Origin of the sequence: Streptomyces sp. NPDC048106, from assembly GCF_040706415.1 — a bacterium.
Lineage (GTDB): Bacteria > Actinomycetota > Actinomycetes > Streptomycetales > Streptomycetaceae > Streptomyces.
The window spans coordinates 1-82,762 of record NZ_JBEZND010000042.1 but is presented as its reverse complement, the minus strand read 5'-3'; the positions used below and the strand labels follow the sequence as shown (position 1 = coordinate 82,762).

Here is an 82,762-nt window from a genome sequence, read left to right as displayed (position 1 = left end):
CGCCCGGTTACATTCCGAACCCGGAAGCTAAGCCTTTCAGCGCCGATGGTACTGCAGGGGGGACCCTGTGGGAGAGTAGGACGCCGCCGAACAATGTTTGGGGAAACCCCCGCACTTCTGGTGCGGGGGTTTTCTGCGTTCAGGGATCCGTCGGTGTTCTCGAAGCCGCAAAGGGAACCGAAGAGGCTCCCGTGCCGGCACGGGAGCCTCTTCGGTTGCGGTCAGCGGGTGCGGCGGCGGGTCAGCAGGCGGACCAGGACCAGGGTGACGGCCACGGCCGCGGAGGCGAATCGACTCCTTCTTCACGGTGTCCGGGAACGGTGCCTTCGCCCGGCGGATGATCGTTTCCACGACGGACAGGTGCGGCGAGCCCGCCCTCACCGAGACGAGGATCCCGAAGACCGGGGGACGGCGGTCGGCCTGGAGGAGACGACGCGGATCGTGGACGCGCTCCCGAGGCTGGAGATCCGCCCCGCGCGCGAGCGGGACGCGGGCCGGGACCGGCCGGACGGCCCGGTGGGCGTCTAACCTGGGTGAAGCCATATCTTCGCAGATGGAAAGCCCATGCCGGGCCGCGTGGACCGCGTTGTCAGTCCCCGTCGGTACGCTTCCGGATGTCACGACAGTTGGAGGAAGAAGCATGGGCACCTCGGGGCGCCTCAGCCTGTCCTGGGTCAACAAGGACAGGTCGCTCGTCAGCACCCAGGGCGGCGGCTACGAATGGGTCGACCGCGACGACGCCCGGGTGACCGAGACGCGCCTGCTGACCGACGTGTCCACCGTGGGCGAGGTGCGCGAGGACCGCGCGCGGGCCCGGGACAACCTGCTGATCACCGGCGACAGCGCCGAGGCCCTCAGGTCGCTCACCCGGCTCCCGGAGTTCGCCGACGAGTACCGGGGCAAGGTCAAGCTCGTCTACATCGACCCCCCGTTCAACACGGGACTGACCTTCGAGCAGTACGACGACGGGCTCGAGCACTCCATCTGGCTCACGATGATGCGCGACCGGCTGCTGCTCATCCGGGACCTGCTGGCCGACGAGGGAAGCCTGTGGCTGGAACTCGACGACACGGAAATGGCGTACTGCAAGGTCCTGCTGGACGAGATCTTCGGCCGGTCCAACTTCATCTCCACCGTGGTCTGGCAGCGGCGCCACTCCCGCTCCAACGACGCCGTGTTCTCCACGTCCCACGACTACATCCTGGTGTACGCCAAGAACGCGGCCCGGTTCCGGGCGGTGCGCAACAAACTGCCCCTCCAGCCCGAGCAGGCCGGTGACTACGCCAATCCCGACGGCGACCCGCGCGGCCCGTGGCGCTCCATCTCCTTCAGCGCGCCCAATCTGAGGCCGAATCTCTCCTACGAGATCGTCGCCCCTTCGGGGAAGACGCACGTCCCGCCGAGCGGCCGCTGCTGGCGCACCACGCGGGACGCCTTCGAGCGGCTCCTGGCGGACGGCCGCGTCTACTTCGGGGCGAACGGGCTGGGCGTGCCCCGGGTGAAACAGTTCCTCTCCGAGGCGCCGGGAATCGTGCCGAACACCTGGTGGACCCACCAGGAGACCGGGCACACGGAGGAGGCCGCCAAGGAGAGCGCCGCGCTCTTCGGCCGGGCCGCCGCCTTCAGCACCCCGAAGCCCGAGCGGCTGCTGCACCGCATCATCTCCATCGCCTCCGACCCCGGCGACATCGTCCTCGACTGCTTCGCCGGCTCCGGCACCACCGCGGCCGTCGCCCACAAGACGGGCCGCCGCTGGGTGACGGTCGAGCGGCAGCCGGACACCGTGGAGCGCTACGTCCTCCCGCGCCTGCGCAAGGTGGTCGAGGGCGAGGACGCCGGCGGCGTCTCCGAGACCACCGGCTGGGAGAAGGGCGGCGGATTCCGCCGCCTGGAGGTCGCCCCGTCCATGTACGAGCGGCTCGGGCGCCGGGTGCTGCTCGCGCCCTGGGTCGAGGGCGACGCCTTCGCGGCGGCCGCCTGCGCGCAGCTACCGGGCTTCGAGCTGGACCCGGAGGCCGAGCCGCCCTTCGTCGGCGGCAAGGGCCGCCAGCGGCTCGCGGTGGTCGACGGGCTGGTCTCCGAGCACACCGTGCGGTCCGTCGTGGCCGCGCTGCACGAGGACGAGCGGGTGCTCATCGTCGGCAAGAGCCATCTGCGGGAGGCGGCGAGCCTCCTGGAGCGGCTCAGCCCCGGTTCGCGGATCAAGAAGGCCCCCCAGGACCTGCTGGACATGAAGGGACGTGTGCTGCGTTGAGCTGGATCACATACGACCAGGCGGCGATCGAGGACCTCGCGACCCGCATGGCCCTGCGGGACCCCAACCGCCGTGCCGTGGCCAGGGTCGTCGAGGAGATCCAGCCGGGGGATGGCCGGGAGGTCGTCTGCGACCTGGCGACCGGCGTCGGCAAGACGTACATCTGCCGGGCGCTCATCGACTACCTCGCCGACCAGGGCGTGCGCAACATCCTCATCGTCACGCCCGGCCGGACCATCCAGCGCAAGACCGTCGCCAACTTCACGCCCGGCCACCCCAAGTTCGTGCCCGGCGCCACCCATGAGCCCCTCGTCATCACCCCCGAGAACTACGCGGGCGGCCGGGTCGGCGACGCCATGCACGACGCGGACGCGCTCAAGGTCTTCATCTTCAACGTCCAGCTGCTGACCAAGCCGACCGCGAAGGCCTCGCGCGCCACCTATCTCACCGACGAGTTCATCGGCACCGCGCTGTACGACCACCTGCGCTCGGTGGACGACCTCGTGGTCATCGCCGACGAGCACCATGTGTACCGGAGCGAGGCGAAGCGGTTCCACGAGGCGGTACGGGACCTGGAGCCGAGGGCGCTCGTCGGGCTGACGGCGACCCCGGACGAGACGGACCGCAGGGTGCCGGGCCGGGTGGTCTTCCAGTACTCCCTCGCCGAGGCCATCGCGGACGAGCTGGTCAAGATCCCCGTCATCGTCTACCGCGAGGACGGGCACACCGACATCCGCACCCAGCTGGCCGACGCCTGCCACCTGCGCAAGGTCAAGGAGGAGACCACCAGACAGTGGGCGGAGCGCAACGGGCGGCCCATGGTCAACCCCGTGCTCTTCGTGGTCTGCCAGAGCATCGAGGAGGCCACCGAGACCGCCGGGATCCTGGCCGGGCCCGGGTTCATCGACGAGCCGGGCGCGGTGCTGCGGATCACCTCGGGCAGCAAGGAGGACGCGCTCGAAGCCCTGGCCGGCATCGAGGAGCCCGACTCGCCGGTGCGGGCCGTGGTCTCCGTCGACATGCTGAAGGAGGGCTGGGACGTCAAGAACATCAGCGTGATCGTGGCCCGGCGGGCCCTCGCCTCCCAGACCCTCACCGAGCAGATCCTCGGCCGCGGCCTGCGCCTGCCGTACGGGGAGCGGGTCGGGTTCTCGATGGTCGACTGCGTCGACATCATCGCCCACGAGTCGTACCGGCGGCTGCTGGAGTCCAAGGAGGCTTTGCTGGAGCACACGCTCCCGCAGCGGTCCGCGAAGAGCGGGACACCGGGCGCGTCGTCGGGTACGACGGGTACGGCGGACACGGCGGGTACGGCGGACACGGCGGGTACGCCGGGAACCGGCCAGGACGCTCCGGGGGCCGGTGCGGAGGCCCCGGCCGCGGCCGGAGGTGCGGCCGCGCTCCCCGCCTACCACGAGACCGAGACCCAGGGCATGCTGGCGTTCACCGCCGACGCCCCGGTCCGCGACGGCGGGTTCGACGGCGAGACCTCCGAGGCCGTCTACCTCGGCATCGCCGACATGGCGGGCCGGCTCGCCGAGGCCGGGACCGAGAAGGAGCAGATCGAGCGGGTCATGCGGCCGGTGGACGGCGCCCCGGGCATCGTCTTCCCGAGCCGGCGCCTGCTGGAGAAGCCGGACACCTACAGCCTGTCCTTCGTGAGCGCCGAGGCCGTCGCGGAGAAGGGCAGGCAGTTCAAGTACGAGATAGAGGTCGAGCTGAAGCGCAAGGCGCTGACCGCGTCGCACGCGCTGGACGGCGGCCTCAGCGTCCAGGTGCAGGACCAGAAGTCGGCCACGGGGACGCAGAGCAGCTGGCCGCTCGCGAAGGTCAGGGAGGACCTTGAGGAGCGGATCCTCAACCTGCCGCAGCTCAAGCTCACGGCCGACGAGGTCGAGGCCGCCGAGGCGATCGTGCGGACCTTCCTGGACGCGGCGGTCGAGAAGGACGCGGCGGACGGCACGCCCTGGGGCGAGGCCCGCGCGGAGCTGGCCCTGACCCAGCTGGAGCGGCTCGTCGTCGCCAGTTTCAAGCAGAAGCTCGCGGCGGTCGAGCACGAGCTCGTGAAGGTGAAGCTGCCGCCGCCCGCCCAGCCGTGGCCCGGCCGGACCATGCCCCAGCTGGCGATCACCGACAAGGTGATCCGGGGCATGGGCTACACCGGCTGGGACTGCTCGGTCCTGCCGGTCGTGCGCTTCGACGCGCTGTCGACCGAGGTCAAGCTGGCGCGGCTGATGGACGTCAGCCCCAAGGTGGCGTGGTGGCTGCGGCTGGAGTCGCCCAGCGGCACGTACCTCCAACTGGACAACGGCACGCGGTACTTCCCGGACTTCATCGCCCTCGGCGAGGACGGCACCCAGTGGCTCGTCGAGGGCAAGTCGAACGCGGAGGCGGCCAGCGCGCCGGTGCTCGCCAAGAAGGCCGCGGCCGAGGCCTGGGCGAAGGAGGTCACCGGGCGCGGGGACTTCGGCACCTGGCGCTACCTGTTCGCCACGGAGGAGCACCTGAGCCAGGCGAGCACCTGGGACGCGCTGCTGACCCTCACGGGCGCCCGGGGGTAGGACGCCCGGCACCGCCCGCGTAACCCGGCGCCTGGTACGGCGCCGGGTCGGTCACCCAGCCCGCCAGCAGCACCAGGCGCGAGTCGCGGTCGACGGCGAGGAAGGCGAAGGGGCGGTCGAAGGCCACGCGGACCACCGTGGTCTCGTAGCGGTACTCGGGCCGGGCGCCGCCGGGCGCCGCCGCCACGGCCGTCACCGCCGCCGCGCGGAAGCCGAGCGCGCCGAACCGGGTCACGGCCGACTGACGGGCCTCCGAGAGGGCCAGCGGATGGGCGCTCACCCCGGGGAAGTGGCCGAACCGCGCGTCCGTCGCCGTCCGGAGCCCGAACAGGTCCGGGTGGGCCAGCAGATCGTGGTCCGCGCGCACCTCGTACGCCACCGTCCGCACGTCCAGTGACGTCGGCTCCGGCGTGACGGCCGGCTCCCGCTCGATCCGCAGTCCAGGGCCGGCCTCGCCGTACGGCAGGGCGCCGCCCGGTGTGAGGGCGAGCGCGCGCTCCGCCACCGCCACGCCCGAGGCGATGACCTGACCCGGCGTCATCCGCTCCTCGCCGAGCACGAGATGCACGTCGATCCCGTTGTCGCCGGGGACCGTCAGGGCGGTGACGAAGCCGTCCGCGGTGCCCGCCACGCCGACCCGGTCCGGCCGCACGCTCCGCCGGTGCAGGCCGCGCAGGGTACGGCCCTGCCAGGGGCCCGCCTGCGGGGTGAGCGGCTGCTCGGTGAAGGGCTGGCGCCAGGTGGTGTGCAGGGCGAGCGCGCCGGCCAGCACCATCCGCGTCTGCCGGTTCAGCGTCACCGGCATCCGCTCGACCAGGCCGCCGGTCCGCTCGGCCGCCCAGTGGTCCAGCCGTTCCCGCGCGGTGACGAGGTCGTCGCCGAACACGCCGTGCGAGCCGGCGGGCAGTTCGGCCCGCCACTCCTCGCGCAGCAGCAGTCCGTGGTGCGTCCACAGGCCGAGCGCCGCGTCGAGGCCGGACACCGAGCCGAGGGCCGCGAGCAACTCCCGCGCGGTGGCGGCCGCCTGGTCCGCGGGCACGCCGAGCGCGTCGGCCAGTTCCTGCCGGGCGGGGCCCGCCGCGCCGTCGGCGAGGAGGGCCAGCAGGGGCCAGACTCCGGCCGCGGAGAACACCGTGCCGCCCCGTGCGGTGGTGCCCCACCGTGTGGTGAGTCCGTTCACCGCGCGTACGACGGCGCCGTCGACCCGGTTCTCCACCTTCAATTCCGCCCCCTGTGTCCCGCTTACCTGCGACAAGTCGTGAGAGGCACGGTACCGGTGCTCCTGGACTGCCGGTCGGGCGGCCGGAGTTGTCCAGGGGACCGGTCAGGTGTGAAGGGGTGCGAGAGCGGGGGAGAAAGGGCTGAGTGATGGCCTCCCCGGCCGGATGTCATCACTTCGAGTGATTCTCTGGCCTTTGCTTGCACGGCTCAACCCAGGGTTGCCACGCTGTTGCTGTCTGTACAGCCTGATGGGAGCGGCCAGTGACTTTCGGTGAGCAGCCGGCGTACTTGCGTGTCGCGGGTGATCTCCGCAAGAAGATCGTCGACGGTTCACTGCCCCCCCACACCCGGCTCCCCTCCCAGGCCCGCATCCGCGAGGAGTACGGCGTCTCGGACACCGTCGCCCTGGAGGCCCGCAAGGTCCTGATGGCCGAGGGCCTGGTCGAGGGCCGCTCCGGCTCGGGGACGTACGTGCGCGAACGGCCCGTGCCCCGCCGGGTGTCCCGTTCCGGCTACCGGCCCAGCGGCGGTGCCACGCCCTTCAGGCAGGAGCAGGCCGACGCCTCGGTGCGCGGCACCTGGGAGTCCAGCAGCGAGCAGGCCGAGGCCGGTGCCGCGATCGCCGAGCGGCTCGGGATCGAGACCGGCGAGCGGGTCATGCGCACCAAGTACCTGTTCCGCGAGGCCGGTGAGCCGATGATGCTCTCCACCTCCTGGGAGCCCCTCGCCGTCACCGGCCGCACCCCGGTCATGCTGCCCGAGGAGGGGCCGCTCGGCGGGATGGGCGTGGCCGAGCGCATGCGGGCCATCGACGTGATCGTGGACAACGTCACCGAGGAGGTCGGCGCGCGCCCCGGTCTCGCCGAGGAACTCCACCTCCTCGGCGGGGTTCCCGGTCATGTCGTCCTGGTCGTCCAGCGCACGTACTTCGCCTCCGGGCGGCCGGTGGAGACCGCGGACGTGGTGATCCCGGCGGACCGGTACCGGGTGGCGTACCACCTGCCGGTGCGGTGAGGGCCGTACTCCACGGAGTGAGGTAGCGCACACCCCGGGCTTGCGCGGGAGGCGGATGCGCCGGGGGGCCGCCGCCCCCCTTGCACGGCCGGTCCTGCCGTCCGGCTGTCTTCGCAGGTGGGTGCCGATTCCCGGAAATGCGCCCGGTTTTCTCCCCGAGGGCGCATTCGTGCTCGTGCGCCCCCGGCGTTCTGGCTCGATGCGTACCTCTTTGTGAAAAGGCGTATTCGCTGCGTAAAGGTTGGGCGTACGCTCGGGCATATGCGTATTGCGGTTTCCTTAGGCGGGGCCCGGCGCGGGCCCGGGACGGGATGGGGGTCCCGTGATGCCAAAGAGAGTGAAGGGCGCGATGGGGGCGGAGCGGACCATGAGTGAGGGCACGGTTTCCCTGCCCTGGATCGTCATACGGCAGGACGACAACGGCAATCGGTACCGCGTCGGCCGGTACGCGACCCAGGCAGAGGCACAGAAGATCGCCGACAGCTTCGAGGACCGGGGGCACAAGCAGCTCTACATGGTCGAGCGCATCGGACAGCACGGGGAGGGCGGCCGCGGCTGACCGGCGGCACCCGTGCCCGGGGTCTCCCGTAGGCTCCGCTGCATGACGCCCATGACGGAACGGACCGTGGTGGTGGGCGCCGCCCTGCTCGACGGCGGCCGCCTGCTCGCCGCGCGCCGCAGCGCCCCCGCCGACCTGGCCGGACGCTGGGAACTGCCCGGCGGCAAGGTCGAGCCGGGGGAGCGGCCCGAGGACGCCCTGGTCCGCGAACTGCGCGAGGAACTCGGCGTCGACGCCGAGACGGTGGAGCGCGTACCCGGCCAGTGGCCCCTGCGGGAGCCGTACGTCCTGTGGGTGTGGACCGCCCGGCTGCGCCCCGGCTCGCCCGCGCCCCGGCCCCTCCAGGACCACGACGAGCTGCGCTGGCTGGCCCCGGCCGGGCTGTGGGACGTGCCGTGGCTGGAGCAGGACGTGCCGGCGGTGCGGGAGGTCGCGGGGCGGCTGGGGGCGGAGGCGCGCTGAAAAGCGCCTCGGCGCGCGCCGCCTGACGCCGATGCGCTGACCCGCGTACGCCGTTCGACCCACACGGCTGTCCGGACGGTAATGGCCATCGCTTATCGGGTATGGGCCCATTAACCCCACGAAACCGGACAGCTCGCGGCCTGGGAAGTGATCGGCGTGATCGACACCGATGGTGACTGCGCCGAGTGGACCTTCCCCGCGGATCCCGGCGCCGTGCGCAGCGCCCGCGCCGCCGTCCGCGGCCAGTTGCACGGCTGGGACCTCGACTGTGTCGCCGATCTCGCCGCGCTGCTGGTGAGCGAGCTGGTCACCAACTCGCTGCGCTACGCCGCAGGCCCCATCGGTGTACGGCTCGTACGGCCCGTCGGCGCCGACGACTCCCTCCTGGTGGAGGTCTCCGACCCGCTTCCCGACCCTCCGCGCGAGCGGATCGCCCGGCCCGAGGACGAGAGCGGGCGCGGCCTGCAACTGCTGGCCGGGTCCTCCCGCCGCTGGGGCACCCGGCCCGGCGCGAGCGGAAAGACCGTCTGGTTCGAGCTGGCCGTACCGGGGTGACGGTGCGGGGGCGCACTGGGGTGGCGCGGGGGTGCCCGGGGTGACGCAGGGGCGCCCGAAGGGGCGGAGGGGGTGTACATCGGCCGCCGTACGGTCCACCCCCGTGACCCCGGCACGCAGACGGGTCCGGAGTGTGTGATTCGGGGGCGTGTTCCCTGGTTAGAAGAGTGGAAGTGTTGTCGCGGAGCGGTCCGAAAAACGTCTGGACCGAGCTGTGATCGTGAACACCGTGTCGCGCGGCGCCGTAGTGCTGGATACTTCGGGCAGCCGCCCCCGGTGACCGGTGCCGGGCGCGGTGAGCTGGAGGGGACGGTTCGCGTGAGCGAGATACCAGCGAAGGCCACGGAGTCCGAGGACCCGTCGGACGGCGCGAGGGATCAGACCGCCGCGAGTGCGGCGGCGCCTGGTGGCGCCCTGTGGCAGAGCAGTCCGCCCGGCTCCATGTACGACTACATAAAGGTGGCCTCCTTCTCCATCGGCCCCGGCGGCCTGGTGGACCAGTGGAGCCTGCGCGCCGAGCAGCTCTTCGGCATCCCCGCCGCGTGCGCCGTGGGCATGGATCCCATAGTGGCGTTCATCGACCCCGACCTGCGGGAACAGGGTCAGCGCAAGATGGCCGAGATCCTCGACGGGCGCGAGTGGACCGGGGTCGTGCCCTTCCGGATGCCGGATCCCCCGGAGGGCGGGCGCGGCGCGGACGGCCTGGCCGAGGTCTATGTGATGCCCACCCGCACCGCGGAGGGCGAGAAGGCCGCCGTCTGCATCGTCGTGGACGTCCGCACCCTACGGAGGATCGAGACCGATCTCGCCGCGTCCCAGGCGATATTCGGACAATCCCCCTTCGGCTTCCTGCTGATCGACTTCGACCTGCGGGTGCGCCGCGTCAACCAGCGGTTCGCCTCCGTCTTCGGCGGCACCCCGGACGACCACCGCGGCAAGGGAGTGTTCGACTACCTGCCCCGCGGCGAGGCCGAGCGGGTCTCGGCGACCCTGCGGCGGGTGCTGGAGAGCGGCGAGCCCATCACCGACATGCACGTCACCGGCCATGTCCCGGGTGCCGAGGAGCGCCGGCACTGGTCGGTGAACCTCTATCGCGTGCACAGCGGCAGCGGCCGGCCCATCGGCGTCGCCTGGCTCGCCACCGACGTCACCTCCCGCCGCGCCGCCGCCCGGGAGGCCGCCGCCGCCCGGCGCAACCTGGCGCTGCTCAACGAGGCCGGGGCCCGGATCGGCAACTCGCTGGACCTGGAGACCACGGCGCGCGAACTCCTCGACGTCGTCGTCCCCGGCTTCTGCGACCTCGCCACCGTCGACCTCTACCAGGGGCTGCTGACCGGCGACGAGACCCCGCCCGGGATGGCCGACGGCAGCGCCGAGCTGCGCCGGGTCGCGATCGCCAGCGCCGTCGCGGACGCGCCCGTCGGCCGCGTCACCGAGACCGTCAAGGTGGGCGCCGTCCACCACTTCCCCTTCAGCTCCCCCTGCGCGGACGCCCTGCGCACCGCACGGCCGCGGGCGGTGCCGGCCGAGGAGGGCAGCCTGGTCCAGTCCACCCTCGCCGTGCCGATGGTCGCGCACGACACCGTGGTGGGGCTCGTGCGGTTCGCACGCACCAAGGGCAGCGAGCCGTTCGGCGACCGGGACCGGGACCTCGCGGTGGAACTGGCCGCGCGCGCCGCGGTCTGCATCGACAACGCGCGGCTGTACCGCCGCGAGCACGAACGGGCGCTGATCCTCCAGCGCTCCCTGCTGCCGCCCGGCGATCCCGAGGCGTCCGGCCTGGACATCGCCTGCCGTTACCTGCCCGGCAACGCGGCGACCGAGGTGGGCGGCGACTGGTTCGACGTCATCGAACTGCCCGGCCACCGCACGGCGTTGGTGGTGGGCGACGTAATGGGGCGCGGCCTGCGGGCGGCGGTCGCGATGGGCGAACTCCGCACCGCGGTACGCACCTTGGCGCTGCTCGACCTCGAACCGGCCGAGGTGCTGTCCGCGTTGGACGAGATCGCGCGGGGACTCGGCACCCCGGGAGGCGTGCAGCAGGCGACCCGTACGGCGCGCCAGCCCAGGGATGCCGACCTGTCGGAGGTGTACCTCGCGACGTGCGTGTACGCCGTGTACGACTCGGTGACCCGGCGGTGCACGTTCGCCAACGCCGGCCATCTGCCGCCGGTGCTGGTCGAACCGGGAGAGTCCGCGCTGATGCTGGACGTGCCGCCCGGCATGCCGCTCGGGGTGGGTGGCGAGCCCTTCGAGGAGGTGGAGGTCGAACTCCCCGAGGGCTCGCTGCTCGCGCTGTACACGGACGGACTGGTCGAGTCCCGGGACCACCCCCTGGACGAGGGGCTGCACGCCCTCGTCGGCGCGCTCACCGATCCGGCGCAGCCGCTGGAGGACGTGTGCGACCACGTGCTCAACACCCTCGACACGCACCACGGCGAGGACGACATCGCGCTGCTGATGGCCCGGGTGCAGGGGCTGCCGGCGGAGTCCGTCGGCGACTGGACGCTGCCCCGGGAGCCGCGCAGCGTGGGCCGGGCGCGGGAACACGCCCGCGCACAGCTCCTCGGCTGGGGGCTGGACGCGCTCGTCGACACGACGGAGCTGCTGGTCAGCGAGCTGGTCACCAACGCGCTGCGGTACGGCGAGGGGGAGATCAGGCTACGGCTGCTGCTGGACCGGACGCTGGTGTGCGAGGTGTGGGACGGCGGGCTGGTGCAGCCCCGGCGGCGGCGGGCCCGGGACACCGACGAGGGGGGCCGCGGTTTGCAGCTCGTGCAGTTGCTCAGCGCGGCGTGGGGCTCCCGGCGGACCCCACGAGGCAAGACGGTGTGGTTCGAACTGCCCTTGCCGGGAGCGGAGTCGGTGCTCGCGGACCCGGCGGAGGCACTGCTGAGCCTGTTCTGACGGCCTGCGCCCACCGGCCCGCCCCGCTTCCGGCGCACGGCGCCCGCAAAGCGCTCTCAAGGCGTCCTCAACGCGCCCTCAAGGTGCCGACAGGCGTCGCCGCCCCCTGGTCGCCGGGCCGCCGAAGCCGGCCGGCGGGCCCGCGTCGGGCTCCTCGGCGAGGAGGACGCCGCCGAGCACGGCGCCGGGCAGACCGGCCGCGGCGCTGCCGGCGTAGGGCGTGCCGTGGGCGCGGACATCGCGTTCGGCGAGGTCGCGGGCCTCACGGGCGGCCGTGTCGGCCTCGAAGACGGTGCCGGTGGCCAGCGCGCGGGCCGCCTGCGACAGACGGGCGCGGGCGCGCGGGCCCACGGCGCCCCGGTGCACCGTGACGAAGTCGTCGGCCGAGTCGAGCGTGGCCTGGGCGACGAGGAGCGCCGCCGTGCCCAGTACCCCGGAGCGGCCGAGGTCCAGCCGGTCGACGGCGCGGGTGATCCGGCGCAGGGCGTCCAGCGGGTCGTGGGGGAGCGCGCCGGTCAACTCCTCCCGCACGGCGGCCAGTACGCCGTCCGCGTGGGCCAGCCGGGCAGCCAGCTCACCCGTGGCCAGGCGCGCGCGGGACCGCCCGTGCCGGGCCGCCGCCAGCTCGGCCTCCGCGCCGGTCAGCGCCGCCGGTACCAGCGCCGCGGCCTCCCGCAGCCGGGCGCCGAGCCGCTCCACGCCGCTCACCAGAACCTCGGCCTGGGCGATGGCGCCCTCGCCGGCCCGCAGGTTCCGGGCCGCGCGGTCGCCGTCGGCCGCGTCGACGCACTGGCGGGCCTCGTTGAGGCAGGCGGTGGCGAACAGCAGGCGGTCCTTGGCCTGTTCGACCGAGCCGGTGACCGAGTCGGTGGCCGAGGACGCGTACCGCTCCCGCAGCGCCGTCAGGGTCCCGTGGGCGGCCACCGTCCGTACCGCCAGCCCCCGGAACCGCCCCTCCGCCACTTCCAGCGCCGCGCCGGCCCCCGGCCCCTCCAGCCCCCGCGCCTGGTCCAGGGCCGCGGCCTCGGCGTCCAGCCGCCGCCCCGCCTCCGCACACCGCCCGACCACCCCGGCCAGCGTCTGCCGCCGCGCCGCCGCCCCCTCGGGCAACCCCTGCTCGTACCCGCGCCACATCGCGAACGCCACCGCCAGCTCGGCCTCCGCCCCCCGCAGGGCCCGCGCGAAACCGTCCGTCCCGCCCGCCCCGCCCGCGAACTCCTCCCGCACGAACGACAGTTCCTCCGCGCTCGCGCGCACACAGTCGTCGGCCAGCACCAGCGCGATCCCCGCCTGGCGCTCGGCGTCGGTGAGCGTCGGGGGCGACGGCCGGCCCGGCATGGTGCCCGGTGTCGTACGGGTCCGGGCGCGGCGCACGCGGCGCAGGTAGCCGTAGGCCGCCAGGACCACCGCCGCGGCCACGGCGACGAGGGGGAGCACGAAGTCCGCCGTGGACGCGCCGCCCGGCCCCGCCGCAGAGCCGGCCACCGGTCCGGCCCCTGGTCCGGCGGGGGCGGCGGGAACCGGGGGGCTCGTGGTGACCGTCATCAACGGCAACATCAGCCACCCGGCCCCCACCAGGGCACCCACCACGGCATGCGTCACCCGCACCCGTATGTGCGCCTTGGCACACCGGGGGCGGCCCCGGAACAGGGAGGACGTCACATTTCGGAGCGTATGGGGGAGCCGACCGCGCCGCGAGTGGGGCGGATACGGGTGGGGGACCAGGCGGACAGGGAGACGGAATGGACGCGGAGACCGAACCGGTGAAGGGCCCCGGAGCGGGCGGCGAGCCGGCGGCGGAAGCCGATCCGGAAGCCGGTCCGGAAGCCGGTCCGGAAGCCGGTCCGGAAACCGGTCCGGAAACCGGTCCGGGGGCGGCGGACGCGGAGCGGCCCGCCGAGGACGCGGCCCCCGGCGGCGACCACCCCGCCCCGGGCCGCCCCAGGACCCGCCGCGTCCTGCGCCGCGCCCTCGTCGCCCTCGGACTGACCCTCCTGCTGCTGGTCCTCGCCCTCCTCACCGCCGAAGGCGCCCTGCGCGTCAACTACTCCGGCGACCTCGCCGCCGGCACCCGCAGCCGGGGTCAGGACGCGCTCTGGCTGGGGCATGCCTGGGTGGACGGGCGGAAGACGGAGAAGGACGTCGAGGACCTCGCGAGCCGGCTGCGGAAGACCGGCGTCAGGGATCTGTACGTGCACTCCGGGCCCCTGGAGGACGACGGGACGCTGCCCGACTCGGCCTACCCGAAGGCCGGTTGGCTGATCGGCGCCCTGCACCGGGAACTGCCCGGCGTCCGGGTGCAGGCCTGGCTCGGGGACGTGCTCGCGACCGAGGGGCCCAAGGGACTGCGCCTGGAGCGCCCCGCGACCCGGGCCGCGGTCCTCGCCTCCACGCGGCGGATTCTCGCCGCGGGCTTCCAGGGCGCGCACTTCGACCTGGAGCCGCTGCACTCGGGCGACCGCGACTACCTGGCCCTCCTCGACGACCTGCACGCCCTCACCCGGTCCCACCACGCGCTGCTCTCCGTCGCCGCCCACCAGATCGACCCCCTCCCGGGCTTCCACTCCTTCTGGGGCGCGACCACCGGGCATCCCAAGTGGTGGTCGCAGGCCTACTTCGGGCAGGTGGCCCGCCGGGTGGACCAGATCGCGGTGATGTCGTACGACACCATGCAGCCGCTGCCGAGCCTGTACGGCGGCTACGTCGCCCAGCAGACCAGCCTCGCCCTGGAGGTCACCCCCGATTCCACCCACCTCCTCATGGGCCTGCCCTTCTACCACGAGAACCGGTTCGGGCACCGGGCCCGCGCGGAGACCGTCCCGGCCGCGGTGCGGGGCGTGCGCCTCGGACTGTCCCGGACCGACTCCCACCGCGCCCGCTTCGGCGTCGCCCTGTACGTCGACTTCGCCGCCACCGAGGCGGACTGGCGGGCGTACCGGGAGGACTGGGTGGGGTGAGCCACCGCGCGGCTATGCGGGACGCCTGCGGATCTTCGAGCCCAGCCAGACCAGCGGGTCGTACTTGCGGTCTACGGCCCGTTCCTTCAGCGGGATCAGGGCGTTGTCCGTGATCTTGATGTCCTCGGGGCAGACCTCGGTGCAGCACTTGGTGATGTTGCAGTAGCCGAGGCCGTGTTCCTCCTGGGCGGTGCGCGCCCGGTCCAGGCCGGAGCGCTCCGCCGCGTCCAGCGGGTGCATGTCCAGTTCCGCGACGCGCATCAGGAAGCGCGGGCCCGCGAACGCCTGTTTGTTGTCCTCGTGGTCGCGCACCACGTGGCAGGTGTTCTGGCACAGGAAGCACTCGATGCACTTGCGGAACTCCTGCGAGCGGTCCACGTCCTCCTGGGACATCCGGTACTCGCCGGGGGCCAGCCCCGCGGGCGGCACGAACGCCGGGATCCGCCGTGCCTTCTCGTAGTTGAAGCTCACGTCCGTCACCAGGTCGCGGATCACCGGGAAGGCGCGCAGCGGGGTCACCGTGATGGTCTCCGCGCGGTCGAAGGCCGACATGCGGGTCATGCACATCAGCCGGGGGCGGCCGTTGATCTCCGCCGAGCACGAACCGCACTTGCCCGCCTTGCAGTTCCAGCGCACCGCCAGATCCGGCGCCTGGGTCGCCTGGAGGCGGTGGATGATGTCCAGGACCACTTCGCCGTCGTTGACCTCGACCGTGAAGTCCCGCAGCTCGCCGCCCTGTTCATCGCCCCGCCACACCTTGAAGCGGGCCTCGTAGCCGCTCATTCGGACAGCTCCCCTTCCAGCTCCTCGTCGGTGAGGTACTTCGCCAGCTCCTCCTTCTCGAACAGGGCGAGCAGGTCGGGGCGGATGGGGGGAGTGGTCTGCCGGGTCAGCCGGATCCGCCCGTCGGCGGAGTCGGAGAGTGTGCACAGCAGGTTGACGTTGCGCCACTCCCGCTCCATCGCCGGGAAGTCCTCCCGCGTGTGCCCGCCGCGCGACTCCGTCCGCTCCCGCGCCGCCCGCGCCACGCACTCGCTGACCAGCAGCATGTTCCGCAGGTCCAGGGCGAGGTGCCAGCCCGGGTTGAACTGGCGGTGGCCCTCGATGCCGGCCCGCCGGGCGCGCTCCCGCAGTTCGGCGAGCCTGGCCAGGGCCTGTTCCATCTCGTCCGCGCGGCGGATGATGCCGACCAGGTCGTTCATGGTCCGCTGGAGTTCCTGGTGCACGGCGTACGGGTTCTCCGGGGCGCCCGCCCCGTCCCCGTCCCCGGCCCCGAGGGAGAAGGGGCGCAGGGCCTCCGCCGAGGCCGCGTCGACCTGGGCCGCGTCCACGCGCGGCCGCTCCCGCGCCAGGGCCCGCGCGTACCCGGCCGCGTGCCGGCCCGCCCGCCGCCCGAACACCAGCAGGTCGGACAGCGAGTTGCCGCCGAGCCGGTTGGAGCCGTGCATGCCGCCCGCCACCTCGCCGGCCGCGTACAGGCCGGGCACCCCGCGGGCCGCCGCCGTGTCGGAATCGACGGCGATGCCGCCCATCACGTAGTGGCAGGTCGGCCCGACCTCCATCGGCTCGGCCGTGATGTCGACGTCCGCCAGCTCCTTGAACTGGTGGTACATGGACGGCAGCCGGCGCCGGATCACCTCCGCCGGCATCCGGGTGGAGACGTCCAGGAAGACCCCGCCGTGCGGGGAGCCCCGGCCCGCCTTCACCTCCGCGTTGATGGCCCGGGCGACCTCGTCGCGGGGGAGGAGCTCGGGCGGGCGGCGGTGGTGCTCCGGATCCTCGTACCACCCGTCGGCCTCTTGCTCCGACTCGGCGTACTTCTCCTTGAACACCTCCGGGATGTAGTCGAACATGAACCGCCTGCCCCCGGCGTCGCGCAGCACCCCGCCGTCGCCGCGCACCGACTCGGTGACGAGGATGCCCTTGACCGACGGCGGCCAGACCATGCCCGTGGGATGGAACTGCACGAACTCCATGTTCAGCAGCGGCGCCCCCGCGAGCAGCGCCAGCGCGTGGCCGTCGCCGGTGTACTCCCAGGAGTTCGACGTCACCTGGAAGGACTTGCCGATGCCGCCGGTCGCGAGGACCACGGCGGGTGCCTCCAGGACGAAGAAGCGGCCGGTCTCGCGGTCGTACGCGAAGACCCCCGAGACGCGTGAGCCGTCCTTCAGCACCCGGGTGACCGTGCACTCCTGATAGATCTTCAGGTCCGACTCGTAGTCCCCGGTCCGCCCGTGGTCCTCCTGCTGCAAGGCGACGATCCGCTGCTGGAGGGTGCGGATCAGCTCCAGGCCGGTGCGGTCGCCGACGTGGGCGAGGCGCGGGTACTCGTGGCCGCCGAAGTTGCGCTGGGAGATCCGGCCGTCCTTCGTACGGTCGAACAGCGCGCCCCAGGTCTCCAGCTCCCACACCCGCTGCGGGGCCTCCTGCGCGTGCAGCTCGGCCATCCGCCACTGGTTGAGGAACTTGCCGCCGCGCAGGGTGTCGCGGAAGTGCGTCTGCCAGGTGTCGTGCTCGTTGGCGTTGGCCATCGCCGCCGCGATGCCGCCCTCGGCCATCACTGTGTGCGCCTTGCCGAACAGCGACTTGCAGATCACCGCCGTACGGGCGCCCCGCTCGCGCGCCTCGATCGCGGCCCGCAGCCCGGCGCCCCCGGCACCGACCACGACGACGTCCCACTCCTGGCGGTCCACCACGGGCATCAGAAGAACCTCGGATCGTCGAAGACACCGGACGCGAGCAGATAGACGTAGAAGTCGGCGAGCGCCACGCTGAGCAGCGACGCCCACGCGAGCTGCATGTGCCGGGCGTTGAGCCGGCTCACGAACCGCCAGGCCCGGTAGCGCACCGGATGCCGGGAGAAGTGCTTGAGCTGGCCGCCGACGATGTGCCGGCAGGAGTGGCAGGAGAGGGTGTACGACCAGATCAGCGCGATGTTGGCGAGGAAGACGAGGGTGCCGAGGCCCATGTGGCCCCACCGGTGGTGGTCGTCGCGGAAGGTCAGGGCGGTGTCGTAGGTCAGCACGGCCGCGACGAGCAGGGCCGCGTAGAAGAAGTAGCGGTGGACGTTCTGGAGGATCAGCGGGAAGCGGGTCTCGCCGGTGTACTTCCGGTGCGGCTCGGCCACCGCGCAGGCGGGCGGGGAGGCCCAGAAGCCGCGGTAGTACGCCTTGCGGTAGTAGTAGCAGGTCAGCCGGAAGCCCAGCGGAAAGACCAGGATGATGATGGCCGGCGAGATGCCCCACCAGCCGCCGAAGAGGTCCGCGTTCGGGCCGCCGCGCATGGACTGGCAGTTGTGCGCCAGGCAGGGTGAGTAGAACGGCGAGACGTACGGCGACGCGTAGTAGTCGGCGTTCGCGAAGGCCCGCCAGGTCGAGTAGACGACGAAGGCCAGCAGACCGGCCGCCGTGCAGGCGGGTGCCAGCCACCAGCGGTCGGTCCGTAGATGGGCGGCGGCGATCGCGGCGCGCCCGGGGGCGCGCACGCCACCGCCGCCGGGTCGGTGTTCCGTGCCAGTGGCCAAGACAGCACTCCGGTCGGCTCAGGGAACAGGGGCGTATCCAGCGCTGTGACCGGAAAACGCCCTAGGGGGCGTGCCGGTCACGGGCGCCCAGGCCCTCGTCGTCCGCGTCCGTCCACAGGCTGAGGTCGTACGGCGCGTCGGAGATGGTGACGAGGTCGGGCCGGGGGGCGGAGCCCTGGGTGGCGGCCGCCTCGCGCAGCAGCGCCACGCTCTCGCGCAGGTGGTCGGCGTCCAGGCGGGCCCGGCGCACCTCCAGGCCGCCGCCGAGCTGCTGCTCCAGCCGGCCCAGCGACCGCCGCAGGTCTTCGACGCTGCGCTGGACCATGTTCAGGTCGTCGTACACGGACATGATGTGCCCTCGCTTCCGCGGATGCTGCGGGTCCCGGGCGGCTTGCTCGTGCGCCTGAGAGTGTTGCGCGTCACACCTGGTGCTGTGAAGGGATCTGCATCGATTGGACAGGCGTGCGGTGCTTGTCCCGGTGTGTTTGCGCCGCACGGGTGGGCTTGCCGTCGGTCGCCGCCGTGTCGCTCGTGGTTGACGGATCCTTTCCTCTTCAGTAGCCGCGTAGATCTGATCAGCTCCAAATACCGCCAAACGTGATCATATCGCTCACGGCTCCCCGGAGGTAGCAGAGATGTCCCACCACGGCGTCGGCCTGCGCGCGCTCCTGCGCTCGGCCGCCATCCTGACCGCGGGCACGCTCGCGGTACCGCTGCTCGGGGGCTGTGGGTCGGACGAGGACGTGGCCAAGCCCCTCGCCGCGCAGGACATCGCTCTGGTCGCCCGCAGCCAGGTGGCCGACGGAGGCACCCTGAAATGGGCCGTGGACGGCATGCCGGAGACGCTGAACACCTTCCAGGCCGACGCCGACACCGGCACCACCCGCGTCGCCCAGGCCGTGCTGCCGTCCATGTTCCGGATGGACGCCACGGGCCGCCCGGTCGTCAACCCCGCCTACCTGGAGTCCGCCAAGGTCATCGAGACCGAGCCGCGCCAGGTGGTGCTGTACAAGCTGAACCAGCAGGCCGTGTGGAGCGACGGCCGGGAGATCGGCGCCGCCGACTTCGTCGCCCAGTGGCGCGCCCTGGCCGGGAAGGACAGCGCCTACTGGACCGCCCGCAACGCCGGGTACGACCGCATCGAGAAGATCGAGCGAGGCGCCAGCGACCTCCAGGTCCGGGTCACCTTCTCCCGCCCCTACGCCGACTGGAAGTCGCTGTTCTCCCCGCTGTACCCGAAGGACGTCATGGGCACCCCGGACGCCTTCAACGACGGCGCCCGCCGCAAGCTGGCCGTCAGCGCCGGGCCCTTCAAGGTGGACAAGGTCGACACCATCGCCCAGGACGTCGTCCTCACCCGCAACCCCCGCTGGTGGGGCAGACCGGCCAAGCTGAACCAGATCGTGCTGCACGCCGTGCCCCGCGACAAGCGGGTCGGCGCGCTCGCCGACGGCAGCGCGGACCTCGCCGACCTCGACCCGGCCGACGCCGAGCGGATTGGGCTCGCCGCGCGCGAGAAGGGCACCGCGACCCCGTTGCAGGGCGGCGGGAAGACCTCCCTGGCGACGCTGCGTTCCTGGGCGCGCGCCCACGGGCTCGACTCCGGCGACGTGAAGGCGGGCCGCAAGAAGCTCGCGCAGGCCATCACCGAGTACCTCGACCAGCAGACGGCCCTCCAGGCCTTCGGCGTCCGCAAGTCCCTGGAGCCCGCCTACACCCAGCTCGCCCTCAACGGCGCCTCCGGGCCGCTGACCGACGAGCGGGTCCGCCGGGCCATCGCGCGCGCCCTGGACCGCAAGGAGATCGCCCGCCTGGTGCTCACCCCGCTGGGCCTGCCCGCCGTCCCCGTCGGCAGCCACCTCGCCCTGTCCGGCCAGCTCGCGTACGCCGACGACAGCGGGGCGCTCGGCGCGCAGGACACCAAGGCGGCGCAGGCGCTGCTCGCGGACGCCGGATGGGTGCCCGGCGGGCCGGTCAAGGAGCAGAAGAAGGGGCAGAAGGCGGCCGGGCCCGAGAGCGACCGGGAGGAGAAGTCGGACGGCGGCCGGGACGGCGAGTACGTCGTCGGCGAGGACGACAAGGGTGACGCCGGCGGCAGACACCTCGCGGAGGAGGGCCGGCACGGGGGAGCGGCGGGCGCGTACGCCCCCAAGGGCACGGCGGCACCGGCCGGGGCCAAGGCCGGACCGCTCGCCAAGGACGGCAAGGCGCTCGCGCTCCGCTTCGTGCTGCCGTCCGGGCCCGGCTCGGACACGCTGAACACCGTCGCCACGCGGATCTCCGCGATGCTGGACCGGCTCGGGATCACCACGACGATCACCAAGGTGTCCGACGAGAGCTACTTCAGGGACCACATCGCCGCGGGCGACTTCGATCTCGCGCTGTACTCCTGGCCGTCCTCCGCCTTCCCCGCGACGGACGCCCGGCCGATCTACGCCAAGCCGCTGCCGGGCGCGGACGGCTCGGTGAACGTCGAGCAGAACTACACGCGGGTCGGCACCGACCAGGTCGACCAGCTCTTCGAACAGGCGGCGACGACGCTGGACGAGGACGAGGCGACGTCCCTGATCCGCAAGGCCGACACCCGTATCTGGGCCGCCGCCGGCTCGATCCCGCTCTACCAGCGGCCGCAGCTCGTGGGGGCGCGGAAGGATCTGGTCAACGCGGGTGCGTTCGGATTCCAGACACCGGTGTTCGAGGACATCGGATTCCTGAAGAAGGGCGCGAAGGTCTCGCCGAGCCCGTCCCGCGGCTGAGGGCGCCCCGGCCCTGCGGAGGCCGCCCCGCCCGGGGACACGTAACATGGGGTGAGGCCGTGGCATGTCAAGCCCGGCAGGGCCCGCGTCACACCGGACGCACACCGAGGGCCTTCCGCACATTCCGGGAGTTCGCCGCACTATGGCCACGCGCCACGACATCCGCAACGTTGCCATCGTCGCTCACGTCGACCATGGCAAGACCACCATCGTCGACGGCATGCTGAAGCAGGCCGGCGCGTTCGCCGCCCACCAGCTCGACCAGGTCGACGACCGGGTGATGGACTCGAACGACCTGGAGCGTGAGAAGGGCATCACGATCCTCGCCAAGAACACGGCGGTCAAGTACCACCCGAAGGACGGCGGGGAGGTCATCACCATCAACATCATCGACACCCCCGGCCACGCCGACTTCGGTGGCGAGGTCGAGCGCGGTCTGTCGATGGTCGACGGCGTGGTGCTGCTGGTGGACGCCTCCGAGGGCCCGCTGCCGCAGACCCGTTTCGTGCTGCGCAAGGCGCTCCAGCAGCGCCTGCCCGTCATCCTGTGCATCAACAAGACGGACCGTCCGGACGCCCGCATCGACGAGGTCGTCAACGAGACGTACGACCTCTTCCTCGACCTGGACGCGGACGAGGAGCAGATCGAGTTCCCGATCGTCTACGCCTGCGGCCGTGACGGCATCGCCTCGCTGACCAAGCCGCAGGACGGCACCGTCCCGGCCGACAGCGACAGCCTGGAGCCGTTCTTCTCCACGATCCTGGAGCACATCCCGGCCCCGACGTACGAGGAGGACGCGCCGCTCCAGGCCCACGTCACCAACCTCGACGCCGACAACTTCCTCGGCCGTATCGCGCTGCTCCGCGTCGAGCAGGGCGAGCTGCGCAAGGGCCAGACCGTGGCCTGGATCAAGCGCGACGGCTCCATCAGCAACGTGCGCATCACCGAGCTGATGATGACCGAGGCGCTCACCCGCAAGCCCGCCGAGGTGGCCGCCCCGGGTGACATCTGCGCCGTCGCCGGTATCCCGGACATCATGATCGGCGAGACCCTGGCCGACCCGGAGAACCCGGTCGCGCTGCCGCTGATCACCGTGGACGAGCCGGCGATCTCCATGGTCATCGGCACCAACACCTCGCCGCTGGTCGGCCGTGGCGGCACCGGCAAGGGCGCCGACGCGAAGGCGGCGGTCAAGGACCGCAAGGTCACCGCCCGCCAGGTCAAGGACCGGCTGGACCGCGAGCTGATCGGCAACGTCTCGCTGCGCGTCCTGGACACCGAGCGCCCGGACGCCTGGGAGGTGCAGGGCCGCGGTGAGCTGGCGCTCGCCATCCTCGTCGAGCAGATGCGCCGCGAGGGCTACGAGCTGACCGTCGGCAAGCCCCAGGTCGTCACCCGGGAGATCGACGGCAAGGTCCACGAGCCGGTCGAGCGCATGACGATCGACGTGCCCGAGGAGCACATGGGCGCCGTCACCCAGCTCATGGGCGTCCGCAAGGGCCGCATGGACAACATGTCGAACCACGGCTCCGGCTGGGTGCGCATGGAGTTCGTCGTCCCCTCGCGCGGTCTGATCGGTTTCCGTACCGAGTTCCTGACCCAGACCCGTGGCACGGGCATCGGGCACTCCATCCACGAGGGCCACGAGCCCTGGTTCGGCACCCTCACGACCCGTAACAACGGCTCGCTGGTGGCCGACCGCTCCGGCTCCGTCACCGCGTTCGCGATGACGAACCTCCAGGAGCGCGGCGTGCTCTTCGTGGACCCGGGCACCGAGGTGTACGAGGGCATGATCGTCGGCGAGAACTCGCGCGCCGACGACATGGACGTGAACATCACCAAGGAGAAGAAGCTCACGAACATGCGGTCGTCCTCGGCCGACTCGTTCGAGGCGATCGTCCCGCCGCGCAAGCTGTCGCTGGAGCAGTCGCTGGAGTTCTGCCGTGACGACGAGTGCGTCGAGGTGACCCCGGAGGCCGTTCGCATCCGCAAGGTGAACCTCGACCAGCGTGAGCGCGCCCGCGCCGCGAGCCGCGCCAAGCACGGCTGATCCAGGGCCACTTGAACCCGGGTCCCCCCACGTGGGGGGACCCGGGTTTTTTGCAACCCGTTTTCCAGTGGTGTATGTCCGACATGCGGAGATCGTTGCCCGATACCCATGTAACAAGTCCGTTTCGCGCCTTCTTACGTCGAACGCTTTGTCCGGATTTTGAAAGGTCTGGGCGCCAGCTGTGACTGAATCGAGATCTACGGGCAGTGGTCGGTGGTTCCACCCATGTCAGATAGTTAGCCGCGTAGCGCTCGGGTCAATGGGTCACGCACTGTGGGGACAGTTGCGTCGACTCACGAGCACCAGGGGGATCCTGAGCCTCCGTCAGGGGTGTCGGAGGCAAGGCCAGAACCCTCTCCTGTAGGTGAACGCGTGCAGTCGTGAGGAGGAACACCCATGTGCGGTGTCGTAAGCAGCAGACGGATCGGTTCTTCAATTCCCGTCGTGTGACCAGGTCTCGTAACTACGCGCGTCCGCCTTTGGTTTCGCGCGTTCTCGGAGTACCCGGGCACCATTCACACTCATACCTGTGAAACGGACGAACCGTGACAAGTCCTATCGACATGGGGGGCGGCGGAACCGCGGTCGTCTCCGGCGAACCAGGGCCGAAGGCGAAGAGTGAAGCCGCCGCGCTGACGGGCCGGTCCCCCGGCCAGCTGATGTGGACGCGCTTCAAGCGTGACCGCACCGGTGTGATCTCGGCCTACGTGGTGGGCTTCTTCTTCCTGATCGGCGCTTTAGCGCCGCTGATCGCCAAGGTGTACGGCAAGAACCCGTACACGGTCTACGCGGACGAGCGCCCGGAGCTCTTCGACAGCGCCGGAGTGCCGGTGCACCCCAACGGCGGCATCAGCGGGCAGTTCTGGTTCGGGCTCGAACCGGGCAACGGGTATGACGTCTTCACCAAGCTGATCTACGGCATCCGCACCTCGCTGATGATCTCGGTCGCCGTCACCCTCGCGGTCGTCGTCACCGGCATCCTGCTCGGTGTCGCGGCCGGCTACCTCGGCGGCCGGACCGACTACCTCATCGGCCGGATCATCGACTTCCTGCTCGCCTTCCCCGCGCAGCTGTTCTTCATCGCGAGCATGCCGGTCGTGGTCTCCCTGTTCGTCAGTCCGCGCGACGAGACACCGACCTACGTGCGGGTGGTCGCGCTGATCATCGTCCAGTGGTTCCTGGGCTGGATGGGTCTCGGGCGCATCCTGCGCGGCACCGCACTCGCCCTGCGCGAGCGGGAGTTCATCGAGGCGGCCAAGGTCAGCGGGGCCTCGCCGTGGCGGATCATCCGCAAGGAGATCCTGCCGAACATCGTCACCCCGCTGCTGGTGCAGTCGACGTACCTGCTGCCCAACTTCGTGACCGCCGAGGCGGGTCTGTCGTACCTGGGCGTGGGCATCGTCGAACCGACGCCCGACTGGGGGCAGATGTTCTCCAAGGCGTCGACGGAACTGGTGATGCAGAACGACATCACCTACATGTTCTTCCCCGGCGTCTCGATGGTCATCTTCGTCGTCGCCTTCAACCTGCTCGGCGACTCGGTCCGCGACGCCTTCGACCCCAAGACCGCGCGCTGACCCTGCCGGAGCGGCCGACGGGAGACGGGCCCGTCCGGCAACTCCTCGGCACCGCATGGCACTTCAGTACTTCACGTACCACGCCAGAGTCCTTTTCATACCGGTGACACATACAACGCACTGGTCACACACAGATGGGTGGGAATCCTCGTGATGAGTAGGGGCGGACGCCACGCATACGGCGCACTCTCCATGCTCGCGGCCGGAGCTCTTGTGCTCACCGGTTGCAGCAAGGGCGGCAGCGACGCCGGCGACAACAGCAAGAAGGACCAGCAGGACGCCAAGCGTCAGCAGGCCGCCATCAAGTTCGGCGACGCGGCCGACTCCACCGGGCCCGCGGCCCCGGTGCCCGGCGCCAAGAACGGCGGCACCATGGAGGTCCTCCAGCGCGACAGCTACGCGCACCTGGACCCCGGCCAGATCTACGTCAACGACGAGATGTCGGTCTCCCAGCTGATCCACCGCGGCCTCACCGGCTACAAGGCGACCAGTAACGACGGCAAGCGGCACGAGGTGGTCGGCGACCTCGCCACCGACTCCGGCACCACCACCGACGGCGGCAAGACCTGGAAGTACACGCTCAAGGACGGCATCAAGTTCGAGGACGGCACGCCGATCACGGCCAAGGACGTCCGCCAGACCATGGAGCGGCTCTACGCGCCCTTCATCAACCAGGGCCCGACCTACATCCAGCAGTGGCTCGCCGACACCTCCGGCACCGACTACCGCAAGCTGCTGCCCGACGGCCCCTACAAGGGCAAGCACCTGCCCGACAGCGTCCTGTCCACGCCCGACGACAAGACGATCGTCTTCCACTTCAAGAAGCCCCACCCGGACCTGCCGTACGCGCTGGCCATGGCCGGCTACTCCATCGTCTCCGCCAAGGGCGACACCAAGGAGAAGTACGACAAGAGCCCGGTCACCACGGGCCCGTACAAGATCCAGTCGTTCAAGTCGGGCAAGTCGATGGTGCTGGTCAAGAACCCCAACTGGGATCCGAAGACCGACCCGCTGCGCCACCAGTACGTGGACCGGTTCAACATCACCTTCAACCAGCAGTACGAGGCGTCCACCAAGGCGCTGCTCGCCGACAGCGGCCCCGACCAGACCGGCGTGAGCTTCACCAACCAGGTCGACGCGGGCAACCTGTCCGCCGTCCTGCGTGACCCGAAGCTCAAGTCCCGTACGGTCTCCGGCTACCAGTCGTACGTGGGCCAGATGAACATCAACCTGAGCAAGCCCGAGATGAAGGACATCCGGGTCCGCCGGGCCATCGCCTACGCCCTGCCGGTCACCCCCTTCGTCCGCGCCTACGGCGGCACCGACGCCATGGAGGTCGCCGGCGGCCTCATCAGCCCGACCGTCAGCGGCTACGACCCCGCCTTCGACCCCTACGGCAAGAAGAAGAAGCCCGCGGGCGACCCCGCCAAGGCCCACGCCCTCCTCAAGGAGGCCGGCAAGCTCAACATGAAGCTGACCTTCGGCTACATCAACACCCCCGAGGGCCAGCAGTACTCCACCGCCATGGCGGCGGGCCTGAAGAAGGCCGGCTTCGACGTCCAGCGCCAGGAGATCCCGGCCGAGACCTTCTACGACCAGGTCTCCAAGCTGAACAACACCTACGACATCTTCCACACCGCCTGGGGCGCCGACTGGCCGTCCGCCTCCACGGTGATGCCCCCGCTGTACGACGGCCGGCAGATCGCCGACGGCGCGGCGGTCTACTCGCAGATCAACGACCCGCACGTGAACAGCGAGATCGACCGCATCAACACCATCACCGACCCGGTCAAGTCCGCGGCGGAGTGGGAGAAGCTCGACAAGTACCTCCTCACCAAGGTGGTCAACGAGGTCCCGACCGCGTACTACAAGGCCACCCAGATCGCCGGCTCCAAGGTCGGCGGCCTCGTCTTCGACGACGTGATCGGCGGCGTGGACGCGCGTCGCCTCTACCTCAAGTAACCGTTCCCCGCCGGTACCCGGCGCGCCTCACCGCGGGACGCGCCGGGTACCGCCAAGGCCGCCGACGTCTGAGAGCTGCCCTGTCATGCTGCGCTTCCTCGTCCGCCGGATCATCGGTGCCGTCGTCATCCTGTTTCTGCTGAGCATCGTCACGTTCGTGCTGTTCTTCGGGGTGCCCCGGGACCCGGCACTGCTGATGTGCGGCAAGACCTGCAACCCGGACAGCATCGCCAACATCCACCATGTGCTCGGCCTCGACAAGCCCATCACCGAGCAGTACTGGATCTTCCTGCACAACCTCGTCATGGGCAGCAGCCAGTTCGCCCAGGGCCCTTGCCCCGCCCCCTGCTTCGGGTACTCGTACCACACCAACGACCCGGTCTGGTCGACCCTGATGGACCGGCTGCCCACCACCGTCTCGCTCACGCTGGGCGCGGCCGTCTGCTTCCTGATCGTCGGCCTCGGCACCGGCCTGCTCGCCGCCTGGCGGCGCGGCACCCTGGTGGACAAGACGGCCACCGGTGGCGCCATGGTCATCAGCGCGCTCCAGATCTACTTCCTCGGCCCGCTCGCCCTCGCGCTCCTCGTCTACCAGACGCACTGGTTCGACAAACCCGCGTACAACGAGTTCACCCACGACCCGCTCACCTGGTTCACCGGACTGATCATCCCCTGGGTGGTGCTGTCCACGATCTTCGCCGCGCAGTACACCCGTATGGCACGGTCCGCGATGATCGAGCAGCTCCAGGAGGAACACGTGCGCACCGCCCGCGCCAAGGGCATGTCGCGGCAGTACGTCTTCTTCCGCTACGCCTGGCGCGGCTCGCTGATCCCGATCGTCACCATCTTCGGCATCGACCTCGGTTCCCTGCTCGGCGGCGCCATCATCACCGAGTACACCTTCGGCCTGCCGGGACTGGGCCAACTCGCCGTGCAGTCCGTGTTCTTCAGCGATCTGCCGCTGCTGCTCGGCGTGATGCTGTTCGCCGCCACCATGATCCTGTTCTTCAACATCATCGTCGACGCCGCGTACGCCTTCATCGATCCGCGCGTGCGGCTGTCCTGAGGAGAGACCATCATGAGCACCCCTCTCCTGTCCGTGCGGGACCTGCACGTGAGCTTCAAGACCGAGGACGGCGTCGTGCGGGCCGTGGACCGGCTCTCCTTCGACCTGGAGCGGGGCAGGACGCTCGGCATCGTGGGCGAGTCCGGCTCCGGCAAGTCGGTGACGAACCTGACCGTCCTCGGCCTGCACAACCCCATGTTCACCACCATCGAGGGCGAAATCCTGCTGGACGGGCAGGAGTTGACCACCGCCCGCGAACAGGAACTGGAGAAGCTGCGCGGCAACAAGGTCGCCATGATCTTCCAGGACCCGCTCACCGCGCTCTCCCCCTACTACACCGTCGGCCGGCAGATCGCCGAGCCGTACATGAAGCACAACGGCGCCACCAAGAAGGACGCCTGGGAACGCGCCGTCGAGATGCTCGGCAAGGTCGGCATCCCCAATCCCCGGCAGCGGGCGAAGGACTACCCGCACCAGTTCTCCGGCGGCATGCGCCAGCGCGCCATGATCGCCATGGCCCTGGTCTGCGATCCCGACCTGCTCATCGCGGACGAACCGACCACCGCGCTCGACGTGACCGTGCAGGCGCAGATTCTGGACCTGTTGAAGGACCTGCAACAGGAGTTCGGATCGGGCATCATCTTCATCACCCACGACTTGGGGGTGATCGCCGACATGGCCGACGACATCATGGTGATGTACGCGGGCAGCGCGGTCGAGCGGGGCACCACCGAACAGGTGCTGCGCTCGCCTCAACACCCGTACACCTGGGGCCTGCTGAACTCCATGCCGCGCCTCGACTCCGACACCGGCGCGCGGCTGTCCCCGATCCCGGGCACCCCGCCCTCCCTGCTCAACCCGCCGTCCGGCTGCCGTTTCCACCCGCGCTGCACCTTCCGGGACCGGGTGGCGGGAGCGGGCCGCTGCACCACCGAACGCCCGCCGCTGGCCACCGGCCGAGCGTCCGCCTGCCATCTGACCGCGGACCAGAAGCGCACCATCTTCATCGAGGAGATCAAGCCCCGACTGGGCTAGGAGGACATATGACAGAGGACCTGGTCCTCCCGGCCCAGCGCGAGCAGGGCCCCGGCACGGCCGGCGAGCCGCTGCTCGAAGTCAGGGGGCTGACCAAGCACTTCCCGGTCAAGGGCGGCTTCCCGATCCGCCGCACCATCGGGCAGGTGCAGGCCGTGGACGGCGTCGACCTGACCGTGCACACCGGCGAGAGCTTCGGGCTCGTCGGCGAGTCGGGCTGCGGCAAGTCCACCACGGGCCGGCTGATCACCCGGCTCATGGAGCCGACCGCCGGCACCGTCACCTACCGGGGCCAGGACATCAGCCACGCCTCGCGCAGGCAACTGGCGCCGATCCGGTCCGAGATCCAGATGATCTTCCAGGACCCGTACTCGTCGCTGAACCCGCGGCAGACGGTCGGCACCATCATCTCGGGCCCGATGGAGATCAACGGCATCAACCCGGAGGGCGGGCGCGAGAAGCGGGTGCGCGAGCTGCTGGAGATCGTCGGGCTCAACCCCGAGCACTACAACCGCTTCCCGCACGAGTTCTCCGGCGGTCAGCGCCAGCGCATCGGCGTCGCCCGCGCGCTCGCCCTGGAGCCGAAGCTGATCGTGGCCGACGAGCCGGTCTCCGCGCTGGACGTCTCCATCCAGGCACAGGTCGTCAACCTGCTCCAGCAGGTGCAGAACGACCTGGGCATCGCCTTCCTCTTCATCGCCCACGACCTCGCGGTGGTACGGCACTTCTCGCAGCGCGTCGCGGTGATGTACCTCGGCAAGATCATCGAGGTGGGCGACCGCGACTCCATCTACACCCGGCCCCGCCACCCCTACACGCACGCCCTGCTGTCCGCGGTCCCCGAGGTCAACCTCACGGACGAGGACACGGGCGGGCGCGAGCGCATCCGCCTCGCCGGTGACGTGCCGTCGCCCATCTCCCCGCCCTCCGGCTGCCGCTTCCGCACCCGCTGCTGGAAGGCGCAGGACAGGTGCGCGACGGAGGAGCCGCCGCTGGTGCGCCTCTCCCGCAACCACGAGGGCCACCTGACGGCGTGCCACTTCCCGGAGGAACCGACGATCGAGGGCCGCGAGGAGGACATCGTCCTGGACCCGGCGCTGGCGGCGCTGGAGGAATCGGGACCGGGGCCGGACGGGGGCCCGGGAGAGGGGTAGTCCGCGGCGGCCGGGAGGGCTCCAGCGGCGGTCAGGCGGCCGGGGTCGCCACGGTGATGATTTCGGGGGCGGTGGGGGTCAGTGGGCCGCCGTCCCAGTCGCCGTAGCGTTCCAGGACCGTCAGGCCGGCCGTGGTGAGGCAGCGGTCGAGGTCCTCGGTGTCGAGGAAGCGCAGGACGGTGTGGCTGACGCGGGGGGCGGGCCAGCGGTCGCTCTCGAAGGTTTCGGAGAACCGCACCCGTCCGTCGCGCAGACCTCCGCCATGGACCTCGTGCCGGACCCGTACGAGGGTTCCGTCGGGGGCGGTGACCTCGCGCACGCGGTCGGGGGTCCACCGTTCCCAGGCGCGGGCCGCCGGATTCCGGGTCTCGAACACGAACCGTCCACCGGGCCTCAGCGCCCTGCGGACCGCGCTCAGGCACTGGAGGATCTCCTCGTCCCCGACCAGCACCTGGAAGGCGTGCCCGGTCATCACGGCGAGGTCGAACTCCGCGTCCCACTGGTGCACTTGCGTGTCCCCGTACACCCACTCCACGTCCGGCCGGCCCTGCCGTGCCTGTACGAGCATGGCGGCGGCCGGATCGAGCCCCACGAGCCTGCCCGTGTGCCCCTCGGCCCGTGCCCTGCTCAGCAACTGCCCCGTGCCGCAGCCGACATCGAGCACGGCATCCGCCTGCCGCACCAGCCGGAGATAGAAGTCATCACTCGGGCCCCAGGTGTTGAGGCCGTCATAGAGGGCGGCGAGCGAGAGATCAGCGAACGACGTATCCACCACCGCGGCAGTGTGCCATACGTTTCTGAACGGCACACGTCAATTACGGCGGGGTGCCTTCCGGAGAGCGGAGGTCGGGGCGTGCTGCACCACGTCGAGCTGTGGGTGCCGGATCTGCGGCGGGCGGAGGCGTCCTGGGGATGGCTGCTGGGCGCCCTCGGGTGGGAGCCGTACCAGGAATGGGCCGCGGGGCGGAGCTGGCGGCTGGGGGAGACGTATGTCGTGGTCGAGGAGTCGCCCGCGCTGCGTCCCGGCGCCGGGCACGACCGGATGCGGCCGGGGCTGAACCATCTGGCCTTCCGCGCCCGGGACAGAGGAGCCGTCGACGCCCTTGCCGAGGACGCCCCCGCGCACGGCTGGCGGCCGCTCTTCGCCGAGCGGTACCCGCACGCCGGCGGTCCCGGGCACTACGCCGTCTATCTGGAGGACGCGGACGGGTTCGAGGCGGAGGTCGTGGCCGGCTGAGCCCGGATACGGCGAAGGCCCGCGTCTTGGGGAGACGCGGGCCTTCCTTCCCGTGGAGCGGACGTTCTGGTGGCTCGGGTCAATGGGCCGGTGAAGTCCGTTCCGTCAAGGGAGCGACCGACGGAAAAGGGGTGTGTCAGGCCGCTGCCTCGGGGTCCTTGGCGAGACGGGGAGCCGGGATGGTCTCCTGCGTCTCAGGGTAGTGGCAAGCGGTGAGGTGGCCGGGCTTGTTGCCCTCGGCCTGGACCAGCGGCGGGGCCTCCGTCGCGCACTTCTCCGTCGCCTTCCAGCAGCGGGTGCGGAAGCGGCAGCCGGACGGCGGGTTGATGGGCGAGGGCACGTCGCCGACCAGGCGGATGCGCTCGCGCGGCTCCTCGTCCACCGTCGCCTCCGGCACCGCGGACAGCAGCGCCCGGGTGTACGGGTGACGCGGGTTGCCGTACAGGTCCTCGCGGTCGGCGATCTCCACGATCTTGCCGAGGTACATCACCGCGACGCGCTGCGAGAAGTGCCGGACGATCGCGAGGTCGTGGGCGATGAAGACGAACGCGATGCCGAGTTCCCGCTGAACCTTCTGGAGCAGGTTGACGACCTGCGCCTGGATGGAGACGTCCAGCGCGGAGACCGGCTCGTCGGCCACGATCAGCTTCGGCTCCAGGGCGAGCGCGCGGGCGACGCCGATGCGCTGGCGCTGACCGCCGGAGAACTCGTGCGGGAAGCGGTTGAAGTGCTCGGGGTTCAGGCCGACGATCTCCAGCAGCTCGCGCACGCGGTTCTCGCGCCCGCCCGCCGGGTTGATGTCGTTGATCTCCATCGGGCCCGAGACGATCTTGCCGACCGTCTGCCGCGGGTTCAGCGAGGCGTACGGGTCCTGGAAGATCATCTGGATCTCGGACCGGATCGGCGCGAGCTGCTTGCGGTCCGCGTGCGTGATGTCCTGACCCCGGTACATGACCTTGCCGGCGGTCGGCTCCAGGAGCCGGGTGATCAGCCGGCCCGTGGTGGACTTGCCGCAGCCCGACTCGCCGACGAGGCCCAGGCTCTCGCCCTCGGAGACCTGGAAGTCCAGCCCGTCCACGGCCTGCACCGCGCCGACGGTCCGCCGGATCGGGAAGCCGCCCTTGATCGGGAAGTGCTTCGTCAGCCCGGAGACGTCCAGGAGGGGGTTCGTGTTGCTCATGATCGTGAAGTCCCGTCTGCGTCCGTCAGTTGTGCCGGGTCGCGGCGAAGTCGGCGAAGAGTTCCTGCTTCTGCTCCGCGGTGAGGTGGCAGGCCGAACCCCGGCCGTCCGTGAGCTCCAGCAGCGGGCGCTCGGTCGAGCACCTGCCGCCCGAGACCTTCTCGGCGAAGGCGCAGCGGGGGTGGAAGCGGCAGCCGGACGGCGGGTTGAGCAGCGAGGGCGGCGAACCCGGGATCGGCGTCAGCGGGACGTCGACCGGCCCGTTCAGGCTCGGCATCGAGTTCAGCAGGCCCAGCGTGTAGGGGTGCTGCGGATCCCGGAGCACCTCCTCCTTGGTGCCGCGCTCCACGCACCGGCCGCCGTACATCACCAGCACGTCGTCGGCGATGTCGGCGATCACACCCAGGTCGTGGGTGATGAAGATGATCGCGGTGCCGAACTCCTGCTGGAGGTCCTTGAGCAGGTCCATGATCTGCGCCTGCACGGTCACGTCGAGCGCCGTGGTCGGCTCGTCGGCGATCAGCAGCTCGGGGTCGCAGACCAGCGCCATGGCGATCATCGCGCGCTGGCGCATACCGCCGGAGAACTGGTGCGGGTAGTCGTCCACCCGCATGTCCGGCTGCGGGATCCCGACCCGGCGCAGCATCTCGATGGCGCGCTTGCGGGCCTCGGTCTTGGTGCAGCCGGTGTGCTTGCGGTAGGTCTCGGCGATCTGCGTGCCGACCGTGTGGTACGGCGACAGCGAGGCCAGCGCGTCCTGGAAGATCATGGACATCTTGTTGCCGCGCAGCCGCTCCATCTCCCGCTCGGAGGCGGTGAGCAGCTCCTGGCCGTCGAGGAGGATCTCGCCCTCGATCGACGTGTGCGCCGGGTCGTGCAGGCCGAGGATCGTCAGGTTGGTGACCGACTTGCCGGATCCCGACTCGCCCACGATGCCGAGCGTCTGGCCCTTAACCAGGTCGAAGCTGAGACCGTCGACGGCCTTGACGACGCCGTCCTCGGTGGAGAAGTGGACCTTTAGGTCCTTGATCGAGAGGAACGGCTGCTGATCGGTGCTCGTCACGGGGACGCTCCTGGGGGGTGATGCGGGGGGTCGGGAATGGGGCGGAGGTCAGGCGAGCCGGATCCGCGGGTCGATGAGGGCGTAGACGGCGTCCACGATGATGTTGAAGATCACGATCGTGCTGGCGGACAGCAGTGTGACCCCGAGCACCATGGGCAGGTCGCTCTGGTCCACCGCCTTCAGCGCGAGCCGGCCGACGCCCTGGAGGCTGAAGACGGACTCGGTGATGATCGCGCCGCCGATGAGGGTGGCGAGGTCGATGCCGAAGATGGTGACGATCGGACCCATCGCGCCGCGCCAGGCGAAGCGGAAGAAGACGGTGCGCCGGGACAGGCCCTTGGCGCGCGCCGTGCGCACGTAGTCCTCGCTCAGCGTCTCGACCAGCTGGGAGCGGGACATACGCGTGTAGTTGGCGGTCCAGATCAGCGCCAGCACCAGCCAGGGCAGCAGCAGGCCGGAGGCCCACTGGGCGGGGTTGTCGGTGATCGGGGTGTACGACGGGTTGTCGAGGATGCCGAGCTTCGCGGTGAGGAAGTACATCGCGATGTAGCCGACGAAGTAGATCTGCAGCGAGGAGGCGATCAGCGAGCCGGAGCTGGCCAGCTTGTCCTGCCACTTGCCCTGCTTGACGGCGGCGATCATGCCCGCGCCGACACCGATGATGATGAAGACGACGGCGGAGCCGAAGGCGAGCGAGAGGGTCAGCGGCAGCCGGTCCATGATGGTGCCGAGGACGGGCTGGCGGTTGGCGAACGAGTACCCGAGGCAGGGCGCGGGACAGTTGCCGAAGTCGCCGTAGTCACGGCCGACGAAGATGCCCTTCAGCCAGTACCAGTACTGGACCGGGACCGGGTGGTCGATGCCCAGGTTGTGCCGGACCTGCTTCAGCATGTCGGGCGTGCAGTTCTTGCCGCACGACATCATGGCGGGGTCACGCGGAATGGCGTAGAAGAGCCAGAAGGTGACTGCGCTGATGATCAGCACGATGACCAGCGCGCCGAGGATTCGGCGGGCAAGGAAGCGGAGCATGGGGCGTGACTTTCCGGACGGGGCGCCGTCGCCGGGATAGGGGTGGGCCGTAGGGGGGCGGCCAGATCGTGGCCGCCCCCCCGGGTGTACTACGCGATTACTTCATCGCGTACAGCTTGGTGAGCATGACGCAGGTGTTGCCCGGGTCGTAGATGGCGCCGCCGACCTTGGAACCGTGCATCCAGTTGCGGATGGCGTGGTAGTCCGGGACCACCGCGGCCAGGTCCATGATCTGGCGGTCGACCTCGCCCCAGGCCTTGTTGGCCGCGTCGACGTCCGAGAGCTTCGAGGCGGCGTCGATCGCCTTGTTGACGCTCGGGTCGTTGAGCTGGGCGTAGTTGCTGCGGCCGTTACCGATGTTCTTGCCGTCCCAGCAGGGGTAGAACACGGAGTAACCGTTCGGCCAGTCCGGGCTCCAGCCGGCGGCCATCAGGTCGAAGCCGTTGTCCAGCTTGCCGATCTGGGTGTAGAAGGTCGACTTGTCGACCTGCTTGTTGACGACCTGGAAGCCGGCGGCCTCCAGCGCGTTCTTGATGGCGACGGCGTTCTTCACCTGGGTGTCGGACTGCTGGTAGGCGATGACCAGCTTCTGGCCGAGCTTGCCGGCCTCCTTCAGCAGCGCCTTCGCCTTGGCCGGGTCGCCACCGGGCTTCTTGTCCGTGCCGTACAGGTCGAACTTCGTGTAGCCGGGGGTGACCGGGCTGAGGATCGTGGTCGCGATCGCGGTGCTGGCCGCGCCGCCACGGATCGTCTGCAGCTGCTGGTGCGGCCACGCGTAGTTGATGGCCTTGCGGACCTTGACGTCCGTGATCCGGGTCATGTTGATCGGCCAGTAGTAGGTGACCGTGTCGACCTGGGTCAGGACGCGCTTCTTCAGCGTGGCATTGGTCATGACCTGCGCCATGCGCTCGGGCGCGACCTCGTTGAAGATCGACATGGCGTACTGGTCGTTGCCCTTGTCCGCGATGAAGCGGTCGGTGGAGGCGACGAGCTCGAAGCCGAACTGGAAGACGTACTTGTCCGGGTACGCGTTGCGGATCGGGTCGGTCTTCGGGTCCCAGTGGTCGTTGCGCACGTAGGTCAGCGACTTGCCGATGTCACGGTTGCCGATCCGGTACGGGCCGAGCGCGAACGGCTGCTTGTCGTACTTCTCCTTGGTGTCGTGCTTCTTGTTCACGAGACCGTAGCCCGGCATGCCGAGCGTGTAGTTGAAGTCCGTGCGGGCTTCGGTGAGGTTGAAGGTGATCGTGTTGCCGGAGACCTCGAGCGAGTCGAGGTGCTTGCCGTCGTACGGGCCCTTGTACTTGTCGCCGCCGACCATCCACTGCTGCACGTAGCGCGGGCCCTCGGTCACGAAGGTCGCGAAGAGGCGCTCGAACGTGTGGCGGACGTCGTCCATGGTGAGGTCGGAGCCGTCCTCCCACTTGATGCCGTCCTTGATGGTGAACGACCAGGTCTTGCCGCCGTTCTTCATCGTGCCGGCATCCGTGGCGACGTCGCCGACGAGCGTGGCCTTGCCCTTCTCGTCCACCTTGTAGCCGGTCAGACCACGCAGGATCGGGCGGGTGATGGCGCCCTCGGTCGCGACGTAGATCTGCGCCGGGTCCATGTGGTCCATGTCGAACTGGTCGAGCGAGTAGAGCGTCCCGCCCTTGACCGCGCCCGGGACCTCGGGGGCCGGACCCGTGGAGTCGGCCTTGGTGCCGACCGGGATGTTCATGGTGGCGGCCTTGCTCACCGACGGGACGTTCTTGTCGGTCGAGTCCTTGCTGCCGCTGCTGCAGGCGCTCAGCACAGTCGTGGAGGCCGCTGCCACACCGGTGGCGATCAGGAAGTTTCTACGTGAAAAAGACATGCTGAGCCTGCCTGTAGGGGTCGAGTTCGGACGGTCGTGACCAGCCGGACGCCATCGAGCCGGACCGGTGGAAGGAAGTGCTACCGCTTGGACTTGGGGTCGAGCGCGTCACGCACGGAGTCGCCGAGCAGGTTGAAGGCGACCACGAAGATCACCATCGAGATGCCCGGGAAGAGCATGAACGTGAGGTCCTGGGAGTAGAACGACGCCCCTCGGGCGATCATCACGCCCCAGTCCGGAGTCGGGTCGATCATGCCGACACCGAGGAAGGACAGACCGGCTTCCGTGGTCACGAGCGTCGGGAGCAGCAGAGTGCCCTGGATGATGATCGGTGTCCACAGGTTGGGCAGCAGCTCCTTGAACACGATGCGCATCGGAGACGCGCCCGTGACCTTCGCCGCCTCCACGAACTCGCGCTCACGCAGACCGAGGACCTGGCCGCGCAGCAGACGCGCGATGCTGGCCCAGCCGAACACGGTCAGCACCGTGATCAGGGCGGTGGCGCGCAGCCACGTCGGGATGTTGTCGTCGGGCTTGACGAAGATGCCGTAGACGACCGGCATGAACGCGATGAAGAACAGGGTGGACGGGAACGACAGCAGGATGTCGATGACCCGGCTGACGAGGTAGTCCGTCTTGCCGCCCAGATATCCGGCGGTGATACCGACCAGGACGCCGATGACCACGGTGAGGACCGTGGCGGCCAGGGCGATGCCCAGCGACGTCCGGATGCCGTACAGCAGGAACGTGAAGACGTCCCGGCCGAGCTGCGGCTCGATGCCGAACCAGAAGTGCGAGCTCATGCCGCCGTTCGGGCCGGCGGGGTACGAGAACGCGTCCAGCAGGCTCGGGTCCTGGCTGGCGTACGTCGTGTACGGGTTCTTGCCGTACAGCTTGGCGATCAACGGGGCCGCTATCGCGATCACGAAGAAGAACGCCACGATGTAGGCGGAGGTGACGCCCGTCTTGTCGCGCTTGAAACGCTTCCAGGCGAGCCGGCCCGGGGAACGGCTCTCGCTGCCCTTCGGACCGCTCGAAGTGGTCGACTTCGTCACGGTCTCGTCGGTCACCTCTAGCGGGGTGGCCGTGGATGGAGTTGGGGAGGTCATGGTGCTCCTGGCCCAAGGGAGGGTCTGATGACTCCGCAGGGCACTCCCCTACGGGCTACGCCGGACTTTTTCAACGCAATTCATTCAAGGTCAATAAATTCTCGCCCGAGTTGTGCTTGTCTTTACCTTCTTTGCCTCCGCTTGGGGAAACTGTAGCTACGCGGGTAGCGCGCCGTAATCAATCCGTGCTTCACATCGGACTAACTGGACTAATCGGTCAATGAGTCCGTTATGCGGACGGTCGAGTGTCGAAATACGTACATCGGCTGATGCCAATCCAACGTTTCGGCAACGTTGCGCGGAGATCACTTGCGTGCGCGGCACAAGATCATCGGGCGCCTCGGGCGGGGTGCCTGCATTCGGCCGACGTGTCCCTCTAAAGGTCCCTCAATCCGGTAATGCGCATGCGGTATGTGTCGTATGAGCCGATATTGACCGGTAATGAATCCGGTGACCGCCACGAGGAGGGCGCCCATGCGGGGAATGACGCGCGTCGGACGGGCCGCCTGCGCGATCGCCACGGGGCTGATGATGGCCGGATGCGGCGGTGGCGGGGGCTTCGGCGGGGCCGGGGTGCTCACGTCCTCCTGGGGCGACCCGCAGAACCCGCTGGAGCCGGCCAACACCAACGAGGTCCAGGGCGGCAAGGTGCTCGACATGGTCTTCCGGGGCCTGAAGAAGTACGACCCCCGCACCGGCCGGGCCGTGAACATGCTCGCCGAGCGCATCAGCACCCCCGACTCGCGCACCTTCGCCGTCACCGTCAAGGACGGCTGGCGGTTCAGCAACGGGGAGCCGGTCACCGCCCGGTCCTTCGTGGACGCCTGGAACTACGGCGCGAGCCTGCGCAACAACCAGAAGAACGCGTACTTCTTCGGCTACATCGACGGCTACGACCGGGTCCACCCCGACAGCGGCCGGCAGACCGCCGCCACTCTGTCGGGGCTCAGGGTCACCGGGCCGAGGACGTTCACCGTCCGCCTGAACCAGAAGTTCGCCGGCTTCCCCGACACCCTCGGCTACGCCGCCTACGCGCCCCTGCCGCGCGCCTTCTTCACCGACCACGCCGGCTGGCTGCGCGCGCCGGTCGGCAACGGGCCCTACCTGATCGCGTCCTACACCAAGGGCTCCGCGATGACCCTGAAGAAGTGGAACGGCTACCCGGGCCCCGACCCGGCCCGCAACGAGGGCGTGACCCTCCTCGTCTACACCGACAGCAACACCGCGTACACCGACGTGCTGGCCGGCAACCTCGACCTCGTCGACGACGTGCCCGCCACCCAGCTCAAGAACGTCCGCACCGACCTGGACGGCCGCTACATCAACACCCCGGCCGGCATCCTCCAGACCCTGGCCTTCCCCTACTACGACCCGAAGTGGAACACCCCGGGGGCGCGCAAGGTCCGCACCGGGCTGTCCATGGCGATCAACCGCGCGCAGATCACCGAGACGATCTTTCGCCGCACCCGCACCCCGGCCGCCGACTGGACCTCCCCGGTCCTCGGCACGGCGGGCGGCTTCCAGGACGGACTGTGCGGGCACGCCTGCGCCTACGACCCGGCGGGCGCCCGCAGGCTCGTCCGGGAGGGCGGCGGCATCCCCGGCGGCCGGCTGAAGATCACCTACAACGCGGACACCGGCTCGCACCGGCAGTGGGTGGACGCCGTGTGCAACTCCATCAACAACGCCCTCGGCGACGACAAGGCCTGCGTCGGCAACCCGGTCGGCACCTTCGCCGACTTCCGCAACCAGATCGCCCAGCACCGGATGAGCGGACCCTTCCGGGCCGGCTGGCAGATGGACTACCCGCTGATCCAGAACTTCCTCCAGCCGCTGTACTACACGAACGCCTCCTCCAACGACGGCAAGTGGTCGAACGAGAGCTTCGACCGGCTCGTGGACCGGGCCAACGCCGAGACCGACCGGGCGGCCTCCGTACGGCTGTTCCAGGAGGCGGAGAAGGTCGTCCGCGACAACATGGCGGCCATCCCGCTCTGGTACCAGAACGGCAGCGCCGGCTACACCGCCCGGCTCTCCCACGTGACGCTCAACCCGTTCAGCGTGCCGGTCTACAACGAGATCAAGGTCGGCTGAGCCGCATGGGCCGCTACGTCGCGAGGCGACTGCTCCAGATGATCCCGGTCTTCGGCGGGGCCACCCTGCTGATCTTCCTCATGGTGAACGTGATGGGCGATCCGATCGCCGGCCTGTGCGGCGAGCGCGCCTGCGACCCGGCGACCGCCGCCCAGCTCAAACGGGAGTTCGGCCTCGACCAGCCGCTGTGGCGCCAGTACCTCACCTATATGGGGAACGTTTTCACCGGCAACTTCGGCACCGCGTTCAACGGCCAGCCGGTCACCGAGCTGATGGCGGCGGCGTTCCCGGTCACCATCCGGCTCACCGTCGTGGCCATCCTCTTCGAGATCGTCATCGGCATCGCGCTCGGCGTCGTCACCGGCCTGCGGCGCGGCCGGCCCGTCGACACGGGCGTGCTGCTGGCCACCCTGGTCGTCATCTCCGTCCCGACCTTCGTCACCGGCCTGCTGCTGCAACTGCTGCTCGGCGTCGCCTGGGGCTGGATCAAACCGTCCGTCTCGCCGGCCGCCACCTTCGGCGAACTGATCGTGCCGGGACTGGTCCTCGCCTCCGTCTCGCTCGCCTACGTCACCCGGCTCACCCGCACCTCCATCGCGGAGAACAGACGCGCCGACTACGTGCGCACCGCGATCGCCAAGGGCCTGCCCCCACGCCGCGTCATCACCCGGCACCTGCTGCGCAACTCCCTGATCCCGGTGGTCACCTTCATCGGCACCGACATCGGGGCGCTGATGGGCGGCGCGATCGTCACCGAGCGGATCTTCAACATCCACGGCGTCGGCTACCAGCTCTACCAGGGCATCCTGCGCCAGAACACCCAGACGGTCGTCGGCTTCGTGACCGTCCTCGTGCTGGTCTTCCTGCTCGCCAACCTCCTCGTCGACCTCCTGTACGCCGTGCTCGACCCGAGGATCCGCTATGCCTGAACAGCCGTACGAACCCGAGGGCGCCATCGCCGGGACCGGCATGGGCGGCGCCATGGACCTGGGCGCGAGCGAGGCCGCCACGCTGGAGCGGGCGCCGGGCGGCCCGGCCGGCGCCGGGCCCGAGGGCAGGCCCCGCTCGCTGTGGTCCGACGCCTGGCGGGACCTGCGCCGCAACCCGGTCTTCCTGCTCTCCGCCCTGGTCATCCTCTTCCTGGTCTTCATCTCCCTGTGGCCCTCGGCGATCGCCTCCGGCAGCCCCCTCACCTGCGACCTGGCCAAGTCCCAGGACGGCCCCGGGCCCGGCGCGCCCTTCGGGTACGACGGCCAGGGCTGCAACGTCTACACGCGCACCGTCTACGGCGCCCGTACGTCCGTCACGGTCGGCGTCCTGGCCACCCTCGGGGTCGCCCTCCTCGGGTCCGTGCTCGGCGGCCTGGCGGGCTATTTCGGCGGCTGGTGGGACGCGCTGCTGTCCCGCACCACCGACATCTTCTTCGCCATCCCCGTCGTCCTCGGCGGCCTGGTGCTGCTGTCCGTGGTCACCAGCAACACGGTCTGGCCGGTGATCGGCTTCATGGTGCTGCTCGGCTGGCCGCAGATCTCCCGCATCGCGCGCGGCTCGGTCATCACCGCCCGCCAGCACGACTACGTCCAGGCGGCCCGCGCCCTCGGCGCCTCCGACTCCCGCATCCTGCTGCGCCACATCGCGCCGAACGCCGTCGCCCCGGTGATCGTGGTCGCGACCATCGCGCTCGGCACCTACATCTCCCTGGAGGCGACCCTGTCGTACCTGGGGGTGGGCCTCAAGCCGCCCAGCGTCTCCTGGGGCATCGACATCTCCGCCGCCTCCCCCTACATCCGCAACGCCCCGCACGCCCTGCTGTGGCCCTCGGGCGCCCTCGCGGTGACCGTCCTGGCCTTCATCATGCTCGGCGACGCGGTGCGCGACGCCCTCGACCCCCGGCTGAGGTGACGGCGCCATGCTGCTCGAAGTGCGCGATCTGCGTGTGGAGTTCGGTACCCGGGACGGGATCGCCCGGGCCGTCAACGGGGTGTCGTACGCCGTCGACGCGGGGGAGACCCTGGCCGTGCTCGGCGAGTCGGGGTCGGGCAAGTCGGTGACCGCCCAGGCGGTGATGGGGATCCTCGACATGCCGCCGGGGCGGATCACCGGCGGCGAGATCCTCTTCCAGGGCCGGGACCTGCTGCGGATGAAGGAGGAGGAACGGCGGGGGCTGCGGGGCGTCGGGATGGCGATGATCTTCCAGGACGCGCTGTCCGCCCTCAACCCGGTGCTCACCGTGGGCGACCAGCTCGGCGAGCTGTTCGTGGTGCACCGGGGCATGTCGCGAAAGGCCGCGCGGGCCAAGGCGGTCGAGCTGATGGACCGGGTGCGCATCCCGGGCGCCGCGCAGCGGGTGCGCGACCATCCGCACCAGTTCTCCGGCGGGATGCGCCAGCGGATCATGATCGCCATGGCGCTGGCCCTGGAACCGGCCCTGGTCATCGCGGACGAGCCGACCACCGCCCTGGACGTCACCGTGCAGGCCCAGGTCATGGACCTGCTCGCGGAGTTGCGGCGCGAGTACCGCATGGGGCTCATCCTCATCACCCACGACCTCGGGGTGGTGGCGGACGTGGCAGACCGGATCGCGGTGATGTACGCCGGGCGGATCGTGGAGTCGGCGCCGGTGCACGACATCTACAAGGCACCGGCCCACCCCTACACCCGCGGCCTGCTCGACTCCATCCCGCGCCTGGACCTCAAGGGGCGCGAGCTGTATGCCATCAGGGGCCTGCCGCCGAACCTGACGCACATCCCGCCGGGCTGCGCCTTCCATCCGCGCTGCCCGATGGCCCGGGACGTCTGCCGCACCGAGGTGCCCCCGCTGTACGAGGTGTCCGAAGTCCGGGGCAGCGCCTGTCACTTCTGGAGGGAGTGCCTGGATGGCGGCGAACGGTGAACCGGTCCTGGAGGTCAGCGGGCTCGTCAAGCACTACCCGCTGACCCGGGGCGTGCTGTTCCGGAAGCAGATCGGCGCGGTCAAGGCCGTCGACGGCGTCGACTTCACCCTCGGCCGGGGCGAGACCCTGGGCATCGTCGGCGAGTCGGGGTGCGGCAAGTCGACGGTCGCCAGGCTGCTGTGCCACCTGGAGCGGCCGACCGCCGGGTCCATCCGGTTCCGGGGCGAGGACATCACCCGGCTGTCCGGGCGCGCCCTTAAGGCCGTACGCCGCAACATCCAGATGGTCTTCCAGGACCCCTACACCTCCCTCAACCCCCGCATGACCGTGGGCGACATCGTGGGGGAGCCGTACGAGATCCACCCCGAGGCGGCCCCCAAGGGCGACCGGCGCCGCAGGGTCAGGGAACTGCTGGACGTGGTGGGGCTCGACCCGGAGTACGTCAACCGCTATCCGCACCAGTTCTCCGGCGGCCAGCGCCAGCGCATCGGCATCGCGCGGGGGCTCGCGCTGCGCCCGGAGGTCATCGTCGCCGACGAGCCGGTGTCCGCGCTCGACGTGTCGGTGCAGGCGCAGGTGATCAACCTGATGGACCGGCTCCAGGCGGAGTTCGACCTCTCCTACGTGTTCATCGCCCACGACCTGTCGATCGTGCGGCACATCTCGGACCGGGTCGGGGTCATGTACCTCGGGCGGATCGTGGAGATCGGGCGGGACGCCGAGATCTACGAGCATCCGACGCACCCCTACACCCAGGCGCTGCTGTCCGCGGTGCCGGTCCCCGACCCCGACGCCCGGGAACACCGCGAGCGGATCATCCTCGGCGGCGATGTGCCCTCCCCTACGGACATCCCCTCCGGGTGCCGCTTCCGCACCCGGTGCTGGAAGGCGCGGGAGCGGTGCGCCGTGGAGGTGCCCGCGCTGGCGGTGCCGGCGGTGTTCCGGGAAGGGCCGGCCGCCCATGACTCGGCGTGCCACTTCGCGGAGGAGAAGCGGGTGGTGCCGCCGGAGGGACCGGGGGAGGCGGAGGGACCGGGGGAGGCGGAGGGACCGGGGGAGGCGGAAGGACCGGGGGAGGCGGAAGGACCGGGGGAGGCGGGGGGCCACGAGGCCACCGGGGTGAACGGCAACGGCAACGGCAACGGGCCGGGGTGACTGCGCACCCCGGCCCGTTCACGGCACCCGCACGGCCGTACGCTGAACAGTCTGCCGCGTCCGTATATCGGCACCGCTTCCGTCAGATTGCCCGCGTGTGAACGCGGTCGGCGGACGCGGTCCGCGTCACGCCAGGGACCGCCGCAGGAAGTCCAGTTGGAGGTTGAGCAGGTTCTCCGCGACCGTCTCCTGCGGGGTCATGTGGGTCACCCCGGACAGCGGCAGCACCTCGTGCGGGCGGCCCGCGGCCAGCAGCGCGGAGGACAGCCGCAGCGAGTGCGCGACCACCACGTTGTCGTCCGCCAGTCCGTGGATGACCATCATCGGGCGGCTCGGCTCGGCCGCGTCGACCAGACCGGCGTCGTCGATCAGCGAGTTGCGGCGGTAGACCTCCGGCCGCTCGTTCGGGTCGCCCAGGTAGCGCTCCTGGTAGTGGGTGTCGTAGAGCCGCAGATCGGTGACGGGCGCCCCGACCACCGCCGCGTGGAAGACGTCCGGGCGGCGCAGCACCGCCAGCGCGGACAGGTAGCCGCCGAAGGACCAGCCCCGGATCGCCACCCGGTCCAGGTCCAGCGGGAACCGCTCGGCGAGCGAGCGCAGCGCGTCCACCTGGTCCTGGAGCACCACCTCGGCCAGGTCGTCCCTGATCTCCTTCTCCCAGGCGGGCGAGCGTCCCGGAGTGCCCCGGCCGTCGGCGACCACCACGGCGAAGCCCTGGTCGGCGAACCACTGGGAGGTGAGATGGGCGTTGTGCGCGGCCACCACCCGCTGGCCGTGCGGACCACCGTAGGGGTCCAGCAAAACCGGCAGGGGAGTGTCACCGGGGTAGTCCCGTGGCATAAGCACGGCGCACGGAATCCGGCGTGCGCCCCCCTCGGTGAGGGTGATCCGCGGGGACAAACCGGGGTCTTCGGCGTACGACCGGACAGTCGCCGTCGGTTTCCCGTCAGTGAGCACCTGGACACGGGCGCCCGGCCTGTCCAGCGCCGCGGACACCAGCACCGTCACGTCCCCGGCGCGCACCGCCGAGTGCACACCGGGTTCCCGGGACACGCGTTCCACACCCAGCTCGTTCACCCGGTACACATGGATCTCGCCGATTTCGGGCGCGTCCGCGTCCGCTCCGGCGGAGGCCGAGACGAGCACGTCCTGGGCGCCCACGTCCAGCACCGCACGGATGTGCAACTGGCCGCTGGTCAGCGGACGTTCGCCGACGGCCAGCACCCGCGCCCCGCCCTCGTCGGCGATCCGGACCAGCTGTCCCGAGGGGCTCCAGCACGGCACCCCGGCGAACAGTTCAAGCCAAATTGGGTCCTCGTCGGCGTGCACCATCCGGGTCGTCCCGGTGTCCGGGTCCACCGCCAGGAACAGCTGGCCGCGCTGGTCCCGGGACTGCACGAGAACCAGCGGCGCCCCCGCCTCTGACCAGTGCGCTCGGGCCAGATACGGGTAGCGGGCGCGGTCCCAGAGCACCTCCGTGCGCGACCCGTCGAGGCCGAGCACGAACAGCCGTACGTCCGCGTTGGGGGTACCCGCCGCAGGATAGGCGACGTTACTTGGCTCACGCTCGGGGTGGGCCGGATCGGAGATCCACCACCTGGTCACCGGCGTGTCGTCCGCGCGGGCCACCAGCAGCCGGTCGCCCCCCGGTGCCCACCAGAAGCCCCGGGTGCGGCTCATCTCCTCGGCCGCGATGAACTCCGCGAGGCCGTAGGTGACCTGCTCGCTCTCCGGCTCGGCGAGCGCGCGGTCGCCCTCGCCGTCGGCGCCCACCACGCGCAGGGCACCCCGCGCGACGTAGGCGATGTGCCGGCCGTCGGGTGCCGGACGCGGGTCGATCACCGGCCCCGGCACGCGCAGTTCGCGGGTGGCGCCGCTCGTCAACTCCGCCGTGAAAAGCCGCCCTGACAAGGTGAAAGACGCCAACTCCACGGCGGCGTCGGTGGCGTAGCCGACGATGCCGGCCCCGCCCTCACGGCTGCGCTCCCGGCGGGCCCGTTCCTCGGGCGAGAGCTGTTCGGAGGCGCCCTTGAGCAGGGCACCAGGGTCGGCGGCGAGGCGCTCGGTGCCGTCCGGGAGATCGAGCACCCAGAGGGAGTTGGCCCGGTCGGAACCGGAGCTCGAACGCAGGAACGCGACACGGGCGCCGTCGGGCGCGACGGTGAACCCGCGCGGCGCGCCGAGGGTGAACCGCTGGGTCCTGGCGTGCCTGCGGGGAAAGGAGTCGGACGTCGTCGTCATACCCCGACCATATTGGCCATGCGCCCCCTTGTGCGGCCGTGCGCCGAGCGATGCGCGAGTACGGATAGTTATGATCACTACCGCTGTGTGGGTATGAACCTGCCGGTGTCCGCATGGACTTGCTCTACCGATCTTTCCGAACACCCGTGTCCCTGGGATCTTTGGAGGTGAGCCGCCGTGGCACTCTCGATTTCGGCGGTGGTGCTGCTGGCGATCATCGTCTTCCTGCTGATGAAGAAGTCGGGACTGAAGGGCGGCCACGCGGTGGTGTGCATGCTGCTCGGGTTCTATCTCGCCTCCTCGACCATCGCGCCCACGATCAGCCAGCTGACGACGAACGTGGCGAGCATGATCGGCAGCATCAAGTTCTGACGGCCGGCCGGGCGGCCCTGGGGCCGCCGTGGCGCCCGTCGGACCTCGCGCCGGGGCCGGGCGTGCGTAGGGTGGTGGCATGACGGAACTGTCCTCCTCCGGCCCGCGCGCCGCCCGGCGGCTGTTGCTGGTGCACGCGCACCCGGACGACGAGTCGATCAACAACGGCGCCACCATGGCCAAGTACGTGGCCGAGGGCGCCCACGTGACCCTGGTCACCTGCACCCTGGGGGAGCGGGGCGAGTCCATCCCGCCCGAGCTGCGGCACCTGACCGGCGCCGCGCTGGGCGCGTACCGGCGCGGCGAGCTGGCCGCCGCCCTCGGCGAGCTGGGGGTCACCGACGCCCGGCTGCTCGGCGGCGCGGGCCGCTACGGCGACTCCGGGATGATGGGCCTCGCCGACAACGACGACCCCGGCTGCTTCTGGCAGGCCGACGTGGACGAGGCCGCGGGACACCTCGTGGAGGTCATCCTGGAGACCCGCCCCCAGGTCCTCGTCACCTACGACGACAACGGCGGGTACGGCCACCCGGACCACATCCAGGCCCACCGCGTCGCCATGCGCGCCGTCGACCTCGCGGCCGAGCGCGGGCACCGCATCGACAAGGTCTACTGGATCCGCACCCCGCGCTCCGTCGCCGAGGACGCCTTCGCCCGGCTCCAGGACGCGCTGCCGTCCCTGCCCTTCGAGAAGAGCGCGGTCCTGGACGACCTGCCCGGCGTGGTGGACGACGCGCGCGTCACCACCGCCGTCGACGGCACCGCCCACGCCGCCGCCAAGGCCGCCGCGATGCGCGCCCACGCCACCCAGGTCGAGGTGGCCGAGCCCTACTTCGCGCTCTCGAACGAGCTGGCCCAGCCGCTGTTCACCACCGAATACTACGAGTTGGTGCGCGGCACCGCCCTGCCCGGCGAGAGCGACCTGTTCGCCGGGCTCGCCCTCGGGGACGCCCCGTGAGCCGCGCCGGCGAGGGCACCGGCACCCCGGGCCCCCTGCTCGCCCAGCCGCTGCGCCCGCCGACCCCCGGGCGGGCCGTGGCGTACATCGGCCTCTTCCTGCTCGGCGCGGTCATGGCGGCCGCCGGGGCCCTGGTGCAGGCCGCCTGGTTCCCCGGCGGGCTGCTGCTCGCCCTCCTGGGCGCCGTCGGGGCGTTCCTCGGCGGCGCGTACGCCACCCGGTCCCGGGGCGGCGCGATGGCCCCGGCGGCGGGCTGGATCGTCACCGTCATCCTGCTCACCTCCGCCCGGCCCGAGGGCGACTTCCTCTTCGGCGCGGGCGGCGGCTCCTACCTGTTCCTGTTCGGCGGCATGGCCCTCGCTGTGATCTGCGCCACCCTCGGCGCGGGGCGGCAACCGCGCCTCGGCTCCGCCCGACTTGGCAAGTGACGTACCGCTTTCCGGTGTGGCCCACGTGCGAGTCGGGTGTGGGTTTCCTCAGCGGTCAGGGGATGCGCGCGAGAAGCGGCCAGTATGGTGGTGCGCGCCGCCGAGCCTCCCCCGCGCGCTCGACCTCGTTCGAGCTGGGGGGACCGCCGAAGCAGTGAGGTCAGTGTCGGGCGGCGGAGCCAACTGGGAGAACCTGCCTTGAGTCGTGAAACTGACACTCCGTCCTCCGGGCCCAACGGGCGCGGCGGAGCCGCGTACCCGTCCGGCACCCCGCCGTACGGGACCCCCATGGCTTCCGACGACGGTGCGGACGCGGGCCGTTCGGGCACGCAGTCCGAGGAACGCAAGACCGAGACCACGCTGACGACCCGGATCCGGATCAACATCCCCGGGTCCCGGCCCATCCCGCCGGTCGTCGTGCGCAAGCCCGTGGGGGACGGCGAGTCCGCCGACGGCACCCGGGACGACAAGCCCGCCGCCGAGGCCCCCGCCCCGGCCGCCCCGGCGCCCGCCCCCGAGGCCCCCGCGGAGCCCGCGGTCCAGGCCGAGGAGAAGACCAGCGACTGGTTCGCGCCCCGCAAGGCGGGCGCGCCCGCCAAGGGCGCTACGGGGGCCAACGCGGGCCAGAACTCCGGCGGTTCGGGCGCCTTCGCCGGTGCGCCGGGTGGCGCGCCGGGCGCGCGTCCGGGTGCGCAGGCAGCCGGCGGCGCGGCCGGTGGCACCGGCGCCCGCCCCGGCGGCGGTCGTCCCGGCGGTGTGGTCGGCTCCATGAGCGTGCCCGGCCGTAACTCCGGCAAGACGAACGGTGCCGGCCTGCCCGGCGCCACCGGCGGCCCCGTGGCCCCCGGACACGGCGGCGGCACCGGCTCCTTCGACGTCACCGAGGCGCTGGCCGCGGGCCCGCTGGGCGGCGGCTCCCGCTCCTCGGACGCGGGCGGCGGCGAGCCGCGCCGCGACGATCTGCCGTACTTCTCGGAGAACGGCGCCGCGGGCGGCCAGGACGCCTTCGGCGGCACCGCGGGCGCGGGCGGCGCGAACGGTGCGGGCGGACGGGGCGGACGGGGCGGCCCGCAGGGGCCCGCCGGGCCGACCGGCGGCCCGGTCACCGGGGACAGCCCGCTGCGGCCGGGCGGCGAGGGCCCCTACGGCCACCAGGGGCCCGGCCGCAGCGCCCTCGCGGACCTCGCCGATCTCGAAGGACCGGCGGGCGCCGGTGCGCCGGGCGGCGGGCTCGGACCCGGCGGCGGACTCAGCGACGACACCGCGATCCTCACCCCGCAGAAGCCGGCCCCCGAACCGGGCACGCCCGGCTACCGCGCCCCGGACAACGTCTCCGGGCACACCGTCACCAGCGGCATCCCGGTCGTCCCGGGCGCGAACGGCGCCCCGTTCGGCGCCGGTGGCCCCGGCGGTCCGGCCGGTGGCCCCGGCGGCCCCGCCGCTCCGGCCGCGCCCAAGCCCCAGCCGGCCGCGGCCGCGCCCAAGGCGGCGGCCAAGCCCAAGAAGGGCCGCAGCAAGCTGGTGCTGCTCGTGGCCGCCGTGGTCGTGATCGCGGGCGGTGTCTACGGCGCCGGGCTGCTGATGAACCACACCGACGTGCCCAAGGGCACCACCGTGCTCGGTGTCGACATCGGCGGCGGCAGCCGCGACGACGCCGTCAAGAAGCTGGACGACGCCTTCGGCGGCCGGGTCGCCAAGCCGCTGAAGCTCTCCGTGGGCGGCCGCACGGTCATGCTCGCCCCGGCCAACGCCGGTCTCCAGTTCGACTTCCAGGCCACCGCGAGCGCGGCCGCCAAGAGCGACTACAACCCGGTCTCCGTGGTCGGCACGCTCTTCGGCCGGCAGCGCGTGGTCGAGCCGGTCATGCCGGTGGACGAGGAGAAGCTCCAGGCCGCGCTCCAGCAGGCGGGCGGCGGCTCCGGCTCGGGCGCGGTGGTCGAGGGCGGCATCCAGTTCAAGGCCGGCCAGGCCGTGGCCGTCTACGGCAAGGCGGGGACGGCCATCGACGCGGGCCGCTCGACGCAGGCGATCGAACAGGCGTACCGCGCCGCCGTGGAGACGGGCAACGCGCCCGCGGTCTCCGTGCCCACGGCCAACCGGCAGCCGGCGGTCTCCAACGCCGAGGTCGACCGCGAGATGAAGGAGTTCGCGAAGCCGGCCATGTCGGCACCGGTGACCGTGATGACGGACGCCGCGCACGCGGTCCCGATGAGCCCGCAGAACTCGCTGTGGAAGTTCCTCCGTGTGACGGCTGTCAATGGCAAACTGGTCGACAAGCCCGATCTGACCGCCCTGAAGCAGTTGTACGGCAAGGCCTTCGACGGCGTCCTCATCGCCCGCGGCAACGGCGAGAAGACGCCGGTCACGCCGCAGGACGTCTACGGCGCCCTGCGCCAGGCACTGATGAGCAAGACCAACCGAGTCGCGGTCATCTCCACGAACCCGAACTGACCTCCTCCCGCCCGGACGCCCAACGAGTGAAGGCCCGCCCCAGGATGGGCGGGCCTTCACGGTTTCACGCGGTCACGGACGCGTGATGCAGTACAGGGCCACATAGCCCTTGATGCCCTGGTAGTTGATGGCGATCCAGAAGTATCCGTTCGTATAGCCGCAGGCGGTGAAGGTGCCGCCCTCCGTGGATGCGCCGCAGTCGGCTCCCGCCCCCTTGGGGAAGAGCCCGAGAGCGGCAGAGCTGGTCGACTTCGACTGCCGGATCCGTACGCTCTCCTTGGCGTGGCAGTTGATGGCCTGGACAGAGACAGTGCTTGACGACGCGGTCTGATGCGACGAGGCCGCCTGTGCCGGATCGGCGAACACGAGGCCGGCGAGGGCGACAGCGGCGGTGGCGGTACTGGCAAGGAGTTTGCGCATAACAGACTTCCCCCTTGTGGTGGTGCCCGGAGGTCGGACCGGGCGGCGCTCAAGCTAACGACTTCGGCGCGTTCATGCCACCCAATTCGTGCCGATCCGCCAGAGTCGGCCGACACCGGCCGAACCGTTCGGACTGCCGCATGACATGACAACTGTCATGCGCCTCCCAGGACCCCCGACACTGCCGGGGCCCGGGCCGCCCCGGCACCATGGACGACATGACAACGACAGCGGTACCGGCCACCTCCACCACCGAGGTGGCCGGTTTCGACCAGGTGACCAAGACGTACGGGACGGTGCGGGCCGTCGACGGGCTCTCGCTGCGGCTGCACCCGGGGGAGACCGTCGCCCTGCTCGGCCCGAACGGCGCGGGCAAGTCCACCACCCTCGACCTGCTCCTCGGCCTCAAGCAGCCCGACGCCGGCACGGTGTCGGTGTTCGGCACCACCCCGCGCGAGGCGATCGTGGCCGGGCGGGTCGGGGCCATGCTGCAGAGCGGCGGCCTGATGGACGAGGTCACGGTCGCCGAACTGGTCAGGCTGGGCTGCTCCCTGCACCCGCGCCCGTACCCGGCCGCCGAGGTGATGGCCCGCGCGGGCATCACGCAGATCGCCGACCGCAAGGTGAACAAGCTGTCCGGCGGCCAGGCCCAGCGGGTCCGCTTCGCCCTCGCCACCGCGGGCGACAGCGACCTGATCATCCTGGACGAGCCGACCACCGGCATGGACGTCTCCGCCCGCCAGGCCTTCTGGGCCACCATGCGCGAGCAGGCCGACCGGGGCCGTACGGTCCTGTTCGCCACGCACTACCTCGAAGAGGCCGACGCCATCGCCGACCGGGTCCTGGTACTGCACCGCGGGCGCCTCCTCGCCGACGGCACCGCCGCCGAGATCAAGGCCCGTGCGGGCGCCCGGCGGATCTCCTTCGACCTGGAAGGCGCCGTCGACGCGGACGCCCTGCGCGCCCTGCCGTGCCTGACCGCCGTCGACGTCTCCGGGCAGACCGTGCGCATCCAGTCCGCCGACGCCGACGCCACCGTGCACGCCCTGTACGGTCTCGGCGTCTACCCCCGCAACCTCGAGGTCTCCGGCCTCGGTCTGGAACAGGCGTTCGTCGCCCTCACGGAGGCCGAGGAGGCCAAGCGGTCATGAACTCCCTGATCAAGCTCGAACTGACCCGCGCCCTGCGCAACCGGAAGTTCCTGTTCTTCTCGGTGGTCTACCCGACGGTCCTCTTCCTGATCATCGCGGGCAACGCCGACGAGTCCAGGATGGACGGCACGGGGCTGACCCTGGCGACGTACATGATGGTCTCCATGGCCTCCTTCGGCGCCCTGACCGCCGTGCTGATGGGCAACAGCGAGCGCATCGCCAAGGAACGCGAGAGCGGCTGGGTGCGGCAGCTCCGGCTGACCCCGCTGCCCGGCCGCGGCTACGTCCTTGCCAAGACCGCCAGCGCCGCCGTGGTGAGCCTGCCGTCCATCGTGGTGGTCTTCCTGGCCGCCGCCGCGATCAAGCACGTACGGCTGGACGCCTGGCAGTGGCTCGCGCTCACCGGGGTCATCTGGGCCGGCAGCCTGGTCTTCGCCGCGCTCGGCGTGGCCATCGGCTACCTCGCCTCCGGGGACGCGGTCCGGCCCATCACGATGATCGTGTACTTCGGCCTGTCGATCCTCGGCGGCCTGTGGATGCCCACGACCACCTTCCCGCGGCTGCTCCAGGACATCGCCACGTGGCTGCCGACCCACGCCTACGCCGCGCTGGGCCGGTCCATCGAGCGGAGCCAGGCCCCGCACGCCACCGACATCGCCGTCCTCGCCGTGTACTTCGTCCTCTTCGCGGGCGGCGCGGCCTGGCTGTACCGGAAGGACACGCTGAAGGCGTGAGCACCATGGCGGAAGACCCGAAGGCGGCCGGGCCGGGACCCGAGGCGCGGAGCGGGCAGGGCCGGCTGGGCCGGCGCGAGCTGCTGGTCAAGGTGCTGTGGATCGGTGTGTGGCTGGTCTTCCTCAACTCCCCGGTCCGCGACCTGCTCGCCGGCGGGCACACCCGGGGCGGCACCGTGGCGGGCGCGGTCGGCCTCACCGCCTTCGTGGCCGCGTATCTGATCCTGGTCTTCCGGGAGATGGGCCGGCCCTTCGCGCCCCGGGCCGTGGCCTCGCTGCTCACGGTCCTCGCCGTGCTCGCGCCCGCCCTGGCCTACGGCCTGGGCACCGAGTGGAGCGGCCTGTTCGTCTACCTCTCGGTGGCCTGCGGGGCGACCCTGCCGCCGCGGCTCGCGTGCTGGGCGATCCCGGGCTCCGCCCTGATGATGTACCTCGTCGGACTGCGCTGGGGCGTGTACACGATCGACGAGGATCTGCTGCTGGTCGTGCTGATCGGGTTCGCGATGGTCGGCGTGGGCCAACTGGTACGCACCACCATCGAGTTGCGCAAGGCGCGGGCCACCGTCGCCCAGCTCGCCGCCAACGAGGAGCGGCTGCGCCTCGCCCGCGACCTGCACGACCTGCTGGGCCACTCGCTCTCCCTGATCACGCTCAAGAGCGAGCTGGCCGGGCGGATGCTGCCCGAGCACCCCGACAAGGCGGCACGGCAGGTCGCCGACATCGAACAGGTCAGCCGCCAGGCCCTGGTGGACGTCCGGGAGGCCGTCACCGGCTACCGGCGCCCCCGGCTCGCCGTCGAGCTGGCCGGCACCCTGGTGGCCCTCACGGCCGCCGGGGTCGCCGCCGAGGTCCCGGCCGAACCCGACCTCGCCGGGGTGCCGGAGGAGGCCGAGTCGGCGCTCGCCTGGGCGCTGCGCGAGGCGGTCACCAACGTGGTGCGGCACAGCGGCGCCGACCGGTGCACCGTACGGCTCACGCGCCGCCAGACGCTGGACGGCCCGGTGCTCGAACTCGCCGTCGAGGACGACGGGTCGGGCGGCGGGGGCGGCGGTTTCGGCAACGGCCTTACCGGGCTGACCGAGCGCCTGGAGAAGGCCGGCGGGACGCTGGAGGCGGGCCGGGCCAGGCACGGGTTCCGGCTCGTCGCCCGCGTGCCCGTGGGCCCCGCGGCGGACATAGGATCCGGGGCATGACGAGCACCATCAGGGTCCTGCTGGCCGAGGACCAGTCCATGGTCCGCGAGGCGCTGGCCGCGCTGCTCGGCCTGGAGGACGACATCGAGGTCGTCGCGCAGGTCGCGCGCGGGGACGAGGTGCTCGGGGCGGTCGGCGCGCACGACGTGGACGTGGCGCTGCTGGACATCGAGATGCCGGGCTGTACCGGCATCGAGGCCGCGGCGCGGGTCCACCGGGACTTCCCGCACGTCAGGCTGGTCGTGCTGACCACCTTCGGGCGGCCCGGCTATCTGCGCAGCGCCATGGAGGCCGGCGCCGACGCCTTCCTCGTCAAGGACGCCCCCGCGGCCCAACTCGCCGCCGCCGTACGCAAGGTGCTCGCCGGGGAGCGGGTCATCGACCCCACGCTGGCCGCCGCCGCGCTCGCCGAGGGCGCCAACCCGCTCACCGAACGCGAACGCGAGGTGCTGCGCGCCGCCGCCGACGGCTCCACCAACGCCGAACTGGCCGCGGCCCTGCACCTGTCCCAGGGCACGGTCCGCAACTACCTCTCCACCGCCATCCAGAAGCTCGCCGTCCGCAACCGGGCGGAGGCGGTGCGCACCGCGCGGGAGAAGGGCTGGCTCTAGAACTTGCCCGTACGGCAGGTCAGTTGAGCTTCGCGCGGGCCGTGCGGGCCTGGTGCCGTACCCGTTCGGCGGCCGGTTCGTCGACGACCTCGATCAGCTCGGCGTACGCGTCCAGTTCGGCCGCCCCGGCGGTGAACTGCCCGCGCTGCACCAGTAGCTGGCCGCGCTCGTAGCGCAGCCGGGCCGGGTGGGCGGGGATCAGCAGCGCCAGCTCCACCGCGCGCAGCGCCACGTCCGAGCGCTCGGGGCGGGCCGCGGACCACGCGCGCATGTTGTTCAGGATCCGCTGGACGACCTCCAGCGGCGGCGCGGGCTCCAGCATCCCGGGATCCAGCGGCGCGCCCGTCGCCCCGGCCACCAGCAGCTCGGCGTCCGGCCCGGTCAGCACCCGCCCGCCCTCGAACGGATCGGCCAGCACCTGCTCCCCGGCCGCCCCGAACCCCACCACGAAGTGCCCCGGCAGAGCGACCCCGTAGACCGGGGCCCCGGCCCGCCGGGCGACCTCCAGCCACACCACCGACAGCAGGATCGGCAGCCCGCGCCGGCGCCGCAGCACCTCGTGCAGCAGCGAGGACTCCAGACGCTGGTAGTCGCCGGGCGTGCCGTGGAACTCGTAGCGCCCGCCGAGCAGCCGCCGCAGGGCCTCCGCCCACGCGCGCGGGCCGCCGGGCCGGTACGGCAGCTCGCCCGCGAGCCGGTCCAGCTCCGCCTGCGCGCCGTCGATCCCGGCCTCGTCCAGCGAGCCGTCCGCCTCCGCGCCGATCAGCAGGCACAGCGCCGCCAGATCCGGCCGCTCGGACCGCGCCTCCTCGGCGAACCTCGCCCGCAGCTCGGCGGACCGCTCGGGCGGGGGCGGGTACGGCGGCGGCAGGTACGGGTGACGCATGACAGGCCCTTGCCCTTCCAGGTGGCTTCCGGGGTTCCTACGACTGGCCTTGAGCGGACTGTTCCACCGGCTCCCGGAAGTGGTGGTAGACGTGGTGCCGGGTGAAGCCCAGCCCGGTGTACAGGATCTTGGCCCCCTCGTTGTCGGTCTCCACCTGGAGCCACGCGGCCGAGGCCCCCTCGGCCAGGGCACGGCGGGCGAGGGCGGCCATCACCTCGGTGGCGAGGCCCTGCCGGCGGCGCCCGGGGTCCACCTCGACCGCCGCGAACCCGGCCCAGCGCCCGTCCACGACACACCGCCCGATCGCCGCCGGGGCCGCGCCCGGCCCGCCCGGCACGGAGGCGAACCACACCGAGGGCCCGCCCGCGCGCCCGGACCCGCCCGGGGACCCGCTGCCGAGCACCCGCAGGGCCATCTCGCTCACCCCCTTGCGCTGGTACCGCGCGAGCCACGCCTCGTCCGCCTCGCGGGCGAGGACCACGTCCGCGCCCTCGGCCCGGTCGGCGACCGGCGCGAGCGCGCCCGTCCACACCTCGGCGCTCACCTCCCGCACCCAGCCGCGCCGCTCCAGCTCCGCGCAGAGCAGCTCCTGCGTGCCCTCGGCGCCCGTCGCGGTCTGCACGTAGGCGGGCAGCCCGCGCTCGCCGTACCAGCGTCGTACGGCCGCGAGGGCCGCGTCGAGCGGACGGCCGGGATCGCCCAGCGGGAGCACGCTGTTGGCGCGCCGGGTGAACCCTCCGGCGGCCCGCAGCTCCCACTCGCCGAGCCACTCGCTCTCCACCGGACGCCAGCCGCGCGAGGTGACCCGCGCCAGCTCCTCGTAGCTCGCCGCGGGACCCCTCCGGCGTGCCGGGGCGGCCGGTACGACCTTGCCCGCCACGAGCGAGGTTTCCGGGAATCGGACACTCGCACCGCTCCGCTGTGTGATCATGAGCACGCCATGATCCCAAGATGTGAGAACACCCACCGTGTCGGTGAACTTCTCCCGCGCCGTGCCGGGTTCGCTCAACCGCCGCACGGAGACGCGTTTTCCCACGTCAGCGGGGGTGATTCGGACTTCCAGGCGCCCTTGTGCCGAGATTTCCACCGGTCAGTTCACCCCTCCTGTTCGGATCATGCTCCGGAACGGAGATACTAGGGGCGGGCATCGACGACGCCGCGCTCCCGCGCGCCAGGCGGCGGAGCCTGAAGAGGCCCGCCAGCGCCCTATCGAGGAGGAACGACAGCGTGACCTACGTCATCGCGCAGCCTTGTGTCGACGTCAAGGACAAGGCGTGCATCGAGGAGTGTCCGGTCGACTGCATCTACGAGGGCCAGCGGTCCTTGTACATCCACCCGGACGAATGCGTCGACTGTGGTGCCTGCGAGCCGGTCTGCCCGGTCGAGGCGATCTTCTACGAGGACGACGTCCCGGAGGAGTGGAAGGACTACTACAAGGCGAACGTCGAGTTCTTCGACGAGCTGGGCTCGCCCGGCGGCGCCAGCAAGCTGGGGCTGATCGAGCGCGACCACCCCTTCGTCGCCGCGCTGCCGCCGCAGGGCGAGTGACCGTCTAGGGCGTCCAGGCCCTAGCGCCCAAGCGGCCCGCATCGCGTCGCCTCGGTCCCGTACGGCCCCGATCGCCTGATCACCGCCGCACGGGACCGAGGCGTTTGCCGCACCAGACGAAAGTGAGCCACTGATCGTGTCCGCAGTCTCCGACCGGCTTCCCACGTTTCCCTGGGACAAGCTGGAGCCGTACAAGAAGACGGCCGCGGCCCATCCGGACGGCATCGTCGACCTTTCCGTCGGCACCCCGGTCGACCCGGTCCCCGAGCTGGTCCAGAAGGCCCTGGTCGACGCGGCCGACTCGCCGGGCTATCCGACCGTCTGGGGCACGCCCGCGCTGCGGGACGCGATCTGCGGCTGGCTGGAGCGCCGTCTCGGCGCGCGCGAGGTGACCCACCGGCACGTCCTGCCGGTCGTCGGCTCCAAGGAACTGGTGGCCTGGCTGCCGACCCAGCTCGGCCTCGGCCCCGACGACAAGGTCGCCTACCCGCGCCTCGCGTACCCGACGTACGAGGTGGGCGCCCGGCTCGCCCGCGCCCGGTACGAGACGTACGACGACCCGCGCGAGCTGGACCCGGCCGGTCTGAAGCTGCTCTGGCTGAACTCCCCGTCCAACCCGACGGGCCAGGTGCTGGGCAAGCGGGAGCTGACCGAGATCGTCGCCTGGGCCCGCGCCCACGGCGTCCTGGTCTTCTCCGACGAGTGCTACCTGGAGCTGGGCTGGGAGGCCGACCCGGTCTCGGTGCTGCACCCGGACGTCAACGGCGGCTCGTACGACGGCGTCGTGGCCGTCCACTCCCTCTCCAAGCGCTCCAACCTGGCCGGCTACCGCGCCGCGTTCATCGCCGGCGACCCGGCCGTCCTGGGCCCGCTCCTGGAGATCCGCAAGCACGGCGGCATGATGACCTCCGCCCCGACGCAGGCCGCCGTCGTGGCCGCGCTGGGCGACGACGCCCACGTGCACGAGCAGCGGGCCCGCTACGCCGCCCGCCGCGAGGCGCTCCGCTCGGCCCTGCTGGCCCACGGCTTCCGCATCGAGCACAGCGAGGCCAGCCTCTACCTGTGGGCCACCCGCGACGAACCCTGCTGGACCACCGTCGCCCACCTCGCCGACCTGGGCATCCTGGTCGCCCCCGGCGATTTCTACGGCACCGCGGGCGAGACCTTCGTCCGCGTGGCACTGACGGCGACGGACGAGCGGATCCGGGCAGCGGTCTCGCGCCTGTGACGCTCCCCGGGAACGCCGGACGGGGTCCGGGGGGACGCACCCCCCGGACCCCGTTCACAGGGCGGTCGCGGCTCAGCTGAGCGGCGTGCCCTGCACGGGCACGGCGGACATCGGCAGGTTGGACGTGGGCAGGCCGCCCTTCGTCGCGCCGGCCGCCGCGTCCCCGAGGGCGCTGCCCGCGGCCCCGGCCACGCCCCCGGTGGCCTGCTGCGCCGCCGGAGCGGCCTTCTTCACGGCGCCGCCGGCCGTCTTGCCCGCGGCCGGCACGGCCGTCTTCACGGCGTTGCCGCCCGCGTTGCCCGCCACCGAGGTGACGTGCTCCGCGGCACCGTCGACGGTGTCGCCGACGTGCGCCGTGTCCAGTGCGGTCAGGCCGCCCAGGTTCGGCGTGGCCGCCGGCAGGTTCGTGGCCGCACCGGCGGAGCCGGCCGCACCGACCCCGGCGGCCGCTCCCGCTGCGACGAGCAGCGCGGCACGGGCGATCCGGCGGGTCAGGGGGAGGGACATGATGCTCCATTCGACGGGAGAGACGATCTCTGTCGTCCGGACCCGGCACCGGGCCCGGACGCCATGACTACCGCTCGAAGCCGCCGAAGGTTGCGGACGCCCCGGGTAAAGAACGGATAACGCGTCGCATTATCAGGTGTGGATAAAAACGGGCAAAGGTCGTCCGCCGGAGCGCCCGGAAGAATCCTTCCATCCCTGGCACCCCAAGGGATTCCGGCCGCGCCCCGCCGCTCGCCCGGATGGCCGCGTGTGAAACGCCGACGCCACCCGTCGGCGCGACCCCTCGTACTACTGTCCGGTCACGATCCGGACAACGCCCACGGACTTCTCCGCGCCCGCCGCCCCCTGGGACCGCACCGGCCGCCACGCCCCGCCGTCGCTCCCCGCGGTCCACACCCGCCCCGCGTAGGCGACCTGCTGGATGTGCAGCGCCGAGGAGTTGGCGACCGCCCAGTGCGCGAGCTGCCATCCCCGCGCCCGCTCCCCGCGCCCGCTCGCGTCCGTCCGCGTCCCGAGCGGCACCGGTACCGTCACGGTCCGCCCGCTCGCCGTCGCCGTCACGCTCGGCGCGGGAGACGGCGAGGGCACCGGCGACCCGCCCACCTCCGCACCGGTCTCCTGCAACGCGTCCCGCCCGAAGTCCCGTACCAGCGCGGCCCGTACCGCGTCCGGACCGGTCGCCGTGGCCGCCGTGTCGAAGCGGCCGTCGCAGGTCAGCGTGGCCGCCGCCTGCCCGGTCAGCGCCGCCGACAGCAGCTCGGCGTCCGGCTCGTGCTTGGCGTACGCCTCCGGGTAGCCGCTGCGCTGCACCCGCTGCGCGGCCACGGTGAGCGGCAGATCGGAGTAGTCGGGCACCTTGGCCAGATGGGCGTAGAAGATCCCGGCCGCGTACGCGGGGTCCATGATCTGCCGCTCGGTGCCCCAGCCCTGCGAGGGCCGCTGCTGGAACAGGCCGAGCGAGTCCCGGTCGCCGTGCTCGATGTTGCGCAGCCCCGACTCCTGGATCGCGGTGGCGAGCGCGATGGTCACGGCCCGCTCGGGCATGTTCCGGCCGGTGCCGACGGCGGCGATCGTCGCCGCGTTCGCCGCCTGCTCGGGCGTGAACTCGTACGACGTCCCGTCGCCGGCGGCCGAGACCACCTTGCAGCCGTGGGACCCGCCCCCTCCGGTGACGTACTGCACCACGAGGTAGGCGGCGACACCGCACAGGACCAACAGGGCCGCGGCGAACCGGAGAAGACGGCCGCGGCGCTTGGGACGGGTGGGGGACGGCTGTGACACGCGTACAAGGTACTGGAGTGATCACCCCCTCTCACCAGTGGTCCGGCACCGCGCGCGCGAACCGGGCGCCCCGCGGCGGCGCGCTAGGGTCGGTGCCATGGCCGACACCTCGCTTGACCTCACGCTGGACGCCGCCACGCTCACCGCGCGGCTCGTGGACACCGCTTCCGAGAGCGGCACCGAGAAGCCGCTCGCGGACGCGATCGAGACCGCGCTGCGCGCCCTGCCGCACCTGACGGTGGACCGGTACGGCAACAACGTGATCGCCCGCACGAACCTGGGCCGCGCCGAGCGGGTCGTGCTGGCCGGGCACATCGACACCGTGCCGATCGCGGACAACGTGCCCTCGCGGCTTGACGAGGACGGCGTGCTGTGGGGCTGCGGCACCTGCGACATGAAGTCGGGCGTGGCGGTCCAGCTGCGCATCGCGGCCACCGTGCCGGCCCCCAACCGCGACCTGACCTTCGTCTTCTACGACAACGAGGAGGTCGCCGCCGACCTCAACGGACTGCGGCATGTCGCGCAGGCCCACCCGGAGTGGCTGGAGGGCGACTTCGCGGTGCTCCTGGAGCCCTCCGACGGCGAGGTCGAGGGCGGCTGCCAGGGCACGCTGCGCATGCTGCTGAGGACCGAGGGCGAGCGGGCGCACTCGGCGCGCTCCTGGATGGGCGCCAACGCCATCCACGCGGCCGCGCCGATCCTGGCCCGCCTGGCGGCCTACGAGCCCCGCTACCCGGTGATCGACGGCCTGGAGTACCGCGAGGGCCTGAACGCCGTGGGCATCGGCGGCGGGGTCGCGGGCAACGTCATCCCCGACGAGTGCGTGGTCACCGTCAACTTCCGCTACGCCCCCGACCGCACCGAGGAGGAGGCGATCGCGCACGTCCGCGAGGTGTTCGCGGACTGCGGGGTGGCCGAGTTCGTGGTCGACGACCACAGTGGCGGCGCGCTGCCCGGCCTCTCCCACCCGGCCGCGGCGGCCTTCATCGAGGCGGTCGGCGGCATCCCGCGCCCCAAGTACGGCTGGACGGACGTCTCCCGCTTCGCCTCGCTCGGCATCCCCGCGGTCAACTACGGCCCCGGCAACCCGCACCTGGCGCACAAGCGGGACGAGCGCGTGGAGACGGCCAAGATCCTCAAGGCCGAGGAGCGGCTGCGGAACTGGCTCACGGCGTAGCCCCGCCCCGCGTGGCGCCCGCGGGGCGGACACCCGGATGTCCCCCCTGTGTAACCCGCGTAGATCTAGTCTGGGAACGAACCACCGGCAAGTGGAGGGAGCGCACATGCCTACCGGGAACCCCGAGGGGAAGAAGCAGCCGCCGGACGAGCAGCGGCTCGGGCCGGTCCTCCGGCGGCGGGGCCAGGTGACGCCGAGCACGACCGACCAGCGGCTGCTGGACGCGGGTGGCCCGTCCGACTGGGTCCACACCGATCCCTGGCGGGTGCTGCGCATCCAGTCGGAGTTCATCGAGGGCTTCGGCACGCTGGCCGAACTCCCGCCCGCGATCAGCGTGTTCGGCTCGGCCCGCACCCCCGTGGACTCACCGGAGTACGACGCCGGGGTCCGGCTCGGCCGCAGCCTCGCGCGGGCCGGCTGGGCGGTGATCACCGGCGGCGGCCCCGGCGCGATGGAGGCAGCCAACAAGGGCGCCTGCGAGGCGGGCGGCGTCTCGGTCGGGCTGGGCATCGAGCTGCCCTTCGAGCAGGGGCTGAACGCCTACGTCGACATCGGGCTGAACTTCCGCTACTTCTTCGTCCGCAAGATGATGTTCGTGAAGTACGCGCAGGGCTTCGTGGTGCTGCCCGGCGGCCTCGGCACCCTGGACGAGCTCTTCGAGGCGCTGACCCTGGTCCAGACCCAGAAGGTCACCCGCTTCCCGATCGTGCTCTTCGGCAGCGAGTACTGGGGCGGCCTGGTCGACTGGCTCAAGAACACCCTGGTGGCCACCGGCAAGGCCCTGGAGAAGGACCTCCTGCTCTTCCACGTCACCGACGAGGTCGACGAAGCGGTGGCCCTGGTCTCCAAGGAGGCCGCACGGTAGCCACGCCGCCGGACCCAGGTCCCTAGGGCCTCTCGTTTGGATCATGCCGGGCTCGCGGGCCCCGGCACCGCGCCTCGCGGCGTTGTCGTCGGTTGCCATGGCTCCGCCATGTCGCCCTCCTCCGCCTTGCGACGCACGGCACCAGACCCCGCTCCCTGATCCGGCCTGATCCAAACGAAAGACCCTAGGCCAGACCCCGCCGGGCCACCGCAGGGGGGCGGTGGCCCGCGATGGCGGAGACCATGTCGAGGACCTGACGGGTCTCGGCGACCTCGTGGACGCGGTAGACCATCGCGCCGAGCCAGGAGGACACCGCCGTCGTCGCGAGCGTGCCGATCAGCCGCTCCTTGACCGGCCGGTCCAGCGACTCCCCGACGAAGTCCTTGTTGGACAGCGACACCAGCACCGGCCACCCCGTGGCGACCATCTCGTCGAGGCGCCGCGTCGCCTCCAGGCTGTGCCGGGTGTTCTTGCCGAAGTCGTGCCCGGGGTCGATCAGCACCGACTCCCGCGGCACCCCGAGCGCCACCGCACGCTCCGCGAGGCCCACGGTCACGTCCAGGACGTCGGCCATCACGTCGTCGTACGTGACCCGGTGCGGGCGGGTACGCGGCTCCGCGCCGCCCGCGTGGGTGCACACCAGGCCCACGCCGTAGCGCGCCGCGACCTCCGCGAGGCCCGGGTCCGCGCCGCCCCACGCGTCGTTCAGCAGGTCGGCGCCCGCCTCGCACACCGCCTCGCCGACCTCGGCCCGCCAGGTGTCCACGCTGATGACCACGTCCGGGAACCGGCGCCGCACCTCCGCCACGAAGCCGACCGTGCGCCGCGCCTCCTCCTCGGCGGAGACCTCCTCGCCGGGGCCCGCCTTCACCCCGCCGATGTCGATGATCGCCGCGCCCTCGGCCACCGCCTGCTCGACGCGCGCCAGGGCCGGCTCGTCGCGGAAGGTGGCCCCCCGGTCGTAGAAGGAGTCGGGGGTCCGGTTCACGATCGCCATGATCACTCGTTCGCGCGGTCCGAATTCCCGCCTGCCCAGCCTGAGCATCCGCTGTGACCTCTTCCTCGTACGTCCGGCACTGCGACCGCCAGTGACCCTAACTGTCAGACTCGCATGGCACGATCGGAGCTGACAGATTCCGCGTCCGGCACAGTGGCCGGGACCCGAGCATGGGGGCCTTGAGACGATGGTGATGTTCCTGTTCCTGGTCATCGCGCTGGCCGTCGTGGTCGCCGCGGTGACCCTCGGCGTGCTGGGCGGCGGCGAGAGCGCCCCGCTGCCCGAGGCCGCGCCCGAGCGGCTCCAGGATCCGCTGCCCGACGACCGGCCGGTGGGCCGCGAGGACGTGGAGAGCCTGCGCTTCCCGCTCGCCCCGCGCGGCTACCGCATGGCCGACGTCGACGACGCCCTCGGCCGCCTAGGCGCCGAACTGGCCGAGCGCGACGCCCGCATCGCGGGCCTGGAGTCCGCGCTGGCCGGCGCGCGCGCCGCCGCCGCGCGCCCCGCCCCGGACAAGTCCGAGCACCCGGAGGACCAGCGGTGACCGCCGCCCTCGTCGGCCCGGACGGCGCGCCGCGCTGCCCGTGGGCCCTGTCCACCGAGGACTACGTGTCGTACCACGACGAGGAGTGGGGCCGCCCGGTCCACGGCGACGACGCCCTCTTCGAGCGGCTCAGCCTGGAGGCCTTCCAGTCCGGCCTGTCCTGGATCACCATCCTGCGCCGCCGTCCGGGCTTCCGCGCCGCCTTCGCGGGCTTTTGCATCGAGAAGGTCGCCGCGTTCACCGACGAGGACCGCGCGCGCCTCCTGGCCGACCCGGGCATCATCCGCAACCGCGCCAAGATCGACGCCACCCTCGCCAACGCACGCGTCCTCGCCGACTGGCCGGCGGGCGACCTGGACGAGCTGATCTGGTCCCACGCCCCCGACCCGGCCACCCGCCCGGCCCCGAAGACCCTGGCCGACGTCCCGGCGGTCACCCCGCAGTCCACGGCCCTGTCCAAGGAGCTGAAGAAGCGGGGCCTGAGATTCGTGGGCCCCACGACGGCGTACGCGCTGATGCAGGCGTGCGGTCTGGTCAACGACCACCTGGAGACCTGCGTGGCGAGGAGCGCCCCGCCACGGCGCGTCACCGTCCCAGATACCGCGGCTTCTCCTTGTTGACGAAGGCATGCACGGCGATCGCGTGATCCTCGGACTGCCCGGCGCGGGTCTGGAGTTCGTCCTCCTTGCCGAGGGTCTCCTCCAGCGAGTGCGTCAGCCCGAAGGCCACCGCCTCCTTGATCGCCGCGTAGGCCACCGTCGGCCCCGCGGCCAGCTTCCGCGCCACCTTCACGGCCTCGTCCCGCAGCTCGGCCGCGGGCACCACCCTGTTGGCGATCCCCAGCTCCAGCGCGTCCTGCGCGCTGATGCTGCGCGGGAACAGCAGCAGGTCCGCCGCCCGGCTCGGCCCGACCACCCGCGGCAGGGTCCAGGAGATCCCGGAGTCCCCGGTCAGGGCGACGCCCACGAACGACGTGTTGAAGGACGCGGTGTCGGCGACGATCCGGTAGTCCGCCGCGAGCGCGAACCCGAAACCGGCTCCGGCCGCCACCCCGTTCACCGCGGCGACCACCGGCTTCGCCGCTCCCGCGAGCGCCCGCACGATCGGGTTGTAGTGCTCCTTGACCGTGCTCATCGTCTGCCCGGACCCGGTCTCCCGGTCCTGCGCCAGCAGCCCGATGTGCTCCTTGAGGTCCTGGCCCACGCAGAACGCCCGCTCCCCGGCGGCGGTCAGCAGGACGGCCCGTACGGCGGTGTCCCGGGCCGCCTCCTCGGCCGCCTCCCGCAGCGCGACCTTGGCCGCCACGTTCAGCGCGTTCATCGCCTCGGGGCGGTTCAGCGTGATCGTCGCGAGCCCGTCGCTCACCTCGTAGAGCACGGTGTCGGCCATGGCGCATCCCCTCCGGTTCGCGATGGTGACGTACCGGTCGGTACGCCCCTGTCCGATCACAGCATGGCGGAGATCATCGGCCAGCGGCCCGTCCCCCGGTGTGAGCTGCGTCAAAGAAAACCGGGCCGGAGGTGGCCGAAGGGCGTCGGTGCGGTGGCGCAGTATCGCAGGCACATCCCCGAATTGGGTGGTTTTGCTCGCGCGCGTTGCCCAAGCGATGCGGACCGATGTTGGTCATCGGGTCCTGAGATGCGGGATAATGGCTTAGAAGCAATGTGTTCGATGCCGGTGTCGCGTGTCCGATCCGGTCCCGCGGGTGCCCGCCGGGTGCCATCGGCAGACGATGAGCTGGTGTCAGGAAGGGGAACGAGCATGGCGGCCATGAAGCCGCGGACGGGCGATGGTCCGCTCGAGGTGACCAAGGAGGGGCGGGGCATCGTCATGCGCGTTCCGCTCGAAGGCGGCGGTCGACTCGTCGTCGAGCTGACCCCTGACGAGGCCGAGGCGCTCGGCGACGCGCTCAAGAAGGTCGTCGTCTGACCTGCGCCCAGCCAGTCCTCACGGCTGCCCCGGCATCGTACGCGGTGCCGGGGCAGCCGCGTTTCCGGGGCACGGCACGCGGCGTCGCGGTGAGGCCCCGCGCCGCCGTCACCGCTTGACGGCGCACAGCAGCCCGTCGCCGACCGGCAGCAGCGAGGTGACCAGCTCCTGGCTCTCGCGCACCGTGCGCAGCAGCTCCCGCAGCCGCAGCACCTCCGACGGCTGCGGCCCCGAGTCGACCGTGCGGCCGCTCGCGAAGACCCCCTCGAAGACCACCAGGCCGCCGGAGCGCAGCAGCCGCAGCGACTCGGCGAGATAGTCCGGGTACTCGTGCCGGTCCCCGTCGCAGAACACGAGGTCGTAGCCCGCGTCCGCGAGCCGGGGCAGCACATCCAGGGCGCGGCCGGGGATGAAGCGGGCCCGGTTGCTGGCGAAGCCGCAGCCGCGGAACGCCTGCCGGGCGAACTGCTGGTGCTCCGGCTCCGGATCGACCGTGGTCAGCACCCCGTCGGGGCGCATGCCGTGCAGCAGATGGATTCCGGACACCCCGCAGCCCGTGCCGATCTCCGCGACCGCCTTCGCGTCCACGGAGGCGGCGAGCAGGCGCAGCGCGGAACCCGTGCCGGGCGACACCGAGCGCAGCCCCGCGTCGCGGGCGCGGTCGCGGGCCCAGAGCAGCGCTTCCTCCTCGGCGGCAAAGGCGTCGGCGAATGCCGCGCTCGTCTGCCGGTTGCCGGTAATGACCCTCTCCTGTCCCCATGGATGCCTCGGCGTGACTGTATCCGTTGGCGTCGGGAACCCGCAGATGGGACTGGGCGTTTACAGGGAAGAGACAGTGGTGGGGGACGCTTCGGGGGGCGAGAGGTGGAGCAGGGCACCGCACAACTGCTGACGCAGCGGCACGAGCCGCACCAGCGAGCATCAAATTCTCGTAAAAACGCTTATCCGGAGCTAACGGGCGAGGTGGCTATGGTAGGGGCTCCACTGGACACCACCAGAGCCGACAGGGGAGGTGCGGCCGCGCCCGGGGATCGGGGAGGAGTGCTGCGGCGCTTCCTCGGGTCGGCGGGCAGGCCGAAATCCGTGACCGACACCGCTGCTGACAGCCACGCCACCGGCCTCGCCGGGGGCGACGCCCAGACCGCGACCTTCACCAGTGACGCGGACGGGCAGGCGTGGACCCCGCCCACCTGGGACGAGATCGTCAGCACCCACAGCGCCCGCGTCTACCGCCTGGCCTACCGCCTCACCGGCAACCAGCACGACGCCGAGGACCTCACCCAGGAGGTCTTCGTCCGCGTCTTCCGCTCCCTGTCGACGTACTCGCCGGGCACCTTCGAGGGCTGGCTGCACCGCATCACCACGAACCTGTTCCTGGACATGGTGCGGCGCAAGCAGCGCATCCGCTTCGACGCCCTGGGCGAGGACGCGGCCGAGCGCCTGGCCAGCCGCGAACCCACCCCGCAGCAGCTCTTCAACGACGCCCACTTCGACGCCGACGTCCAGCAGGCCCTGGACACCCTCGCGCCCGAGTTCCGCGCCGCCGTCGTCCTGTGCGACATCGAGGGGCTGTCGTACGAGGAGATCGCCGCGACCCTCGGCGTGAAGCTCGGTACCGTCCGCTCCCGTATCCACCGCGGCCGTTCCCAGCTCCGCAAGGCCCTCGCGCACCGCTCCCCGGAGGCCCGCGCGGCCGAGCGGCGCTCGTTCGTGGCCCGGGTCCCCGCACTGGGGGGAGGGGGCGCGACGGCGTGAGCGGATCACGACAGAAACCGGCCGAGGCACACCTCGCCGAGCAGCATCTGGGAGACCGGCTCTCCGCCCTGGTGGACGGAGAGCTGGGCCACGACACGCGCGAACGCGTTCTCGCCCACCTGGCCACCTGCGCCCGCTGCAAGGCGGAGGCGGACGCCCAGCGCGCGCTGAAGAGCGTGTTCGCGACCGCGGCCCCGCCCCCGCCTTCCGCGAGCCTGCTGGCCCGCCTCCAGGGCCTGCCCGGCGGCGGCGACGCGGACGGTGGTACCCCGCCCGGCGCACTGTTCGGGACCGGCCCCGAGGCCGGGGCCCCCGGCGACCCGGGCCTCTTCGGCTCGCGCCGCGGCTTCTCCTTCGGCTACGTCCCGGCGCACCCGCAGGGACCCGGCCCCGGCGGAACCGGCTTCCGCGGGGAGGGCGGCCCTCTCGGCGCGGGCGGTCCCCTCGGTGCGGGCGGTCCCCTCGGGGAGGGCGGCTTCCGCATCCATCCCGTCGGCCGCCCGGACGACGGCCGCTCCGCCTCGCGCGGGCTGCGCTTCGCCTTCGCCGCCGCCGGCGCGGTGTCGCTGGCCGCGGTCGCCCTCGGCGGCGTGACCACCGCCATCCCCGGCTACCCGGCCGCGGACGCGGGCGCCGGCAGCAATGTGATCCCGGCCCGCACCACGGGCACGGGCTCAGGTGCGACGACGCCCGAGGCCCAGCGCCGCCGCCAGGCGCCGCTGCTCGCCCAGGGCAGCGGTGCACTGCTCGGGCGTACGGCACCGCCGCCGACCACCGTGACCGCGCCCCTGGTGCCGGGCACGCCGGACGACACGGGCGGGCAGGACCCGGCCACGGGCGACCGGCCGGCCGGGCCGCTGACCGCGGTCGCGGGCGCGGTGACCCCGCTGATACGCCCGCTGGACACCGCCACGGTGCTGCCGCTGGACAAGTGGTCCACGGCGCCCATGGTCCCGGGCCTGCTGTCCGACACGACCCCCTGGCCGGCCCCGCACAACCCGGTCCGGCCCTCGGCGTCCCCGTCCCCGTCGGCGTCCGCCCTGTCGGCTCCGGTCACGCCCCGTCAGGAGCCCTGACCCGGAGGTCGTGAGCCGAACGCCGTGACCCGGACGCCGTGACCCGGGCCGTCGCGACCGGCCCTGCGTCGCGGCCCGCGACCTGGTTGAATCCGGGCACGCAGTCGATGTTCCGCGGCCGCCGCCGAAGCGCGGGGCCGCGGCCAGCCGTGGGGAGAGCATGAACGAGGGGAACCGCGTTCCGCCGGGGGCGGAGCCGGAGCGGGCGGCGGGGGCCGAGCGGGCACCGGACGGCGACTTCGAACTGGCCAGGCCGCAGCGCCCCACGCCGTTGCACGAACCGGATCCCTACAGCACCCCGCCCTACGGCGAACCGGGCCCCTGGGCCCCCGCCCCACCGGTCCAGCACCCAGCGGCGACCCCGGCGCACGGGACGGTCGTGGCACCCCCGCCCCCGGCGCCCCCGCCCCCGCCCCCGCCCGCGGAACAGCTCCCCGCGGACCCCTGGCGGCGCTACGACCCCTGGGCCGCGGGACCCCTCCAGCAGGCCGGGGCCGTGCCGGTGCGCGCCGGGCGGCCCGGGCGGCGGCGCTTCATGGTCGGCTGGACGCTCGCCGTCGCCCTGGTCGCGGCCGCTGTCGGCGGGCTGGCCGGCGGCTATGTCGAGCGCGAGGGGCTCGGGAGCCACGTGACCCTGCCGCAGGCCGGGAGCGTGCCCGCCGGGCGTGCGCCGGACAGCGTGGCCGGGATCGCCGCCCGCGCCCTGCCCAGCGTCGTCACCCTGCACGTCTCCGGCTCCGGCGAGGAGGCGACCGGCACCGGCTTCGTGCTGGACGACCGCGGGCACATCCTCACCAACAACCACGTCGTCGCGCCCGCCGCGGCCGGCGGACGGATATCCGCGACGTTCAGCGACGGGGACTCGGTCAAGGCCACCGTCGTCGGCCGGGACAGCGGCTACGACCTCGCCGTCGTCCAGGTCACCGGCGTGCGCGGGCTCACCCCGCTGCCCCTCGGCAACTCCGACGACGTCCGGGTCGGCGACCCGGTCGTCGCCATCGGCGCCCCCTTCGACCTGGCCAACACCGTCACCGCCGGCATCATCAGTGCCAAGGAGCGGCCCATCACCGCGGGCGGCGAGGAGGGCGACGGCAGCGACCTGTCGTACGTGGACGCCCTCCAGACCGACGCGCCGATCAACCCCGGCAACTCCGGCGGGCCGCTGCTCGACTCCCGGGCGCGGGTCATCGGCATCAACTCCGCCATCCGCTCCGCCGACAGCGGCGCCGACGCCGGAGGCGGCCAGGCCGGCTCCATCGGCCTGGGCTTCGCCATCCCGGTCAACCAGGCCAAGCGCGTCGCCGAGGAACTGATCAACGACGGCCACGCCACCCACCCGGTCATCGGCGTCACCCTCGACATGGGCTACTCCGGCGACGGCGCCCGCGTGGACGGCCACAGCGCGGACGGCGGCCCCGCCGTGGCCAGGGGCGGCCCCGGCGAGCGGGCCGGGCTGAAGGCGGGCGACGTGATCACCCGGGTCGACGGGGAGCGGGTGCACCGGGGGGAGGAGCTGATCGTCAGGATCCGCGCCCACCGGCCCGGCGACCGGCTGCGTCTGACGGTCGAGCGCGGCGGCGCCGAGCGGGAGGTGTCACTCGTCCTGGGCGCCTCGGAGCAGAACTGACAGAAGTCTCACCTCGGGACGGTACCGGTCGGAGCAGAACGCCGGGTACCGTTGAGCGACCGAGGACATCGCAAGGAGCGTCAGGTGTTCAATGACATAGGGCCAATGGAGCTACTGACGATCATCGTCATCGCGGTGCTCGTGTTCGGCCCCGACAAGCTCCCCAAGGTCATCCAGGACGTCACGCGGACGATCCGGAAGATCCGCGATTTCTCGGAGAGCGCGAAGCAGGACATCCGCAGCGAACTGGGCCCCGAGTTCAAGGACTTCGATTTCGAGGACCTGAACCCCAAGACCTTCCTGCGCAAGCAGCTCGGCAGCGACGAGCTGGGGCTCCAGGAGATCCGCAACGGCTTCGACCTGAAGAAGGAGATGGCCGAACTCACCGACGCGGTGAACGGCCGTGACACCGGATCCTCCGGCACCTCCTCGGACTCCGTCGAGGCCGCCGAGTCCCCGGCGTCCTCCGGCGGGCGGGTCGACATGACCAAGAAGCCCGAGGAGTCCGAGAAGGACGACCGGCCGCCGTTCGACTTCGACGCCACCTGAGCCACCGCGCCTCGCCCGCCGACACGCGCACGTGACGCGCGTCATAGCGCGCGCCCGTCGCGAACGGCCTGAACAGATCGTTCGGGGGACCCCCGCGACCGACGCCTGCCCGATGGCTCTCAGCGGTGTGGATATGCTGCCGAGTTGTTGTGCGGACCGGACGTGTACGCCCGAAGGGGGGCGGGCCGCCGCTTCGGTCCGACGAGAGCGAGGAGGCGTCCGGGCAGATGGAGACGACGAGTCGGGCAGGCGCGACGGCGCCGGCCACGGAGGGCGGACAAGGTCCGGCCTCCGACCGCGGCACGGTCGACGGTTACCTGCGGGCGCCCTTCCCCTGGTACGGGCTCGACGAGGCGTTCACGGGGCCGCGCTGGCTGATGCAGGTCGGCATGGCGTCCGACGGGGCCGTGGAGCACGGGTCGATCGGGCACGGTGACACGCCCTCCGTCCTGCACGAGGGCGTCCTGGCCGAGTCCAGGGAGAAGTTCGCGGTCGTGGTGACCGTCGCTGCGCATCCCTCCCGGAAGGTGGCCGACGGCTCCGGGCTGCTGGAGGCGACCTCGGTGTCGTCGGCGGCGTGGCTCGCGGGGGTGGGGCTGCTGTCCTTCACCTGGCCCGGGCATATGGACCACGGTCTGCGGGACGACTGGCTGGAGCAGCAGACCGAGACGGCGTGGGCGCTGGCCGACGATCTCGGCGGCCCCGAGTGGTCCACCCTCTCGCTTCCGGTCGACGGGGTGGCCGCGTCCTTCCACTACCGGGAGTCGGAGTTCGGCTGGGTGCTCGCCGGCACCACCGAGGCGGGCGTGCACCTGGGCGCCTACGGCCGGGGGATGAGCGCCTACGGACTCGGCTTCGCCGCGGTGAAGGACGTCTCCGCCTACGCGTGAGGCAAGGGGCGCCGGGTGATGCCGGCGCCCCTGTCTCCTGCCCGGAACGGTGAGTCCCAGGACCTCAGAACTTGTTCTTCGGGGTCAGGCCCAGTGACATGCCCGACAGGCCACGCTGCCGGCCGCCCAGCTTGCCCGCGATGGAGCGCAGGGCGTTGCCCGCCGGAGAGTCCGGGTCGGTCAGGACGACCGGCTTGCCCTCGTCGCCGCCCTCGCGCAGGCGGACGTCGATCGGGATGGAGCCGAGGACCGGGACGGCCGTACCCGTCGTGCGGGTGAGGCCGTCGGCGACCGTCTGGCCGCCGCCCGTGCCGAAGACGTCGACCATCTCGCCGCAGTGCGGGCAGGGCAGCCCGGACATGTTCTCGACCACGCCGACGATCTTCTGGTGCGTCTGTACGGCGATGGAGCCCGCGCGCTCGGCCACCTCGGCGGCCGCCTGCTGCGGGGTCGTGACGACCAGGATCTCCGCGTTGGGGACGAGCTGGGCCACGGAGATCGCGATGTCACCGGTGCCGGGCGGCAGGTCCAGGAGCAGGACGTCCAGGTCGCCCCAGTAGACGTCCGCCAGGAACTGCTGGAGGGCGCGGTGCAGCATGGGGCCGCGCCAGACCACCGGCGCGTTGCCCGGCGTGAACATGCCGATGGAGATGACCTTCACGCCGTTCGCCGACGGCGGCATGATCATGTTCTCGACCTGGGTGGGACGGCCCTGAGCGCCCAGCATGCGCGGCACCGAGTGGCCGTAGATGTCGGCGTCCACGACGCCCACCTTGAGCCCGTCGGCCGCCATCGCCGCCGCGAGGTTCACCGTGACCGAGGACTTGCCGACGCCGCCCTTGCCGGAGGCGACCGCGTAGACCCGGGTGAGGTTGCCCGGCTTGGCGAACGGGACCTCGCGCTCGGCCTGGCCGTCGCGCAGCGCCGCGGCCAGCTCCCGGCGCTGCTCGTCGCTCATCACGTCGAGCGTGACGTCCACGCGGGTGACGCCCTCGACCCGAGAGACCGCCTCGGTGACCCGCTGGGTGATGGTGTCGCGCATGGGGCAGCCGGAGACCGTCAGGTACACGGTGACCGCGACCGCGCCGTCCTCCCCGATCTCCACCGATTTGACCATCCCCAGTTCGGTGATGGGGCGGTTGATCTCGGGGTCGTTCACCGTCGCCAGTGCCTCGCGCACCGCGTCTTCCGTAGCCATAAGGACGATGGTACGGCGCGCCGAGGGCCCTCCGGGTAGCACCTCAGCGGTCGTCTGCGTCACGTCCGGGCGGGCGTTCCGTCCGTTCCGCCGGGAATACGACCGGACCGCCGTGGCCGCGTCGCTCCTCCATCTCCTTGAGCATGTCCTGCAACTCGGAGCGGATCCAGTCGCGGGTGGCGACCTCGCCGAGGCCCATGCGCAGCGCGGCGATCTCTCGGGTCAGGTACTCGGTGTCGGCGATGGACCGCTCGTTCTGCTTGCGGTCCTGCTCCAGGTTGACCCGATCGCGGTCGTCCTGCCGGTTCTGCGCGAGCAGGATCAGCGGGGCGGCGTAGGACGCCTGGAGGGACAGGGCGAGGGTCAGGAAGATGAACGGGTACTCGTCGAACCGCAGTTGGCGCGGCACGGAGACGTTCCACAGCACCCAGACGATGATGACCCCCGTCATCCAGACGATGAAGCGTCCCGTGCCGAGGAACCGGGCGATCCGCTCCGACAGCCGGCCGAAGGCCTCCGGGTCCCACTCGGGCAGGAGCCGGCGGCGGGGCGGGCGCGGCTGGTCGAGCCGGGGCGTGCGCGGGCGGGGGGCGGCCGTGGCACCCGCGGGCGTGCGCTCGCGCTCGCGTGCGCTCTCGCGCTCAGGAGGCATGGCCACCGGCCCCCTCGCCGCCCTCGGGGCTCTCCTCCAGGTGGAACTCGGTCTCACGCCAGTCGTCGGGCAGCATGTGGTCCAGTACATCGTCCACGGTCACCGCGCCCAGCAGCGACCCGGCCTCGTCCACCACGGGCGCGGCCACCATGTCGTAGGCGGCGAAGAACCCGGCGATGACCGGCAGCGAGGCGTCCGGGGACAGCGGTTGCAGGTCGTCGTCCAGGAGCGAGCTGACCAGGGTGTACGGGGGGTCGCGCAGCAGCCGCTGGAAGTGGGCGGTGCCCAGGTACTTGCCGGTCGGGGTCTCGTCCGGCGGGCGGCAGACGTAGACCTGGGCGGCGAGCGCGGGGGACAGGTCGGGGTTGCGGACGCAGGCGAGCGCGTCGGCGACGGTGGCGTCCGGGCGCAGCACGATCGGCTCGGTGGTCATGAGACCGCCGGCCGTGTGTTCCTCGTACGACATCAGGCGCCGCATGTCGGCCGCGTCGCCGGGCTGCATCAGGCTCAGCAGCCGCTCCTTGTCCTCCTCCGGCAGTTCGGAGAGGAGGTCGGCGGCGTCGTCCGGGTCCATGGCCTCCAGGACGTCCGCGGCGCGCTCCTCCTGGAGCTTGCCGAGGATCTCGATCTGGTCGTCCTCCGGCAGCTCCTCCAGGACGTCCGCGAGCCGGTCGTCGTCCAGGGCGGCGGCGACCTCGGCGCGCCGCTTGGGGGAGAGGTGGTGCAGCACGTTGGCGAGGTCGGCGGGGCGCAACTGTTCGAAGGTGGCGAGCAGGTTCTCGGCGCCCTGCCCGTGCTCCTCCAGGGAGAAGCCGGACACGGCCGCCCACTCCACGGTCAGCGTCTCGCCCCTGACCCGGCGGAACGCGCTGCCCTTGCGGCCCTTGCGGACGAAGACGCGGTCGATCTCCCAGTCCCGGCGCGCGGGGAGCTGCTGCACGGACAGGTCGAGGACGGTGGCCTCCTCGCCGGTCTCCACCAGGGTGACCCGCAGGTCCAGCAGCTCGCCGAAGACCAGGCGCTCGGTGGGGCGCTGCTCGAAGCGGCGGACGTTCATGACGCCGGTGCTGATGACCTGCCCGGACTCGATGCCGCTGATCCGGGTCATGGGCAGGAAGATGCGGCGCCGGGTGGACAGTTCGACGACCAGCCCGAGCACGCGCGGGGGTCTGCGGCCCACGCGCAGCATCACGACGAGATCGCGTACGCGCCCCACCTGGTCGCCGTTCGGATCGAAGACGGGGACCCCGGCGAGGTGCGAGACGAAGATCCGGGGGGCGCCGGCTGCCATGGTTCTGCTTCCTTGTCAGGGAACGTGCGAAGGGTTTTGTTCAGTGGATTGCTTTTGTCGGTGAATTGCTCGGAGATGCCCGCACGGTTGCGCTTCAGGCTAGCCCGTACCGCTCGGATACGCCCTGGTGGGCGGTCCGGACGGACTGGCTCCGCCGGGCGGCCGGGACACCGGTACGCTGCGGTACGCCGCTGACGGAACCTCGGAAAGGCGACCTCACCCGTGACTGTGATCCCTCCCGGCCGCACCCGTCTGGTGACCGCGATGTGCGCGCTGGCGGTGACGGGCGCGGCGGTGCTGACCGGGTGCGGCGGTGACGATCCGGACGCGGGCACGAACGGGGTGGGCAAGCTGTCCGCGGGCACGATCCAGACGCGGACGCGGTCGGCGGCGCAGGGCGCTTCGGCGGTGCACCTGTCCGGCACCGTGGTGACCAGCGGCCGTACGTACCGGCTGGACATGCGGCTGAAGGCCGACGGCGGGACCGGCTCCGTGACCTCGGGGGCCGCCACCTTCAAGCTGCTGCGGATCGGCACGCAGCTGTACCTGAAGGCCGACGCGGACTTCTGGGCGCAGGCGGACGGCAAGGGCGGCGACGGCAAGGGCGGCACCGGCGGCGGGGCGGCGGCCAAGCTCGACGGCAAGTACGTGAAGGTGCCCCGGGACGACGCCGCGTACAAGAAGTTCAGCGGCTTCACGGACAAGGACGTCCTCCTCCCTGGTCTCCTGACCCTGCACGGCTCCCTGGCGACCGACGGCCATCACACGCAGGCGAGTACCCCGACGATCCGCATCACCGGCGACCACGGCTCCGGCGGCACCCTCGACGTCTCCCTCAAGGGCACCCCCTATCCCCTCGCCCTCACCCGCGCGGGGAACGCGGGCACGCTTCGCTTCTCCGACTGGGACAAACCCTTCACCCTCACCGAACCGGCCAAGTCCGAGACGGTGGACTACGGGCAGCAGCTGCCGACGTCGTAGGAGGGACGGGGCACCCCGGCGCCGAGCCGCATGCCGCGCCCCTGCCCTACCGGCCCTTGCGGCGCCTGGCCAGGAGCTTCGGCAGGGCCGCCGGGACCGGGCGGCGGGTGGTCGCCGGCGTCGCCACCGGTCTCTCCGCCAGGTCGCCGTCGGGCAGCGCGGCCACCGGCCCCGCCGGCACCAGGCGCAGCACCCTGCACTCGCGGGCCCAGCGGTCCGGCATCCGCTCGGCGTCGGGGGCGTTCAGCCGCTTGCCCTTGAGCTCGGCGACCGCCGCCGCCCACTCCGGCGTGCCGGCGGCCAGCTCGGTCACCGTGGCCGGGAAGGAGACCAGCCGGCCGCCCTTGTCCTTGCTGCGCACGGTCACCTCGGCGGCGCCCCCGTCGGCCAGCCCCGGCAGCGGCTGCTCCCCGGGCCCGTCGCCGACCAGGCACACCGCGCCCTCGTGCCACACGTGCCACACCGCGCGCGCGGCGGACGCCTCCGCGCCCCGGACCCACAGGAGACCGGACTTCTTCGCGGCCTCCTCGACGAGGGCCCGGTCGAGCGGCTGGCTTGTCATGAGTCCACCCTATCCGGGCCGTTCACAGCCAGCCGTTGCGCTTCAGCGTCCGGTGGATGCCCAGACACAGCGCGACCGTGATGCCCATGATCACCGGGTAGCCGTACTTCCAGTGCAGCTCGGGCATGTACTTGAAGTTCATGCCGTACACCCCGCACACCATCGTCGGCACGGCGATGATCGCGGCCCACGCGGTGATCTTCCGCATGTCCTCGTTCTGCGCGACGGACGCCTGCGCGAGGTTGGCCTGGAGGATGGAGTTGAGCAGTTCGTCGAAGCCGACGACCTGCTCGTGGACGCGGGCGACGTGGTCGGCGACGTCCCGGAAGTACTTCTGGATGTCCGGGTCGATCAGCCGCATCGGCCGCTCGCTGAGCAGTTGCATCGGCCGCAGCAGCGGCGCCACCGCTCGCTTGAACTCCATGACCTCGCGCTTGAGTTGGTAGATCCGCGCGGAGTCCACGCCGCGCGAGACGCCGCCCCGCCCCGGCGAGAAGACCTCGGTCTCCACCTCGTCGATGTCGTCCTGCACCGCGTCGGTCACCGCGATGTACCCGTCCACCACGTGGTCGGCGATCGCGTGCAGCACCGCCGAGGGGCCCTTGGCCAGCAGCTCGGGGTCGTCCTGCAACCGGTGCCGCAGCGCCCGCAGCGAGCCCTGGCCGCCGTGCCGCACGGTGATGAAGAAGTCCCGGCCGGTGAAGCACATCACCTCGCCGGTCTCCACGACCTCGCTGGTCGCGGTGAGCTGGTCGTGCTCGATGTAGTGGATGGTCTTGAAGACGGTGAAGAGCGAGTCGTCGTACCGCTCCAGCTTCGGCCGCTGGTGTGCCTGCACCGCGTCCTCGACGGCCAGCGGGTGCAGCCCGAACTCGCCCGCGATACCGGCGAATTCGGCCTCCGTCGGCTCGTGCAGTCCGATCCACACGAAGCCGCCGTCGCGCCGCACCTGCCGCATCGCCTCCTGCGGGGTCAGCGGCTTCGCGCTCGGCAGCCGCCTGCCGTCGCGGTAGACGGCGCAGTCGACCACGGCCGACGGGGTGGCGGGATCGCGCGTGGTGTCGTACGAGGCCGACGGCGCGCTCGTGGCCTTGCGCGGCGAGACGCGGGAGGGACGGACCACGGCGCGCAGGTCGCGGATCATCGACATGGGCAGGCTCCTTCGCGGCAGGCAGCGAGAGACCGCCGAAGGCGGGTGGAACTACCCGGAATGGGGACGTCCTCCAGGAATTTCCCCGGCCGGGGGCGGGGGAAGATGTTTGGCTCGTCCACAAAGCGGGGAGCACCGCACCGTCGCGGTGGCGACTTCACTGCTGATGCAGAACTGATGCAGATCAGGCAAAGCGAAACGAAGTGCTCTTCCGAACAGTGACGCGCACGGGAAGGCGGCAGCCGGCCAGAACGGGAACCAGCCAGTGGCTACGACGGCCAGTGACTACATCAGCGGGCGGAAGAGCGAGTGGTACTACCAGGTCGACTTCGATCCATGACAGCCCCACCTCCTCCGGCCGGTCCCTCGTAAGGGAGTTCCGTGGGTTCCGGGACCTGATGGCAACTCCCCCGGAGCCTCGAGTGTCGGGGGCACCCCTAGGCGTGCCGTCCCGAACCACCGGCTCAGAGTACCAGCAGCGCTTGCTGTCAAGGTGCCGCTTTGCCCGCTGCTGACGAGTTCTATGCTCACCGCATGGTTGATGTTCTTCCTCTGGTCGAGGCACGGTTGACGACCGCGTTGGGCGCGGCGGACGCGCGCGCGTCCGTCACCTTCCTCGGCACGGACCGCATCGAGGTGCTCCGCTTCGCCGAGGGGGACGTCGTCCGCTACGCGACCCTCGGCATGTCCGCGCACCCCATGAGCGACCCCACCGCGCTCGTCGCCGACCCCGTCAAGGGCCCCCGCGCCGAACTGGTCCTGTCCGTGCGCGCAGGCGTCGCCGACACCGACAAGGTGCTCCGGCCGCTCGCCGTACTCGCCGCTTCCCCGCAGGTGGAGGGCCTGATCGTGGCCCCGGGCGCCTCGCTGGACGTGGGCGGTCCGCTGTGGCCCGGCGCCCCCTTCACCTCGGTCCTGGTGGGCGAGGGCGGCGGTCTGGTCGAGGACCTGGAGCTGGACGATCCGCTGGATCCCGTGCGGTTCCTGCCGCTGCTGCCGATGACCCCGAACGAGGCCGCCTGGAAGCGCGTGCACGGCGCCCAGGCCCTCCAGGAACGCTGGCTGACGCACGGAACGGACCTGCGGGATCCCTCCCGCGGGTCCGTTCCGCTCCAGTGAGCAAGCTCACGCAGGCGCCGGTCAGTCGGCGAAGACGGTGACCCCGTCCTCGGCGGCGTGCCGTGGGGCCAGCTCCTCCGCCTCGTGGGTGAGGGCCCGCCGCCGTACGACGACCACCACCGCGCCCAGCAGCGCGGTGACCGCCGCCACGGTGAACGGGACGTGGATGTCGGTCCACTCCTCGATCTTCGGCGCGAAGTAGGGCGCGGCCGCGGCCGCGAACCAGCGGACGAAGTTGTAGCCCGCGCTCGCCACCGGGCGCGGGGCGTCGGAGACGCCGAGGGCCAGCTCGGTGTAGACGGTGTTGTTCACGCCGATGAAGGCGCCGGACAGGATGGTGCAGACGATCGCGGCGGTGTGGTTTCCGTAGCCGAGCACCAGGACGTCGGCCGCGAGCAGCACCAGCGAGCCGCCGAGCACCTTCAGCGAGCCGAACCGCTTCTGCATGCGCGGGGCGACCACCACCGAGAAGACGGCGAGCAGCACGCCCCAGGCGAAGAACACCGCGCCGGAGCGGTACGGGGTCATGTTCAGCACGAACGGCGTGAAGGCCAGCACGGTGAAGAACGTGTAGTTGTAGAAGAACGCCGAGACCGCCGCCGAGGCCAGGCCGCCGTGGCCGAGGGCCTTGAGCGGGTCCAGGATCGAGGTCTTCCTGGCCGGCTTCGGCTGTTCCTTCAGGAACACCGTGATGCACAGGAAGCCGATCGCCATCAGCGTGGCGGTGCCGAAGAAGGGGTAGCGCCAGCTGATGTTGCCCAGGATCGCGCCGAGCAGCGGGCCGCAGGCCATGCCGAGGCCGAGCGCGGACTCGTAGAGCAGGATCGCCGCGGCGCTGCCGCCGGCCGCCGCGCCGACGATGACCGCGAGGGCGGTGGAGACGAACAGCGCGTTGCCGAGGCCCCAGCCCGCCCGGAAGCCGACCAGTTGGCCGACCGTGTCCGAGGTGCCGGCGAGACCGGCGAAGACGACCACGAAGGCGAGGCCGAGCAGCAGCGTCTTCTTGCCGCCGATGCGGCTGGAGACGAAGCCGGTCAGCAGCATCGCCACCGCGGTGATGAGGAAGTACGAGGTGAAGAGCAGGGACACCTGACTGGGGCTGGCGTCCAGGCCCTGTGCGATCGACGGCAGGATCGGGTCGACCAGGCCGATGCCCATGAAGGCGACGACGGAGGCGCCGGCCGTGGCCCAGACCGCCTTCGGCTGTCGCAGGATGCCGCCGGCTCCCGCGTCCAGGGAATCCATGTGCCTCTCCCGTTCTGGTGAGTGTCATCCTGATGGTTGGCTTATACACATACTAAGTTAGCTTGGCTAATTAGTGCAAGATGCATCTTCTTTGTCGGCCGGGCGTCCGGACGGGTGATCGTCCTTGACGTGGGCGGGCCGGGGTAGGACCGTGGAGCCCTATGAGGGGCGAACCCAGTTGCCCGCGGTGTGGTGGCCGGGTCAGGGCTCCCGGTCTCTTCGCCGACACGTGGCAGTGCGATGCGCACGGGGCGGTGTTTCCGCTGCAGCCCGTGATCCCGCCCAGCGTCGAGGCCCTCGGCGCGGTGGCGCACCGCACGCATGTCCCGCTGTGGATGCCGTGGCCGCTGCCGGTCGGCTGGCTCTTCACCGGCGTGGCCTACGCGGGCGACGACCGCAGCGGCGGCCGCGCGACCGCCCTCGCCTGCTCAGGGCCCGGCCCGCTCGGCGGCCCCGGCGAGCTGATCCTGGTCGCCGAGGAGATGGGCGTCGGACTCGGCGCGCGTTACGCGGGCATCGACAGCCCGGACCCGGGGGCGTACATGAACGTGGAGAAGCCGCCCCAGACCAAGGTCCTCGCCGCCGGCCGCCCCACCCCGCTCTGGCACGTCTACCGCACCCCCGACGACCGCGCCGTCTTCGCCGGCGAGGCGCTCGGCATGTGGCTGTGGGCGGTGGTCTGGCCCGAACCGGCGGGCCTGCTCCTGTACGACGAGCTGGTCCTGACCGACCTGCGCGACGCGGGCGCCGAACTGGACCTGGTGCCCTGCGGGGCACTGTCCCCCCGGCTGCTGCGACCCTAGGGGCATACACGGGTCAGTGGGCCGGTTGTAGGGGGCGTACCCCAGGAGCGGTCGTGACAAAGAGGGTGTCAGGGGCGGTTATCCTGAGGTGTCCTCTTCCGTCCTGGGCCCGTCTGGAGTCACCGTGCGCATCGATCTGCACTGTCACTCCACGGCGTCCGACGGCACGGACACCCCGGCCGAACTGGTGCGCAACGCCGCCGCGGCCGGCCTGGACGTCGTCGCGCTGACCGACCACGACACCACCCGCGGCCACGCCGAGGCCATCGCCGCGCTGCCCGCCGGGCTCACCCTGGTCCCCGGCGCCGAGCTGTCCTGCCGTGTCGACGGCATCTCCATGCATCTGCTGGCCTACCTCTTCGACCCCGAGGAGCCCGCCCTGCTCGCCGAGCGCGAGCTGGTCCGGGACGACCGGGTGCCGCGGGCCAGGGGCATGGTGGCCAAGCTGAACGCGCTCGGCGTGCCGGTCACCTGGGAACAGGTCGAGCGGATCGCCGCCGGCGGCTCCGTGGGGCGCCCGCACGTGGCGTCCGCGCTGGTCGAGCTGGGCGTGGTGGAGACGGTGAGCGACGCGTTCACCGAGGAGTGGCTCGCCGACGGCGGCCGCGCCTACGTGGCCAAGCACGAGACCGACCCGTTCGAGGCGATCCGGCTGGTCAAGGCCGCGGGCGGGGTCTGCGTGTTCGCTCACCCGGCCGCCGCCAAGCGGGGCCGCACGGTCCCCGAGTCCGCGATCGCCGAGATGGCCGCGGCCGGCCTGGACGGCGTCGAGGTCGACCACATGGACCACGACGCCGAGGCCAAGGACCGGCTGCGCGGTCTGGCGAAGGACCTCGGCCTGCTGGTCACCGGCTCCTCGGACTATCACGGCAGCCGCAAGACCGTCGCGCTCGGCGCCTACACGACCGACCCCGAGGTGTACGGGGAGATCACCCGCCGGGCGACCGGCGCGTTCCCGGTCCCGGGGGCCGGCGGAGCCTGAGGCCGCCTCTTCCGCGGCCGACGCGCGCTCACACCCTCACTTCTTCTTCTTTCGGCAAGGCCAGTACTTCCCCCATGTTCGACATCGCCGTCTTCGGCTCTCTGTTCCTGACCCTTTTTGTCATCATGGATCCCCCTGGGATCACCCCGATCTTCCTCGGCCTGACCGCGGGCCGGCCGGCGAAGGTGCAGAAGCGGATGGCGTTCCAGGCCGTCTGCGTCGCGTTCGGGGTCATCGCCGTCTTCGGCGTCCTCGGGCACCAGATCCTCGACTACCTGCACGTGTCCGTGCCCGCCCTGATGATCGCGGGCGGCCTGCTGCTCCTGCTGATCGCGCTCGACCTGCTCACCGGCAAGAACGACGAGCCGAAGGCCACCAAGGACGTCAACGTGGCGCTCGTGCCGCTCGGCATGCCGCTGCTCGCGGGGCCCGGCGCGATCGTGTCCGTCATCCTGGCCGTGCAGCGGGCCGGCAGTGTGAGCACGCAGATATCGGTGTGGATCGCGATCGTCGCGATCCATGTGGTGCTGTGGCTGGTGATGCGCTACTCGCTGCTGATCATCCGGCTCATCAAGGACGGCGGCGTGGTCCTGGTGACGCGGCTCGCGGGCATGATGCTGTCCGCGATCGCGGTGCAGCAGATCATCAACGGGATCAGCCAGGTGATCCAGGGGAGCTGACCCCGAATGACCCAGGGGAGCCCGACCGCGCTGGTGCGGTCGGGCTCCCCTGGAGAGCGTGAGCGGTAACCCCGTTATGAGGCCGGGGTGTCGGCCGGGCGGATCCACAGGCGCTGCCCCACGGCGGCGGCCTGCTGAACGATCCGGTTGACGGAGGCGGCGTCCACGACGGTGCTGTCCACGGTGGTGCCGTCGACCTCGTCGAGTCGCATGATCTCGAAGCGCACAGGCTTCTCCCTTCGTCTGGTCATCCTCCTGCGGAGAACTACTTGGCGCGCCGGTCGTGCGTCCGGCGTCGTACTGAGTCAACGTGCTGCACCGCTACAAACATTCCCTACGCTAAAGAAAATTTTCGAGCAGCTAATTACCGACCGGTTAAATCTTTGGTGACCGAGAGCGTTCGCCTGGGACCGACCGGGACCGGTTGTGTTCACAGTGTGACGACGAGGAGAATGGAGGTGATGAACGACGACTTGGCGCATCTCGCCACCCGCATCGACCGTACGAACGAGCTGCTCAAACGCATGCTCGCCGAGGTGGCGAAGACACCCTCGACCCACGCGATCTTCGTGGATGCCGGGTATCTGTACGCGGCCGCGGGCCGGCTGGTCGCCGGGACGGAGGACCGCCGGGCCTTCGACGTCGACGCCGAAGGCCTGATCGACGCGCTGATCGACCGCGCCCGCACCGTCTTCGCGGACAGCCGGCTGCTGCGCGTCTACTGGTACGACGGCGCCCGGCGCCGCATCCACACCGCCGAGCAGCAGTCCATCGCCGAACTCCCCGACGTCAAGGTCCGCCTCGGCAACCTCAACGCCAACAACCAGCAGAAGGGCGTCGATTCACTGATCCGCACGGATCTGGAGTCGCTGGCCCGGCACCGCGCCATCAGCGACGCGGCCCTGCTCGGCGGCGACGAGGACCTGGTCTCCGCGGTCGAGGCCGCCCAGGGCTACGGCGCCCGCGTCCATCTGTGGGGCATCGAGGCGCCCGAGGGCCGCAACCAGGCCGAGCCGCTGCTCTGGGAGGTCGACAGCCAGCGCACCCTGGACCTGGAGTTCTTCAAGCCGTACGTCTCCAGGCGCACGGCCGCCGCCTACGAGGCCGGTGCCGGGGCCCGGCCCACCCGCGAGGACGTCCGCTTCGTCGGCGCCCAGATCGCCGCGAAGTGGCTGGCCTCCCGGGGGCGCGACGCCCTGGTCGAGCTGCTGCCCGGCCACCCCTACCTGCCCGGCTCCGTCGACCAAGATCTGCTGGTCGAGGCCGAGGGCCTGCTCCAGTACTCCCTGCGCGGCCAGGCCGATCTGCGCCGGGCCCTCAGGGACGGCTTCTGGGACCACTTGCAGGCGCAGTACTAGCTAGGGGGTGTCCGGCGGATCTTGGCGCAGACGCGGGGTCCGGCACGCCGATCTGCGGCGTTGTCGTCGGTCGCCGACTCCCCCACGCTCGGCT

The 82,762-nt window shown here is 71.5% G+C and carries 76 protein-coding genes and 1 rRNA gene; 49 read left to right on the top strand and 28 right to left on the bottom strand.

What is annotated here, in order from left to right; all coding sequences use genetic code 11:
• The 4 genes from rrf to AB0927_RS32500 form a co-directional block, all read left to right on the top strand.
• A 5S ribosomal RNA gene (gene rrf / locus AB0927_RS32515) occupies window positions 1–92 on the top strand; the annotation flags it as partial.
• A 268-nt stretch (window positions 93–360) separates the two neighbouring features.
• Window positions 361–528, top strand: a complete 168-nt coding sequence (locus AB0927_RS32510) for a hypothetical protein (RefSeq protein WP_366671372.1) — start codon at window positions 361–363, stop codon at window positions 526–528.
• 112 nt (window positions 529–640) lie between these two features.
• Entirely contained in the window at window positions 641–2,254 is a 1,614-nt protein-coding gene (locus AB0927_RS32505; protein WP_366671371.1) for a site-specific DNA-methyltransferase, read from the top strand.
• The gene (locus AB0927_RS32500; protein WP_366671370.1) at window positions 2,251–4,815 is read left to right on the top strand and encodes a DEAD/DEAH box helicase family protein; all 2,565 of its coding nucleotides are present in this window, start codon (window positions 2,251–2,253) and stop codon (window positions 4,813–4,815) included. Before AB0927_RS32505 ends, AB0927_RS32500 begins: the two co-directional genes overlap by 4 nt.
• On the opposite strand, the gene AB0927_RS32495 is transcribed toward AB0927_RS32500, so the two are convergent.
• A complete protein-coding gene (locus tag AB0927_RS32495; RefSeq protein ID WP_366671369.1) occupies window positions 4,796–6,037 on the bottom strand; it encodes a serpin family protein in 1,242 nt (413 codons plus the stop codon). The genes AB0927_RS32500 and AB0927_RS32495 overlap by 20 nt on opposite strands.
• 260 nt (window positions 6,038–6,297) lie before the next feature.
• Here AB0927_RS32495 and AB0927_RS32490 point away from each other — a divergent pair, with 260 nt between their 5' ends.
• The 5 genes from AB0927_RS32490 (at window position 6,298) to AB0927_RS32470 (ending at window position 11,533) form a co-directional block, all read left to right on the top strand.
• Complete coding sequence (locus tag AB0927_RS32490) at window positions 6,298–7,050, top strand: GntR family transcriptional regulator (protein WP_366671368.1); 753 nt, start codon at window positions 6,298–6,300, stop codon at window positions 7,048–7,050.
• A gap of 367 nt (window positions 7,051–7,417) precedes the next feature.
• Window positions 7,418–7,609 carry an SPOR domain-containing protein gene (locus tag AB0927_RS32485; protein ID WP_366671367.1) on the top strand — a complete coding sequence of 64 codons (192 nt, stop codon included), beginning with the start codon at window positions 7,418–7,420 and terminating at the stop codon, window positions 7,607–7,609.
• A 51-nt stretch (window positions 7,610–7,660) separates the two neighbouring features.
• Window positions 7,661–8,071: a (deoxy)nucleoside triphosphate pyrophosphohydrolase gene (locus tag AB0927_RS32480; protein WP_366671377.1), complete on the top strand. Its 411-nt coding sequence runs from the start codon at window positions 7,661–7,663 to the stop codon at window positions 8,069–8,071.
• Between the two features lie 147 nt (window positions 8,072–8,218).
• Entirely contained in the window at window positions 8,219–8,626 is a 408-nt protein-coding gene (locus tag AB0927_RS32475; protein WP_366671366.1) for an ATP-binding protein, read from the top strand.
• 318 nt (window positions 8,627–8,944) lie between these two features.
• Window positions 8,945–11,533, top strand: a complete 2,589-nt coding sequence (locus AB0927_RS32470; RefSeq protein ID WP_366671365.1) for a SpoIIE family protein phosphatase — start codon at window positions 8,945–8,947, stop codon at window positions 11,531–11,533.
• A 78-nt stretch (window positions 11,534–11,611) separates the two neighbouring features.
• Here AB0927_RS32470 and AB0927_RS32465 read toward each other — a convergent pair whose 3' ends face one another.
• Window positions 11,612–13,195, bottom strand: a complete 1,584-nt coding sequence (locus tag AB0927_RS32465) for a hypothetical protein (RefSeq protein WP_366671364.1) — start codon at window positions 13,193–13,195, stop codon at window positions 11,612–11,614.
• A gap of 80 nt (window positions 13,196–13,275) precedes the next feature.
• On the opposite strand from AB0927_RS32465, the gene AB0927_RS32460 reads away from it, so the two are divergent.
• A complete protein-coding gene (locus tag AB0927_RS32460; RefSeq protein ID WP_366671363.1) occupies window positions 13,276–14,490 on the top strand; it encodes a hypothetical protein in 1,215 nt (404 codons plus the stop codon).
• A gap of 12 nt (window positions 14,491–14,502) precedes the next feature.
• Here the strand turns inward: AB0927_RS32460 and AB0927_RS32455 are convergent, their stop codons facing one another.
• The 4 genes from AB0927_RS32455 to AB0927_RS32440 form a co-directional block, all read right to left on the bottom strand.
• Entirely contained in the window at window positions 14,503–15,273 is a 771-nt protein-coding gene (locus AB0927_RS32455; RefSeq protein WP_366671362.1) for a succinate dehydrogenase/fumarate reductase iron-sulfur subunit, read from the bottom strand.
• Window positions 15,270–17,192: a fumarate reductase/succinate dehydrogenase flavoprotein subunit gene (locus AB0927_RS32450; RefSeq protein ID WP_366671361.1), complete on the bottom strand. Its 1,923-nt coding sequence runs from the start codon at window positions 17,190–17,192 to the stop codon at window positions 15,270–15,272. The genes AB0927_RS32455 and AB0927_RS32450 overlap by 4 nt, the downstream gene beginning before the upstream one ends.
• Entirely contained in the window at window positions 17,192–18,013 is an 822-nt protein-coding gene (locus AB0927_RS32445) for a hypothetical protein (RefSeq protein WP_366671360.1), read from the bottom strand. The genes AB0927_RS32450 and AB0927_RS32445 overlap by 1 nt, the downstream gene beginning before the upstream one ends.
• Window positions 18,014–18,074: 61 nt before the next feature.
• Window positions 18,075–18,362, bottom strand: coding sequence for a hypothetical protein (locus AB0927_RS32440; RefSeq protein WP_366671359.1), 288 nt, complete (start codon window positions 18,360–18,362; stop codon window positions 18,075–18,077).
• Window positions 18,363–18,648: 286 nt separating this feature from the next.
• On the opposite strand from AB0927_RS32440, the gene AB0927_RS32435 reads away from it, so the two are divergent.
• From AB0927_RS32435 to AB0927_RS32405, 7 genes are all read left to right on the top strand, one after another.
• Window positions 18,649–20,769: an ABC transporter family substrate-binding protein gene (locus tag AB0927_RS32435; protein ID WP_366671358.1), complete on the top strand. Its 2,121-nt coding sequence runs from the start codon at window positions 18,649–18,651 to the stop codon at window positions 20,767–20,769.
• 142 nt (window positions 20,770–20,911) lie between these two features.
• Window positions 20,912–22,819, top strand: a complete 1,908-nt coding sequence (gene typA / locus AB0927_RS32430) for a translational GTPase TypA (RefSeq protein WP_366671357.1) — start codon at window positions 20,912–20,914, stop codon at window positions 22,817–22,819.
• 545 nt (window positions 22,820–23,364) lie between these two features.
• Window positions 23,365–24,396 (top strand): ABC transporter permease, encoded by a 1,032-nt coding sequence (locus tag AB0927_RS32425; protein WP_366671356.1) that lies wholly within the window; start codon window positions 23,365–23,367, stop codon window positions 24,394–24,396.
• A 153-nt stretch (window positions 24,397–24,549) separates the two neighbouring features.
• Window positions 24,550–26,358 carry an ABC transporter substrate-binding protein gene (locus AB0927_RS32420; RefSeq protein ID WP_366671355.1) on the top strand — a complete coding sequence of 603 codons (1,809 nt, stop codon included), beginning with the start codon at window positions 24,550–24,552 and terminating at the stop codon, window positions 26,356–26,358.
• 85 nt (window positions 26,359–26,443) lie between these two features.
• A complete protein-coding gene (locus AB0927_RS32415; protein ID WP_366671354.1) occupies window positions 26,444–27,424 on the top strand; it encodes an ABC transporter permease in 981 nt (326 codons plus the stop codon).
• A gap of 12 nt (window positions 27,425–27,436) precedes the next feature.
• Window positions 27,437–28,459, top strand: a complete 1,023-nt coding sequence (locus tag AB0927_RS32410) for an ABC transporter ATP-binding protein (RefSeq protein ID WP_366671353.1) — start codon at window positions 27,437–27,439, stop codon at window positions 28,457–28,459.
• 8 nt (window positions 28,460–28,467) lie between these two features.
• The gene (locus AB0927_RS32405) at window positions 28,468–29,613 is read left to right on the top strand and encodes a dipeptide ABC transporter ATP-binding protein (protein WP_366671352.1); all 1,146 of its coding nucleotides are present in this window, start codon (window positions 28,468–28,470) and stop codon (window positions 29,611–29,613) included.
• A 31-nt stretch (window positions 29,614–29,644) separates the two neighbouring features.
• On the opposite strand, the gene AB0927_RS32400 is transcribed toward AB0927_RS32405, so the two are convergent.
• Window positions 29,645–30,388 carry a class I SAM-dependent methyltransferase gene (locus AB0927_RS32400; RefSeq protein WP_366671351.1) on the bottom strand — a complete coding sequence of 248 codons (744 nt, stop codon included), beginning with the start codon at window positions 30,386–30,388 and terminating at the stop codon, window positions 29,645–29,647.
• 78 nt (window positions 30,389–30,466) lie between these two features.
• On the opposite strand from AB0927_RS32400, the gene AB0927_RS32395 reads away from it, so the two are divergent.
• Complete coding sequence (locus AB0927_RS32395) at window positions 30,467–30,850, top strand: VOC family protein (protein ID WP_366671350.1); 384 nt, start codon at window positions 30,467–30,469, stop codon at window positions 30,848–30,850.
• 136 nt (window positions 30,851–30,986) lie between these two features.
• On the opposite strand, the gene AB0927_RS32390 is transcribed toward AB0927_RS32395, so the two are convergent.
• The 5 genes from AB0927_RS32390 to AB0927_RS32370 all read right to left on the bottom strand — a co-directional run bounded on the left by AB0927_RS32390 (window position 30,987) and on the right by AB0927_RS32370 (window position 37,047).
• Window positions 30,987–32,030 carry a dipeptide ABC transporter ATP-binding protein gene (locus tag AB0927_RS32390; RefSeq protein ID WP_366671349.1) on the bottom strand — a complete coding sequence of 348 codons (1,044 nt, stop codon included), beginning with the start codon at window positions 32,028–32,030 and terminating at the stop codon, window positions 30,987–30,989.
• A gap of 25 nt (window positions 32,031–32,055) precedes the next feature.
• A complete protein-coding gene (locus AB0927_RS32385; protein ID WP_366671348.1) occupies window positions 32,056–33,093 on the bottom strand; it encodes an ABC transporter ATP-binding protein in 1,038 nt (345 codons plus the stop codon).
• Between the two features lie 48 nt (window positions 33,094–33,141).
• Window positions 33,142–34,122 carry an ABC transporter permease gene (locus tag AB0927_RS32380; RefSeq protein WP_366671347.1) on the bottom strand — a complete coding sequence of 327 codons (981 nt, stop codon included), beginning with the start codon at window positions 34,120–34,122 and terminating at the stop codon, window positions 33,142–33,144.
• A 97-nt stretch (window positions 34,123–34,219) separates the two neighbouring features.
• Window positions 34,220–35,977: an ABC transporter substrate-binding protein gene (locus AB0927_RS32375; protein ID WP_366671346.1), complete on the bottom strand. Its 1,758-nt coding sequence runs from the start codon at window positions 35,975–35,977 to the stop codon at window positions 34,220–34,222.
• 80 nt (window positions 35,978–36,057) lie between these two features.
• Window positions 36,058–37,047, bottom strand: coding sequence for an ABC transporter permease (locus tag AB0927_RS32370; RefSeq protein WP_366671345.1), 990 nt, complete (start codon window positions 37,045–37,047; stop codon window positions 36,058–36,060).
• A 513-nt stretch (window positions 37,048–37,560) separates the two neighbouring features.
• Between AB0927_RS32370 and AB0927_RS32365 the strand changes: the two genes are divergently transcribed.
• Genes AB0927_RS32365 through AB0927_RS32345 form a run of 5 tightly spaced genes read left to right on the top strand, consistent with a single transcriptional unit; the run spans window position 37,561 to window position 43,229 of the window.
• Window positions 37,561–39,180, top strand: a complete 1,620-nt coding sequence (locus tag AB0927_RS32365; RefSeq protein WP_366671344.1) for an ABC transporter substrate-binding protein — start codon at window positions 37,561–37,563, stop codon at window positions 39,178–39,180.
• 5 nt (window positions 39,181–39,185) lie between these two features.
• Window positions 39,186–40,109 (top strand): ABC transporter permease, encoded by a 924-nt coding sequence (locus tag AB0927_RS32360; protein ID WP_366671343.1) that lies wholly within the window; start codon window positions 39,186–39,188, stop codon window positions 40,107–40,109.
• Window positions 40,102–41,082 carry an ABC transporter permease gene (locus AB0927_RS32355; RefSeq protein ID WP_366671342.1) on the top strand — a complete coding sequence of 327 codons (981 nt, stop codon included), beginning with the start codon at window positions 40,102–40,104 and terminating at the stop codon, window positions 41,080–41,082. The genes AB0927_RS32360 and AB0927_RS32355 overlap by 8 nt, the downstream gene beginning before the upstream one ends.
• A gap of 7 nt (window positions 41,083–41,089) precedes the next feature.
• A complete protein-coding gene (locus tag AB0927_RS32350) occupies window positions 41,090–42,073 on the top strand; it encodes an ABC transporter ATP-binding protein (protein ID WP_366671341.1) in 984 nt (327 codons plus the stop codon).
• Window positions 42,057–43,229 carry a dipeptide ABC transporter ATP-binding protein gene (locus AB0927_RS32345; protein WP_366671340.1) on the top strand — a complete coding sequence of 391 codons (1,173 nt, stop codon included), beginning with the start codon at window positions 42,057–42,059 and terminating at the stop codon, window positions 43,227–43,229. Before AB0927_RS32350 ends, AB0927_RS32345 begins: the two co-directional genes overlap by 17 nt.
• A 126-nt stretch (window positions 43,230–43,355) precedes the next feature.
• On the opposite strand, the gene AB0927_RS32340 is transcribed toward AB0927_RS32345, so the two are convergent.
• Window positions 43,356–45,470, bottom strand: a complete 2,115-nt coding sequence (locus AB0927_RS32340) for a prolyl oligopeptidase family serine peptidase (protein WP_366671339.1) — start codon at window positions 45,468–45,470, stop codon at window positions 43,356–43,358.
• Window positions 45,471–45,647: 177 nt separating this feature from the next.
• Here AB0927_RS32340 and AB0927_RS32335 point away from each other — a divergent pair, with 177 nt between their 5' ends.
• The 4 genes from AB0927_RS32335 (at window position 45,648) to AB0927_RS32320 (ending at window position 49,679) form a co-directional block, all read left to right on the top strand.
• Window positions 45,648–45,842, top strand: a complete 195-nt coding sequence (locus AB0927_RS32335) for a hypothetical protein (RefSeq protein ID WP_037659963.1) — start codon at window positions 45,648–45,650, stop codon at window positions 45,840–45,842.
• A 79-nt stretch (window positions 45,843–45,921) separates the two neighbouring features.
• Window positions 45,922–46,800 carry an N-acetyl-1-D-myo-inositol-2-amino-2-deoxy-alpha-D-glucopyranoside deacetylase gene (mshB, locus tag AB0927_RS32330; RefSeq protein WP_366671338.1) on the top strand — a complete coding sequence of 293 codons (879 nt, stop codon included), beginning with the start codon at window positions 45,922–45,924 and terminating at the stop codon, window positions 46,798–46,800.
• Window positions 46,797–47,228: a DUF6113 family protein gene (locus AB0927_RS32325; RefSeq protein ID WP_366671337.1), complete on the top strand. Its 432-nt coding sequence runs from the start codon at window positions 46,797–46,799 to the stop codon at window positions 47,226–47,228. The genes mshB and AB0927_RS32325 overlap by 4 nt, the downstream gene beginning before the upstream one ends.
• Window positions 47,229–47,426: 198 nt before the next feature.
• Complete coding sequence (locus tag AB0927_RS32320; RefSeq protein ID WP_366671336.1) at window positions 47,427–49,679, top strand: hypothetical protein; 2,253 nt, start codon at window positions 47,427–47,429, stop codon at window positions 49,677–49,679.
• A 72-nt stretch (window positions 49,680–49,751) separates the two neighbouring features.
• On the opposite strand, the gene AB0927_RS32315 is transcribed toward AB0927_RS32320, so the two are convergent.
• On the bottom strand, window positions 49,752–50,099 hold the full coding sequence (locus tag AB0927_RS32315) for a hypothetical protein (protein ID WP_366671335.1): 348 nt from the start codon (window positions 50,097–50,099) through the stop codon (window positions 49,752–49,754).
• Window positions 50,100–50,317: 218 nt separating this feature from the next.
• On the opposite strand from AB0927_RS32315, the gene AB0927_RS32310 reads away from it, so the two are divergent.
• From AB0927_RS32310 to AB0927_RS32295, 4 genes are read left to right on the top strand one after another with little or no spacing between them, the layout of a single operon-like run.
• Complete coding sequence (locus AB0927_RS32310) at window positions 50,318–51,250, top strand: ABC transporter ATP-binding protein (protein WP_366671334.1); 933 nt, start codon at window positions 50,318–50,320, stop codon at window positions 51,248–51,250.
• Complete coding sequence (locus tag AB0927_RS32305) at window positions 51,247–51,984, top strand: ABC transporter permease (RefSeq protein WP_366671333.1); 738 nt, start codon at window positions 51,247–51,249, stop codon at window positions 51,982–51,984. Before AB0927_RS32310 ends, AB0927_RS32305 begins: the two co-directional genes overlap by 4 nt.
• Window positions 51,985–51,989: 5 nt before the next feature.
• A complete protein-coding gene (locus tag AB0927_RS32300; protein WP_366671376.1) occupies window positions 51,990–53,177 on the top strand; it encodes a histidine kinase in 1,188 nt (395 codons plus the stop codon).
• Complete coding sequence (locus tag AB0927_RS32295) at window positions 53,174–53,788, top strand: response regulator transcription factor (protein WP_366671332.1); 615 nt, start codon at window positions 53,174–53,176, stop codon at window positions 53,786–53,788. The genes AB0927_RS32300 and AB0927_RS32295 overlap by 4 nt, the downstream gene beginning before the upstream one ends.
• Window positions 53,789–53,807: 19 nt before the next feature.
• Here AB0927_RS32295 and AB0927_RS32290 read toward each other — a convergent pair whose 3' ends face one another.
• Window positions 53,808–54,674: a transglutaminase-like domain-containing protein gene (locus AB0927_RS32290; RefSeq protein WP_366671331.1), complete on the bottom strand. Its 867-nt coding sequence runs from the start codon at window positions 54,672–54,674 to the stop codon at window positions 53,808–53,810.
• 37 nt (window positions 54,675–54,711) lie between these two features.
• Entirely contained in the window at window positions 54,712–55,761 is a 1,050-nt protein-coding gene (locus AB0927_RS32285; protein ID WP_366671330.1) for a GNAT family N-acetyltransferase, read from the bottom strand.
• Window positions 55,762–55,901: 140 nt separating this feature from the next.
• On the opposite strand from AB0927_RS32285, the gene fdxA reads away from it, so the two are divergent.
• Both fdxA and AB0927_RS32275 read left to right on the top strand, forming a co-directional pair.
• Window positions 55,902–56,222, top strand: coding sequence for a ferredoxin (fdxA, locus tag AB0927_RS32280; RefSeq protein WP_014674796.1), 321 nt, complete (start codon window positions 55,902–55,904; stop codon window positions 56,220–56,222).
• 136 nt (window positions 56,223–56,358) lie between these two features.
• Window positions 56,359–57,450 (top strand): bifunctional succinyldiaminopimelate transaminase/glutamate-prephenate aminotransferase, encoded by a 1,092-nt coding sequence (locus AB0927_RS32275; RefSeq protein WP_366671329.1) that lies wholly within the window; start codon window positions 56,359–56,361, stop codon window positions 57,448–57,450.
• 72 nt (window positions 57,451–57,522) lie between these two features.
• Here the strand turns inward: AB0927_RS32275 and AB0927_RS32270 are convergent, their stop codons facing one another.
• Window positions 57,523–57,957, bottom strand: a complete 435-nt coding sequence (locus AB0927_RS32270; protein WP_366671328.1) for an ATP-binding protein — start codon at window positions 57,955–57,957, stop codon at window positions 57,523–57,525.
• Between the two features lie 288 nt (window positions 57,958–58,245).
• A complete protein-coding gene (locus AB0927_RS32265) occupies window positions 58,246–59,238 on the bottom strand; it encodes a heavy metal transporter (RefSeq protein ID WP_366671327.1) in 993 nt (330 codons plus the stop codon).
• 97 nt (window positions 59,239–59,335) lie between these two features.
• On the opposite strand from AB0927_RS32265, the gene dapE reads away from it, so the two are divergent.
• A complete protein-coding gene (dapE, locus tag AB0927_RS32260; RefSeq protein ID WP_366671326.1) occupies window positions 59,336–60,415 on the top strand; it encodes a succinyl-diaminopimelate desuccinylase in 1,080 nt (359 codons plus the stop codon).
• A gap of 106 nt (window positions 60,416–60,521) precedes the next feature.
• Entirely contained in the window at window positions 60,522–61,280 is a 759-nt protein-coding gene (locus AB0927_RS32255) for a TIGR00730 family Rossman fold protein (RefSeq protein ID WP_366671325.1), read from the top strand.
• Between the two features lie 184 nt (window positions 61,281–61,464).
• On the opposite strand, the gene folP is transcribed toward AB0927_RS32255, so the two are convergent.
• Complete coding sequence (gene folP, locus AB0927_RS32250; protein ID WP_366671324.1) at window positions 61,465–62,325, bottom strand: dihydropteroate synthase; 861 nt, start codon at window positions 62,323–62,325, stop codon at window positions 61,465–61,467.
• Window positions 62,326–62,464: 139 nt separating this feature from the next.
• Between folP and AB0927_RS32245 the strand changes: the two genes are divergently transcribed.
• Both AB0927_RS32245 and AB0927_RS32240 read left to right on the top strand, forming a co-directional pair.
• The gene (locus AB0927_RS32245) at window positions 62,465–62,821 is read left to right on the top strand and encodes a DivIVA domain-containing protein (RefSeq protein ID WP_366671323.1); all 357 of its coding nucleotides are present in this window, start codon (window positions 62,465–62,467) and stop codon (window positions 62,819–62,821) included.
• On the top strand, window positions 62,818–63,441 hold the full coding sequence (locus AB0927_RS32240) for a DNA-3-methyladenine glycosylase I (protein WP_366671322.1): 624 nt from the start codon (window positions 62,818–62,820) through the stop codon (window positions 63,439–63,441). The genes AB0927_RS32245 and AB0927_RS32240 overlap by 4 nt, the downstream gene beginning before the upstream one ends.
• Here the strand turns inward: AB0927_RS32240 and AB0927_RS32235 are convergent.
• Complete coding sequence (locus AB0927_RS32235; RefSeq protein ID WP_366671321.1) at window positions 63,407–64,210, bottom strand: enoyl-CoA hydratase-related protein; 804 nt, start codon at window positions 64,208–64,210, stop codon at window positions 63,407–63,409. The two genes, AB0927_RS32240 and AB0927_RS32235, sit on opposite strands and share 35 nt — an antisense overlap.
• A 372-nt stretch (window positions 64,211–64,582) precedes the next feature.
• Between AB0927_RS32235 and AB0927_RS32230 the strand changes: the two genes are divergently transcribed.
• The gene (locus AB0927_RS32230; RefSeq protein ID WP_018544333.1) at window positions 64,583–64,750 is read left to right on the top strand and encodes a DUF3117 domain-containing protein; all 168 of its coding nucleotides are present in this window, start codon (window positions 64,583–64,585) and stop codon (window positions 64,748–64,750) included.
• A gap of 108 nt (window positions 64,751–64,858) precedes the next feature.
• Here AB0927_RS32230 and AB0927_RS32225 read toward each other — a convergent pair whose 3' ends face one another.
• A complete protein-coding gene (locus AB0927_RS32225; protein WP_366671375.1) occupies window positions 64,859–65,557 on the bottom strand; it encodes an O-methyltransferase in 699 nt (232 codons plus the stop codon).
• A 234-nt stretch (window positions 65,558–65,791) separates the two neighbouring features.
• Between AB0927_RS32225 and sigE the strand changes: the two genes are divergently transcribed.
• The 5 genes from sigE to AB0927_RS32200 all read left to right on the top strand — a co-directional run bounded on the left by sigE (window position 65,792) and on the right by AB0927_RS32200 (window position 70,647).
• Entirely contained in the window at window positions 65,792–66,505 is a 714-nt protein-coding gene (sigE, locus tag AB0927_RS32220; protein ID WP_366671320.1) for an RNA polymerase sigma factor SigE, read from the top strand.
• Complete coding sequence (locus tag AB0927_RS32215) at window positions 66,502–67,581, top strand: zf-HC2 domain-containing protein (RefSeq protein WP_366671319.1); 1,080 nt, start codon at window positions 66,502–66,504, stop codon at window positions 67,579–67,581. Before sigE ends, AB0927_RS32215 begins: the two co-directional genes overlap by 4 nt.
• Window positions 67,582–67,741: 160 nt before the next feature.
• The gene (locus tag AB0927_RS32210; protein ID WP_366671318.1) at window positions 67,742–69,208 is read left to right on the top strand and encodes a trypsin-like peptidase domain-containing protein; all 1,467 of its coding nucleotides are present in this window, start codon (window positions 67,742–67,744) and stop codon (window positions 69,206–69,208) included.
• 84 nt (window positions 69,209–69,292) lie between these two features.
• Window positions 69,293–69,757 (top strand): sec-independent translocase, encoded by a 465-nt coding sequence (locus AB0927_RS32205; protein WP_366671317.1) that lies wholly within the window; start codon window positions 69,293–69,295, stop codon window positions 69,755–69,757.
• Window positions 69,758–69,984: 227 nt separating this feature from the next.
• Window positions 69,985–70,647, top strand: a complete 663-nt coding sequence (locus AB0927_RS32200; RefSeq protein WP_366671316.1) for a hypothetical protein — start codon at window positions 69,985–69,987, stop codon at window positions 70,645–70,647.
• A gap of 64 nt (window positions 70,648–70,711) precedes the next feature.
• On the opposite strand, the gene AB0927_RS32195 is transcribed toward AB0927_RS32200, so the two are convergent.
• Genes AB0927_RS32195 through AB0927_RS32185 form a run of 3 tightly spaced genes read right to left on the bottom strand, consistent with a single transcriptional unit; the run spans window position 70,712 to window position 73,788 of the window.
• On the bottom strand, window positions 70,712–71,845 hold the full coding sequence (locus AB0927_RS32195; protein WP_366671315.1) for an Mrp/NBP35 family ATP-binding protein: 1,134 nt from the start codon (window positions 71,843–71,845) through the stop codon (window positions 70,712–70,714).
• Window positions 71,846–71,888: 43 nt separating this feature from the next.
• Window positions 71,889–72,497 carry a DUF1003 domain-containing protein gene (locus tag AB0927_RS32190; protein WP_366671314.1) on the bottom strand — a complete coding sequence of 203 codons (609 nt, stop codon included), beginning with the start codon at window positions 72,495–72,497 and terminating at the stop codon, window positions 71,889–71,891.
• On the bottom strand, window positions 72,487–73,788 hold the full coding sequence (locus tag AB0927_RS32185) for a CBS domain-containing protein (protein WP_366671313.1): 1,302 nt from the start codon (window positions 73,786–73,788) through the stop codon (window positions 72,487–72,489). Before AB0927_RS32185 ends, AB0927_RS32190 begins: the two co-directional genes overlap by 11 nt.
• Window positions 73,789–74,052: 264 nt before the next feature.
• Here AB0927_RS32185 and AB0927_RS32180 point away from each other — a divergent pair, with 264 nt between their 5' ends.
• Window positions 74,053–74,769, top strand: a complete 717-nt coding sequence (locus AB0927_RS32180) for a hypothetical protein (RefSeq protein ID WP_366671374.1) — start codon at window positions 74,053–74,055, stop codon at window positions 74,767–74,769.
• Between the two features lie 46 nt (window positions 74,770–74,815).
• On the opposite strand, the gene AB0927_RS32175 is transcribed toward AB0927_RS32180, so the two are convergent.
• Together AB0927_RS32175 and AB0927_RS32170 are read right to left on the bottom strand one after the other, a co-directional pair.
• Entirely contained in the window at window positions 74,816–75,331 is a 516-nt protein-coding gene (locus tag AB0927_RS32175) for a hypothetical protein (protein ID WP_366671312.1), read from the bottom strand.
• Window positions 75,332–75,353: 22 nt separating this feature from the next.
• A complete protein-coding gene (locus AB0927_RS32170; protein ID WP_366671311.1) occupies window positions 75,354–76,481 on the bottom strand; it encodes a magnesium and cobalt transport protein CorA in 1,128 nt (375 codons plus the stop codon).
• A gap of 534 nt (window positions 76,482–77,015) precedes the next feature.
• Here AB0927_RS32170 and AB0927_RS32165 point away from each other — a divergent pair.
• A complete protein-coding gene (locus tag AB0927_RS32165; RefSeq protein ID WP_366671310.1) occupies window positions 77,016–77,600 on the top strand; it encodes a suppressor of fused domain protein in 585 nt (194 codons plus the stop codon).
• Window positions 77,601–77,621: 21 nt separating this feature from the next.
• Here the strand turns inward: AB0927_RS32165 and AB0927_RS32160 are convergent, their stop codons facing one another.
• The gene (locus AB0927_RS32160; protein ID WP_366671309.1) at window positions 77,622–78,845 is read right to left on the bottom strand and encodes an MFS transporter; all 1,224 of its coding nucleotides are present in this window, start codon (window positions 78,843–78,845) and stop codon (window positions 77,622–77,624) included.
• Window positions 78,846–79,006: 161 nt separating this feature from the next.
• Between AB0927_RS32160 and AB0927_RS32155 the strand changes: the two genes are divergently transcribed.
• From AB0927_RS32155 to AB0927_RS32145, 3 genes are all read left to right on the top strand, one after another.
• On the top strand, window positions 79,007–79,648 hold the full coding sequence (locus AB0927_RS32155) for a DUF6758 family protein (RefSeq protein WP_366671308.1): 642 nt from the start codon (window positions 79,007–79,009) through the stop codon (window positions 79,646–79,648).
• Window positions 79,649–79,772: 124 nt separating this feature from the next.
• Complete coding sequence (locus tag AB0927_RS32150) at window positions 79,773–80,630, top strand: PHP domain-containing protein (RefSeq protein WP_366671307.1); 858 nt, start codon at window positions 79,773–79,775, stop codon at window positions 80,628–80,630.
• A 74-nt stretch (window positions 80,631–80,704) separates the two neighbouring features.
• Window positions 80,705–81,310 (top strand): MarC family protein, encoded by a 606-nt coding sequence (locus AB0927_RS32145; protein ID WP_366671306.1) that lies wholly within the window; start codon window positions 80,705–80,707, stop codon window positions 81,308–81,310.
• A gap of 74 nt (window positions 81,311–81,384) precedes the next feature.
• Here the strand turns inward: AB0927_RS32145 and AB0927_RS32140 are convergent, their stop codons facing one another.
• Window positions 81,385–81,537, bottom strand: a complete 153-nt coding sequence (locus tag AB0927_RS32140) for a hypothetical protein (protein ID WP_173860878.1) — start codon at window positions 81,535–81,537, stop codon at window positions 81,385–81,387.
• Window positions 81,538–81,762: 225 nt separating this feature from the next.
• On the opposite strand from AB0927_RS32140, the gene AB0927_RS32135 reads away from it, so the two are divergent.
• On the top strand, window positions 81,763–82,668 hold the full coding sequence (locus AB0927_RS32135; RefSeq protein ID WP_366671373.1) for an NYN domain-containing protein: 906 nt from the start codon (window positions 81,763–81,765) through the stop codon (window positions 82,666–82,668).
• Window positions 82,669–82,762: the final 94 nt, after the last annotated feature.

What these genes read in the sequence shown, in the direction of transcription:
- AB0927_RS32295 (WP_366671332.1), top strand. Translation starts at nt 53,174, where the DNA reads ATGACGAGCACCATCAGGGTCCTGCTGGCCGAGGACCAGTCCATGGTC.
- AB0927_RS32410 (WP_366671353.1), top strand. Translation starts at nt 27,437, where the DNA reads ATGAGCACCCCTCTCCTGTCCGTGCGGGACCTGCACGTGAGCTTCAAG.
- AB0927_RS32235 (WP_366671321.1), bottom strand. Translation starts at nt 64,210, where the DNA reads ATGGCCGACACCGTGCTCTACGAGGTGAGCGACGGGCTCGCGACGATC.
- AB0927_RS32190 (WP_366671314.1), bottom strand. Translation starts at nt 72,497, where the DNA reads ATGCCTCCTGAGCGCGAGAGCGCACGCGAGCGCGAGCGCACGCCCGCG.
- dapE (WP_366671326.1), top strand. Translation starts at nt 59,336, where the DNA reads ATGGCCGACACCTCGCTTGACCTCACGCTGGACGCCGCCACGCTCACC.
- AB0927_RS32170 (WP_366671311.1), bottom strand. Translation starts at nt 76,481, where the DNA reads ATGTCGATGATCCGCGACCTGCGCGCCGTGGTCCGTCCCTCCCGCGTC.
- typA (WP_366671357.1), top strand. Translation starts at nt 20,912, where the DNA reads ATGGCCACGCGCCACGACATCCGCAACGTTGCCATCGTCGCTCACGTC.
- AB0927_RS32355 (WP_366671342.1), top strand. Translation starts at nt 40,102, where the DNA reads ATGCCTGAACAGCCGTACGAACCCGAGGGCGCCATCGCCGGGACCGGC.
- AB0927_RS32420 (WP_366671355.1), top strand. Translation starts at nt 24,550, where the DNA reads ATGAGTAGGGGCGGACGCCACGCATACGGCGCACTCTCCATGCTCGCG.
- AB0927_RS32255 (WP_366671325.1), top strand. Translation starts at nt 60,522, where the DNA reads ATGCCTACCGGGAACCCCGAGGGGAAGAAGCAGCCGCCGGACGAGCAG.
- AB0927_RS32315 (WP_366671335.1), bottom strand. Translation starts at nt 50,099, where the DNA reads ATGCGCAAACTCCTTGCCAGTACCGCCACCGCCGCTGTCGCCCTCGCC.
- mshB (WP_366671338.1), top strand. Translation starts at nt 45,922, where the DNA reads ATGACGGAACTGTCCTCCTCCGGCCCGCGCGCCGCCCGGCGGCTGTTG.
- AB0927_RS32460 (WP_366671363.1), top strand. Translation starts at nt 13,276, where the DNA reads ATGGACGCGGAGACCGAACCGGTGAAGGGCCCCGGAGCGGGCGGCGAG.
- AB0927_RS32415 (WP_366671354.1), top strand. Translation starts at nt 26,444, where the DNA reads ATGCTGCGCTTCCTCGTCCGCCGGATCATCGGTGCCGTCGTCATCCTG.
- AB0927_RS32155 (WP_366671308.1), top strand. Translation starts at nt 79,007, where the DNA reads ATGAGGGGCGAACCCAGTTGCCCGCGGTGTGGTGGCCGGGTCAGGGCT.
- AB0927_RS32485 (WP_366671367.1), top strand. Translation starts at nt 7,418, where the DNA reads ATGAGTGAGGGCACGGTTTCCCTGCCCTGGATCGTCATACGGCAGGAC.
- AB0927_RS32365 (WP_366671344.1), top strand. Translation starts at nt 37,561, where the DNA reads ATGCGGGGAATGACGCGCGTCGGACGGGCCGCCTGCGCGATCGCCACG.
- AB0927_RS32505 (WP_366671371.1), top strand. Translation starts at nt 641, where the DNA reads ATGGGCACCTCGGGGCGCCTCAGCCTGTCCTGGGTCAACAAGGACAGG.
- AB0927_RS32210 (WP_366671318.1), top strand. Translation starts at nt 67,742, where the DNA reads ATGAACGAGGGGAACCGCGTTCCGCCGGGGGCGGAGCCGGAGCGGGCG.
- AB0927_RS32340 (WP_366671339.1), bottom strand. Translation starts at nt 45,470, where the DNA reads ATGACGACGACGTCCGACTCCTTTCCCCGCAGGCACGCCAGGACCCAG.
- AB0927_RS32245 (WP_366671323.1), top strand. Translation starts at nt 62,465, where the DNA reads ATGGTGATGTTCCTGTTCCTGGTCATCGCGCTGGCCGTCGTGGTCGCC.
- AB0927_RS32455 (WP_366671362.1), bottom strand. Translation starts at nt 15,273, where the DNA reads ATGAGCGGCTACGAGGCCCGCTTCAAGGTGTGGCGGGGCGATGAACAG.
- AB0927_RS32390 (WP_366671349.1), bottom strand. Translation starts at nt 32,030, where the DNA reads ATGAGCAACACGAACCCCCTCCTGGACGTCTCCGGGCTGACGAAGCAC.
- AB0927_RS32200 (WP_366671316.1), top strand. Translation starts at nt 69,985, where the DNA reads ATGGAGACGACGAGTCGGGCAGGCGCGACGGCGCCGGCCACGGAGGGC.
- AB0927_RS32165 (WP_366671310.1), top strand. Translation starts at nt 77,016, where the DNA reads ATGGTTGATGTTCTTCCTCTGGTCGAGGCACGGTTGACGACCGCGTTG.
- AB0927_RS32310 (WP_366671334.1), top strand. Translation starts at nt 50,318, where the DNA reads ATGACAACGACAGCGGTACCGGCCACCTCCACCACCGAGGTGGCCGGT.
- AB0927_RS32375 (WP_366671346.1), bottom strand. Translation starts at nt 35,977, where the DNA reads ATGTCTTTTTCACGTAGAAACTTCCTGATCGCCACCGGTGTGGCAGCG.
- AB0927_RS32435 (WP_366671358.1), top strand. Translation starts at nt 18,649, where the DNA reads ATGTCCCACCACGGCGTCGGCCTGCGCGCGCTCCTGCGCTCGGCCGCC.
- AB0927_RS32270 (WP_366671328.1), bottom strand. Translation starts at nt 57,957, where the DNA reads ATGTCCCTCCCCCTGACCCGCCGGATCGCCCGTGCCGCGCTGCTCGTC.
- AB0927_RS32185 (WP_366671313.1), bottom strand. Translation starts at nt 73,788, where the DNA reads ATGGCAGCCGGCGCCCCCCGGATCTTCGTCTCGCACCTCGCCGGGGTC.
- AB0927_RS32440 (WP_366671359.1), bottom strand. Translation starts at nt 18,362, where the DNA reads ATGTCCGTGTACGACGACCTGAACATGGTCCAGCGCAGCGTCGAAGAC.
- AB0927_RS32305 (WP_366671333.1), top strand. Translation starts at nt 51,247, where the DNA reads ATGAACTCCCTGATCAAGCTCGAACTGACCCGCGCCCTGCGCAACCGG.
- AB0927_RS32300 (WP_366671376.1), top strand. Translation starts at nt 51,990, where the DNA reads ATGGCGGAAGACCCGAAGGCGGCCGGGCCGGGACCCGAGGCGCGGAGC.
- AB0927_RS32195 (WP_366671315.1), bottom strand. Translation starts at nt 71,845, where the DNA reads ATGGCTACGGAAGACGCGGTGCGCGAGGCACTGGCGACGGTGAACGAC.
- AB0927_RS32405 (WP_366671352.1), top strand. Translation starts at nt 28,468, where the DNA reads ATGACAGAGGACCTGGTCCTCCCGGCCCAGCGCGAGCAGGGCCCCGGC.
- AB0927_RS32135 (WP_366671373.1), top strand. Translation starts at nt 81,763, where the DNA reads ATGGAGGTGATGAACGACGACTTGGCGCATCTCGCCACCCGCATCGAC.
- AB0927_RS32230 (WP_018544333.1), top strand. Translation starts at nt 64,583, where the DNA reads ATGGCGGCCATGAAGCCGCGGACGGGCGATGGTCCGCTCGAGGTGACC.
- AB0927_RS32350 (WP_366671341.1), top strand. Translation starts at nt 41,090, where the DNA reads ATGCTGCTCGAAGTGCGCGATCTGCGTGTGGAGTTCGGTACCCGGGAC.
- folP (WP_366671324.1), bottom strand. Translation starts at nt 62,325, where the DNA reads ATGCTCAGGCTGGGCAGGCGGGAATTCGGACCGCGCGAACGAGTGATC.
- AB0927_RS32480 (WP_366671377.1), top strand. Translation starts at nt 7,661, where the DNA reads ATGACGGAACGGACCGTGGTGGTGGGCGCCGCCCTGCTCGACGGCGGC.
- AB0927_RS32450 (WP_366671361.1), bottom strand. Translation starts at nt 17,192, where the DNA reads ATGCCCGTGGTGGACCGCCAGGAGTGGGACGTCGTCGTGGTCGGTGCC.
- AB0927_RS32380 (WP_366671347.1), bottom strand. Translation starts at nt 34,122, where the DNA reads ATGCTCCGCTTCCTTGCCCGCCGAATCCTCGGCGCGCTGGTCATCGTG.
- AB0927_RS32290 (WP_366671331.1), bottom strand. Translation starts at nt 54,674, where the DNA reads ATGCGTCACCCGTACCTGCCGCCGCCGTACCCGCCCCCGCCCGAGCGG.
- AB0927_RS32160 (WP_366671309.1), bottom strand. Translation starts at nt 78,845, where the DNA reads ATGGATTCCCTGGACGCGGGAGCCGGCGGCATCCTGCGACAGCCGAAG.
- AB0927_RS32145 (WP_366671306.1), top strand. Translation starts at nt 80,705, where the DNA reads ATGTTCGACATCGCCGTCTTCGGCTCTCTGTTCCTGACCCTTTTTGTC.
- AB0927_RS32175 (WP_366671312.1), bottom strand. Translation starts at nt 75,331, where the DNA reads ATGACAAGCCAGCCGCTCGACCGGGCCCTCGTCGAGGAGGCCGCGAAG.
- AB0927_RS32180 (WP_366671374.1), top strand. Translation starts at nt 74,053, where the DNA reads ATGTGCGCGCTGGCGGTGACGGGCGCGGCGGTGCTGACCGGGTGCGGC.
- AB0927_RS32360 (WP_366671343.1), top strand. Translation starts at nt 39,186, where the DNA reads ATGGGCCGCTACGTCGCGAGGCGACTGCTCCAGATGATCCCGGTCTTC.
- AB0927_RS32345 (WP_366671340.1), top strand. Translation starts at nt 42,057, where the DNA reads ATGGCGGCGAACGGTGAACCGGTCCTGGAGGTCAGCGGGCTCGTCAAG.